This window comes from Planktothrix pseudagardhii, from assembly GCF_904830925.1.
Classification (GTDB): domain Bacteria; phylum Cyanobacteriota; class Cyanobacteriia; order Cyanobacteriales; family Microcoleaceae; genus Planktothrix; species Planktothrix tepida.
Genome location: NZ_LR882967.1, coordinates 6,227,087 through 6,342,429, shown reverse-complemented (window position 1 = coordinate 6,342,429; position 115,343 = coordinate 6,227,087). Strand labels below are relative to the sequence as shown.

At 39.4% G+C, this 115,343-nt stretch carries 96 protein-coding genes, 2 tRNA genes and 3 pseudogenes (2 of these 101 running past the window's edge); 50 read left to right on the top strand and 51 right to left on the bottom strand.

Annotated elements, in window-relative coordinates:
- Both NMK36_RS27505 and rlmN read right to left on the bottom strand, forming a co-directional pair.
- Nucleotides 1-655, bottom strand: the 5' portion of a protein-coding gene (locus NMK36_RS27505; RefSeq protein ID WP_254175094.1) for an FAD-dependent monooxygenase. The gene continues 449 nt to the left of window position 1, outside the view; only the first 655 of its 1,104 coding nucleotides appear in the window; the start codon lies at nt 653-655; the stop codon falls past the left edge of the window.
- A 38-nt stretch (nt 656-693) separates the two neighbouring features.
- Complete coding sequence (rlmN, locus tag NMK36_RS27500) at nt 694-1,725, bottom strand: 23S rRNA (adenine(2503)-C(2))-methyltransferase RlmN (protein WP_254175093.1); 1,032 nt, start codon at nt 1,723-1,725, stop codon at nt 694-696.
- Nucleotides 1,726-1,909: 184 nt separating this feature from the next.
- On the opposite strand from rlmN, the gene NMK36_RS27495 reads away from it, so the two are divergent.
- The 5 genes from NMK36_RS27495 (at nt 1,910) to NMK36_RS27475 (ending at nt 11,470) form a co-directional block, all read left to right on the top strand.
- On the top strand, nt 1,910-5,038 hold the full coding sequence (locus tag NMK36_RS27495; protein WP_072717607.1) for a hypothetical protein: 3,129 nt from the start codon (nt 1,910-1,912) through the stop codon (nt 5,036-5,038).
- Nucleotides 5,028-8,717 (top strand): helicase-related protein, encoded by a 3,690-nt coding sequence (locus NMK36_RS27490; protein ID WP_254175092.1) that lies wholly within the window; start codon nt 5,028-5,030, stop codon nt 8,715-8,717. Before NMK36_RS27495 ends, NMK36_RS27490 begins: the two co-directional genes overlap by 11 nt.
- Before the next feature lie 106 nt (nt 8,718-8,823).
- Nucleotides 8,824-9,984, top strand: a complete 1,161-nt coding sequence (locus NMK36_RS27485) for an AAA family ATPase (RefSeq protein ID WP_072717609.1) — start codon at nt 8,824-8,826, stop codon at nt 9,982-9,984.
- Between the two features lie 2 nt (nt 9,985-9,986).
- The gene (locus NMK36_RS27480) at nt 9,987-10,661 is read left to right on the top strand and encodes a phage tail protein (RefSeq protein WP_254175091.1); all 675 of its coding nucleotides are present in this window, start codon (nt 9,987-9,989) and stop codon (nt 10,659-10,661) included.
- A gap of 38 nt (nt 10,662-10,699) precedes the next feature.
- Nucleotides 10,700-11,470, top strand: a complete 771-nt coding sequence (locus NMK36_RS27475; RefSeq protein ID WP_254175090.1) for a sulfite exporter TauE/SafE family protein — start codon at nt 10,700-10,702, stop codon at nt 11,468-11,470.
- Nucleotides 11,471-11,483: 13 nt separating this feature from the next.
- On the opposite strand, the gene NMK36_RS27470 is transcribed toward NMK36_RS27475, so the two are convergent.
- Complete coding sequence (locus NMK36_RS27470; RefSeq protein WP_072717611.1) at nt 11,484-11,867, bottom strand: hypothetical protein; 384 nt, start codon at nt 11,865-11,867, stop codon at nt 11,484-11,486.
- 138 nt (nt 11,868-12,005) lie between these two features.
- On the opposite strand from NMK36_RS27470, the gene hslO reads away from it, so the two are divergent.
- The 6 genes from hslO (at nt 12,006) to NMK36_RS27440 (ending at nt 18,752) form a co-directional block, all read left to right on the top strand.
- A complete protein-coding gene (hslO, locus tag NMK36_RS27465; RefSeq protein WP_072717612.1) occupies nt 12,006-12,938 on the top strand; it encodes an Hsp33 family molecular chaperone HslO in 933 nt (310 codons plus the stop codon).
- A gap of 190 nt (nt 12,939-13,128) precedes the next feature.
- Nucleotides 13,129-15,432: a hypothetical protein gene (locus NMK36_RS27460; RefSeq protein WP_254175089.1), complete on the top strand. Its 2,304-nt coding sequence runs from the start codon at nt 13,129-13,131 to the stop codon at nt 15,430-15,432.
- Nucleotides 15,433-16,114: 682 nt separating this feature from the next.
- Nucleotides 16,115-16,474: a late competence development ComFB family protein gene (locus NMK36_RS27455; protein ID WP_072717614.1), complete on the top strand. Its 360-nt coding sequence runs from the start codon at nt 16,115-16,117 to the stop codon at nt 16,472-16,474.
- Nucleotides 16,475-16,632: 158 nt separating this feature from the next.
- Complete coding sequence (locus NMK36_RS27450; RefSeq protein ID WP_072717615.1) at nt 16,633-16,941, top strand: hypothetical protein; 309 nt, start codon at nt 16,633-16,635, stop codon at nt 16,939-16,941.
- Nucleotides 16,942-17,101: 160 nt separating this feature from the next.
- Complete coding sequence (locus NMK36_RS27445; protein WP_072717616.1) at nt 17,102-17,488, top strand: hypothetical protein; 387 nt, start codon at nt 17,102-17,104, stop codon at nt 17,486-17,488.
- Between the two features lie 151 nt (nt 17,489-17,639).
- The gene (locus NMK36_RS27440) at nt 17,640-18,752 is read left to right on the top strand and encodes an IS630 family transposase (RefSeq protein ID WP_254172743.1); all 1,113 of its coding nucleotides are present in this window, start codon (nt 17,640-17,642) and stop codon (nt 18,750-18,752) included.
- Nucleotides 18,753-18,764: 12 nt separating this feature from the next.
- On the opposite strand, the gene NMK36_RS27435 is transcribed toward NMK36_RS27440, so the two are convergent.
- On the bottom strand, nt 18,765-20,570 hold the full coding sequence (locus tag NMK36_RS27435) for an ABC transporter ATP-binding protein (protein ID WP_254175088.1): 1,806 nt from the start codon (nt 20,568-20,570) through the stop codon (nt 18,765-18,767).
- Between the two features lie 188 nt (nt 20,571-20,758).
- Nucleotides 20,759-21,895: a DNA-processing protein DprA gene (gene dprA, locus NMK36_RS27430; protein WP_072717618.1), complete on the bottom strand. Its 1,137-nt coding sequence runs from the start codon at nt 21,893-21,895 to the stop codon at nt 20,759-20,761.
- Nucleotides 21,896-22,200: 305 nt separating this feature from the next.
- Between dprA and blaOXA the strand changes: the two genes are divergently transcribed.
- Complete coding sequence (gene blaOXA / locus NMK36_RS27425; RefSeq protein WP_254175087.1) at nt 22,201-23,109, top strand: class D beta-lactamase; 909 nt, start codon at nt 22,201-22,203, stop codon at nt 23,107-23,109.
- 10 nt (nt 23,110-23,119) lie between these two features.
- Here the strand turns inward: blaOXA and NMK36_RS27420 are convergent, their stop codons facing one another.
- From NMK36_RS27420 to NMK36_RS27370, 11 genes and pseudogenes are all read right to left on the bottom strand, one after another.
- On the bottom strand, nt 23,120-23,542 hold the full coding sequence (locus NMK36_RS27420; RefSeq protein WP_254175086.1) for a ubiquinol-cytochrome c reductase iron-sulfur subunit: 423 nt from the start codon (nt 23,540-23,542) through the stop codon (nt 23,120-23,122).
- 47 nt (nt 23,543-23,589) lie between these two features.
- On the bottom strand, nt 23,590-25,842 hold the full coding sequence (locus NMK36_RS27415) for a bifunctional diguanylate cyclase/phosphodiesterase (protein ID WP_254175085.1): 2,253 nt from the start codon (nt 25,840-25,842) through the stop codon (nt 23,590-23,592).
- 156 nt (nt 25,843-25,998) lie between these two features.
- Entirely contained in the window at nt 25,999-28,590 is a 2,592-nt protein-coding gene (locus NMK36_RS27410; RefSeq protein WP_254175084.1) for a response regulator, read from the bottom strand.
- Between the two features lie 15 nt (nt 28,591-28,605).
- Nucleotides 28,606-29,604 (bottom strand): ABC transporter substrate-binding protein, encoded by a 999-nt coding sequence (locus NMK36_RS27405; RefSeq protein ID WP_254175083.1) that lies wholly within the window; start codon nt 29,602-29,604, stop codon nt 28,606-28,608.
- Between the two features lie 16 nt (nt 29,605-29,620).
- Nucleotides 29,621-32,806, bottom strand: a complete 3,186-nt coding sequence (locus tag NMK36_RS27400; RefSeq protein WP_254175082.1) for a GAF domain-containing protein — start codon at nt 32,804-32,806, stop codon at nt 29,621-29,623.
- 147 nt (nt 32,807-32,953) lie between these two features.
- A complete protein-coding gene (locus tag NMK36_RS27395; protein WP_254175081.1) occupies nt 32,954-33,274 on the bottom strand; it encodes a sensor histidine kinase in 321 nt (106 codons plus the stop codon).
- 71 nt (nt 33,275-33,345) lie between these two features.
- Complete coding sequence (locus NMK36_RS27390) at nt 33,346-34,458, bottom strand: IS630 family transposase (RefSeq protein ID WP_254172743.1); 1,113 nt, start codon at nt 34,456-34,458, stop codon at nt 33,346-33,348.
- Between the two features lie 67 nt (nt 34,459-34,525).
- Nucleotides 34,526-35,119 (bottom strand): annotated as a pseudogene (locus NMK36_RS27385) (response regulator); the annotation flags it as partial.
- A gap of 6 nt (nt 35,120-35,125) precedes the next feature.
- A complete protein-coding gene (coaBC, locus tag NMK36_RS27380; RefSeq protein WP_072717623.1) occupies nt 35,126-36,382 on the bottom strand; it encodes a bifunctional phosphopantothenoylcysteine decarboxylase/phosphopantothenate--cysteine ligase CoaBC in 1,257 nt (418 codons plus the stop codon).
- Between the two features lie 38 nt (nt 36,383-36,420).
- Nucleotides 36,421-36,636 (bottom strand): protein IsiD, encoded by a 216-nt coding sequence (gene isiD, locus NMK36_RS27375; protein ID WP_072717624.1) that lies wholly within the window; start codon nt 36,634-36,636, stop codon nt 36,421-36,423.
- Between the two features lie 97 nt (nt 36,637-36,733).
- On the bottom strand, nt 36,734-37,348 hold the full coding sequence (locus tag NMK36_RS27370) for an alpha/beta hydrolase (protein WP_072717625.1): 615 nt from the start codon (nt 37,346-37,348) through the stop codon (nt 36,734-36,736).
- A 621-nt stretch (nt 37,349-37,969) separates the two neighbouring features.
- Here NMK36_RS27370 and NMK36_RS27365 point away from each other — a divergent pair.
- From NMK36_RS27365 to NMK36_RS27355, 3 genes are all read left to right on the top strand, one after another.
- A complete protein-coding gene (locus NMK36_RS27365; RefSeq protein WP_254175079.1) occupies nt 37,970-39,472 on the top strand; it encodes an arylsulfatase in 1,503 nt (500 codons plus the stop codon).
- A 209-nt stretch (nt 39,473-39,681) separates the two neighbouring features.
- Nucleotides 39,682-40,161, top strand: coding sequence for a hypothetical protein (locus NMK36_RS27360; protein ID WP_254175078.1), 480 nt, complete (start codon nt 39,682-39,684; stop codon nt 40,159-40,161).
- Between the two features lie 3 nt (nt 40,162-40,164).
- On the top strand, nt 40,165-40,857 hold the full coding sequence (locus tag NMK36_RS27355; RefSeq protein ID WP_083579878.1) for a GUN4 domain-containing protein: 693 nt from the start codon (nt 40,165-40,167) through the stop codon (nt 40,855-40,857).
- Nucleotides 40,858-41,293: 436 nt separating this feature from the next.
- On the opposite strand, the gene NMK36_RS27350 is transcribed toward NMK36_RS27355, so the two are convergent.
- Both NMK36_RS27350 and NMK36_RS27345 read right to left on the bottom strand, forming a co-directional pair.
- Nucleotides 41,294-42,583, bottom strand: a complete 1,290-nt coding sequence (locus NMK36_RS27350; protein WP_072717628.1) for a Glu/Leu/Phe/Val family dehydrogenase — start codon at nt 42,581-42,583, stop codon at nt 41,294-41,296.
- A gap of 276 nt (nt 42,584-42,859) precedes the next feature.
- A complete protein-coding gene (locus NMK36_RS27345) occupies nt 42,860-43,660 on the bottom strand; it encodes a GGDEF domain-containing protein (protein WP_302184710.1) in 801 nt (266 codons plus the stop codon).
- Between the two features lie 64 nt (nt 43,661-43,724).
- On the opposite strand from NMK36_RS27345, the gene NMK36_RS27340 reads away from it, so the two are divergent.
- Nucleotides 43,725-44,782, top strand: a protein-coding gene (locus NMK36_RS27340; RefSeq protein ID WP_254172945.1) for an IS630 family transposase whose coding sequence is annotated in 2 segments (ribosomal slippage) — nt 43,725-44,117 and nt 44,120-44,782 — 1,056 coding nt in all. Because the reading frame shifts where the segments join, the coding sequence is not laid out codon by codon here.
- A gap of 31 nt (nt 44,783-44,813) precedes the next feature.
- Here NMK36_RS27340 and NMK36_RS27335 read toward each other — a convergent pair.
- On the bottom strand, nt 44,814-45,845 hold the full coding sequence (locus NMK36_RS27335) for a GAF domain-containing protein (RefSeq protein WP_254175076.1): 1,032 nt from the start codon (nt 45,843-45,845) through the stop codon (nt 44,814-44,816).
- Between the two features lie 339 nt (nt 45,846-46,184).
- On the bottom strand, nt 46,185-46,577 hold the full coding sequence (locus NMK36_RS27330; protein ID WP_072717629.1) for a winged helix-turn-helix transcriptional regulator: 393 nt from the start codon (nt 46,575-46,577) through the stop codon (nt 46,185-46,187).
- Nucleotides 46,578-46,951: 374 nt separating this feature from the next.
- Here NMK36_RS27330 and ppsA point away from each other — a divergent pair, with 374 nt between their 5' ends.
- On the top strand, nt 46,952-49,381 hold the full coding sequence (ppsA, locus tag NMK36_RS27325) for a phosphoenolpyruvate synthase (RefSeq protein WP_254175075.1): 2,430 nt from the start codon (nt 46,952-46,954) through the stop codon (nt 49,379-49,381).
- Nucleotides 49,382-49,591: 210 nt separating this feature from the next.
- Complete coding sequence (locus NMK36_RS27320) at nt 49,592-49,894, top strand: (2Fe-2S) ferredoxin domain-containing protein (protein ID WP_072717631.1); 303 nt, start codon at nt 49,592-49,594, stop codon at nt 49,892-49,894.
- Nucleotides 49,895-50,104: 210 nt separating this feature from the next.
- Here NMK36_RS27320 and ltrA read toward each other — a convergent pair whose 3' ends face one another.
- From ltrA to NMK36_RS27295, 5 genes are all read right to left on the bottom strand, one after another.
- On the bottom strand, nt 50,105-51,841 hold the full coding sequence (gene ltrA / locus NMK36_RS27315; protein WP_254175074.1) for a group II intron reverse transcriptase/maturase: 1,737 nt from the start codon (nt 51,839-51,841) through the stop codon (nt 50,105-50,107).
- An 897-nt stretch (nt 51,842-52,738) separates the two neighbouring features.
- Entirely contained in the window at nt 52,739-53,659 is a 921-nt protein-coding gene (locus NMK36_RS27310) for an IS5/IS1182 family transposase (RefSeq protein ID WP_072717485.1), read from the bottom strand.
- A 112-nt stretch (nt 53,660-53,771) separates the two neighbouring features.
- Nucleotides 53,772-54,335 (bottom strand): CDP-diacylglycerol--glycerol-3-phosphate 3-phosphatidyltransferase, encoded by a 564-nt coding sequence (pgsA, locus tag NMK36_RS27305; protein WP_072717633.1) that lies wholly within the window; start codon nt 54,333-54,335, stop codon nt 53,772-53,774.
- Between the two features lie 124 nt (nt 54,336-54,459).
- Nucleotides 54,460-56,277, bottom strand: coding sequence for a hypothetical protein (locus tag NMK36_RS27300; RefSeq protein WP_083579879.1), 1,818 nt, complete (start codon nt 56,275-56,277; stop codon nt 54,460-54,462).
- Between the two features lie 121 nt (nt 56,278-56,398).
- Nucleotides 56,399-59,080 (bottom strand): hypothetical protein, encoded by a 2,682-nt coding sequence (locus NMK36_RS27295; protein ID WP_254175073.1) that lies wholly within the window; start codon nt 59,078-59,080, stop codon nt 56,399-56,401.
- Nucleotides 59,081-59,518: 438 nt separating this feature from the next.
- On the opposite strand from NMK36_RS27295, the gene NMK36_RS27290 reads away from it, so the two are divergent.
- Both NMK36_RS27290 and NMK36_RS27285 read left to right on the top strand, forming a co-directional pair.
- On the top strand, nt 59,519-60,226 hold the full coding sequence (locus NMK36_RS27290) for a Crp/Fnr family transcriptional regulator (protein ID WP_072717635.1): 708 nt from the start codon (nt 59,519-59,521) through the stop codon (nt 60,224-60,226).
- 21 nt (nt 60,227-60,247) lie between these two features.
- Nucleotides 60,248-60,994 carry a DUF2232 domain-containing protein gene (locus NMK36_RS27285; RefSeq protein WP_072717636.1) on the top strand — a complete coding sequence of 249 codons (747 nt, stop codon included), beginning with the start codon at nt 60,248-60,250 and terminating at the stop codon, nt 60,992-60,994.
- Nucleotides 60,995-61,009: 15 nt separating this feature from the next.
- Here the strand turns inward: NMK36_RS27285 and NMK36_RS27280 are convergent, their stop codons facing one another.
- The gene (locus tag NMK36_RS27280; protein ID WP_254175072.1) at nt 61,010-62,107 is read right to left on the bottom strand and encodes a sensor histidine kinase; all 1,098 of its coding nucleotides are present in this window, start codon (nt 62,105-62,107) and stop codon (nt 61,010-61,012) included.
- Between the two features lie 299 nt (nt 62,108-62,406).
- Between NMK36_RS27280 and NMK36_RS27275 the strand changes: the two genes are divergently transcribed.
- The 10 genes and pseudogenes from NMK36_RS27275 to tumE all read left to right on the top strand — a co-directional run bounded on the left by NMK36_RS27275 (nt 62,407) and on the right by tumE (nt 72,498).
- The gene (locus tag NMK36_RS27275; protein ID WP_072717637.1) at nt 62,407-63,618 is read left to right on the top strand and encodes an RNA-guided endonuclease InsQ/TnpB family protein; all 1,212 of its coding nucleotides are present in this window, start codon (nt 62,407-62,409) and stop codon (nt 63,616-63,618) included.
- 32 nt (nt 63,619-63,650) lie between these two features.
- Nucleotides 63,651-64,772, top strand: coding sequence for a nicotinate mononucleotide-dependent phosphoribosyltransferase CobT (gene cobT, locus NMK36_RS27270; protein ID WP_254175071.1), 1,122 nt, complete (start codon nt 63,651-63,653; stop codon nt 64,770-64,772).
- Between the two features lie 48 nt (nt 64,773-64,820).
- Nucleotides 64,821-64,903 (top strand) — tRNA-Leu (locus NMK36_RS27265).
- A gap of 142 nt (nt 64,904-65,045) precedes the next feature.
- Nucleotides 65,046-65,216, top strand: a pseudogene (locus NMK36_RS29180) (glycosyltransferase family 2 protein); the annotation flags it as partial.
- Nucleotides 65,217-65,420: 204 nt separating this feature from the next.
- Nucleotides 65,421-67,307 (top strand): CHASE2 domain-containing protein, encoded by a 1,887-nt coding sequence (locus NMK36_RS27255; RefSeq protein WP_072717412.1) that lies wholly within the window; start codon nt 65,421-65,423, stop codon nt 67,305-67,307.
- A 47-nt stretch (nt 67,308-67,354) separates the two neighbouring features.
- The gene (locus NMK36_RS27250) at nt 67,355-68,125 is read left to right on the top strand and encodes a DUF928 domain-containing protein (protein ID WP_072717413.1); all 771 of its coding nucleotides are present in this window, start codon (nt 67,355-67,357) and stop codon (nt 68,123-68,125) included.
- A 15-nt stretch (nt 68,126-68,140) separates the two neighbouring features.
- Nucleotides 68,141-70,552: a CHAT domain-containing protein gene (locus NMK36_RS27245; RefSeq protein ID WP_254175070.1), complete on the top strand. Its 2,412-nt coding sequence runs from the start codon at nt 68,141-68,143 to the stop codon at nt 70,550-70,552.
- Nucleotides 70,553-70,711: 159 nt separating this feature from the next.
- Entirely contained in the window at nt 70,712-70,942 is a 231-nt protein-coding gene (gene tumA, locus NMK36_RS27240) for an antitoxin TumA (RefSeq protein WP_072717415.1), read from the top strand.
- Nucleotides 70,943-71,057: 115 nt separating this feature from the next.
- Nucleotides 71,058-72,115, top strand: a protein-coding gene (locus tag NMK36_RS27235; protein ID WP_254172945.1) for an IS630 family transposase whose coding sequence is annotated in 2 segments (ribosomal slippage) — nt 71,058-71,450 and nt 71,453-72,115 — 1,056 coding nt in all. Because the reading frame shifts where the segments join, the coding sequence is not laid out codon by codon here.
- A complete protein-coding gene (tumE, locus tag NMK36_RS29060; protein WP_367997225.1) occupies nt 72,088-72,498 on the top strand; it encodes a toxin TumE in 411 nt (136 codons plus the stop codon). The genes NMK36_RS27235 and tumE overlap by 28 nt, the downstream gene beginning before the upstream one ends.
- Before the next feature lie 48 nt (nt 72,499-72,546).
- On the opposite strand, the gene lepB is transcribed toward tumE, so the two are convergent.
- Together lepB and crtR are read right to left on the bottom strand one after the other, a co-directional pair.
- A complete protein-coding gene (gene lepB / locus NMK36_RS27225) occupies nt 72,547-73,134 on the bottom strand; it encodes a signal peptidase I (RefSeq protein ID WP_072717418.1) in 588 nt (195 codons plus the stop codon).
- 113 nt (nt 73,135-73,247) lie between these two features.
- Entirely contained in the window at nt 73,248-74,144 is an 897-nt protein-coding gene (gene crtR / locus NMK36_RS27220) for a beta-carotene hydroxylase (protein WP_072717417.1), read from the bottom strand.
- Between the two features lie 136 nt (nt 74,145-74,280).
- Here crtR and NMK36_RS27215 point away from each other — a divergent pair, with 136 nt between their 5' ends.
- From NMK36_RS27215 to NMK36_RS27205, 3 genes are all read left to right on the top strand, one after another.
- Complete coding sequence (locus tag NMK36_RS27215; RefSeq protein ID WP_254175068.1) at nt 74,281-75,090, top strand: COP23 domain-containing protein; 810 nt, start codon at nt 74,281-74,283, stop codon at nt 75,088-75,090.
- A 179-nt stretch (nt 75,091-75,269) separates the two neighbouring features.
- Nucleotides 75,270-77,051, top strand: coding sequence for a pyruvate kinase (gene pyk / locus NMK36_RS27210; protein ID WP_072717640.1), 1,782 nt, complete (start codon nt 75,270-75,272; stop codon nt 77,049-77,051).
- A gap of 113 nt (nt 77,052-77,164) precedes the next feature.
- Nucleotides 77,165-77,237 (top strand) — tRNA-Thr (locus NMK36_RS27205).
- Between the two features lie 174 nt (nt 77,238-77,411).
- On the opposite strand, the gene NMK36_RS27200 is transcribed toward NMK36_RS27205, so the two are convergent.
- Nucleotides 77,412-77,798 carry a DUF2203 domain-containing protein gene (locus tag NMK36_RS27200; protein ID WP_072717641.1) on the bottom strand — a complete coding sequence of 129 codons (387 nt, stop codon included), beginning with the start codon at nt 77,796-77,798 and terminating at the stop codon, nt 77,412-77,414.
- Nucleotides 77,799-77,886: 88 nt separating this feature from the next.
- On the opposite strand from NMK36_RS27200, the gene NMK36_RS27195 reads away from it, so the two are divergent.
- A complete protein-coding gene (locus tag NMK36_RS27195; protein ID WP_072717642.1) occupies nt 77,887-78,165 on the top strand; it encodes a DUF6439 family protein in 279 nt (92 codons plus the stop codon).
- Between the two features lie 117 nt (nt 78,166-78,282).
- On the opposite strand, the gene NMK36_RS27190 is transcribed toward NMK36_RS27195, so the two are convergent.
- The gene (locus tag NMK36_RS27190) at nt 78,283-78,756 is read right to left on the bottom strand and encodes an ATP-binding protein (protein ID WP_254175067.1); all 474 of its coding nucleotides are present in this window, start codon (nt 78,754-78,756) and stop codon (nt 78,283-78,285) included.
- Between the two features lie 344 nt (nt 78,757-79,100).
- On the opposite strand from NMK36_RS27190, the gene NMK36_RS27185 reads away from it, so the two are divergent.
- The 3 genes from NMK36_RS27185 to psbA all read left to right on the top strand — a co-directional run bounded on the left by NMK36_RS27185 (nt 79,101) and on the right by psbA (nt 82,716).
- A complete protein-coding gene (locus NMK36_RS27185) occupies nt 79,101-80,213 on the top strand; it encodes an IS630 family transposase (protein ID WP_254172743.1) in 1,113 nt (370 codons plus the stop codon).
- A 142-nt stretch (nt 80,214-80,355) separates the two neighbouring features.
- Nucleotides 80,356-81,255 carry an alpha/beta fold hydrolase gene (locus tag NMK36_RS27180; protein WP_072717644.1) on the top strand — a complete coding sequence of 300 codons (900 nt, stop codon included), beginning with the start codon at nt 80,356-80,358 and terminating at the stop codon, nt 81,253-81,255.
- A 378-nt stretch (nt 81,256-81,633) separates the two neighbouring features.
- Nucleotides 81,634-82,716 (top strand): photosystem II q(b) protein, encoded by a 1,083-nt coding sequence (gene psbA / locus NMK36_RS27175; RefSeq protein ID WP_072717645.1) that lies wholly within the window; start codon nt 81,634-81,636, stop codon nt 82,714-82,716.
- Between the two features lie 112 nt (nt 82,717-82,828).
- On the opposite strand, the gene NMK36_RS27170 is transcribed toward psbA, so the two are convergent.
- Nucleotides 82,829-83,776 (bottom strand): WD40 repeat domain-containing protein, encoded by a 948-nt coding sequence (locus tag NMK36_RS27170; protein ID WP_245824172.1) that lies wholly within the window; start codon nt 83,774-83,776, stop codon nt 82,829-82,831.
- 129 nt (nt 83,777-83,905) lie between these two features.
- On the opposite strand from NMK36_RS27170, the gene NMK36_RS27165 reads away from it, so the two are divergent.
- Entirely contained in the window at nt 83,906-84,943 is a 1,038-nt protein-coding gene (locus tag NMK36_RS27165; protein ID WP_254175066.1) for an AI-2E family transporter, read from the top strand.
- Nucleotides 84,944-84,995: 52 nt separating this feature from the next.
- Here the strand turns inward: NMK36_RS27165 and NMK36_RS27160 are convergent, their stop codons facing one another.
- The 4 genes from NMK36_RS27160 to NMK36_RS27145 all read right to left on the bottom strand — a co-directional run bounded on the left by NMK36_RS27160 (nt 84,996) and on the right by NMK36_RS27145 (nt 87,604).
- Entirely contained in the window at nt 84,996-86,162 is a 1,167-nt protein-coding gene (locus tag NMK36_RS27160; RefSeq protein ID WP_254175065.1) for a zinc-dependent alcohol dehydrogenase, read from the bottom strand.
- A gap of 38 nt (nt 86,163-86,200) precedes the next feature.
- Complete coding sequence (locus tag NMK36_RS27155) at nt 86,201-86,899, bottom strand: SRPBCC family protein (protein ID WP_072717649.1); 699 nt, start codon at nt 86,897-86,899, stop codon at nt 86,201-86,203.
- A gap of 202 nt (nt 86,900-87,101) precedes the next feature.
- On the bottom strand, nt 87,102-87,362 hold the full coding sequence (locus NMK36_RS27150) for a type II toxin-antitoxin system RelE family toxin (protein ID WP_072717650.1): 261 nt from the start codon (nt 87,360-87,362) through the stop codon (nt 87,102-87,104).
- Complete coding sequence (locus tag NMK36_RS27145; protein ID WP_072717651.1) at nt 87,359-87,604, bottom strand: hypothetical protein; 246 nt, start codon at nt 87,602-87,604, stop codon at nt 87,359-87,361. The genes NMK36_RS27150 and NMK36_RS27145 overlap by 4 nt, the downstream gene beginning before the upstream one ends.
- A gap of 283 nt (nt 87,605-87,887) precedes the next feature.
- Here NMK36_RS27145 and NMK36_RS27140 point away from each other — a divergent pair, with 283 nt between their 5' ends.
- A complete protein-coding gene (locus NMK36_RS27140) occupies nt 87,888-88,679 on the top strand; it encodes a hypothetical protein (RefSeq protein ID WP_072717652.1) in 792 nt (263 codons plus the stop codon).
- Between the two features lie 191 nt (nt 88,680-88,870).
- Here the strand turns inward: NMK36_RS27140 and NMK36_RS28875 are convergent.
- Nucleotides 88,871-90,051, bottom strand: a pseudogene (locus NMK36_RS28875) (ISAzo13 family transposase).
- A 70-nt stretch (nt 90,052-90,121) separates the two neighbouring features.
- On the opposite strand from NMK36_RS28875, the gene NMK36_RS27125 reads away from it, so the two are divergent.
- Nucleotides 90,122-91,375 (top strand): hypothetical protein, encoded by a 1,254-nt coding sequence (locus NMK36_RS27125; RefSeq protein WP_254175063.1) that lies wholly within the window; start codon nt 90,122-90,124, stop codon nt 91,373-91,375.
- Here NMK36_RS27125 and NMK36_RS27120 read toward each other — a convergent pair.
- Nucleotides 91,353-91,541: a hypothetical protein gene (locus NMK36_RS27120; protein ID WP_254175062.1), complete on the bottom strand. Its 189-nt coding sequence runs from the start codon at nt 91,539-91,541 to the stop codon at nt 91,353-91,355. The genes NMK36_RS27125 and NMK36_RS27120 overlap by 23 nt on opposite strands.
- Before the next feature lie 197 nt (nt 91,542-91,738).
- On the opposite strand from NMK36_RS27120, the gene NMK36_RS27115 reads away from it, so the two are divergent.
- Nucleotides 91,739-92,005: a transposase gene (locus tag NMK36_RS27115; protein ID WP_254175061.1), complete on the top strand. Its 267-nt coding sequence runs from the start codon at nt 91,739-91,741 to the stop codon at nt 92,003-92,005.
- Nucleotides 92,006-92,209: 204 nt separating this feature from the next.
- On the opposite strand, the gene gltB is transcribed toward NMK36_RS27115, so the two are convergent.
- Nucleotides 92,210-96,832 (bottom strand): glutamate synthase large subunit, encoded by a 4,623-nt coding sequence (gene gltB / locus NMK36_RS27110; protein ID WP_254175060.1) that lies wholly within the window; start codon nt 96,830-96,832, stop codon nt 92,210-92,212.
- 447 nt (nt 96,833-97,279) lie between these two features.
- Here gltB and NMK36_RS27105 point away from each other — a divergent pair, with 447 nt between their 5' ends.
- Nucleotides 97,280-97,465 carry a type II toxin-antitoxin system HicB family antitoxin gene (locus NMK36_RS27105; protein WP_254175059.1) on the top strand — a complete coding sequence of 62 codons (186 nt, stop codon included), beginning with the start codon at nt 97,280-97,282 and terminating at the stop codon, nt 97,463-97,465.
- Nucleotides 97,466-97,741: 276 nt separating this feature from the next.
- Here NMK36_RS27105 and NMK36_RS27100 read toward each other — a convergent pair whose 3' ends face one another.
- The 4 genes from NMK36_RS27100 to NMK36_RS27085 all read right to left on the bottom strand — a co-directional run bounded on the left by NMK36_RS27100 (nt 97,742) and on the right by NMK36_RS27085 (nt 100,581).
- Nucleotides 97,742-98,758, bottom strand: a complete 1,017-nt coding sequence (locus NMK36_RS27100; protein WP_254175058.1) for a hypothetical protein — start codon at nt 98,756-98,758, stop codon at nt 97,742-97,744.
- Between the two features lie 41 nt (nt 98,759-98,799).
- Complete coding sequence (locus tag NMK36_RS27095) at nt 98,800-99,120, bottom strand: hypothetical protein (RefSeq protein WP_254175057.1); 321 nt, start codon at nt 99,118-99,120, stop codon at nt 98,800-98,802.
- 268 nt (nt 99,121-99,388) lie between these two features.
- Nucleotides 99,389-99,976, bottom strand: a complete 588-nt coding sequence (locus tag NMK36_RS27090) for a Uma2 family endonuclease (RefSeq protein WP_254175056.1) — start codon at nt 99,974-99,976, stop codon at nt 99,389-99,391.
- Nucleotides 99,977-100,050: 74 nt separating this feature from the next.
- Entirely contained in the window at nt 100,051-100,581 is a 531-nt protein-coding gene (locus NMK36_RS27085; protein ID WP_072717658.1) for a Uma2 family endonuclease, read from the bottom strand.
- A 522-nt stretch (nt 100,582-101,103) separates the two neighbouring features.
- Between NMK36_RS27085 and clpS the strand changes: the two genes are divergently transcribed.
- A complete protein-coding gene (gene clpS, locus NMK36_RS27080) occupies nt 101,104-101,397 on the top strand; it encodes an ATP-dependent Clp protease adapter ClpS (protein WP_139295007.1) in 294 nt (97 codons plus the stop codon).
- Between the two features lie 49 nt (nt 101,398-101,446).
- Here clpS and NMK36_RS27075 read toward each other — a convergent pair whose 3' ends face one another.
- Nucleotides 101,447-102,073 carry a class I SAM-dependent methyltransferase gene (locus NMK36_RS27075; protein ID WP_072717659.1) on the bottom strand — a complete coding sequence of 209 codons (627 nt, stop codon included), beginning with the start codon at nt 102,071-102,073 and terminating at the stop codon, nt 101,447-101,449.
- Between the two features lie 102 nt (nt 102,074-102,175).
- On the opposite strand from NMK36_RS27075, the gene hemH reads away from it, so the two are divergent.
- Nucleotides 102,176-103,339: a ferrochelatase gene (gene hemH / locus NMK36_RS27070; protein WP_072717660.1), complete on the top strand. Its 1,164-nt coding sequence runs from the start codon at nt 102,176-102,178 to the stop codon at nt 103,337-103,339.
- Nucleotides 103,340-103,447: 108 nt separating this feature from the next.
- Here hemH and NMK36_RS27065 read toward each other — a convergent pair whose 3' ends face one another.
- Nucleotides 103,448-104,038, bottom strand: a complete 591-nt coding sequence (locus tag NMK36_RS27065; protein ID WP_072717661.1) for a DUF4126 domain-containing protein — start codon at nt 104,036-104,038, stop codon at nt 103,448-103,450.
- 258 nt (nt 104,039-104,296) lie between these two features.
- Here NMK36_RS27065 and NMK36_RS27060 point away from each other — a divergent pair, with 258 nt between their 5' ends.
- The 3 genes from NMK36_RS27060 (at nt 104,297) to NMK36_RS27050 (ending at nt 107,860) form a co-directional block, all read left to right on the top strand.
- Nucleotides 104,297-106,297, top strand: coding sequence for an FAD-dependent oxidoreductase (locus NMK36_RS27060; protein WP_254175055.1), 2,001 nt, complete (start codon nt 104,297-104,299; stop codon nt 106,295-106,297).
- Between the two features lie 88 nt (nt 106,298-106,385).
- Nucleotides 106,386-107,048, top strand: coding sequence for a vWA domain-containing protein (locus NMK36_RS27055; protein WP_190517995.1), 663 nt, complete (start codon nt 106,386-106,388; stop codon nt 107,046-107,048).
- Between the two features lie 41 nt (nt 107,049-107,089).
- Complete coding sequence (locus tag NMK36_RS27050; RefSeq protein ID WP_072717664.1) at nt 107,090-107,860, top strand: PP2C family serine/threonine-protein phosphatase; 771 nt, start codon at nt 107,090-107,092, stop codon at nt 107,858-107,860.
- A gap of 179 nt (nt 107,861-108,039) precedes the next feature.
- Here NMK36_RS27050 and NMK36_RS27045 read toward each other — a convergent pair whose 3' ends face one another.
- From NMK36_RS27045 to fabI, 4 genes are all read right to left on the bottom strand, one after another.
- Nucleotides 108,040-108,549, bottom strand: a complete 510-nt coding sequence (locus NMK36_RS27045) for a serine O-acetyltransferase (RefSeq protein WP_254175054.1) — start codon at nt 108,547-108,549, stop codon at nt 108,040-108,042.
- Nucleotides 108,550-108,723: 174 nt separating this feature from the next.
- Nucleotides 108,724-109,218, bottom strand: coding sequence for a serine O-acetyltransferase (locus NMK36_RS27040; RefSeq protein ID WP_254175053.1), 495 nt, complete (start codon nt 109,216-109,218; stop codon nt 108,724-108,726).
- A gap of 232 nt (nt 109,219-109,450) precedes the next feature.
- Nucleotides 109,451-110,095, bottom strand: a complete 645-nt coding sequence (gene hisB, locus NMK36_RS27035; RefSeq protein ID WP_072717667.1) for an imidazoleglycerol-phosphate dehydratase HisB — start codon at nt 110,093-110,095, stop codon at nt 109,451-109,453.
- 255 nt (nt 110,096-110,350) lie between these two features.
- Nucleotides 110,351-111,127, bottom strand: coding sequence for an enoyl-ACP reductase FabI (fabI, locus tag NMK36_RS27030; protein WP_072717668.1), 777 nt, complete (start codon nt 111,125-111,127; stop codon nt 110,351-110,353).
- 177 nt (nt 111,128-111,304) lie between these two features.
- Here fabI and ntcA point away from each other — a divergent pair, with 177 nt between their 5' ends.
- The 3 genes from ntcA to NMK36_RS27015 all read left to right on the top strand — a co-directional run bounded on the left by ntcA (nt 111,305) and on the right by NMK36_RS27015 (nt 114,079).
- Entirely contained in the window at nt 111,305-111,970 is a 666-nt protein-coding gene (ntcA, locus tag NMK36_RS27025) for a global nitrogen regulator NtcA (protein ID WP_072717669.1), read from the top strand.
- A 116-nt stretch (nt 111,971-112,086) separates the two neighbouring features.
- Nucleotides 112,087-113,685 carry a DUF3084 domain-containing protein gene (locus NMK36_RS27020; RefSeq protein ID WP_254175052.1) on the top strand — a complete coding sequence of 533 codons (1,599 nt, stop codon included), beginning with the start codon at nt 112,087-112,089 and terminating at the stop codon, nt 113,683-113,685.
- 1 nt (nt 113,686) lies between these two features.
- Nucleotides 113,687-114,079 carry a pre-16S rRNA-processing nuclease YqgF gene (locus NMK36_RS27015; RefSeq protein ID WP_072717671.1) on the top strand — a complete coding sequence of 131 codons (393 nt, stop codon included), beginning with the start codon at nt 113,687-113,689 and terminating at the stop codon, nt 114,077-114,079.
- 36 nt (nt 114,080-114,115) lie between these two features.
- On the opposite strand, the gene arsC is transcribed toward NMK36_RS27015, so the two are convergent.
- The 3 genes in view from arsC to arsB are tightly spaced (at most 49 nt apart) and all read right to left on the bottom strand, a layout consistent with a single transcriptional unit that may run on beyond the window.
- Entirely contained in the window at nt 114,116-114,511 is a 396-nt protein-coding gene (arsC, locus tag NMK36_RS27010) for an arsenate reductase, glutathione/glutaredoxin type (protein ID WP_072717672.1), read from the bottom strand.
- Nucleotides 114,512-114,560: 49 nt separating this feature from the next.
- Entirely contained in the window at nt 114,561-115,229 is a 669-nt protein-coding gene (gene arsH / locus NMK36_RS27005) for an arsenical resistance protein ArsH (protein ID WP_254175051.1), read from the bottom strand.
- Nucleotides 115,230-115,233: 4 nt separating this feature from the next.
- A protein-coding gene (arsB, locus tag NMK36_RS27000; protein ID WP_254175050.1) for an ACR3 family arsenite efflux transporter crosses the window boundary here: on the bottom strand, nt 115,234-115,343 show its final stretch. It continues 1,024 nt past the right edge of the window; 110 of the gene's 1,134 nt are visible here — the last part of the coding sequence; its start codon lies off the right edge, out of view; the stop codon is at nt 115,234-115,236.

Sequence of the window (115,343 nt, the reverse complement as noted above, 5' to 3'; positions counted from 1 at the left end):
GGGAAGATAAACTCACTAACTTTTGAAGACTATCGGGGAAATTGGCTTTTTTTAAATCGGTTATGGCTAAATTAATTAATGAATTTCCTGAACTTTTTTCCAGAGTATCTAAAGGTAAAGCAGCATGGAGAAGATAGCCGATTTCACCCGTTGGTCTATTGAGCAAAATCATTCTAGGTTTGTCTAAACTCTGACAATTTGGAGTAATTTTATCCTGAATTACGGTAACAATTCGACAATCAGAAAAAAAGGTTTCTTCTAGTTCTGTTCTTAAGGATGGGGGAATGTCAGTGATGTGTGTACATCCAATCGCCGAAAACCCAGAATATTCAGGTTTAGCGACAGGTTGGTAGGGTGTATTCTCATATAAAACTTGACGAATCCTAGAGTTAATTCCATCCGCAGCTATCACAATTTTTGCTCGAAATGATTGGAGTTGACAGGATGGGTTTAACGGTTCTAAATCTTCAGAACTAAGATGATTTTGAGGCTGTTCTTTTTCCCAATGAGCATAGGGATTGGCTTCGATTTTTCGATCACAAATACTATTTATTCTAACACAGCCTAATTCTGGCTCATCTACTACATTAACACAACGATGATTGACTTTAACTAGATTTTCTAAAACATCATAAATTTCAGTAAAATTTACCATTTTTTCCCTCTAATTAATGTAATTCAACAAGAATAATTTTAAACCTTAGAAGCGCGTAATTGTCCACAAGCTGCATCCGCCTCTAATCCTCTGGAATAACGCACACTCACCGCTATATTACGCTGTTTAAGGATATCCATAAACTCATGAATGCGTTGGGTATCCGGTCGTTTATAGTCAACTTCTTGAATCGGGTTATAGGGAATTAAATTAACATGACTTTGAAACCCTCTTAATTGACTCGCTAATTCAATAGCGTGTTCGGGTAAATCATTTAATCCCGCTAACAAAATATATTCAAAACTGATTCTTCTTCCGGTTAATTTTACATAGTCTCGACATTCAACAAATAATTGAGATAGAGGATAGGTTTTGGCGCTGGGGATTAATTGTTCTCGAATATTTTGATAGGAAGCGTGTAAACTAACGGCTAATGTGACTTGTAAATCATATTCTGCTAATTCTCGAATTTTTCCTCGTAAACCCACCGTAGAAACCGTCATCATTCGTTGTCCAATTCCCACATCTTGATTGAGGGATTTAATCGCCGCAACGACATTATTAATATTTAATAACGGTTCTCCCATTCCCATAAACACAATATGACTGACTCGCCGTTGAAAATCTTCCTGGACGGTTAACACTTGATCAATAATTTCATAAGCTTCTAAATTGCGAGTAAAACCGCCTTTTCCCGTCGCACAAAAATCGCACGCCATCGGACAACCGACTTGGGAAGACACACAAACCGTTAAGCGTTTTTCGGTGGGAATTCCTACAGTTTCAATAATTTGATCATCGGCTAATTTTAATAAATATTTAATGGTTTTATCGGGAGCAATCGCTTTATAATGAATATTAGATCGACCAATCTCAACATTACTAACAGTCTCGCGCCATTGTTTCGGAAATACGGTAATTTCTCCTAAAGATTTCGCCCCTTTCTGATAAATCCAATCATATAATTGCTTACCTCGATAAGCAGGTTGTCCCTGTTGTTGTACCCAGTCGGTGAGTTGTTCTAAAGATGACCCTAATAGGGGAGTTAATGTCGAGTTTACAGTGATCATAACCGTTAATAATAAAAGGTAGGGGTGAAAATTAATCAACCCAAAAAGAAAGGGTTGGTCAAGAAGTTAACCTCTATTCTATATTATATCTAATTTGTTAATAATTTTTCTGTTAATTTAGACTTTACAGTTACCACAAGAGATTGTAATATAGATAGGGATTCTATGATGGCGTATTTTGAGAATGAGCGATCAACACACTCTTAAAGAAAACTCCGATCCCCTAGCTCAATTAGATTATATTCCGTTATTGGATTTAATTCTCCAAGAACTCAAGAATAATTTTCCCATTTTTCAACTTTCTCCCGATCAAAATCGTCTTCTAATTGATGCGTATCGTCTAGCATATAAATTAGCGACTCAAAACCAAAACCTCAATCCTTTAACTCAAACCCCAGGAATTCGGGCGGCTACAGTTAATTTTAAATCAGATAGTCATTTTTATGCTAAAATCAAAGAAATTCACACTTTATTAAAACAACGGTTAAACCAAGTCTGTAAAAATCAAGCTCCTCAAGAAATTATCCGAAATATTTGTCAAAATATTACTGAATTTGATAGCGATAAAGCTTCCCTTCCTTTTCAATATCCTTTGAAAAGAAACTACTCTTTTAATTCCCAACGGTTAATCATAGAAAATAGTTTTACAGCGAATCGTAGTCCCGGTGGTGATTCAATTATTAAAGCGCATCATTTGAATGTGCGGTTTACAGGTTTAGGAAATTTTGAGCAACATTTATCAGAAAATATTAAACGTTATATTGAAACGATTACTGAGGATAACTCCAGGGACAGACAGGAACTCAATGCGTTACTAAATGAATTATCAACTCGACCCAACTCCAGTTTATTTAAACTCAAAAGTATTATTGATACCGAAGCATTACCTCGTCTGCTGCGAGATCTAAAAATCGATTATTTAGAATACTTAAAGCAAGGATGGAAAAGCACTCATTCAGGTTCAGAGTCTCCTGAATTAAATTTTTTACAAGCTTTGATTAACCGTTTAAAAATTGTCATTGAATATATTAATAATCCTGATTTAGATAATGCTCATTATGAAGTCACTTATTTGGGAGAAACTGTTAATTTAAGAACAGCTTTTTCCCAAGCGGATGCTTTTGATATTTTACCGATTATTCCTAATTACGAAGGAGTCATCGGTGAAAGTTATAATCGCAACAATGATAATTTTAAAGAATTTAATTTAGGCGTGCGTTTAAAACTGAATGGTGCGGTTAATGCTTATCAGGAACAATCTTCCTTAGATTATCATATCACAGAAATTGATCCCACCAGTCCTCGACATCAAGAAACCTTACAAAATACGGGAAAAGCAAAAAGTTTTAAAAGCAGAGTCTTAAGAACTGCTTGTCTTTATTATCTGATTTTTGCTGTTGATGAAACCGGAGAAATACCCGATGAGGATTATAACCCGATTTCTGCATTTGAACAGAACGTTTTAAGAATTTTTCAATCTCATACTTCAACAAAGGAAGATATCAACGATCTTTTGTTAACAATTAAAACTAAAATCGCTAATTCGTCTTGGAACGTCAGCCAAAAATTGAATCGATTAAAAATATTTTTACAGAGTTTACTGAAACAAAAAAGCGTTCTTACCTATTCCCCTAAAACTGTTAAGTTGCGTCTACATCGAGACTTATTACAATCTAAAGCCACGGATATTATTAATGATCAAAACTTTTTTGTAATTAATTTAGAAAATACTGATCCTATTCGTTCAAAAGCATCTGCTAGAGAAGCATTAGCCTATTTAGAAGTTCAAGAGAATCAACTTAGTGAAAACTCCTTAGCTTCCCTAGAAGTAACGTTCAATTTTAATGATATTCGTTATTTTACCTTGGCGGAAAAACAACAATTCGCCCTTAGATATAATATAGATGAAATTCAAGCGTTACCTGTGGTATTTTATCCTATTCGACCTTTTAAAGCTCAAGAAAATCCCCAAGCTGGAGAAAAGTTTAAAGCTCATCATATCTATGAAAACCATTTCAAAAATCAAAAAATTATTGCTGTTTATTACAACATTAAAGAACTGAAAGAAACTATCTTTAACAATATTCAATCTCCCGCAGCCAGAATCTACCGTCAAGTATTTAGTTTATTAACTTACTTGTGTATTAATATTTGTCAAAATACCCTCAAAGATGAAAATTTATTTATTCCCATTTTCCGATTTCACCTAAAATCCCTAGAAGATAATAGCGAAGATGAAAAATACTTAAATAGTCTAACTCGATCTTTAACTCATATTTTACGACGAGATTGTTTAGCTAATGATCAAGGATTAAATGTTGCTGATACTGAAGGTTTTGACTTTCGAGTCAAAAATGCCTTATCTTCCCTTTATTCTCTGCTTCCCAAACGGTTTAAATTTAAAAGTGATTTCAAACCTCAATTGGATAAATTAGCAATTATTATTGTTTCCAGTTGGTTGAGTGATTCAATTTGGAATGAACCCGATCAAACCCATCGGATTTCTAATATTTATGGTGAGATTGTTTTAATTGAAAAAGATCCGAATACCGACGATGTGATTCAAATTAATAACTTTAGAACCTTTTCTGATAATCAAAAGCATGAAGAATTGTATCAAAAACCCAGCGTGATTCGGGATGCGATCACAACATTGTATGAACAACAAGGATATCGACACTTTTTATATATTGCGAAAGCACCCTATAGTAGACGTTTAGGCTTAATTCAATCAGAAACTGATCCCGATTCTTTATTTTTTATGTCGGAAACCGTGATTCAATATCTCAAAAAAGATAAACCAGAAATTAAACTGTATCCTGTGTTTATGGATACCTACCCCGCCTTAAATTTGAAAGACAAAAATGTAGACTCTTTCTATATTCCTGATGTTGAAGAATTGAAGAAATTGTCAAATGATCCCAGTCAAAGAACAAAAGTATTTTTAAATTTATTTACAGGAGTAACAATTGATCCCAAAAAATCGTTTTTTAATAGTGTTGTTTGTTATAGCACTTTGTTAAATATTTATGATGATGCTCATACAAAAGATATTATCTCAGGGTTATTAGACTCAGAATCTCCTCTACAACAAACAATTTTAAACTATATTCTGTTGTTTCATTTTTCCCGCTATGAAAAAAGTTATGAACTCCAAAAGAATAATATTATTTTAAAACTAAACCCTTATGATCAACTCATTGGAGATCAAGGAATTGGAACAATTTCGACGTTTGCTTACTCAGAGAAAAATATTAAATTTAATGCTTTAGCATTTTTAACCCATGTCAGGAGTGCAATTTATGAGTCCTAAATTAGGAATAGAATTAGGTCGAGTCTTTGAAATTGGGTTTAATCTGGGAATTTTAACTTATTTTAAGCAAACTCAATTCAAACAATCCTACAGGGATATTTATCGAACTCCCCTCAGCCAATTATATTTATATCAAATCAGTCAAAAACTTGCAAATGAAAATTGTATTTTGGATCAAGCGGATCGAAATACAATTGCGATTTGGGTGAAACTGTTTTTACAAAAAGGTTGGACATCAGGAGTCAGTTTTATTCGAGAATATCGAGAAGCAACGGGATGGAGATATTCGCAAGAAATCGAGATTCTCTATTTTCAATGTGATTTTTATAATAATAACTGCTTTAATCTGATTGAAAAAAGTGAAGCCGATGCTTATCGAGAAATTTTAGAAACTCAAGGGTTTAAAAATGTTGATATTTCTCGATATAAACAGACCGGGGAATTTTTAAAAGCCGATACCTTATTATTAACACGTTGTTTTGATGAATATCGAATTTTAGTGGTAGATTTGTCCACGTTTACGACTTCCGCTATTTATTCCATTCAAAATATTAAAAATATTGAGACCCTCAAAGATCTCTTAAAACAAGAGTTAAACTATATTCGATCTAAATCTCGGTTTTGTGGATTAGAAATTGATACGGGATCGCCCAAAAATTACAAGGTTTATTCTCAAAAACTAGAACGCTATTTTTCTGCTTTTGCGACGAAGGATAAAGAAGCTGTGAAAGTCATTCAAGCTTGTAGTTATGCTTGGAGTTTTTATCAGTTTCTCTTAGACGAACAGTATTTAAAATCGGATGATCCGGTCAAATTTAACTGTTTTGGATATAGCGATCGCCTGATTAATGGAATTTCTTTAAATACGGATGAAAAACCAGGTAAAGAATCCTTAAATATTTTAAAAATCTGTCATAAAATTTATCAAAATAAAGGAAATTCAGAAATCAAAGAAAACCGCAAAAAGGTGTTAAAGGTGATTCAGAGTAACGCCGCCAGAAGCTTTAAAAATGGAGGTGAATTTGTTGATCAAATCCTTCAAGCAAAACCTAATGTGATTACAGCCATTCATCATCAAGAAGTGTTAAATGTGGCGGAATCAGATTTTTTTAATACCGCCGATCAGATTTCTAATTTGTTACAACGATCGCTTAATTTAACTCAATCTAACTTATCGTTAAGAGATGCTCATGCGGCGTTAATTCAGCGATCGCTTTCTGACCCGACAATCTCTTATCTATTCCTCACAGGAAATCCCGGAATTGGTAAAACTACTGCTGTTGCTAATTATATTTTAAACCATTTAGAAGACGGAACTCTATTATTTTATGTCAGTCCTCGGATTCAAGTAAATCGGGATATTGTGGAAAAATTTTGCGATCCTATCACCCATCAATTAAAGGATAACATTATTTGTTTAAATACCAATGCGATGATTTTAAAGGAACAAAAAGGCGGTTGTGCGGTTGAATATGATTATAATCAATTATCGGAAGATTTCAAACGCGGAAAAGTTGAATTTTTAAATGCTCATTTAGAACGAGACTATCGTTTAAATTATTCTCAGAGAATTGATCAAATTTCTGAACAGCTATTAGAAATAACACCGCGAAATCAAGCAGGCGTTTTAGCGAGTTTATCTGAAGCCATTCATACTTGTTTAATTCATCCCGATCAATTTCCAAATAATATCATTGCGACCGCATCAATTCAAGCGTTAAAAGAAACCCGGTCAGGAAATACCTTAAAACATTTAAAACGAATTTTTAGCAGTGTTTATAATTCTTCTACCCGTCGTGTCATTCCTGAAAAAGTTAAACTGCTATCACAACGGTTAAAAAATATTTTTATTATGATTGATGAAATTACCGGATCATCGGAAGGGGTGGCTTTTTTACATGGAATTATAAATTTTATTAAGGAATATGACTTATTAAATCCTGACTATGGGTTTAATATCAAAGTGATTACTGCGGATGCTTCTTTAACCTTAAAGGATGTGGTTGAAAGTCATTTATCCGATCAAAATGTCCAAGGAGATAAAATTTTTGTCCGACAGGTTTCCCCTACCAAAGAACAGTGTTTATGGATCGATAACTTTAATTTTTTAAATCAATATTCAGCAACTTTAATTAATGCAAATTCCTATCCCGCTTCTCAACTAACAATAGATTATCAGGTTTTGATTCACTCAGTCAGTGACCTAGAAAATAACGAAGATGATTCAACGTTAATTAACCCAATGATCGATATCATTAAAAGTGATATTTTGCAACGATTAAATCAAAATAAAGGTCAAATTATTGTTTATATTCAAAATAAGGAAAAACTTAAAAAACTCATTGATATAATTATAAAAGAAATTGCTCAATTTGAAGTCGAAAAAGATTACTTAGAAATCCATGCGAGTCTTTCTGAGGAGGAAATCGCCAAGATTCAACAATTCAAGGATAGCGTTAAGGTTATTTTTATGACGGCTTCCGCATCTCGCGGTTTATCCTTCCCGAATACACGATTTATTTTAGTGGAAATTCCAGGGTTTCAAATTGAACAAAATTTAATGGAAATTATTCAAGTGATCTATAGAGGTCGTGGGGGAAGTTTAGATCAAGGGGAAAAATTTATTAAGTTTTATCTATCAGATAAAGCCATCTATTTTACCCCTAAAGTTGATCAAGATGATCACCCTTTATCTCCAGCAGACTCTCAGGAATTAGCTAAAATTTCTTTACAAGAATCTTGTTTAAGTGCGTTGAATATTCTGATTATTTTAAAAGCATCAATTATGACTCGAATTGTGGGATCGGGTCAAATTGGATTTCAACATTATGTAATGATTCCCATTGGTGGGAAATCGATTAAACAAGCAGGAGATAGTTTTTTAGGGTCAATGGTAACTCTATATCAGGAAGTTGTAAAAGAGTCTAAAAAACGTCGTCAAGATCAACGTTTAAAGGAGATTTCCCAAGGGTTATTAAGTTTATTATCCGCTCAAAAAATAGAAATTTATCGTCCTCCTGTCACCTCTAAAACTGAACAGGAAGTATCTTATTTATCTTTGGGAACGGAAATTTTATCTAAATTGGAAAAAAGTTTAGATCAATTTTTGAATCTTCCCCCCTTAGAAAAAACTTATGTGCGAGGAAGTTTATTGATTATTCCGTTATCGGAAAAAACGGTTAGGGAAATTAATTATATTGATTTATCTCGGATTTTTGCTTTAGAAAGTAGCAATTTTATTCAACAATTATGGGGTTTAATAAAGGGAAATTCCCCGAAACAAATCAAGACACTTGTTCCTTTTGCTTTGGAATTAGCTTATAATTTAATAGAGGTTAAAGGGCGATCTCAACAAGTTATGCAAACTTCTAAAAGTTGCGATCGCTATTATGCGTTTCCCATTCAAACTTTTTTAACCTTTCCTGAATTAGAGGAATATTTTTTAAGTCATCACAAGTTGTTACCTCCCACCTTTCAGGAAATTCTAAGACACTGGGTTTATTCTCTCGCTTCTGCGGATAATATCTTACCCATTGATGCTAATTATCAAAATATTCCTTATGTTGTGTTTAATACAAACTCAATGGATAAACTCGGTAAAAATTTGTTTAACGAAAATCAACTGTTTCACTCTAAGGAAATGAATATTTTAAACTTAATTCTGTCTCAAAGTGATTAACAATCTTCAAAAGTTATGATATAATGATTAAAAACTAAACTTTCTCTAAAGGATGCTAACAATTAATTCTCTACAAACTCTTTAAATCTGAGATTGGAAGATTGTCATGATCCAAGAAATTACTATCAAAAATTTTAAATCCATTGAACAGTTAAAACTTCAACTGGGAAGGGTAACGCTTTTGATTGGTGAAAATGGTTGTGGAAAAACGAATATTTTGGAAGCGATCGCGTTAAGTTCAGCAGCAGCAAGTGATAAACTCGATCATGAGTTTTTAGCATCCAGAGGAATTAGAATAACGGAACCTCAATTCATGCGATCCGCTTTTAATTCTGATGATCTTAACCCAGAAATTGAAACATCTTTCCAGTTTCAAAACGATAAGATTATTACCTATAATTTACAACATGATGGGAAACCCTACTCTAGTTGGGTTAGTAAGATTTCGGAAATTTCAGAGGAAATCCCTAAACTTGAGATGATCAGCACGTTATTTTATCAATTTCTTGAAAAGGACGGTATTTCTCCACCAAGTCTATCAAAATCAGATTATGTTAAACAACAGGTAAAAGAGCATATCATGAAAAATCCTGATAATTTAACTTTAAAAAAATTTTTGATTTTTTCTCCAGAGAACTCGAGTTTACAAATTTTTAAAGAAGAAGGTCAAATTCAACCTTTGGGAATTCATGGAGAAGGACTATTTAAACTACTAACAGTTTTAAGTTCGGATAAAAATCAAGATAAAATTAAAGAAATAAAACAAAAAATGCAGCTTATAGATTGGTTTAAAGATTTCGAGATCCCTGATGAATTATTGCTGAATCAAAAAAATATTAAAATAACTGATCGATACTTTTTAGGAAAACAAAAATACTTTGATCAAAATAGTTCTAATGAAGGATTTTTATTTTTACTCTTCTATTTTTCTCTATTTATCAGTGATAATACCCCTAAATTTTTTGCAGTTGATAATATAGATGTTTCCCTAAACCCCAGATTGGGACGTAGATTGGTTCAAGAATTAGTACAGTTAGCAAAAAAATCTGATCGACAAGTTATTTTTACCACTCATAATCCTGGTATTTTAGATGGATTAAATTTGGATGATGATGAACAAAGACTTTTTGTAATTTACCGTAATCGATTAGGTTATACTAAAGCAACAAGGATTTCACCTCCAAAACCTCTGGAGGGACAGGAACCTGTGAGATTATCAGAAGCATTTTTACGCGGTTATATTGGGGGACTACCTAAAAATTTTTAGTTATGACTACTTTTGGATTAGTTACTGAAGGAATTACAGATCAGATTGTGATTGAAAATATTTTAAGTGGGTATTTTGACACAAATGATTTAATTGTTAATCCTCTCCAACCTGAAAGAGATAAGGATAATGATAATAAATCAGATCATGGAGGTTGGACACTGGTTATTAAATATTGTCAGTCCGAAGATTTAAAAAAAGCTTTTCAATATTTGGACTATGTGATTATTCAAATTGATACTGATGTTTTAGACGGATATGAGGGTATTTCTTATCGTGATAAAAATGGAGAATTGAGTCCAGAACAATTAATAGAAAAAGTCAAAGAAAAATTCAAGAGTTTAATAGGGGAAGATTTTTATAGGGAATATTATGATAGAATTATTTTTGCTATAGCTGTTCATTCTACTGAATGTTGGTTACTTCCTCTTTACTATACAGAAAAAAAGAAGAAGCAGAAAATCAAAAGTTGTTTAGGTACGTTAAATCAAGCTCTTAAGATTAAAGAAGATTTTACAATTGATAAGAACGCTAAAAATCCTGAATATTATAGAATCGTTTCTAAAGCCTACAGTAAACAGAAAACTTTGCTTAATAATTATAGTGATAATCCAAGTTTAAAGATTTTTATCCAAGAAATTGAATCCCGAAAGATTGTGATAAACTTTGATGAGTGATTACTGAAATTCTGATTATATCAAATAATTTTTATGAGATGGAAAATTTACTCACTCCCTTCGCTTTACTAATTCTAATTTTAGTCTTTTTCTTGACCGGAATTATTAGTGTGGTCACGGGTTGTACGTCTTTAATTACTGTCCCTGTAATGTTACAAATGGGAATAGAACCCGACATTGCGATCGCTACTAATATGTTAGCATTAACCTTTCTAAGTTTAGGGGGAACTATCCCCTTTATCAAAGAGAAAAAACTGAATACTCAGCGTTTACCCAGTTTAATTTTTTTAACAATATTAGGTTCAATTTTAGGAGCTTTTCTAGTTTTTACCATTTCTAAAAATACCCTATCGTTGATCATTTCTTTGTTGATGGTGGCGATCGCAATTTTTGTATTTTTAAATCCCGAAACCGGAATTAAACCTCATCCAGAACCTGCTTCAAAGTTATCAGAAAACTTAGGATATTTAGGGACATTTTTATTAGGAATTTATGGAGGCTTTTTTAGTGGGGGTTATGTCACCCTACTAACGGCGAGTTATGTCATGCTATTTCATCAAACCTTTATTGAAGCAGTGGCGACTACAAAGGTGATTAATCTATTTTCATCCTTAGTCGCTACTTTAATTTTTACCACACATGGGATTGTTAATTATCCCTTGGGAATTGTCCTCAGTTTAACAATGTTTATGGGAGGAATATTAGGGGCAAAAATTGCCCTTAATATGAGTAATCTTTGGATTAAACGACTGTTTATGGTAACCGTTTTAGGGTTGGCCCTTAAAACCTTTTTTTCGGCTCTTTCCTAAACACCGTTAACGGTTAGTTTTTATGGGTTAAAAATTCCCGTAACCGCATTAAATTCATCGTTTGACCTAAATTTAAGGGTAATAGAGAAATTCCTTCTAAACGAGATTGTACCCAACCTTCCCCCCAATACCATTCATGAAACCCATCAATTCCTCGACTCAATAATAGCCTTAAACAATTGGGTTGGGCGACATCAACATAATGTTGAATCGTAACCGGGCCGAGGGAACTGGTAAAGGTTAATCCCGGTTGAAATTGTTCAGGAAGTCCAGAATTAAATTGTTGAGGCCATAACCATTTTTGCAACTGACTCGGACGCATTAAACTGTCTCGAATATCAGTTTCTTTGGCATTGACTTCAATACGGAGACTACTGTGTTGAAACGTACCGAGCATAACAATTTCACCAGTTTAAATAACGGTATGATTCATTTTACCAAAATCATCCTCCACTGACATCCGACATCCAATCCCCACCCTGACCCCAGAAAAAATTAAAATGGGAGCAGGTACAAATTGTTAAAAACTGTAAACATGGCAGATCAACTAATTCGGGCAACAGCCGCAGATGGGGGAATTCGGGCAGTCGGCATCATTACCACCCGTTTGACGGAAGAAGCAAGACAACGGCATAACCTGTCTTATGTCGCAACAGCAGCGTTAGGGCGAACCATGGCTGCTGGATTACTGTTAGCATCGAATATGAAACGGGCAGAATCCAGAGTCAACATCCGCATCAAAGGCGATGGCCCCTTGGGGGGAATCTTGGTAGATGCGGGGTTAAATGGAACAGTACGGGGGTATGTGGATAATCCAGAGGTGGAGCTTCCTCCTAATTCCATTGGAAAATTAGATGTCGGTGGCGCGGTGGGTCATCAGGGCTATGTGCGAGTGGTGCGAGATGTGGGTTACGGCTATCCTTACACTAGCACCGTTGAATTAATTTCGGGTGAAATTGGCGATGATATTACCCATTATTTAGCAACCTCTGAACAAACTCCGTCGGCTTTAGTCTTAGGGGTATTTGTTGATAAAGAAGGAGTGCAAGCTGCGGGAGGATTATTATTACAAATCTTACCGAAAGCGGCTATCGATGAAGAATTGGTGGCTAAATTAGAATCCCGTGTACAAAGCTTATCGGGGTTTACTCCTTTGTTAAGAGCCCATAAAACCTTACCCGATATTTTCCAAGAACTATTAGGAGATATGGGATTAGTTATTTTACCGGAATCTCAACTGGTTCGATTTGATTGTAATTGTTCCTTTGAACGGGCATTAGGGGCCTTAAAAATGTTTGGAACTGAAGAACTCCAAGATATGATTGAAAAAGACAATGGTGCAGAAGCAAAATGTGAATTTTGTGGGGAAATGTACCAAGCAACATCTGACCATCTCGCCCAACTGATTGAAGATTTACAAATGAAACCTGAGCCTCAAGAAGTGCGAAAAAATTCAATTTTATTTTAAGTTATCAGTTATCAGTTATCAGTTATCAGTTACCAGTTTCAGGGGTTAGATGTACTTGGAGCCTACGGTCTGAAATTAACCAGCCACGTCTTTACAAAAGCTAACCCTCTCCCCTTGTCCCCTTGTCCCCCTGCCCATCTCCCCTTGCTGTTTAAGCATCGACAATGGTATAACACCGAAGAACCCCCTTGTGTCCCCCCTGCCATTGAATGGGGTTAGAACCTTAGTCTGCTTCAAGCTGTTTGGGTTAATTGTGATGAGTGAAAATCAAGAACAACAAAGTCAAAGTCAATCCCCTAAAACGACTGATACCGGGAATTCTCCCCAAATTCCCATTCGTTCGTTGGTTCGGAAAAGTCGTGCAGAATGGCTCAAGGAACTTTGCACGAACTTGGAGGTGACGAAGACCCAACCCCCAACTTCCACTGAAGTCCCGAATTCTGCTCCACTACCCAGAACAGCCAACCAGATTGTTCTTTATCAACCCCCACCAACCTCATCTTCCCAGGAACCGGAAAAACGAAAACGTTTTGTTTTCCCCAGAACCATTCCGGTTAACTTAGTTCCTCTAATCTTAGCGTTGTTGATTTTAGTTCCCGGTGGAATTGGGGTTTTAGCTGTAGGTCTATTGTTCCGTTTACCCGCTTTACCCAATTGTCCTAAAATTTTCTGGCCTGTAGCCTCCGCTTCCCTGCGGTTATATTGTGCAGAATCTGCTGCTAATAAACAAACCGTTGCCGATTTATTAGTTGCAATTGATTTAGTCAATAGTTTACCGGAAGATCATCCTCTGCGTCCCGAAATTAATCGCCAAATTGAAAAATGGTCAATGGATATTTTGGATTTGGCTGAGGAGATGTTCCAAGCGGGTCAACTCTCAGAAGCCATTGCAGCCGCAGAAAAAACCCCAGAACATACCCCGGCAGCTGCTCAAGTGTCTAAACGAATTGACCAATGGAATTCGATTTGGGACGAAGCGGAAAAAGTTTATGAGGAAACTGAGGATTTAATGCGCCAAGAAAAGTTGAATTTGGCGTTTAAAGAAGCAACATTATTATTGAATTTGGGGAATAATTATTGGGGGACAACTAAATATCAAGAACTCACAGATCGGATTGCAATTACCCGCGAAGATAGCCAAAAATTAGCGAAAGCTAGAAGTTTAATTGCACAGGGCAGTGTTGACAATTTACTGGCAGCCGCCAAGTTAATTGATCAGCTTTCCCCAGAGAGTTATTTAAAAGATGCTGGACAAAAAGAAATTACCACTATCAGCAATAAAATTATGGCGTTGGCGGAAGAAACCCTAAAAAATGGCAATTGGCAAGAAGCAATTAATATTGCCAATAAAATTCCCAGTAGTGCCAATTTACAAGAAAATGTTAAAGATTTTGTTGTTTTAGCTAAAGCTAATGTTCCCGCTTTATTAGATACCGTTGCTGGTTTAAAAGATGCGATCGCCCAAGCCCAAAAAATCGGTCGAGATCGCCCCCTTTATCAAAAAGCCCAGGAGTATATTAGCAATTGGCAAGGATCAATTGCAGATGTTGCCACCTTAGAACGGGCCAGACAATTAGCTCAACCTGGAGGCGTGAACGATCTCAGAGCGGCCATTGCCCAAGTTCAAACCATTCCCGCTTCTAACCCCCGTGGACAGGAAGCTAAAACTGAAATGGTGAGTTGGACACGTCGCATTGAGGAAATTGAAGATAAACCATTATTAGACATGGCCGAACAATTAGCCAGTTTTGGGGATACGGATTCTCTCAAACAAGCCATCGTCCAAGCTCAAAAAATCGGTCGAGGACGCGCTTTATATGATAATGCCCAAAATCATATTGCGGAATGGAGAGATCGCAGTCAACGATTAGAATATCAACCCATTTTAGACCGAGCAGAACAGTTAGCCGCCGAAGGCAATTATGCAGAGGCCATTGCCCAAGCCCAACAAATCTCCTCTGGTATTGTGTTATACAGCACTGCTAATAACAAAATTCGCCAATGGAAAACCCAACTCCGAGATCTCGAAAATCTTCAAAATTCAGAAACCCTAGCAGCACCGGGAACCCCGGATTCCTATGTAGCCGCTATTAATATGGCGAATAAAGTCTCGAATTCCAGTCGATTACGCTCACAGGTCAATCAACTCATTAATCAATGGAGCCAAAGTTTATTACAACTCGGCTTAGATCAATCCACTTATGATGTCCCTGGAGCCATAGGGATTTTAAAGAAAATTCCCCCTGGAACTAGCACTTATTCCCAAGCTCAAGCTCAAATTCAAGATTGGCAACAATGGTTAAATCCTCCAACTCCTCAACCGGAATATCAACCCCCCGTTGAAGAAGTACAGCCCCCTGTTGAAGAGGTACAACCCCCCATTGAAGAGGTACAACCGCCCCCCGAACCCAATCTACCCCCCCAAGACCCACCCAATGAACCCCCTCCCATTGAGTTAAATAAACCGCTCACAACCCCAGCAACAGGGATTTAAGTTATAGAGCTAGGGAATAGGGAATAGGGTTTCAGTTAGCCGTCAATCTTCAAGATTTAACATTCAATATTCTATTGAATTGAACCGACCTACTGAGAACAGGAAACCCCTTTCAGAAAGAGGAGTGAATAAGCGGATCAAAGGAAAAAAACACCTCCAAGTTAATCGTATTATCCGATCTTCCCGAAAACTTCACAATTATGATTTAGACTGTTTTACTAATATCACAGATCAGGGTCATTGAGCTTTTTCTACAAAGCGAATTAGGAGTTTAAATGTTGCAGGGTGCAATAGATCTCAGAAAAATTTTAGGCTGAAAATCAGGAACAATAATGCGGAATTCCTCGTTAAGAATATGAAGTAGAACATTAAGGAATCAAGGCAACTTTGACCTCCAAGGTACTCAGTATATCTTGTATCCTAAACTACATTATAGAAGGGGATTTTGGGGATGCGGTTCCATTTAGGATCAGTCTCAATACTGCATAAGTAAAACAGGTGTAGACATACATGAAATTGAGGAGTTACTCACTCCAACATTAAAACTGATCAAGACAGAACGTGGAATCTGAATTGAGAACGAGCTTTATTTGCGTTGATGTCTAATGTGTTTCTGGCTTCAAACTGTAAAATTGTCTCTTAATTTTTACCCAATTTATTCCTAAAGGAGGATTTTAATTCCATGAAAACTATTCAACAGGATGAGCCAGTATTCGGTTGCCGAAATGCCATGGAAGAATTAGTCCTTGAAGAAATTGAACGCCAATTTCGCAATTTACCACCAGAACTGGTTCAATCCATTAATCATATAGACGTGTTAACCTATGCACTCAATCGTCTACCACCTCTATACGCTTCTACAGAAGAGGGATATGAATGGCAACAGCAACAAGCTCGAAAATCAATGAAAGGGTTTATTTATCGGATGGTTAAATTAAGTGTCAAAGTTTCTCAGCGAAAAGCTAAAGTGTTTTCTGAACCCTTAAGAATTTATCCCCAATCAGCTTGGCAAAACTTGCAATTGTTGTCAGAAAATAGTTAAGTTAATGGAAAACTAATCGGTTCTATAAGGATTGAGAATTAGATGAGAAGGGTGCTTGATAGGGATTCCTACTGTCATGTTTTGAGTTGGATGATGGGGAAACTCTTCCAAAATTTGGTTGACTTTCAAACCTATATTGAATGCTGAAGTTTACCCCTATGAATGTCTTTTACCCTGAATCTTCTGCGTTAGCGTATCAAGCTTTAGAGGAATTAACACTTGAAGAAATAGAACAACAATTAGAGAGTTTACCGGATGAAATTGTTGTATCAATCAATAAAACAAAGGCAAGTGCTTATGTACTTAATATTTTAGCTCCCTTGCATCGTTGGGTTGGAAAAGAACACCAGGGACATCCCTATTCCACCCCTAACGTCCTGAAAGAAATGATCTCCGAAGCAGTGACACTTTCGTTGTTGCGACTTCTATGTATTCCCTCGGACAATAGATCAGAGCTTTATTTCTGAAAAAACCCAGAAAAAATGATCTTTTGCTCTCTAAATTTATCAAGAATATCATAGATATTCCATTGGATAGATTTAAGAGAAGAATTCCTGAGTTTTTCTATTTTTTGAGTAGATCTACACCAGGATTGCACGGATTTTATTTGGTCTCCAATTTATCACTATGTTATTTTTCACCTTGGCATTTCAATACTATCTAGTAGTGGCGTTTCTCGTTTTCGTTGTGTTTCTACGAATTTTTTTAAAAGATGAATCTACACCCAAGACTCATATTGAGTCTTGGGTCGTGATCGGATTTTCTGTTATTTTTTGGCCGATTGTTCTTCCCCTTGCTCATTTAGAACGTCAAGCCAAGAAAAATCGAAAAAACCTTGATCTTTGCTGGAATTCTAACTTAGATCAGCCTAATCCTACTTTCAGAAACAATAACACAATTCCTTTTCCTTACTGGCGCTTAAAAGTAGATTCACGGAATCAACGCTGCGTCCATCTATCTCATACCCTGCACGAGATTTCCTCCCATCGAATTCAACGAAAAATCCGATTTTAGGATAGTAGAGTGGGCCTAGCCCACCAAAGCTATTTTATTTTAATTTTTTTCCTGTACTTTTAGCATTTGTAAGTTGTATAAACTGGCATAAGCTGTTAAGCATCTAAATAGGGTATAATGAAAAACCAAGTTTAGAAAAATCAATCAAAAGATGCCTGCTAAAAATCATTTAAATGAAAAGCAAGTAGAGAAACTACAGAAAAGATTGAAAGAGGAAGAAAATGGACAAATCCGAGAAAGAATCTTGATTTTATTATTGCTAAATGATGGTAAAAAGCAAAGTGAAATTGCCAAGTTTTTGGGCTGCTCATTAAACAAAGTATGTTATTGGTGTGTACATGGAGACCCTGACAAATTAGAAAGCCTAAAAGATGAAAGAATGAAAGGAAATTATAGAAAAGCCACAGACAAATATATAGAGATATTATTAGAAACAGTAGAAAAAGAACCGGAAGAATTAGGATATGAATTTGGGAGATGGACAGGAGAAAGATTGGCAACTTATTTAGAACAAATCACAGGAATCAAATTAAGTAGTTCACAAGTGAGAAAGATATTAAAGGAAAAAAAGTATGTTTATTTGTGGGCAAAGTATAGCTTAGAAGAGAAAAGAGATCCAGAAAAAAGAAAATTATTTAAAGATAAAATAGAAGAATATTTGAAAATAGCAAAAGAAAGTCCAGAACAATTACAGGTATGGTTTTGGGATGAAAGTGGATTTAATTTAAGAGTGATAAAAAGAAAGAATTGGTGTAAAAAAGGGAAGAGGAAACAGATTAGAGGAGACAGGAGGAAAGGAAGAGTTAATGTGATGGGAGGATTGAGGTACTCGGATAAAAAAAGATTTGTAGAATTTCTGGATAAAGGAAATGCAGATAATTTTTATCAAGTGTTAAAAAGTTTTTATCAAGAGCTAATTTATGAATGGGTATTAGCGGGAAATCAAGCAGAAGAATTTGTAGAAAAAGGAGCTAAGATCCTGATTATTCTTGACAATGCAAGTTTTCACAAAAAAGAAGAGTACCTAGAAAAAATTAAAGCAGAAATGCCGAATGTCTATTTAGAATTTCTTCCAGCATATAGTCCAGATTATAATTTAATTGAATTAGTCTGGCATTCAGCTAAAGAATATATAGCTCATCGACTCTTTAAATCAGTTGATGAGCTAGAGTGTTTATTACATCAGCTTTTAAATGAAGGACAGTTATCTATTAAATGGGGACGTAAACTTAAAAACAAAGGTAATGCTATAATCACAGTTTAAATACACAACAGCTTATAAACCATTATGCTGAATTAATTCATCATGACTACCTGACTCAACTAATTGACCTCGTTTTAACACTAAAATTCGATCTGCATTTCTAATCGTTGAAAGACGGTGAGCAATAATAATCGCAGTTCGCCCCATTAACAAACGTTCTAATGCCTCTTGAATTAACGCTTCGGTTCCCACATCTAAATTAGCCGTAGCTTCATCTAACACTAAAATATGGGGGTTACGAATAGCTGCGCGGGCAAAAGCTAATAGTTGTTTTTGACCACTCGATAAATTTGTTCCTCGTTCTCGTAATTCCGTATTATAGCCTTGGGGTAATTGTTCAATAAATTGAGCAACATTTGTTTTTTCTGCTGCTTGTTGAATTTTTTCCAAGCTGTAGGATTCTCCCAGGGTAATATTACTTTTAACATCTCCAGCAAATAAAAATCCATCTTGTAAAATCACTCCAATATGGCGTCGAAGTTCCGTTTGACGTAACTCTCGAATATCAATGCCATCGACTAAAATTCGTCCTTGACTCGGTTCATATAATCGACACAATAACCGAATAATTGAACTTTTTCCGGCTCCTGTTGGCCCCACTAAGGCAACTTTTTCCCCAGGACGAATCGTTAAATTGAGATTTTTGATTACATAATCATCATTTTTATAGGCAAACCAAACATTTTCAAAGCGAATTTCCCCGGTTTGTACAGAATTTTGCTCGTCAGGATTAAAAGCCGAAAGATTGGCAGTAATTTGATCGAGATCTCGAATTTCAATCGGTTCATTGAGAATATTATTAATCCGTTCAATTGCTGTAAATCCTGATTGAATAGCCGTAAATTTTTCGGCAAATTGTCGCAGAGGATCAAACAATCGTTGAGCGTATAAAATAAAGGCGGATAAGGTTCCAAAACTCAATTGATTATCCACAACTTGCTTACCGCCAAACCATAGCACAACAGCAATGGCAATTAAGGCAATCCATTCTAAAGTTGCCGATACCGCAGAATCATAAAAAATAGTTTGATCAACGGCTTTAATATACTGATGATTTGTAACATTAAATAATTCAGAATTATACCGTTCTCGCCGGAAGAGTTGGACAACGCTAATCCCCACCATATTTTCTTGCAGTTGGGAATTGAGATTAGATAACTCATCTCTGGATTTATAATTAGCTTGGCGATATTGTTTTTGAAAGTAAATGATTAGTGCCGTTACCGGAACCATCATTAAAACTAAAATTAAAGCCAATTTCCATTCCAGCGTAAACATTAAAATTGCAATCACGACAATGGAAAATAAATCACTGATAATCCCAATTGCACCTGTCGAAAATACATCCCCTAAAGCATCAACATCACTGGTTAAACGAGTAATTAATCGTCCTACAGGAGTGCGATCAAAAAATCTAACCGCTAAAGAGGTAACGTGTTCAAATAAATCATTGCGAATATCAGTGGTCATTTGTTGACCCACTTTCTGCACCCAATATCCTTGAATTGCTTGGAGCAAAAATCGGACGATAATTGTTAGTAACAGAACAACCGCCAGAAAATTCAATCCATCGGATAAGGGCATTGCCTTGAGGAATGGATAAGTTGTTGGTTCTTGACGAATTAAAGAAATCGCTTGTCCAATTAAAATCGGTTGAACTGCGCCACAAACCGATAAAGGAATGAGTAAAACTAAACACAGAATTAATAAACGCTGATTCCGTTTTGCATACTCAGCAACTCGCATCAGTAACCGCCAGTCTGTTTCGCGCGAATTCTGTTCTTGAGGCGTATTTTTGGGGGAAAATAGGGTAGTCATTCCAACTTGAATTAGGACATTATTTCACTCCCTAAAAGTTTAACACGCTCAAGAACTTTAGACGGTATGGCCCACAGAAAAGCAATCTGGATCGCTATCCAGGGGTCATCAAACTTACTAGCGTCTCCCGTCTCACCTGATTACTGACCCATTAATGATCTGTAGTCAAGATTTAAGCATTTTCTCTTTTAATCAATTCTCCGATACCTCATCCCCGGTAATTGTTCTACTAATCCTAATAATTCTAATTGTAATAAGGCTGCGGATAGGCTTCCGGCTTCTAAATTTAGATTAACAATAATTTGATCAAAAGCAGTGGGTTCTGAAGAAAAAGCTTGCAAAACTTGAGTTAATTCTGGGTCTAAATCGGGTAAGGGTTTTGCAGGTTCAGGTTGCAGGCTAAACAAAGATAATTGTTGAGGTTCATCTAAAGGTGGCATGGCTCCTAATTGCTCTAATAATTCCTCTAAATTAACAGGAATCATACTGGCTCCCCCATTAATTAATTTTAAACATCCTTGAGAATTTTCATCATCTAAACGTCCGGGTAAAACATACACATCTCGACAAAATTCATTAGCAACATGAGCCGTAATTAAAGCCCCCGATTTTTGAGGAGCTTCCATCACAAAGGTTGCTCGACTTAACCCCGCAATAATTCGATTTCGTTGGGGAAAATGGCGGGGATTAGGTTTGGTTCCAGAGGGATATTCACTGATTAATAATCCTTGATTCATCACCCGTTCACAGAGTTGGCGATTTTCTTTGGGATAGACAATATCAACTCCAGTTCCTAACGCAGCAATTGTTCGTCCTCCCACTTCCAAACAACTGCGATGAGCTTCGGTATCAATTCCCGCCGCCATCCCTGAAACAATAGTAAACCCCCGACGGGCTAAAGTCATACTAATTTGACGAGTCCAGCGTCGCCCGTATTCTGTGGGGGTGCGGGTTCCAACAATAGCAATCATTGGGATAATGCCTTGATTTTCCTGGGGTTCAACGATTCCTCTATAATATAAAACCGGGGGAAATGTCGGGATTTCTAATAATAATCGAGGATAGTCAGAATCAGCCGGAGTCCAAAAATTAGGGTTTTTAGCAATATGTTGTTCTAAGAATTCTTTGGGGTTAAATTGCGATCGCTGTTGAATAATTTTATCAACGGTTTGTTTCCCAAAACCATCAACTTCTATTAACTCCTTCTCCGTTGCTTTCCAAGCCATTTCTAAGGTTTTAAAATGGTGTTGTAGACGTTGAATTAAAATTGAACCAATGCCATTAATTTGTGACCACGCTAACCAATATCCTCGCTCTTCCACAATATTTAAACTCCTAGATTATTTTAAACTATCAATAGAATACATCGCTTTAATCGGTTTTGTAAAAATATCAATCGTTCTCTCACCTATAGCAATCCTATTTGAGTTGTATCCAAAATTTCGGTTCAAAAGGGAACAGCTTAACTGGGATAATACTTCTGGCTGTTTCAGATCAGTTTTAAATTATTACAATCTATTTGGGATTGCTATATAAAAATCATACCGCAGGAAAGATTGTATGCTAAACTAATCTAATATTCTATTTTCTTTTCCCCTCTGTTCCTTGTTATTATAGCGAGTCCAAAATAATGTTATTAAATAGAAACCCTTTAAACCCTAAAAAAATTCTTAAAATAACGGCTGTTGTATTGGGGTTGAGTAGTTTTAGTGGTGTCCTGCTGGCTACAACTCAAGCTCAGTCTATATCAACAATTTCCCCGGTCAAAACCAAGCTTTCTAGTTCTGAAAATATTACTCAAAAAGATAATTTAGAATTAAAGTTTGAGCGTCATTTTAAAGAATTAGGGATTGAGGGTTCAATTATTATTTATGACTCTAATCGCAATCACTCCTATCAATATAACCCAACCCGCAATCAAACACCGTTTTTGCCTGCTTCTACGTTTAAAATTCTTAATTCCTTGATTGCGCTAGAAACTAAAGTCATTGCAGATGAAAAAACAGTGCTAACTTGGGATGGAATACAACGCTCTATTCCGGGGTGGAATCAAGACCTAAATATGAGAGAAGCCTTCAAAGTTTCTGCGGTTTGGTTTTATCAAATCTTAGCGCGACGTGTAGGTTATGAACAAATGAAATACTGGGTAACTCAAGCAGACTACGGTAACAAAACCATCGGAAAAGCCGAAAATATTGATCACTTTTGGTTGGATGGAGAGTTGCGAATTACCCCTCAAGAGCAAATCCAATTCTTGCGACGTCTCTACAGCAATGAATTACCGTTTTCTACGCGATCGCTATCCCTTGTAAAAGATATCATGGTTGCAGAAAAAACTCAAGATTATACCATCCGATCAAAGACAGGTTGGGAGAGCAAAGGAACCCCAAATATTGGGTGGTATGTAGGTTATTTAGAACAGAATCAGAATGTTTATTTTTTTGCGACTAATATTGATATTCACAAGCCAGAAGATGCGGATGCTCGTAAGGTGCTAACCCGTCGTTGTCTTCAAGATCTTTCACTGGCACTACAATAATTTTACTACCTTAACTCGGTTTGACTAAAATTAGATTTCCTTCTACTTTAGCAATATAAGGTTTTAATCCTTGATGAGCAGGGCCTTTCATCAGTTGACCGTTTGCTGTAAATTGAGAACCGTGACAAGGACATAGAAATTCTTCTTTATTTCCTTTCCATTTCACAACACAACCTGCATGGGGACAAGTGGGATTAACGGCAAAAATATCTTGTGAGTTTTTCTGATTATGAATGATTAAAGCGGGAATTTTAGAATTAAAAATAGAGCCTTTTTCATTTAGTTCTTGCAGGGTTCCTACCGGGATAAAACCATCAGGACGAGTGGAGGGATTAGCAGCAGTTGTTGGCTTAGAACAGATAGCTAAAACCAAAGGAAAAAAACTGGCTAAACTTCCTACACTAACCCAAGCTAAAAAAGTTCTACGGTTCATATAGTTTCAACGAACTAGCCTGACGATTATTTATTATAACAAAATTTTTATTTATGTAAATATTTAATTTCAATTTCTTGAGCAGATAAAGGTTGAGCGAATAAATAACCTTGACCAAATTTGCAACCTAATTCTCGTAACCATCGCATTTGTTGTCCTGTCTCAATCCCTTCAGCGACAATAGCTAAACCGAGATGATGACCTAAATCAATAATGGTACTTACAACTTGATAATTACGGTTTTCTTCCTGCATCTGACTGACAAAAGAAGAATCAATTTTTAAATAATCTACAGGAAAACGATGAAGATAATTAAGAGACGAATATCCTGTGCCAAAATCATCAATACTAATTTCAAGATTTCGCAACTTAATTTCTGTTAATAAATCAATAGTTTTATTGATATTTTCAATGAGCATACTTTCTGTAATCTCTAAAGTGAGTTCCTGACCCTCTAAACCCGTTTCCATTAAAATATGATCAATTTCTTCGATTAAATTAATTTTGCGAAAATCCTGAGCAGAAAGGTTAATACTCATTTTCAGGGGTAGGTAATGAGGAAATTTTATCTTCCAGGTTGCTAGTTGTTGACAAGCTGTAAATAATACCCAACTATCAATCATGATAATTAAACCAGTTTCTTCAGCTAAGGGTATAAATTCTATGGGTGAAATAAAACCGCGAGTTGGATGTTGCCAGCGTACTAATGCTTCAAATCCAATTAAACGATGATTAGAAAGATTAATAATTGGCTGATAATAGACTAAAAATTGTTGTTGTTCAATCGCTCTACGAAGGTCATTTTCTAAATGGAGTCGTTTGATGGCAACCGCGTGCATTTCTCGATCAAAAATTTCATATCGGGCTTTCCCTTGATTTTTAGCACGATACATGGCAATATCGGCATCGCGTAGCAGATCTGAATCTCGAATATAGTCTTTTGTACCCAACACAATCCCAATACTTGTGCTAACATAAATTTCTCTCTCTTCGATGATTAAGGGTGAAGTTAATGTTTTAAAAATACGCTCCGTTACTCGAATTGCTTCTTGAATATCTTTGATTTCATCTAACAGAATTACAAACTCATCACCGCCGATTCTAGCTACAAGATCGATTGATCGCACAATTGACTGAAGCTTATGGGCTGTAGCAATCAATAACTGATCCCCTACTAAATGTCCCAAACTATCATTAATTACTTTAAATCGGTCGAGATCAAGAAATAAAACCGCAAAACGATAACCTTCAAAATTGCGGATGCGGTTAATGCCTAATTTGAGTCGTTCCATCAATAGATTACGATTGGGTAAACCTGTTAGGGCATCGTGTAGTGCTTCATATTTGAAACGCTCTTGAACTAAAATTCGTTCTGTGACATCCCTAGAAGTGGTTTGGATTTGAACGACCTTACCCGCTTCATTTAAAATCGGTTTCGTTAACGTTTCTAACCAAATATAATTACCCGATTTCTGACGAATACGATAGGTTATAGAAATATCATTTTTACCTAAAATTACAGCGCGAAATTCTTCAACAATGCGATCGCGGTCATCAGGATGGAATAAAATATAGGGATCTTTTCCGATTAATTCATTATAACCATAGCCTAGTAAAGATTCGCAAGAAGGACTCAGGTAGAGATAACGACGATCTTGATCATGAAGACAGACTAAATCGTTAATATTTTCTGCTAATAAGCGATAGCGTTGCTCACTTTCTCGAAGGGCTTGTTCGGCGCGTAAGGCGACAATTCCAAAACTCAGGCTATCAGTCAATTGTGTTAATAATTCTACTTCTTTGGGGTTAAAAGCATAAGCTTCGGCTGAGTAAATATTTAAAGTACCAAATACTTCACCATTATTATTAAATAGAGGAAGCACTAAAGATGACTGATAGCCTCGTTGTTGTGCGGCTTCGCGCCAGGGGGCAAAATTGGGGTCATTCAGCATATTTTGACAAGCTACCGGATGTCCAGAACGAATCACCCGTCCTGTGGGGCCCCTACCTCTCTCGGTATCCGCCCAGGTAATATTAACATTTTCTAAGTAATCGGCTTCATAGCCCGCCCAAGCCATCGCTTTGACACTTTTAGCCTCATCATGGCAAACGTAAGCCACCCAAGCCATGCGATAGGCTGCTTCTTGGGTAATTAACTGACAAAGGGTTTGTAGGAGAGTGATTTCATCAGTAGCGCGAATGACGGCTTGAGTACAAGCACTTAATACCGCCAACGCTCGGTTAACAACCTGAAAATCTAACTTCTGTTGTTGCACTTCTGCTTCTGTTTCGTTTTTCAATCCGATACCCTCCTATATTTTCCTTAATAGGTTGTAATCATTTAAAATCGATATGAAACAGCTAGAAGTATTACCCCTGTTACCAGTTAACCAGTTTCCTTTGGAGCAGAAATTGGGGATACAAATCAAATAGGATTGCTACAGAGGGGAAATTGATTAGTTTTTCTCTTTGGCTAATATTTCTTGAATTGTACTTGTGAGTTGACTCAGTTTAACAGGTTTAGCCAGATAGTCATTAGCACCTGCTTCTAAGCATTTTTCTTGATCTTTTGTCGTTGCTAAGGCAGTGAGAGCAATAATGGGAAGGGTTGCTAATCGGTGATCGCTATCCTCACGAATCTGTTTAATTGCTTCTAAACCATTCATAATTGGCATCTGAATATCCATTAAAATTAAATCTGGACTCTGAGATTTAACTAGATTAATCGCTTCTTGACCATTTTTTGCTAAGATAACTTGGTATCCTTTTGCCTTCAGATAACGAGAAATCGTAATAATATTAGCTTCATTATCTTCTGCCAACAGAATCACAGGTGATGTTTCTAAGACTTGAGTTATGGGATTTTTTCCCCCATCTAAATTTGATGATTGGGGGCTAGAAGATTTAGGCATTTGGGACGGCAACTGTTGATAAGGTAAACGGAAGCTAAAACAACTACCGACACCAACTGTACTCTTAACTTCTAGTTGACCACCATGCATTTCCACAATTCGTTTCACCAGCACCAGTCCTAAACCTGTACCCGCATATTGACGATTTAAAGCACTATCAATTTGCACAAAGGGTTTAAAAAGTTTATCCTGATTTTCAGAAGTAATCCCAATCCCATTATCGCTGACGGCAAAACAAATAGAGGGACGACGGAAAGCAGTTTCCGTTGAAGATTCAACTTGAACTGTTAAGGAGACTCTACCCCCTTTGGGAGTGAATTTAACGGCATTATTGAGAAGGTTAATTAAGACTTGGCGAATGCGTCTTTCATCTACAAACAAATCGGGGAGAGCAGGGGGAATTTCCGTTTGAATCTGAAGGCGTTTTTGTCTTGCCTGTTGTTGAATGAATACCAAACTTGATTGGCATAACTCGTTAATGGATGTGGGGGCGAATTCTAGTTCAATTTTTCCTGATTCAATTTTAGCGACATCAAGAATATCATTAATTAATGAGAGCAGATGAGTGCCACTGCTGGCAATGGTTTCTATTGCCTGTTGTTGTTTCTGGTTGATGGGGCCAAAAATTTCTTCTGTTAAGGCTTCGGACATCCCTAAAATAGCATTCAGGGGAGTACGCAATTCATGGCTCATATTAGCCAGAAATTCATCTTTGAGGCGGGTAGCCTGGGCAAGTTGTTCATTAGATATTGCCAATTCTTGATTACTTTTCATTAATTTTGTTTCTGTTCTCTGTTTTTCTATTAATTCTTTTTTGGTCTGATTAAGTAGATATGCTTGTTGAATGCCGATCGATAATTGATTAGAAATTTGTTGTGCAAAATCAATTTCTGACTGTTGCCATTTTCGAGCTTCATAACATTGCTGAATACAAAGTAAACCCCATAATTTTTCCTGAGTAACTAAGGGCATTACTAAATTAGATTGAATTTTAAGTTTCTCTAAAAAATGACGATAACATTGATTCATTGTAATCTCATTAATGTCGTCTAAAATTGAAATTCTACCATAATAATAGTAAATTTGACATTGTTCTGAAAAACAATCTTCGGTAATTTTAATATTCATAATTGAATCCATCCCAACTTTAACAGATTCAGATATAAATTTCCCAGAAGTATTGTTAGATTCAGGATCAAATTGAAAAATTCCAACTCGATCAACGTCGATAAATTCACGAATCTCCTTTGTTGCTGTATGAAAAATAGTTGTTAATTCTAAAGATTGACGAATCCGTTGGGTAATTTCCTTGATTAATATTTCTCTTTCTGTTTGACGTTGTAAAATATCAGCATTTTCTTGAATTTTATTTGCCATGCGATCAAAGGCAACAGAGATTTGCATAAGTTCATCTGAACCTGTTAATTTAGTTCTAGTATTTAAGTATCCTTTTGCTAAACTATTACTAGCATAAACTAATTGAGAAACTCGTCGCGTCAGAGTAAAATCAAAGAAAAACCATAAACCAAAACTAAATATCATTAACCCGCCATTAAAAATAAGCGTTCCCTTTAAAGCAGTATTAAAAGCATATTCTTTCATCAGGCTAAGATCATATTCAATCAAAAGAATGCCTGTCCGAGAAGGTTTGATTTCATTGGGTAAAATCGATGAAATTAAAGGATAAATTGCAATTAGCTTTTTTTTATCTTTAGAAAGTAGTATTTTTCCTGCCTGTTTTTCGCGTACAGAGGCGAAATTAGACAGATAAGCAGCAGCTATTGTCTGGGAGGTGGGATTTCCTTTAAGTTCATAATGATTTGATAAATAAATTATATTGTTTTCATCTATTTTTGCCACTAGAGTGATATTTATATCACTGCCAAGCTGACTAATAATCGTAGTTTCTGCATAGTCAATATACTCACGATTTTGAGTATCTATGCGTTCTAAATAATCTAATATTCTGGCTGTTTGTCCAGCATAAATTCTCAGATAGTTTTTGGCATTTGTTCTTTGCGTATTGTAGCTTTCAACAACCTGTCGATTAAACAATGTAATTCCTGAGAAGGTACAGTAAGCTATTAAAATGGCTGGAATTGAAAATTTTAGGGGGAGGGGAAAACGTTTCATCATAATCACTTGTGGAGTTTATAATTTTGCGTTTTTAATAAACTGATCATCTAAAATTTTAGTCAGATCAATGGCTTGGGGTAATAATTTTTTTTCTAGCATAATATTCATCAATTTTTTCAGTCCATTGACAAAGGCGGGATCAGAGGAATTGAATAATTTTTGATTTTGTTCTAAGTTGAATTGATTCATACCTTTAAAGGCATTCAACATTGCATCTGGTGTTACTCCTGTCCGTTTAGCGATTTTAGTTGCTGCTTCTTGAGGATTTTCTTCTAAGTATTTTAAGGCGCGAAATCGTCCATTAACTAAAGATTGAATGGTTTGAGGAGAATTAGCGATCGCTTCGGTATTAACAACAATCACATCTAAAATTTCTCCCGGAATCTGGCTACTATCAAACAATACTTTTGCCCCAGCTTCTAATATTTTAGGAACAGCAGGCCCAAAGGTAACGACCGCATCTACTTGTCTCTGTTTATAAGCTCGTTCATGTTCTAATGGCTCTAAAGAAACGATCTCAATATCTTTAACAGACATCGCATTTTTTTCGAGCGCACGAGCAATAAAAAAAGATCCCAAAGCAGTTGGTTCTAGTCCAACTCGTTTCCCTTTTAATGCTTTGATATTGGTGATCTCTGGTCGTCCTAAAATTACATCCGCACCATGAGAAGCATCCATAATCGTAATGATCTTAATATTGTTTTGGGTGCTGGCTATCAATAAAGCTTGATCGATTGATAATCCCGCGCCTTCAATTTCACCATTGCGATACGCTTTAACTTCTTCTGTTCCTGAAGGGTAATCTATCAGTTTGATGGACTGGTTGTCATAATAACCTAGATCCTCAGCTAAATATAAGGTTTCATATCCCGGCCAGAGATTAGTCGCAATCCGTAATGGACTGGATGGTTCTGGGATACAATTAGTCAGGGCGATCGCTAAAATTCCAGTAATCAGACTAAAAGTTAGATATTTTAGATATTTTAGCCATTGTTGTTTTGTTAGTCTTTTCATTGATTCTCCCATTAAGTTAAATAAATTCATTAATACTACCTTTGACGAGAATTTGTTGAATTATAGTGGTGAGTTGATTCAGTTTAACAGGTTTAGTTAAATAACCATTAGCCCCGGCTTCTAAGCATTTTTCTTGATCGCTTTTCATGGCTAAGGCAGTTAGGACAATAATCGGAATCGTTGCCAGTCGGTGATCGCTGTCTTGACGCAGATATTTAATCGCTTCTAAGCCATCCATTCCGGGCATTGAAATATCCATTAAAATTAGGTCAGGACTCTGTGATTTAGCAATATCAATCGCCTCTTGACCATTTCTTGCTAACAGTATTGTATAGCCTTTTGCCTTCAGATAACGAGAAATCGTAATAATATTAGCTTCATGATCTTCTGCCAACAGAATCACAGGTGATGTTTCTAAGACTTGAGTTGTGGGATTTTGGCCCCCATCTAAATTTGATGATTGGGGACTAGAAGATTTAGGAATTGGGGACGGCAACTGTTTATAAGGTAAACGGAAGCTAAAACAACTACCGACACCAACTGTACTCTTAACTTCTAGTTGACCACCGTGCATTTCCACAATTCGTTTCACCAGCACAAGTCCTAAACCTGTACCCGCATATTGACGATTTAAAGCACTATCAATTTGCACAAAAGGTTTAAAAAGTTTATCCTGATTTTCAGGAGTAATCCCAATCCCATTATCGCGCACAGCAAAACAAATAGAGGGACGACCGAAAGCAGTTTCCGTTGAAGATTCAACTTGAACTGTTAAGGATACTCTACCCCCTTTGGGAGTGAATTTAACGGCATTATTGAGGAGGTTAATTAAGACTTGGCGAATGCGTCTTTCATCTACAAACAAATCGGGGAGATCAGGGGGAATTTCCGTTTGAATCTGAAGGCGTTTTTGTATTGCCTGTTGTTGAATGAATACCAAACTTGATTGGCATAACTCGTTAATGGATGTTGGGGCGGATTCTAGTTCAATTTTTCCTGATTCAATTTTAGCGACATCAAGAATATCATTAATTAATGAGAGCAGATGAGTGCCACTGCTGGCAATGGTTTCTATTGCCTGTTGTTGTTTCTCGTTGAGGGAGCCAAAAATTTCTTCTGTTAAGGCTTCGGACATCCCTAAAATAGCATTCAGGGGAGTACGCAATTCATGGCTCATATTAGCTAGAAATTCATCTTTGAGGCGGGTGGCACGGGCAAGTTGTTCATTAGATATTGCCAATTCTTGATTACTTTCAATCAGTTTTTGCTGGCTTATTTTTCTTTCATTGAGTTCTTGTTGCAACTGATCAAATAAACTGACTTGTTGAATAGCGATCGCTAATTGGTTAGCAATTTGTTGCAGAAGTTGGGCTTCAGACTTTTGCCATACTCGTTTTTCTTGGCAAGCATAAACCACTAAAATCCCCCAGAGTTTGCTAATATTTTTAGCATCAATCCAACGATGCTTGTCGTTGTTAATTACTTCTTGCAAAATAGGCGCGACAATTTTGGACTGGATTTGACCTATGATGTTATATTCTATCAGGCAATCTGTCCAGATATCATTCATTACATCGGGGACAATCCGAGGCAGTCCTTGCCAATAGTAATCAAGGATTTCTTGAGACCATACTTCATTTTGCAATTGGAAATTTTTAAGGGTAACGAATTGATCAGATACCAATTCTTCAACAATTTGACTGCTACCGTCGGCAAAAAGCTGAAACACGATGACACGATCACAATCCAGGATGTTTTTGACCTGCTCAGTCACTTTTTCCAAGATCTGATTAATATCCAGAGATTCTCGAATTTGTTGGTTAATGTTGGCTAATACTTGTTGTCGCCGGAGTTGCTGGGCAATCAGCCTTTCAACTTCCTGTCTCACCAATAGTTCACACTGGAGTTGCTGATATAAACTGGCTTGTTGAATGGCGATCGCTAATTGGTTAGCAATTTGCTGGATATATTCAATCTCAGACTGCTGCCAGTGGCGAATTGTTGCACATTGATGAATGCAAAGCAAGCCCCACAAATCATTACCACAGAGCAAAGGGATAATTAGGTTGGCACGAATCTGAAATTGAGCTAAGACCTCAATGTGACAGAGTGACATCCCACTATTATAAATATCACCCACAGCCTGATATTTTCCATTGGCATAAAGGTGGGAATACTTTTCGCCAAAGCAGTGATCATGGATGGGAATTGCCATGACCGAAGGAAATGCTGCTACAACTGATTCAGCGACCATTTCGCCATCATCAAAGTTAGATTCGGGATAAAACTTAAAAATACTGACTCGATCTGCCTCAATCAGTGAGCGGATTTCCTGACAAGCGGTTTGGAAAATGCTTTGAAGGTCTAGAGATTGACGAATTCGTTGGGTAATTTTTCGTAGCAGTTTTTCTCGTTGTACTTGTTGATTTAGGACTTGTTCAGATGCTTTGCGCTTGCTAATATCCGATAAAATTCCCTGAGTGCCAACGATTTTCCCTTGTTTATTTTTAATCGCTGTAGCATTGACTTTTACCCACAGATAATGACCATCTCGGTGCAGATGTCGGAACTCAAGATGGTTCCTTTTTTGGGGATAATCTTTATCCATTATTTCCCGATCATCAGGATGTACGAGATCCAGAAACGATTTACCAATCCATTCACTAGCTTCCCAGCCAAAAAATGTCTCAAATTGGGGTGAAAGATAGATAAATTTACCATCAAGATCACAAGACCAAATTAAATCGCTTGATCCTTCGACTAACCCTCGAAATAGAGCTTCACTCTTGGCTAATTCAGTCTCAATTTCCGGGTGATCGCTAAGATCATGGCAAACACAAATCCATAGCCCCTCATCGGTGATGGTGAGAGATAATTCTTGATCAAAGGTAGAGCCATCTTGACGATTGGCAATCATTTCTCCTTGCCAAAAGCGATCGGATCTTAATCGGGGAAAGATCTCTTTCTCAAATCTTTCTATCTGTTGTTGAGAATACAAAAGCCTCCAAGATTTACCAATTAGGTCTTCAGTTTTTTCGTAACCAAATAGGTTGAGATGAGATGGGTTTACATAGATATAGTTATCTGCTTTGATAATAGCAATACCATCAATCGCAGCATCAAATACTTGTAGTTGTTGTTCAAGAGTTTTTTCTGCTAATTTTAGGGCAGTAATATTAAAGCGAACTCCTAGATAATTCATTGATTGGGTTATTCTCTCTGGTTAATCTGGTTAAAATTGTGTTAATTATAGCAACCGCCAAGGCAGTTAAGATATAGACTGATACCTAGACGGTTAACTTTTTTCCTCCCTGTTCCCTGTTCCCTGTTCCCTGTTCCCTGTTCCCTATTACCTATTTAATGTAATTTCAAAAATTGATCCTTGAGGTTGATTATTATCAACAGTAATTGTGCCACCATGAGCTTCAACAATCATTTTACAAAAAGCTAATCCTAATCCGATTTGAGAAATCCCCGGTATCAGCGTCCCAATTTCATATTTCTCGAAAATACGTTGTTTTAAATCATCAGTTACACCTTTTCCCTCATCAGCAATCTTAATTTTTACTCCGCCATCGAGGAGATATTCGGCACTTACTATAATCTTACTTTCTTCTGGAGAGAACTTAAGGGCATTAGATAGTAAATTATCTAAAACTCGCTGAAACATCGCTTTATCTATGTTGATAGTAATATCAACATCCGGTAACTGGGTGATGATAGCAATAAGCTGTTGTGTATTTAAACTGTGATTATAGCATTACCTTTGTTTTTAAGTTTACGTCCCCATTTAATAGATAACTGTCCTTCATTTAAAAGCTGATGTAATAAACACTCTAGCTCATCAACTGATTTAAAGAGTCGATGAGCTATATATTCTTTAGCTGAATGCCAGACTAATTCAATTAAATTATAATCTGGACTATATGCTGGAAGAAATTCTAAATAGACATTCGGCATTTCTGCTTTAATTTTTTCTAGGTACTCTTCTTTTTTGTGAAAACTTGCATTGTCAAGAATAATCAGGATCTTAGCTCCTTTTTCTACAAATTCTTCTGCTTGATTTCCCGCTAATACCCATTCATAAATTAGCTCTTGATAAAAACTTTTTAACACTTGATAAAAATTATCTGCATTTCCTTTATCCAGAAATTCTACAAATCTTTTTTTATCCGAGTACCTCAATCCTCCCATCACATTAACTCTTCCTTTCCTCCTGTCTCCTCTAATCTGTTTCCTCTTCCCTTTTTTACACCAATTCTTTCTTTTTATCACTCTTAAATTAAATCCACTTTCATCCCAAAACCATACCTGTAATTGTTCTGGACTTTCTTTTGCTATTTTCAAATATTCTTCTATTTTATCTTTAAATAATTTTCTTTTTTCTGGATCTCTTTTCTCTTCTAAGCTATACTTTGCCCACAAATAAACATACTTTTTTTCCTTTAATATCTTTCTCACTTGTGAACTACTTAATTTGATTCCTGTGATTTGTTCTAAATAAGTTGCCAATCTTTCTCCTGTCCATCTCCCAAATTCATATCCTAATTCTTCCGGTTCTTTTTCTACTGTTTCTAATAATATCTCTATATATTTGTCTGTGGCTTTTCTATAATTTCCTTTCATTCTTTCATCTTTTAGGCTTTCTAATTTGTCAGGGTCTCCATGTACACACCAATAACATACTTTGTTTAATGAGCAGCCCAAAAACTTGGCAATTTCACTTTGCTTTTTACCATCATTTAGCAATAATAAAATCAAGATTCTTTCTCGGATTTGTCCATTTTCTTCCTCTTTCAATCTTTTCTGTAGTTTCTCTACTTGCTTTTCATTTAAATGATTTTTAGCAGGCATCTTTTGATTGATTTTTCTAAACTTGGTTTTTCATTATACCCTATTTAGATGCTTAACAGCTTATTCTCGCCATCAGCAATAAATCATTAATTAAGTCTACTAACTTTTCTACTGATGATCTGATATTAACTATTTTATTTTTTCGTTCTTCTTGTTGTGAAAACTTGGGATGAATCAACATCTCCAATCCTAATAAGATACCGCTTAGGGGATTTCTGAGATCATGAACTAACATATTAACCATATCTTCTCGCAATTTAAGTAATATTTGCAGATTGTCGTATTGTTGCTTAATCCGTAGCATTGAATGAACTCTAGCACGAAGTTCCAGACTATTAATGGGTTTGCTGAGGAAGTCATCAGCACCTGTATTCAGACATCGAGCTAGGTCTTCTTTTGCCGTTAATGCTGTCACCATAATAATCGGAATTGACTGCCATTGAGGATTGGCTTTAATCCGAGAACAAACTTCAATTCCATCCATTTCTGGCATCATTACATCTAATAAAATTAGATCGAGTGGTATTATTTCTAGGGATTCGAGAGCTTCTTGTCCACTGGAAGCATAGTGTAACTCATAATTCTGACTGATTAAAAGCGATTCAATCACATCAAAATTACGAGGCTCATCATCAACAACTAAAATAGCAGGCTGATTCATTTGTGATTACTTTATTATAAAATCAAATAATTGATGGGCTAATTGCAACTTACTACAAGCCGCAATTTCTAATTTACGTCCCTGACGACTTAAAAATATAGCTTGATTGGTTTCTTTTCCAAATCCAGCATCGGGTAAATCAATCGGATTTGCAACAATAGCATCTAAATTTTTTTGGTGTAATTTATCTTGAGCAGGCTTCAAAATTTCCCCGGTTTGTGCTGCAAACCCGACTAATTGTTGGTGGGGTTGTTTCATTTTGCCTAATTCTGCTACAATATCAACAATAGGCTTTAATGGCAGTTCTGTGGGTAAAAGATGCTTCGGTAATTTATCCTCACTGTAAATAGCCGGTTTCACATCTCCGACCGCCGCCGCCATCACCGTTAGATCGGCTTGAGGAAATCGTTGTATCATTTCCTCGTACATTTCCTCGCTACTGATCACGGAAACTAACTCCACTTCTGGCAAAGCCGCCAATAATTCCGTACTCATGGGGCCATGAACTAACGTTACCGACGCACCCCGATGAATGGCAGCTTGCGCTAAGGCTAACCCCATTTTACCCGTTGACGGATTCCCAATAAATCTGACCGGATCAAGATGTTCCCTCGTGCCTCCGGCACTAATTAATACTCGTTTTCCGTCTAAATCCCGTTTGCCTTGGGTATGCAATAACGAATCGAGATGAGCTAAAATCTGTTTAGGTTCAGCCATCCGTCCGGCACCTTCAATCAAAGAATAGCCTGTTTTTGTAGCGGGAAGATCACAGGCGAGAATTCCAACCGTCGGGGTAATTCCCTGAAACCGAGGATCAAGTAATAAAGTTTGCCAATTGCGTTGTACGGACACTTGCTTCCACATTTGTCGATTCATCGCCGGGGCGAGTAACACAGGACAGCTAGACGCTAAAACTGTATTGGTCAGTAAATTATCTGCACATCCGGTGGCTAATTTCGCTAAGGTATTTGCCGTCAGTGGTGCAATCAAAAAAACATCCGCCCATTCCCCTAACTGAATATGTAATGGACGTCCGTGAGTCGATTGCCAAAAGTCTTGATCCGTATAAGCCGATTGACGAGAGAGGGTTGCAAAGGTTAAGGGAGTAATAAATTTTTGGGCTGAGTCGGTCAAAATCACCCGAACATCAGCCCCAGCTTTGGCTAAGGTTGAAACAATTTCACAGACTTTATAAGCTGCAATACCTCCACTGATTCCAATTAGAATCCGTTTTTCCAAGGTGGAAGGCGAAATTATTCTCATCTATTAATCCAATTGAAACCTAGAGATTGATTGAATCGTTACGCTTCATCATAGGCTTCAAGATCGAGCAAGTAAACATAAGGTTCCACTAGCTCTGGACGTTGAAACGCAATTGCTCGTAACAAATGCCAATCATTGAGTCCTTCAAAGGGATTATTATAATCATCTCGTTCCAGACGTGCGGCTAATTGTGCCACATCATCAGCCGTGAGAAGCGAAATTTGTTGAGGTGAGGATCGAGTCAAGGTTTCCATGAGTTACACCTCCCGTGAATTGCATTTGTTTTGAGCCTGATAAGCAGGGTAGTCATCAATTGATTTCCCCATTTCTATACTAAGGGCATTTGGGGAATTATGGCATACAATTCATTACAAAACTTCTTATTAACCCTAAAACCTCTGGCCGAATTTCGTGACCCATATTAAATTCTTGATATTCAACCTGAGCACCTAACTGTTGAAAGACATTCCGCGCTTGCTGGGCGGCTTCTACTGGAACAACCGGATCTTGTTTTCCATGAACGATCAACACCGGAGATAAAGGATGATCTAACGGTTCGGGGGAAAAATGTAAATAACCACTTAAACTAATTAAACCCGCTAAGGGAAAATAACGCCCCATATCCAAAGCCATTGCTCCCCCTTGGGAAAATCCGCCTAATATTGTTTTGGATAGGGGAACCCCGGTACTTGCTTCTAAGGATTCTAGCCATTCCTTGACTTGGTTTTGAGTTTCGGTCAATCCCTTATATTCAGGAGTTTCCAAAGCATACCACGCTCGTCCTAGGGGAGCTTGGGGATGGGGAAAGGGGGCTTGGGGAAAAATAAATTGATATTCAGGCAAACGCAGCATTGGAGCTAGAGAAGTCAGATCTTCGGCATTAGCACCCCAACCGTGCAGGATCACGATTAACCCATGAGGCGGTTTTCTGGTTTCCGGTGGAATGGAGATAAACTTTAAAGCCATAATTGTAAGGGGTTTTTAACATTCATGGTTTATAAAATAACATGAGAGATTGAAAACTCAGTCTAAGATCAAATTAAACAGAAATTGGACAAATCACCTGCAATCATTTCTATTCCTTGAAATTCTTATTTTTGATAAAGTGATATTAGGTTTTTGTCAAGATCTGTCGCTGATTATCTAATATTATCAAAAATATATCGTCAATGAATTCAGAAATTTTAAAAAAACTAAAAAAATCACTTAGTAACTGGCAAAGTAAACTGGCTCCGAATATTCCCCAAATCGTAAGCATTGAACTTAATTGAGTGCTCGCTAATTCCCTTTAAATTTGCCTTGAATTAGTTGGGTTGCTGTCAAGTTCCAGGTTTTAAAACCCTCTATCCATTCATCGAAATCCTCAAATAATTGATGCACACAAAAAGAATTGAGTTTTTCCTTGATAGAGGCTGTATTCGGAGTAATCATAGAATATTTATTGTTGTTATACAGATTTTTTGATTGTGTCAATATATTAAGATTGCAAATTTCGTATAACATGATTTCTCAAATCCTACGATAATCATACAATCCCTGGAAAAATTAGGTATTTATCTCTTTTTTTACTTTTAGGAGGCATTAAAAATGACGGATAAAAAACCGAACATTGTCGTTATTTGGGGGGATGATATTGGTCAATCTAACCTCAGTTGTTATAGTCACGGTTTGATGGGCTATAAAACCCCGAATATCGATCGCATTGCCAAAGAGGGGATGCTATTTACTGACTCCTACGCCGAGCAGAGTTGTACCGCAGGACGCTCGGCATTCATTACAGGTCAATGTGTTTTTCGCACAGGTTTAAGCAAAGTCGGAATGCCGGGAGCCGACCTGGGGATGCGTTCTGAAGATCCGACTATTGCCGAACTCCTGAAACCCTTGGGTTACGCCACCGGACAATTTGGCAAAAACCACCTGGGGGACAAAGACGAAATGCTACCCACCAACCACGGCTTCGATGAGTTTTTCGGGAATCTGTATCACCTCAACGCAGAAGAAGAACCGGAATTACGAGACTATCCTCCCGCCGCAGACTTTCCCAACTTCAAGAAAAATTTTGGCCCACGAGGGGTACTTGACTGTAAAGCCAACCCCGATGGAACCCAAACCATTGTCGATACTGGCGCTCTGACGAAAAAGCGGATGGAAACCATTGATGATGAAGTCCTAGCCAAAGCTAAGGATTTTATTGACCGCCAGGTAAAGGCAGGTATTCCCTTCTTCCTCTGGTTTAATACGACCCATATGCACTTCCGTACCCATGCCAAGCCTGAGAGTTTAGGGCAGTCTGGACGCTGGCAGTCAGAATACCACGACGTTATGATTGACCACGACAAGTGCGTTGGGGAACTGCTCAATTATCTGGATGCCCTTGGGATTACCGATAATACATTTGTGATGTATAGCACCGATAATGGCCCCCACATGAACTCCTGGCCTGATGCGGGAATGACACCGTTTCGGAGTGAAAAAAATACGAACTGGGAAGGAGCCTTCCGTGTCCCTAAGTTGGTACGCTGGCCCGGTGTGATTAAGCCCGGTAGTGTCTCGAATGAAATTGTGAGTCATCTGGACTGGTTGCCAACTTTTTTGGCGATCGCAGGTGATCCAAATATTAAAGAAAAACTGCTCACAGGCCACCAGGCGGGAGATAAAACCTTCAAGGTGCATCTGGATGGCTATAACCTAGTGCCTTATCTCAAAGGCGAGGTGGAAAAAAGCCCACGAGTCGAATACTTTTACTTTAGCGATGATGGCGACCTGATGGCATTGCGCTTTGACCACTGGAAGACGGTTTTCATGGAACAACGGGTAAAAGGCACTTGCCAAATCTGGGCCGAACCCTTTGTCGTGTTGCGAGTTCCGAAACTGTTCAATCTCCGCACCGATCCCTATGAGCGTGCCGATATTACTTCAAATACCTATTGGGATTGGATGTTTGATCACATTCCTTTAGTATTGGCAGCCCAGCCAGTCGTTGCCAAATTTATCGCCACCTTCCAAGAGTTTCCCCCACGTCAAAAAGCAGCCAGTTTTACTGTTGATCAGGTGATGGAGAAAATTACCTCTGGTATTGCGAGTCGTTAATTAACTTGAAGGGAAGGTGATTTATTATTTTTAATAAGTACCTTTCCCTGCTCTAAAAAACTTACCCCAATCTAACTAAACTTGTTAATTCAACGTGAGTTCGATGGTTGTGTTGATAGTGTACCGTTAACCCAACGGATGGCTGAGTTAGAACGGCAAATAAAGGAACTGAGAGATTTAGTTAAGAAATAACTTTATTAATAAAAAAAATGAGCGATCGCCAACGGTTACAAGATTTAGAAAGAAACCTGGAAATTCTCTATGAAAAATTGGGAGAGTTTGAGCAGGAGTTGATTATCACTGCACACGCTCCTACAAAATTTGAACTCAGACAGCGAATTAAGCGTGAGATTTCCCCCAGTATCCGACGCTATGAAACCGAATATTGGGAGCTTTACCCCCAAGAAGCCATTCTAATTTTTGATGAAGAAGCGGCAACCCAATTAGTGAGGGTAGAGCAGGCTGTTGAAGCCATTGAGCGTATCCCGCAGGCTGAGTATCCTGATAAACTCATGGAACTATTAGAAGACATCCGCACTAAGTTAGACGAAGGAGATAAAGCAGCATCTGCCAAGTTAAAAGTCGCACTGCCTTTAATTCCACTCCTTGCATCTTATGAATTAGAGATGGATACAGAAGCGTTTATGTACAAAGTTTGGAAGTCAATTAAGGCTAAGATACGGAGATAAGAAATGTCTGAGGAGAGGTTAAAGCAAGCGCTTAGAAATTGGCAAGATAAGCTGGCTCATTTTGAGTATGAATTGTCCTATACAGCTAGTGCAGAAAAGAAGTTTGAGTTAAGGAAATGTATTGAAGAATGCGATACAGCGATTCAAAGATTAAAAACTACAATCTCTGATTTAGAGCAGGAGCAACAAAAGCAACAGTTAAACTCACCAAATATTCCCCAAATCGTAAAAATTGAACTTAAAAGTGAAAAGGGTGTTGACTACTCTCAACTGCGTGACCTTTTAGCATCAGGAAAGTGGAGAGAAGCAGACGAGGAAACGGCACGAGTAATGTATCTCGCTGCGGGAAGGCAGAAAGAAGGATGGCTGCGAGTAGAAGATATTGATAACTTTCCCTGTGAGGATTTACGCACCATTAACCAACTTTGGCTGCATTACAGTAACGGTAAGTTTGGTTTCAGTGTTCAGAAGGAAATTTACCAAAGTCTGGGAGGTACAAGAGAGTATAATGAGGAGGTCTGGAAAAAGTTTTGCGATCGCGTGGGTTGGCGCGAGAAAGGAGAGTGGTTGAGTTATAAAGACCTAACTTTTGATCCAGTGGAAGCCCGGAGTGGCTACCTCCCGTTTTGCCCGGTAGAGGGGGGGTTTTTGGATTTTGGTAATCTCTTCTCTCGCGCAGAGACTTGTAACCTGTAGGATATAAGAACTCCAGGCTTTTTGTCAAGCTTATTTTTGAGTCTTTTTTTACACAAACATCGGCTTTTTCCTAACTCAATACCTAGCACGGGGCATATCGAGAAAGCAAGGGTTTCCAGTGATGAACTAGCAGCCAGGTTAACCCATTGCTTTGTTCAATCTTCAAGAGTCATTAAAAAATTGCATAGCCACTTTCGGGTCATAGCAATTGGCTAAGACAAACTTTTCAGCAACATCTCGAATTTCATCCTTTGTAGGTTCCCAATCATCCCCCAATTGTTGCTAAAATTTGAGCAATCTTCGCCGAAACAAAAATCATTTTTTTCGATAATAAAAATTGTCTAATAGTCTCCTGTAGAGACGTGCCATGGCGCGTCTCTACAAGGGTTTAGGGTAATAATCTCTAGCACCGATTTAAGGATGGAATATTAGTTGCTTACGGATATAAACCCCGATCCATTAACGCTTGAGCAACACGACCCACGCCTAAAGTATAGGCTGCTAATCGCATAGAAACCCCGCGTAATTTGGCTCGTTCACTCACACGAGAATAAGCTTGTACCATCAGGTTTTCCATTTCATGATTCACCCGTTCTTCATCCCAGAAGACAAAGGATTGACCTTGCACCCATTCCAAATAACTCACAACCACGCCACCAGCGTTCGCTAAAATATCGGGTAAAACGATAATTCCTCGTGCTTCTAACATTTGATCGGCTAATAATGTAATCGGTGCGTTAGCCGCTTCAGCAATCATTTTCGCTTGAATTTGATTAGCATTGTCTTCGGTAATTTGATCTTCCATTGCCGCCGGAACCAACACATCACAAGCTAATGTTAATAATTCAGCATTTGTAATGGGTTCACTATCGGGAAATCCCGCTATACTATGATTGTTGTGGGCAGCGTAGGCTTGCAGGGCTGGAATATCTAAGCCATTTTCCGAATAGATCCCGCCAGATACATTGGAAACTGCTAAGACCGTCGCGCCTGCTTCATAAAACAATTGAGCCGCCGCCGCACCGACTTTCCCGAAGCCTTGAATTACAATTGCTACACCTTCAAGGGTTTTGCCCATTTCGGCTAAGGCTTCCCGCACGGTAATCATCACACCCCGTCCGGTTGCCATATCTCGTCCTTTTGAACCGCCCACAGATAACGGTTTCCCGGTCACAACCCCTAGCACCGCCCGCCCCATATTCATTGAATAAGTATCCATGATCCAGGCCATTTCACGCGAAGAGGTTCCCACGTCGGGGGCTGGAATATCGGTTTCTGGCCCAATATCTTTGATCAGTTCACTGGCATAACGACGAGTGATCCGTTCCAACTCACTTAAACTATATTGATGCGGATCAAAACCAATCCCACCTTTTGCCCCTCCGTAGGGAATGCCCATTAAGGCACATTTCCAGGTCATTAACATGGCTAAGGCGGAGAGTTCTCCCAAGTTCACGGAGGGATGATAGCGTAAACCGCCTTTATAGGGGCCAAGGACATCACAGTGTTGGACTCGATGTCCTGCTAACACCTCGACTTTGCCATTATCGAGTTTGACGGGAATGGAAACAGTCACAACTTTGCGGGGTTGTTGTAACACCACCAGGATATTGTCATCAAGATTTAATTCAACCGCCGCTTGTCCCAAATAGCTACAAGTCCGATCATAGGGGCAAATATAAGCCGGAGTCGGTGCCGGATTCATTCTGACAGGAGAGGATACCATTTGCAGACCTCCATCAGTAATCGCTGAATTTGTCTTCTATCTGTAGCCTAACCTGTGATCCCGAAGAAAAGGTTAAATTTGTAATAATTGTTACAGAATTTTACGTTTATGAGTGATATTGGAGGGAATGGGGAATTACGAATTACGAATTACGAATTACGAATTACGAATTACGAATTACGAACAGGGAATAGCTGATGACGGTTGACTGATAACTGATAACTGATGACTGGTACAGACGCGCCATGGCACGTCTCTACTGATGACTGATAACTGTTAACTGATAACTGATAAGGGTGCCACCCAGGAAACCCATTGATCTCGTCCTTGTTTTTTGGCACTGTAGAGAGCTTGATCGGCTTCGGTGATTAAGTCTTGGGGAAGTTGATGGGAGTTGGGAATTTGACTGGCGATGCCTAAACTGATAGTAACAATAGATTTCCCGTTAGGAGTATTGGCATGGGGAATCATTAAGTTTCTAACTGTAGATTGAATTTTGTCGGCGACACGATAGGCTTGATCGGGATGAGTATTCGGTAAAATAATCGCAAATTCTTCTCCGCCATACCGAGCTAAAAGATCCGTTGAGCGTAGGATTTTTTGAACCGATCGGGCAATATTAATTAAGCATTGATCTCCGATGGGATGCCCATAAAAATCGTTAAAAAGTTTAAAATAATCAACATCAAATAAAATTAACGTTAAATAGTGATTCTTCTCTTGAGCAGCTTTCCAATTCCGATTAAAAATGATATCAAAATAACGACGATTAGCAATCCCAGTTAATCCATCTCTACGAGCCAGTTTTTCTAATTTTAAATTGGCGGTTTTCAGATCTTGCAGGGTTTGGCTTAATTTCTCGGCTTGGGAACGAGTTTGGGCTAATAAATCCGAGTGGCTAAGGGCAATACTAAACTGGGCTGCTAATTGTTCTACAAATTGAAGTTCATTGTTTGTCCATTCACGGTGGCGATCGCATTCATGAATACACAGCAATCCCCAAAGGATTTGACCATTCATTAAGGGGGCAACAATTTGAGCTTTAATTTGAAATTGTTCTAATAAGTAGGTAGGCAGGAAGAAACGAAAGTATGTAAAGATAAATGAAGAGAGAGAAGAAATCTACCGAGGTCATGAAAATATGGGTGCTCGTTTAAGGGTATTTCTAACTCGTGAGCAAGACAAAACCCTGTTCAAGCTCAGAACAGCAGATGTGCCACAGAAAGTTAAAGACCGAGCCGAAGTGATTCGATTAAACTCACAAGGTTGGTACGTGGAAAAAATAGCAGCTTATTTTAATTGGACAGCACAGACAGTTAGAGAAGTGTTGCACAAATGGGAAAAGTTAGGACTAGAAGGGTTATGGGAAAAACCCGGTCGCGGGGGAAAAGCCAAGTGGAAAGAAGAGGACTTAGTATTTTTAGAAGAATGTCTCAGAAGAGAACCCCGGACATACAACTCTGAGCAATTAGCCCAAAAATTAGAACAAGAACGGTCAGTTAAATTGAGTCCCGATAGATTAAGACGGGTGCTCAAAAAAAGGGGGTGAATTGGAAGCGAGCCAGAAACAGCCACAAAGGAAAGCAAGACCCGATAGTCCGCGCGCAGAAACAGGCGGATTTAGAAATGTTGGAATTATCAGCCGCCACCGGAGAAATTGACTTAAAGTATTTAGATGAATCGGGTTTTTGTCTGTGGAGTGAACCGGGGTATACCTATTATTTTAGAGGGGAACAAAAACGTTTAGAACAAACTCGTCGTCGGGGTCGAAGATTAAGCATTATTGGGTTTTTGCAACAGCAAATCAGTTTTGTTTACGGCTTGGTGATTGGAGGTGTCAATCGCCAGTGTTATATCCAAATGATGGAACAAGAAGCAGCAGAGGCTGAAAAAGCCGGACGGATGAGAGTCATTGTCCAAGATAATAGCCCCATACATCAATGCCATGAAGTCAAAAAACTCTGGCCAAAATGGGAAAGTATGGGTTTGTATATTTTCTATTTGCCTAAATATTGTTCGGAAATGAATCCGATTGAATTAGAGTGGCAACATCTCAAAAAAGATGAACTATCAGGACAAACATTTGAGGATGAATTAGACCTGGCCTATGCGGTAATGAATGGTATTCAAGCTAGGGGAGAAAGAGGAAACTACAGCACACAACGGATGAAATTTCACTCGCAGCAACAACCCAGTTAACTTTTCGTTACATACTTGTCGATTTTCTCGCCTACCTACTTAATTGAAGATGGCAATCTTTCAGATTTGCTTCATAAATATTATTTAAAACTTGCATTCGACCTTTTTGATAATCCATCGCATATTTTTCTCCAAAACATCGATCATAAATTGGATGGGCTAATGCAGAATCATAGACCGGTAAAACGCTTTCAGAAACAAATTGACCTAAGCAATAATTGGATTCAGGATTAAAGCGGAAGACTCCTACCCGGTCAGCATTCAGGGCTTTGAGAACTTCTCTAGCAGTGGTTTTAAATAAAATATCTAAATCTAAAGATTCCCGAATGGTTGAAATGACGCTTAATAGAATTTGTTGTTGTTCACTGGTTTTTTCTAAATCTTTGGCTTTTTGTTGCGTCTGAGCTAATAATTCAGCTTGCTGAACTGCAAATCCTAAGTGAGTTGCAACTTGAGCTAAAAATTCCACTTCTGAATCGTGCCATTCACGAGGTTTAGAATGTTGATACGCAGCCAAAACCCCCCAAAGTTTGTGTTGGGTAAAAATCGGAGCCGTTGCATAGGCTCGAATTCCAAACTGGAGTAAAACATCAACATGACATTGAGATAATCCAGCTTCAAGAACATCAGCAACCACTAAAGTTTGATTTTCCCGATATCGCCCCCCCTGGTTCTCCTGAAGATAACTATCAATCCAAACGGTATTTTTGCCTAACTTTTCTTCATCAATCCAACCGGATTCAGCAAATTCAAAGTCACTGACAAATTCTCCGCCCCAATCTTCATGGAAACGATAAACAGCAACTCGTTCTGCTCCTAAGAGTTTACAAGTTTCTTTAGTTGTAGTGCGAAAAACATAATCGATATCTAAAGAAGCTCGAATTTTACTAAGCACTCGATAAAGAGCATTCTGCTGTTGCTTCATCTGCTCATTCTTAATGGTTTCTACTTGGAGTTTAGCTTCTAACTCATCCAGGCTTGGTAATCCCAATAACCGATAACTCCAATTCAGGAAGGGACGCAGGATTGTCGCCAAGCCAAATAATTTTTTTTTATACAACATTAGCAAAGCATTCTGTTCAAGAATTTCGATTCTTTTAAGTCTTCAATATACCGCAGAAGCTTACACCCTATCTGATGATTTTTTGATCACATTTCCATTGTAAAACTCAAGGAATTCTATTGAGAGTATACAGACCGGGGAAAGTTTAGTCCTTATGGGGTCAGTTGTCCTGAAGTCAAAAAACCGAAACCCGCATCCTGTCTAGGATTTCAAGCCTGATCTAATATCAACAATCCTCTAAAAAGGGCGTTCGATGTTAGTTCTCAAATCCATTTCAGCGCGGGTTATGCACAGGAATTGGGACTCTGTGAATCAGGGTTTATTTCCCCTAAACTCTCTTTAGAGCGTAAGTTCCAATGGACAAACACAATGACTGTCTTTTAACCATTGTTCTCCGACTTGCTTTAAAGCTACTAAAACAGGTTGAAGTTCTAATCCCTTCTCCGTCAGAGAATATTCTACACGGGGGGGAATTTCAGCATAAACGGTGCGGTGGATTAACCCATGTTTTTCCAACTCCCGCAACCGAACCGTTAGGGTTTTGGTACTAATACCGGGTAACGCCTCTAACAGTTCATGGGTGCGTTGGTTTCCGCGAAACAACTCTCGTAGGATAGAGATTGACCATTTTGTTCCGATTAATTCCAGAATAAACTCAATCGGACACATCATGTCTAGGCATTGGTTACTATTCCACACTTCTGGGGTTTTGTAACATTCCTTAACTTTCATTCGCGCCTCCTAAAAAAACTTAATGTTTTTTAAAATATCTCTCAGAAGCCGATCTGTCGCCATTCTTTCCATTAGGTAACTAAGACTATTTTACCAAGAGGGATGTCGATTTCCAACAGACGCAATAAGATAAAAGTAGGATTAATTAAACGTCGAGTATTCACTCAGCCACCTAAACTCAATCCAATTTAAACTAAATTGAACTCGACGCTTAAACATTAGGGATCAACCATTTACGATTTTAGAGAAAACACTAAATCTGTCTGAAGGTAGATAGAAATAGCCTTTTCTCTCAACAGACTTATTTTGCAATAAAAGTACATAATCACTATCTAAGGATTAGGTAGTTAGTTTGATTTGGAGTTATTTAAACCATGTTAAAAACCTTACCCTTTAAACCCTTATCTCAATATAAAGAACAAGCCTTAATTCTCTGGTTTGATCAAGTCGGAATTGAGGATGTTGGTTTAGTTGGCGGAAAAAATGCCTCCCTAGGAGAGATGATTCAACAGTTACAACCTAAAGGAATTAACGTTCCTCAAGGGTTTGCTATTACTGCTTATGCTTATTGGTATTTCATTACCTATGCCAATTTAGAACAACAACTCAAACAATTATTTGCGGGTTTAGATGTAGAAGATATTAAAAATCTTCGTCTTCGCGGTCAACAAGCGCGATCGCTGATTTTAAATACTCTATTTCCACCCAAATTAGAAGGCGAAATTGTAGCCGCTTATCAAAAACTTTGCGATCGCTATGGTCAAAATACCGATGTCGCCGTGCGTTCCTCCGCCACGGCTGAAGACTTACCCGATGCCAGTTTTGCAGGTCAACAAGAAACCTACTTAAATATTAAAGGAGCCAAAGCCGTCTTAGATGCAACTCGCTATTGTTTTGCCTCTATTTTTACCGATCGCGCTATTTCCTATCGTACCTTAAAAGGGTTTGATCATTTTAATATTGCCCTCTCCGTTGGTATTCAAAAAATGGTACGTTCCGACTTAGCGACATCGGGGGTAATGTTCTCCATTGATACCGAAACTGGATTTAAAAATGCTGCCTTAATTACAGCAGCTTACGGGTTAGGAGAAAACGTTGTTCAAGGTGCAGTAAACCCCGATGAATATCTGGTGTTTAAACCCACATTACGGGAAGAATTTAAACCGATTTTAGAAAAACGCTTAGGCACAAAAGCGGTTAAAATGGTGTATGAACTGGGACAAAAAACTAAAAATATAGAAGTCCCGATTTCTGAACAGAAAAAATTTGCTCTTTCTGACGAAGAAATTCTAAAATTAGCCCAATGGACAGTGATGATAGAAGATCACTATTCCCAAGTCCGACAATGCTATTCACCGATGGATATTGAATGGGCAAAAGATGGCTTAAATGGAGAGTTATTTATTGTCCAAGCTCGTCCAGAAACAGTACAATCTCAAAAAACCGGACGGGTTTTACAACATTATAAATTACAAGGCAAAGGTCGAGTATTATTTACAGGTCGGGCTGTAGGTGATAAAATTGGGCAAGGAAAAGCTCGTGTCATGACCAGTGTTAAAAATATGGATCAGTTTCAAGCGGGAGATGTATTAGTCACCCATAAAACTGACCCCGACTGGGAACCCATTATGAAGAAAGCCAGTGCTATTATTACCAACTCTGGAGGCAGAACTTGTCATGCGGCGATTATTGCACGGGAGTTAGGAATTCCCGCCATTGTGGGTTGTGTCAATGCAACAGAAGTGTTAAATACGGGAGATAAAATTACGGTTTCCTGTGCCGAAGGAGAAGCCGGAAAAGTTTATCAAGGGTTAGTTCCATTTATTGTTCAAGAAACCGTATTAGACCATCTTCCTAAAACCCAAACTAAAATGATGATGAATGTGGGAAACCCGGAAGAAGCGTTTAAATTGTCTGCTATTCCCAATGATGGTGTCGGGTTAGCGCGGTTAGAATTTATTATTGCGAATCACATCCAAACTCACCCCTTAGCGTTAATTTATTTTGATCAATTACAAGATGAAACGGTTAAACAACAAATCGCCCAATTAACGGAACATTATGATCATAAACCGGATTTCTTTGTTGATAAACTAGCTCATGGAATCAGTATGATTGCAGCGGCATTTTATCCGAATCCTGTGCTCGTGCGGATGAGTGATTTTAAAAGTAATGAATACGCGAATTTGTTGGGGGGTCAACAATTTGAACCGCAGGAAGAAAATCCGATGATCGGTTGGCGGGGTGCATCCCGATATTATGATCCGAAATATCGAGAAGCATTTGCGTTAGAATGTCAAGCTTTAAAACGGGTGAGAACTGAAATGGGATTAGCCAATGTTATCCCGATGATTCCCTTTTGTCGGACACCGGAAGAAGGACAAAAAGTGTTAGCAGAAATGGCAAAACATGGGTTAGTTCGCGGAGAAAATGGTTTACAAGTCTATGTGATGTGTGAATTACCCAGTAATGTTTTAATGGCGGATGAGTTTTGTCAAGTGTTTGATGGCTTCTCGATTGGATCAAATGATTTAACCCAATTAATGTTAGGATTAGATCGAGATTCGGCGTTAGTGGCTCCTATTTTTGACGAACGAGATGAAGCCGTAAAACGCATGATTGAAATGGCGATCGCAACGGTTAAAGCTTACAATCGTAAGATTGGAATTTGTGGTCAAGCTCCGAGTGATTATCCTGAATTTGCACGTTTCTTAGTGGAATTAGGAATAGATTCCATTAGTTTAAATCCAGATTCGGTGTTGAGGACAACTTTGGATATTGCTGAGATGGAAGAATCCCGCTAGGGAATGAAAAAATTGAAAAGTGGTGTAAGTTTAACGACTGCTTTAGTGAATTCAACCTAAAGCAGTCTTTTCTCAATTGTAGAGTGCGTAAGCCCAGCGCACGCACCAAAACAACCCTATTTTTAAGTTAAATTATAGAAAGGATCAATCCTTAATCTTAAATTTGTATTAAATATCAACAGCGTCAACCCTTGTAACTCAGAACCCTTTATGGAAACTCAACCTCTTCGTTGTGTGTTAATTTGTCAACATCAGTCTTGTCAGCGACAGGGTTCGGTTGCAGTTCTGGAGGCTTTTCAAAATCTTAAGATTTCGGGAGTAACTATAGAAGCGAGTGGTTGTCAAGGTCAATGTAATATTGGCCCGACGGTGCGAGTCACTCCCGATGAAATTTGGTATTATCGCGTTAAACCGGAAGAAGTTCCCCTTATTGTTGAACAACACCTCAAACACGGTGAACCTGTCCAAGATAAACTTAACCCCCGCATTCATCCGCGATATCTATATTCTTAACCTGTTGTTGCGATTTATTAATCATAAAAAATGGATACAAATCCCAGTGTAGGCGTGAGGTAACCACGCCCCGAAGATTAATTTGGTTTTAATATTAATCTACTGTTCTAATCGTAAATTTTAATAGAATATCATTAGGGGTCGATGAGAGCTTTACAACCCTCACCTCCCATTCAAAACCGTGCTTGCGACTTTTACCGCACACGGCTCCTAGTTTAGTTGACTGTTATCATCAGAGCATCCGGTTTCTTTTGAGTCGTGTGACCCATCAGTTGCCGTTTTAATATCATGACAATGGCGATGTAATAGTTGCAGGTTCTTATATTCGTTTTTCCCGCCTAAAATTGTGGGAAGAATATGGTCGATTTCTGCAATGTCTTCTGTAGTGAAGTATTGTCCACAGAAGTTACATTTACCTTTTTGCTTTTTGAGCAAAGTTGATACTCGTTTAGGTACATCGAAAGATGTTCCTTTTCTTGTACTCCAGTAGGTCCAGTTTCCGTCATAAGGTGATGCTTCAGGTCTTACAGTTACATGACGGGTAATAGGTGTTTCTGCATGGGTTAATAATTTAAAACCATCTTTGGTTTCAAAACTCCATGCTTTATTACCGTTTCTTTTGTAATATTTCCTAAGTTTTTCGTAACTTGCTTTACCACATCTCCTGACTGTCCATGCTCTTAATCTTTGCCATATAATAAAGTCTAAAGAGGAGAATGTTTCTTTGGAAACAACTTTGGAATGGTAGTTACACCATCCTCTTACGACCGGGTTTAGGTTTTTGATTAATGCGTATTGGGGCGCAGTTTTGTGGGTTTTAATCACTTCCTTTACCTTATTCGCATGAGCTTTAATTGCTTTCTTACTAGGTTTTATTAGGGTTTTGAATCCTAATAATTTGGAATTACTTCCTCCGGTTTTTCCAGAATGGTGTTTACCAGCTGGATGTTGTCGGAAGTTCCAGCCTAGAAAGTCGAATCCTGGTTTAACCACTTCTCCATTTACTTCAGTTTCTCTTAGTGTGTGGCAGATTCGGGTTTTTGAGGGTTTAAGCTCTAATCCTATAGGTTTTAACCATTTTTCTATGGCAATTTGGCACTGTTGTATGATTTCTAATTGTGGACTGATGACCACGAAATCATCGGCATATCTGATGACTGTTGCTTGAGAGCGTCCATTCTTTTTAGGGAATATATGTTCTACAAGTTTAATCATTCCATCCAGTGCGATGTTAGCAAGTAAAGGACTAATGACTCCTCCTTGTGGTGTGCCAGCCTCTGTTGCTTCAAATATGCCGTTGTCCATAACTCCAGCTTTCAACCATTGTCTGATTTGGGCTTTTATTGTTGATGGACAATCAATTTTGGACAGTAGGTAATCATGATTAATCTGGTCAAAACACTTTGAGATGTCAGCATCTAGGATGTAATATTCACCTTTGCTGATGCTTTGGAAGATTCGTGACATCGCGTCATGGGCAGAGCGTCCGGGTCTAAACCCGTAACTTTCACCCTCGAATCTGGCTTCCCATTGAGGTTCTAATGCAGATTTCACCAAGGCTTGCCTGACTCTATCTTGTAGAGTTGGGATTCCTAAAGGACGTTTTTCTCCGTTAGGTTTGGGTATCCATTTTCTTCGGAGTGGTTTCGCCTTTTGGTATTTACTCAGGTTTTGAGCAAGTTCTAGTCGTTGCTTGGGTGTGATGGATTTAATGCCATCAACCCCGGCTGTTTTCTTGCCCTGATTATCTTGAGTAACCCTTCTGATTGCTAAGAGTTTGGCGTAATATGACTTAACTAGAAGTTTTTGGAGCTTTCGAGCTTTCGCATTTTGTCCCGATAATGATGCTTGGTAAATTCTCTTTTGCAGCTTAAATACTACCCGTTGGACTTTCGCCCAATTGATAGAATTCCATGCTTCCGTAGTCTTGGTTATACTCGTTTTCACCGTTTTTACTGCTAATTGAAACCTTACCTAACAACTAAACCGGAATCTATCAGCGTATCCTAAATATTACATCTAGGCTTTAGCTTCTGACTCCATCTCTCACCCTCACAACATCCGCCATAGATTTGTGGCTACCTAACAGTATTCGACCACTGTAGGAGTATATGAGGGGTTTTAACGTTCCTTGAAAATGGGTTTATTGCCTTTAGAATCATCCTGTCTGCCGGGGTACTTTTGGGAGTCTTAGTAAGTGTCATAAGAAAGACCTTACCTTTGTAGATGAAATGAGAAATCTCTACCTTTCCCCTTGTTCTTTTGAACGCAGCGTAATCAAGTCAATTTCGCTACTTACTATTTGCGACAGTTCAAGCCAGATGTTCACTTTCGTTATTCTTGGGCAATTGGCTAGAGAATTACCTTAGATATTGACTTATATCCGATTTCCCGTTATTCCCAACTTCAGTGTTTTGATAATCAGTCTGACACTGTGGGAATTGCCTTACCCCTTTGGCATGGGTTACTCTACCTGTTTAGGGTTCGGTAATCCGTACCGTTGACTCCGGGGTTGACCTTCCTTTAAGGTCACATTTTCAAAGTTAAGACAGGCTTGATTGGATTTATTGTTGGGTTTGATGTCCATTTACCAATTATCTACACCTATCTCCCTGCTTACGTTTCTGGGTTTATTCCTAGACTTTGACAGGAACGTCTCGCACACTCATCTATAGTATAGCGCTACGCATTAGACATCTCCGAAAATCTCCAAATGCCCTCTATCGCTACTTTTGGAATCTCTAGCACTCCTGTGCCGGCTTCTCCAAAAGTAACGGATTCATAGGCTTTTTCAGTCACATTAATAATAACTAATGAATTTTATCTCTGATATACAATTATTTCTCAAAAGAATTCTGGGCAATTCTTAGATGGTAATACAATCGCTCCTATTCGCCATCTTATTAATCCACATACTGTCAAGATTACTGCTTCATAATTTTGCCTCTTTAACCGAAATCTTTCTGAAGCAACTCGATAAATTTTTATCAGTCTTATTAAATGTTCAACTACAATCCTTTGTTGGGCTTTTAACCGATTTTCTTCTCGCTTTTCCGCCGACATCTCTTGATTCCTCGGTTTCTTATACGGTGTATTAATTGCTGTTTCTCCTACATAAGCTTTATCCCCTCTGTATTTTTGATTATTCCCCAATTCCTGGCTTCTTTCTCTCCACAATTTCAGATCACTTGTTGCTCCGGTATAACCCACAGCTACATCCACTATTTCTTTTCCATTTGGCATGACAATGACTTGATTTTTAAAGGTATGTGTCTTTTTCTTTCCTGAGTAATATTTTTTCTGCTCTTCATTGTCTGTTGGTCTTTCCCTGGGCTGTTCATAGCTATCTACTACTAACTCAAATTCCACCAGAATTTTTTCTACCCACTCCCAATCACTCTCGTTTTTTTTTACTTGCTCTAGCAAACTCGCTGGTAGTAATTCTCTCAAGATTTTTATCCAGTTATGGAAAATATCATTCGCTGTTGATTCACTGACTTCAAACTGTAACCCTAACATTTGAAATGTCGGCATTTGATGCAGATAAATTAGAGTCAGTAAGATTTGTTCCTCCACAGATAATTTCTGCCGACGACCCCCACCTGCTTTAATCAACCTGATTTTAGTTTTTTCTTTTTCCTGTCGTTTTTCTTCTTCTAATAACTCCGCAGCTTGAATGAGTTCTATCATCTGTTCATATTCCATCCCTAATAGCCTTTTTGCTTGCTGGGGATTCTTGTCCAGATAGTCTCTTAATTTACTCATCTCTAATCCGGGGTAAAATTTAATTTTATCATCTTTTTACCCCTCCTTTTTTCTATTTTGGAGATGTCTATTACGGTTAGGACATTTTTAAACCCTGAAACCCTTTCAATTCTTACTGTTCCCTGTTCCCTGTTCCCTGTTCCCTTGCGCGTAGCGCTATATCTGTTTGGATGGAAGATTGAGGAATTAAATAAATTAAACCTGAAATTAAAGTTAATCCCACAGAAACCCAGAATAAAATTAAAGTGGGAAGTTGCCAAATATGCGGTAATGGTGCAATGAGAAAAGCGATCGCTAAAATTTGACTGACTGTTTTTAATTTACCCCAAATATTTGCCCCAGAAATTTGAGCTTGATTTACCCGCCATCCAGCAATTGTCAGTTCCCGTGCTAACATTAAAAAGACTCCCCAAGCTGGGATTTTTCCTAATTCAATAAAGGCTAATAAAGGCGCAAAAACCAATAATTTATCCACTAAAGGATCAAGAAATTTTCCTAAATCTGTCACTTGATTCAGTTTTCGAGCTAAATATCCATCCAACCAATCTGTACTCGCAACAATCATAAAAATTCCCAAACAAATCCAACGGTTTGTAACGGTTGGATCATGTAAACCATATAATAAAAAGGGGACTCCCAATAAACGGGAAACAGTAATCCAAGTGGGTAAATTCATAAATCAGTTATCAGTTATCAGTTGTAGGGGCGGGGTAACCCCGGCCGTACTCAGTTATCAGTTATCAGTAAAAAAGTTTAAAGTTGATTGACTCTTAACTTCTAGCTCTTACACTGATCTGTAATTAATGATAACTGATAATTGATTGAGGTTCTTCCCAAGTTTGATGAGAATTTTGGCTTAACTGGCTTAAATATTGCCGAGTAATATCAGCGCGATCTAAACTTACAAAATAATGGTGATCCACATCTTGATAAAATAATGCTCCTTCCAGTAGTCCTTGATAATCGGGGTTAGTTTGAGATTCCAGAGTTAACCAAAAAGCCTCAGAGGTTGAAGGGATTAAACCTGGGGGTAATGTTCCATTTAAAATTGCTACAATCCGATCTTGACAGGAACGAGTATTGATTCCTCGGTTTTCTAAGAGTTGATTGACTTCTGACAAAGATAACGGTTGTTCTTGAAATACTCGTAAAAGTTCAGCTAAAATAAAATAATCACTGTATTGATGTCGGGATACATCCAAAACTTTAAAATAAAGGGGTAAAACCGCTAAACCCCAAGCTAATCGACTACAATGGGAATAATTATTATCAGAATTCTCTGGGTTCCGGGGGCTATCTTGAGTAATCAACGCATTCGGTAATTTTTGGCGTAACCAACGGCTAAAGGTCGGCCAAGTGCTATTTCCCCCCGTACAAATTGCTTGATTAATGCCAACAGGAGAGATCCCTTTTTGACTAAACAGATGATTGAGTTCTCGATTTAACTGTTGTACAAAAGGCATAAAAATCTTTTGTTCTAAATCCTGTTGAGAAACCTCCAAAGAATAGTTATTTAATTTCAAGGTATAATGATCGGTTTGCTGAAGCTTAAATTTTAGAAGTTCGGCAACTTCTAATAATTTTAATCCCGCTTCAGAACTCTGTAAAATCTGTTGTAAACGATAACGTTTGGTCAAATCAGGATGTCCCGGTTGGGGGGAAACGAAATCAGGAATATCAAAAGTTTGGAACGGTGAACCTTTTGGATGCAGTAAAAGTTGAGTGATAATATCCTGATTAAACGCATCTCCACCATAGGTAATCTGATGACAAACGACCTGGGAAGCTGAAAACTCGGTTAAATCTTGAGGTAGGGTTGCCACCGCCATTTCAGTAGTTGTAGCTCCAATATTCAGCATTAAAATTGTGCTGTTTGGATCAGGAGAATTGAGATGAAATTGATATAATAAGGTGGCGATCGCATCTTCAATAATAAAAATTTGTTCAGGACGTTTTACCAGTCCTGCGGCTAATACTGCTTCTCGAAGATTAAACCGATAAGCTTCTGTGGCTGCAACTGGGCAACCTAAAATTATCCCCCCTAAAGCCATTAACGCTTGTTGAAATTCCTCGCCATCAAGTCCCACAGCACCAAGGCGATAAATATTCGGTAACGCGATAGTGGGACAATTTACCCGGTTTCGTTCTATTAATCGCGAAGTTCCCCGACCCTGTAAAACCCGACTAGGATTTAATGTAGACAATAATGCCGTCCACGCTTCCTGAAATCCTCCCAAAAAAATAGACTGTTGTTGTGACCATTGAATCATGGGAAATGCCCTTAATCCAGAGGAATCATCACCTCGATAATAGGGAATTCCCAAATTTAATAAGGGTTTAAAATGTTGCAAGTGGCTAGGTGTCGCTTCCTCCTGGGAATTTACATAATAGACTTGACATGGAAGCCGAAACGTGAAAGGAAGATCCTCAACCTCCGAGAGTTCCGTCTGTTCCGCTTGCCAATAAATGGGATAAACTTTACGGGTGTCCCGATGAAACAAAGCCGCAGATAATCCGGTTGTTCCCAAATCAATCCCTAAATACCATTGAGTCTGTTGTCTCAACAATTCTAAAGCAGAAATATCCGTCTCAATACCTGAATCCTGAACCATCATCATTAATCATTAATCATTAATCAGTTATCATTAATCAGTTATCAGTTATCAGTTATTAGTTAACTTTAATTAGTGAATTAACTTTTAACTCTTAAAGACAAGCCATAGCCCATCTCTACACTGATTACTGATAAAATTCTTGACTCAACGCTTCCAAACTGAGTGAATTTTCTTCTTCTTGTTCATTATCCAACCGGAGGGGAGTTTCCTCGGCTAGATTCAAACTATTGAAGACATCATCTAATGTTAAATCCGAAAAACTTTGTAGAGATACCAAATTTTCAGCCTCTTCCGATGGGACATTTAAAGGTTTAACACTGAGAGCAGGAACTGATTGCGCTGAACGGGGTTCCATCCCAATATCTCTAAATAAATCTTCAAAGGTAATGACTTCTTCAGGTGAGGATGATTTTGGCACTACTTCTAGGGTTGGTTTTTGAATTAGGGTTTGAGATTTAAGTTTAGGATTCAGGGATTTTTCAGAGGAATTTTTGGTCGGAAAACTGATTTCTGATTTTGATTCTACTTGCTCTAAATTAAACAAATCAGCTTCTAAAAATTCCAAAGTATTGCGACCAATTAATAACCGAGAATCAACTTGATCGCTGGTTTCTTCTAAGGAGATTGGAAGCAAATTTTCATCTGGAGAAGCTTGAATATACTCATCCGTTTCCAAGCTGGCGGTCTGCTTTTCAAGATTACGGGAAGGAGATTTCTGCACAGTTGGAATACCTGTCAGCATTTCTTGAGTTCGGGCAGACACCACACCTAAATTAACAGGGGATTCATCCTCAAAGGTGGGTTCTTCAAAAATATCGCTTAAATCTGCTAAGGTTTCCTCAAAGGGATTAGATACCACAGGAATCGAGAACTCAGCAACAATAGCCTCAGACTCCAAATCCTTAGATTCTTGGGAAACATCTAGGTTCGATTCATTGAACAAATCCAAAGAATTCAGACTGAGAACAGATTCATTTTGTATTGATTCTGTTGTTTTTGAATCCTCTAATACTTCTTCTGTGTCTCTATTAAAATCTGATTCATTCACCCCTGGAAGTCCTTCAGCCTCCGTTGGTGTTTCCTCATCTAATAATAGAGTCTCTATATCTTCGGAAAGATCCTCCTCATCTTCATCAAATTCCTCAAGGATTTCCACATCTTCCCCAAATAAATCGATTTCTTCTGGTTCGGTAATATTAACAATCGGATATTCTTTCTCTGCTTCTAGGGAAACAGCATCTTCCCCAAATAAATCGATTTCCTCTGGTTCGGTAATATTAACAATCGGAGATTTTGTCTGTTCTTCTAGGGAAACAGCATCTTCCCCAAATAAATCGATTTCCTCTGGTTCGGTAATATTAACAATCGGAGATTCTTTCTCTGCTTCTAGGGAAACAACATCTTCCCCAAATAAATCGATTTCCTCTGGTTCGGTAATATTAACAACCGGAGATTCTTTCTCTGCTTCTAGGGAAACAACATCTTCCCCAAATAAATCGATTTCCTCTGGTTCGGTAATATTAACAATCGCGGATTCTTTCTCTTCTGCCCCATTAAATAACGCTTCTAAGTCTAAATCAGCATCAGAACTTTCTGACTCTAACACCGACTCATCCCAAGCCAAGGAAAAGCCTGGTTCCTCCGGTCTTAACTCTAACTCCTCTTCAATAGTTCGAGGAGATTGAACCTCAACGGACGATAAAGGTTGAATCGTGTCCGGTTGTTTCTCTTCTTCCTCTTGTGCTTGCGCCATCTCCTGAGACACGGTAAAACCTACCCCAGGTTGTCTGGGAACTTCTGCCCCCGCATAGGGTAAAAATTCCTCAACTGTGAAAGATAACTCCTCATCAGAGGAAACCGGAGGAGTAATCACAGACTGTACAATTTCCGGTTCTCTGTTCTTTGTTTCCTCTAACCCAATGACTGGGGATTCAGATTCCGTTAATTGTAACGAAGACTGTAAATAGGAAGACGTTTCTTGACCCACCTGTTGAGCCAGTTGGTTAACCAACGTTGTAAACATCACTTCCCCTTGTTTCCCCAAACTGTGCATCCGTTCCAAACTTTGGGAAAGGGAATCAGAATAGGTTTGTAGATTCCGTTGTAACGCTTCAAAGATCACGCTCAGACTTGAATCTAGCGTCATCAACAAATGATCCGATTGAGCTTGCAACTGTCGCATCTGTTCTAAGCGTTGGGCAGGCGTCAGACTCGAAACAGAAGTTTGTGACCCGTCCGAAGGGTTGGAGGGAAGGGCTGGAAGGGAATTAGATTCAGTCAATAAAACCGAATCTAAAAAGCGGTTTTCAATATGGTTAAGCGTTTCAGTAACATTATGAATCAAACTATCCTGTAATCGAGTCATGAACTCCTGCAAAAATTCACGACTGAGTTGTTGTTGATAGGATGGGGGCTGGATTTGTGCCAGAGTTTGGGCTTTTCGGGCTTCTAATTGTTGAATTTCTTGGACTAAACTCCGTTGTTCAGCGCGTAAGTAATCGACCTCCTCTTGAAGAGGTTGAGTCAGATGGGTACGCAGATAAATCATTTCCCGGCGGATAGCTTGCCATAACGGTTCTCGCATTCCCGGTGATTCAGATTGCTGGGTCTCCATCGGCGACAGGAGAGCCCCCTCGTCTACCTGTTGCTGAAGAAAGACCAAATATTTTCGCACACGCTCTAGGACTTGACGGGAGCGTGTGACGGTTTCCCCAAAAACAACCCAAGGTAAACGTAAGTTGGGTTGGCTTAGAACCTCGTCAATTTCGGCGATGAGTGCCTGGATCTGCTCTTTCTGAACGTTCAAGGCTGAACCCTCTCAATAATCATAAAATGGGACTGGTTGATGCGTTCTGTACGTTCCTAACTCCACAATCGCTTGATCTTCAGGATTCCCCAGATTAAAGCAGTTGTTATCTACATAATATGTTAGGCTTCAGAAGCACTCAAGTAGCCAAGTTAAGATTTGGGGTGGATTGGAACATCGCGACCGAGGGGCAAGATTGTTAAAAACTAAACCAGTTTAACTTTTTTGTGTCCTAATCGTTCTAAAATAGAAAGTTGCTCAGTCATTTGTTATTCCTGTTGGAATCAACAGAGGCGGAATCTTAGTTAATATGATAGGGGTAATTTTGGAAGGATTGACACTCTTGAGCAGTAATTCTCCTTACAGGCAATCCACTAAAAACCCACTTTCTTGATTAGCTACTGAAGATCGCGAATTTATAAGTAGTATCACAGCCTCATGGAAGATCGGTATTTCTCCCGTGACAATCAATCTGATATCCACAAGATGATCCTCTCAACGCCTTTCTTTCAAGGGTTGCCCCCAGACGCGGCTGAGAAAGCGACATCTCATATTGTGGGTCGAAACCATCCGGCAAACCAAGTTATTTTGTTAGAAAATGACTGGGGGAGTTCCGTTTATTTTATTTTGGATGGTTGGGTCAAAATTCGTACCTATAATTTGGATGGTAAAGAAGTAACGCTAAATATTTTAGGTAAAGGTGAACTCTTCGGAGAAATGGCAGCCTTAGATGAGGTTCCCCGGTCTACGGATGTGATCACATTAGCTCCTACCTTAATTGGGAATATGCCGGCTCAGGATTTCGTGGAGTTAATTACAACAGAGCCTCGCGCCGGAATGCGACTGGCTCAGTTAATGGGAAGGCGTTTGCGTCAGGTGAATCGACGTCTACGATTGCGTGAATCCGATAGTACCTCACGGGTTGCTGATATTTTACTCTTTCTGGCTGAAGGTCAGGGAAAAACCTCTAACGAAGGAACCCAAATTCCCAACCTTCCCCATCGAGAGTTAAGTGGTTTAAGTGGATTGGCACGAGAAACGGTAACTCGCGTTTTGAGTAAACTAGAAAAGAAAGGGTTAATTCATCGGGAACGAGATATTTTAAGCATTCCTGATGTCCATGCCCTAGAACGGATGCTGGTCTAATACAACTCTATTCGCGATTGCATGAGTGATTCCTCCCCATCAAGATCCCCGGCTTGCTCCTCTGAACCTGAGCATCAGAGTGTTGCATCCGTTGATTGTGATCCCTTCTCTGCTTCAACTTCAAGCTCTGTGCGTTCGGTATCCCCTTCCCATAAAAACGCTCTCATCCTAGTTGAAACCGCTTTTTTGGCGAGTGCTGCGAGCTTAATTTGGTTTGTTAATTATTATTTTCCGATGGGGCCAGTGCTGCGGTTATTTTTCTCTTTACCGATGGCACTGTTATATTTACGCTGGGGAAAACGAGCTTCTGTGATGGGGGCTGTAGCTTCATTTTTATTATTATCAGTATTGATGGGGCCGACTCGCAGTATTGTGTTTTTGATTCCCTATGGGTGGTTAGGGGTGGTCTTGGGAGGAATGTGGAAACGGGGTGCAGCTTGGTGGATGTCTATTTCCATCGGGTCTGTGATTGTGGCGATTGGTTTTTTCTTTAAGTATTGGTTACTGTCAATCCTTCTAGGACGAGATTTGTGGGCCTATGGCACTGTCCAAATCGCTTCCCTGGCGGAATGGATTTTTATTAAGTTAGGGATTTTGGCTCAACCGAGTTTAATGTTAGTTCAAGCGATCGCTGTTTTGATGATTTTTATTAATAGTATTGTCTATTTATTTGTGGTTCATCTGGTATCTTTGCTTTTATTAGATCGTCTCAATAGCCCGATTCCTCGCCCTCCGAAATGGGTACAAGTTTTATTAGATTATGAATGACCTGTTGGAAAATATTTAAAGCATAACCTTCGGTAACTTGATAATAAAACTTGTCCCCTGACCTTCTCCGCTTTCAACCTCAAGGGTTCCTTGATGGGCTTCTGTAATACTCTTGGCTAAAAATAATCCTAATCCCCAGCCTGTTTGATCCTCAGCACTAATAGTTCGACGGAATTGTTGAAATAGGATTGATTGAGCGTCTAGGGAAATCGGCTTGCCTTGATTATGGATAGTAAGGTTAATCTGTGTTTCAGTTTGCTGGAGGGTAAGGGTAATCGGCGTACTCGGATCACCATATTTCACCGCATTAATGGCTAAGTTTTCAATCACCCGTCGTATTTCTTTGCGACTGCAATAAGCCCGGATATCAGCATCAGAAACGACAACAAACCGCTCACCATAAGCGAAGCTTAAATCCTCTGCTACGTCCTCAAGTAATCCCTCTAAATTGCATTCTTCAAATTTCATTTTTAAGCTCTGTCCTGCCCGCAACCGACTCGCATCAAGCAGATCTTGAATCATTAAATCTAACCGATTAACTGCACCGAGCATCCTCGCAGCCACATCAATGTGGGAGTCTCCTCGTTCAAGCCGTCGCAGAGTCAGTTGAGTTCCCAGTTTGACCACATTCAGCGGCCCTCTGAGGTCGTGGGTGAGCGTCACCATAAAGAGCTCTTGAATATCTCGCAACGTTTCGGAGAATTGAGTCGCAGCGTCATTAACGGCTTGCTCAATAGAACCGATAATAATGTCTCGATCTTCTACTCCTAAAGGGGCTTCTTCTTCTAAAACTTGAAAGATGACTTGACGGAGGATGTGATACTCCAAAATGAGGTGACTCATAGAATAGTCAGCATACCCTGCCCGTTCATGCCCATGTTGCTTGCCAATCCGAGTGCTTTCTACCTGGTTGTCTGTGATTTGGGTAAATGTCCTGACCATTCTGTCTGAGAGTGCCTCTATTAGTTGGTTTAAGTACAGAGGTAGGGAATCTTGCAAGACAAGAGAATCTTGATGTGTTGATGCACTGACTTCATCACGAACCCGCTTCTCCCACAGTTGCATAATTCTTTCAGCATTTTGTTTAAGACGCTCAGACGCTTGGTTGGACATCGTTTTGGTTGTGGATAAGTGACTGTTGAGAGAACACACTCTCTCTTCCTTTTATACGGTGTATTGTGGTAGTACAGCAATGGTTATCAGGAACGTACTTCACTCCCAATTCCTCTAATGATCATCTCAACTGATACCATACTGCATCGTTAAATAGCTTCTGCCAAAAGTGATTTTTTACCGAAAATTTGGGTTTAAAGCCCCGCCCTTTAGCGTAGCGGAGGGCGGCTTTAAAATATGTATTGCCAATTTAATATTTAGTGTGCTAGGATAGGTTTATCCGTTGGGCTAGAGCGTAAATGTTTGTTTTAGAATTTAAAGTTGAGGCTAAGACAAAACAATATCAAGCCATAGATGAGGCTATTCGCACCGCTCAATTCATCCGCAATAAATGCTTAAGGTATTGGATGGAAAACAGAGGTGTAAATAAGTATGATCTGTCGGCTTATTGTCGGGTTTTAGCCCACGACTTTAAATTGGCTGGTGAATTAAATTCCCAAGCCAGGCAAGCATCAGCTGAAAGGGCGTGGTCTTCTATCTCCCGTTTCTTTGATAACTGCAAAAAGAAGGTAATCGGAAAGAAAGGCTATCCTCAGTTTAAAAAGTTTTCCCGCTCTGTTGAGTATAAAACAACGGGATGGAAACTTATTGATCCAAAAACTATTCATTTTAGCGATAAAAAGGAGATTGGAACACTTAAACTAAAAGGGACTTGGGATTTAGGATACTTTAAACAGTCTGACATTAAACGGGTTAGATTAGTTCGTAGAGCCGACGGTTATTATTGTCAGTTTGTGCTTTCTTGTGACGTTAAAGAAGATGTTAAACCATCAGGTAAATGTATTGGTTTAGATATAGGTTTAACGTCCTTCTATACAGACCATGAGGGTCACCAAGTTGAAAATCCTAAATTCTTGAGAAAATCGGAGAAACGATTAAAACGACTTCAAAGACGATTATCTAAAAAGAAAAAAGGTAGTAAAAATCGTCAAAGGGCACGGGCAAGATTAGCTAAGGCTCATCTTAAAGTAAGTAGGCAACGTAAAGACTTTGCTGTAAAGTTAGCAAGGTGCGTAGCTCACTCTAACGATGTGATAGCTTACGAAGATTTAAGAGTTAAGAACTTAGTCAAGAATCATTGTCTAGCTAAATCGATAAATGATGCGGCATGGTATCAGTTTCGAGAATGGATAGAGTATTTTGGGGTTAAATTCGGCAAGATCACGATTGCTGTCCCACCGAACTATACAAGTCAACACTGTTCAAACTGTGGTGAAACTGTCCAAAAATCTCTATCAACTAGAACCCATCAATGCAAGTGTGGATGTGTTTTAGATCGCGATGAAAACGCCGCTATCAATATCCTTAAGAAAGGGTTAGGTACTGTAGGGCATACAGGAACTTTTGGGCTAGACCCAATAAACGCTTGGGGAGAGAATACCTCTACTTTCTCAGAAGTAATTCTGTCTAAGCAAGTAATCTCCTTGAACCAAGAATCCCCACGCCTTTAGGCTGGGGAGTGTCAACCTCCCACCCTATTTTTATGACCGTTCGCGTTTATACTGAGTTTGACCTAGGAAATCATTGGTTAGACCGCTATCAAGGTTGTTCCCCTGTATTTGCTTGTGTATTGGGATTTACCGCCACCGCTTTAATTCCAGGCATTTCTGCTGCTGGAGCCACCCCAGAGACTCGACAATATACAGCCGTGGCGGATGCGGAGTTTCTCTACAATGGCCCCCAACCCCAAGCTCATTATCCCTTACCTCCCTTAGAGAAGGGAGCCTCTCCGGTCTTAATCTCTCGTGCTGTTCTGGAAGCGTTGGACTGTCCTTTATATGTGTTTAATGGGGGATTATCGGTTTCCCCTTCGGTTCCCACTGTGAATTTAGGGGGCGTTCGGGCCCAGTGTTTAACATCGGGTGCTGCGATGACCTTAGAAACGGTCAAACATCTGTTAGAGCAAGGATTAATCTGGGGAGAACGATTAGCAAAACAAGCTGAAAATAGTTATGTGATTTTATCGGAGTGTGTTGTGGGGGGAACCACAACCGCTTTAGCGATATTGCTAGGGTTGGGCTTTCCGGCTATGGGAAAAGTCAATAGTAGCCATCCCCAATGTAATCATCAGCAAAAATTAGCGATCGCCACAACAGGTTTAGAGCAAGCGGGGTTTTGGCCCTTATCACAGACTGGATTTCAGGGTATTGATCCCTTAAAGTTGGTAGCGGCGGTGGGTGATCCGATGCAAATTGTGGTGGCGGGAATGGCGATTTCTGCCAGTCGCAGCGTTGGGGTATTACTGGCGGGGGGAACCCAAATGTTAGCTGTATATGCTTTAGTGGAGGCGATCGCAATAGCCTTAGATCTGCGGTGGGAGAAATCGCAAATTGTGGTGGGAACAACTCGTTGGGTAGCGGAGGATGAAACGGGAGATACGGTTGGGTTAGCAGAAGCGGTGGGAAGGGTTCCCCTGTTAGCCACCCAACTGAATTTTTGGGGTTCCCGTTATCCTCAACTCCAAGCCTACGAACAAGGGTATGTGAAGGAAGGGGTCGGAGCCGGGGGGGCTGCTATTGCGGCTCATTTGGCTCTCGGTTGGGATAACTCCCAATTGCTACAAGCCGTTGAGGGTATTTGCGATCGCATGATTTCTCTGTCTTAATGTCAAATTCGATAATTTTCTGCTATAATACCAATTGGCACAAAAAACGCGGACATGGCGGAATTGGTAGACGCGCTAGATTTAGGTTCTAGTACCGTAATGGTGTGAAGGTTCAAGTCCTTTTGTCCGCATTTCTTGATTGGTTCGTAGGGTGAGCAAGGACTCACCCTCTGATGAATTTAACCTCTCATTTTTTTCGACCAAACGCGAGTCGTTAAACCCCAAACATAAATGAAACCTTCGGCTGCTTTGTGATCAAAAACATCCTCAGAACTACAGGAAGCGGGATTATTTGATTGTCAATTTAAACAATATGGTTGGGAAGATTTAGAACTAGGGGTTAGGTTAAAAAAATTAGGCTTAAAATTAATAAAATTCCCTGATGCTGTCGGATATCATTGGCATCCAGCTTTTAGTTTAGAGCAATTACCAAAATTAATAGATTGAGAAATTCAACGGGGAAAAATGGGGTTTTATTTTATAAAAAACATCTTTTGCTGCTGATCAGGAGTTGAAATAAAACTCCAGGTTATCCACCACACAATTTGCTAAACTTGGGGTGTAAATACCAATTTATATAAAAGAGTAGTTCTAAAATCAATCAAAGATTACTATTGTATTATATCCCTTGATTTAGACAAAAAAGACATGAGTAAATACCTTAATAAAATTTTGAGTTTGCAAGGCGTGATTTTCAGTGGAATTACTCTCATTACTTTGTTCAGTATTCGTCAGATTGGAGGGTTACAACCATTAGAATTAAAAGCTTATGATCTAATGATGCGATCGCGTTCTGACCCTGGAGTTGATTCACGGTTACTGATTGTTGAAATTACAGAAACCGATATTCAAATGATTAAACAATGGCCGATTCCTGATGGAATTTTAGCCCAAGTTTTAGCAAAATTACAACAACATAAACCCCGCGCCATTGGCATTGATATCTATCGAGATATTGCTGTCCCTCCGGGTCATTCCGAATTGGTTCAAAAACTGCAAAAACCGAATATTATTGGTGTTACTTTTATGGGGAATCAATGGGTTTCTTCAATTTCCCCACCCCCAACCCTTCCTGATGAACAAGTGGGGTTTCTAAATATTCCAATTGATCCCGATGGAGTCGTGCGTCGTCAATTAATATTCGCCAAGGATAAAAAAACTATATTAACGGCTTTTTCTCTGCAATTAGCTTTACTTTATCTCAAAGGTGAGGGAATTTTTCCAAAACTTAATCCTAAAGGTCAATATCAATTAGGAACTGTTGTTTTTGATAAATTGCAATCTAACTCAGGAGGATATCAAAACATTGATGCAAAAGGCTATAAATTCTTGCTCAATTATCGAACGCCTAAAAAAATTGCACAGACTGTGACATTAATGCAGGTTTTAAAGGGCAATTATAAACCTGAATGGGTTCAGGATAAAATTGTTTTAATCGGAACGAATTCCTATAGTGTGAAAGACAGCTTTTTAACTCCCTATCACAACAGAAATATTCAATTTCAGGAAATGCCTGGAGTGGTGGTTCATGGTCAGATGGTCAGTCATATTCTGAGTGCTGTTTTAGATGGAAAACCTCTGTTTAGATTTTGGTCAGAACCTGGGGAATGGTTATGGATAATCATCTGGGGAATTTTAGGAAGTTATTGGGGATTGAAAATTAAGCATCCATTAATTTTAATTGCAGGTAATTTTATGGGATTCATCATTTTATTTGGAGTCAGTTATGAGTTATTTTTACAACTTTTTTGGATACCTGTTGCTGCTCCGGGTTTAGCCTTTATTTTAACTTTTAGCGTCACAGTTATTTATCAAGATTGGGAATTTCAACAGCAGCAAAAAATCGTTATGAAGCTATTAGGGCAACAAACTTCATTAGAAATTGCTAATGCCTTATGGAATGAGCGATCGCATTTAATTAATTTAGGGTTTTTACCGCCCCAAACTTTAACAGCAACTATTCTATTTACAGATTTAAAAAATTTTAGTACCATTGCAGAAAAACACTCCTCAGAAGCCTTAATGAATTGGTTAAATCAATATCTGAGTTTGATGACAGATATTGTCTTAAATCATCAGGGAATTGTGAGTAAATTTACTGGGGATGGATTAATGGCTGTATTTGGAGTTCCTGTCCCTCGAACCCATTTAAAAGATATTGCTAAAGATGCGGAAAATGCTGTTGATTGTGCTTTAGAAATGGGTCAATGTTTATCCGAATTAAACCAAAAATGGCAACAACAAAAATTACCTGTGGTGGGAATGCGAATCGGGATTTATACTGGGACTGTCACCGTCGGCAGTTTAGGGGGAAAAAATCGCTTAGAATATGGGGTAATTGGGGATAGTGTTAATATTGCTTCCCGTTTAGAAAGTTGTGAGAAAGACCGTCATGTTGGAGAATGCCGAATTTTGACGACAAAAGAAACGTTAATTTACTTACCGAAAAAATACAATGTAGAATCTTGGGGAGAGTTAACTTTGAAGGGAAAGGAAAAACCTGTTGAAGTTTATCAAGTGTTAGGGCTAAAATAAAATTGTTTTTCAGATAAAAATCAAAATTTTCTTGGAGAGAAGGTGCAATGGTAAAATTATTATTCTCGATTCCATTAAGTTTAAAAATTTTAATATTAAGTTTAGGGTTCTGGGTGATTCCTGTTCCCATAAACGCTGAACAAACTCCTGTAGTTCCCTATGATACAGAAGGCGGTACAGAAGACACAAAACCGGGCGGAACACGATTAATTCCCGATTACCACAAAAAGCCTGGTTTGAGACGAGATACACAACCCGGCAGAACACGAGATCAATGTTTGACTTCAGAGAATCTTAAACCTCTAACTGCTTTAGTTCCCAAAAGTGACAAACAATTAGAATTAACAATTTCACCCCATCCGAGTTTATTAATTTATTTCCCTCCCAGCCAAGCTCAAACGGCTGATTTTGTTATTTATAATAATAACACAAATCAACTCGTTTATAAAAGTACCTTTGATCTGCAAAAAAACGGAGGAATTTTAAGGATTACCTTGCCTCCCAATAGTCCTGAATTACAAACAGAAATCCCCTATCGTTGGACAGTTCAACTCAATTGTCCGGGTTCTAATCCTCCCTTTATTCAAGGATTGATTCAACGCAATATTCCCACACCTGAACTCACCCAAGAGTTAGCAAAAAATCCAACAAATCAGCATTGGTTAATTTATGCTAAAGCCGGAATTTGGCATGATGCGATCGCCAATTTAGCAGAACAACTTCGCCAAAATCCTAATGATCAACAATTAAAAGAAAATTGGCAAAAACTCCTGAATGAAGTGGAATTAAATTTGATCGTCACTGAACCCTTGATTTAACTAAAAATCAATACTATGAAACTGCAACATTTAGGATTAACAACCTTATTCACCTTATTAACTACCCTAACCCTAACAGAACATCCCAGCCTGTTTTTCTGGGAATCATTACAAATAGGGAATGGGGTATTTGCCCAAACCGTTACAGAACAAAAAGCAGAAGCAGACCGATTATTAGATCAAGGAGTACAACAATTTGAAAGCAGCCAACATCAAGCCGCAATTCAGTCATGGGAAATGGCATTAAAAATTTATCATGAAATTGGCGATCGCAAGGGAGAAGGGAATACTCTCAACAGTTTTGGCATTGCTTACAATCGTTTAGGACAGTATCAAAAAGCGATTGAGGTCTATCAACAGTCTTTAACCATTAGACGTGAAATTGGCGATCACAACGGAGAATGGAGTTCTCTCATGGGTTTGGGGAATACTTACCTTAACTTAGGACAGTATCAAAAAGCCATTGATTTCTCTCGACAATCTTTAACGATTTCACGTGAAATCGGCAACCGCTTTGGAGAAGGGAATGCTCAGGTCAATTTGGGCATTGCTTACTGGTACTTAGGACAGTATCAAAAAGCCATTGAGTTCTATCAACAATCTTTAACGATTTCACGTGAAATAGGTGATCGTGATGGAGAAGGGCGTGATCTCAACAATTTGGGTGCAGCTTACAATAGTTTAGGACAGTATCAAAAAGCCATTGAGTTCTATCAACAATCTTTAACTATTAAACGTGAAATCGGCAACCGCTTTGGAGAAGGGCGTACTCTCCATAATTTGGGTGCAGCTTACGATAGTTTAGGACAGTATCAAAAAGCCATTGAGTTCTATCAAAAGTCTTTAGCTATTACCCGTGAAATTGGCGATCGCAATGGAGAAGGATATTCTCTCAACAGTTTAGGCTGGACTTTGTTTAAATTGGGTAATCTTCCTGAAGCAGAAAAACATCTATTCGCGAGTCTTGAAGTTAAAGAATCTCTGCGACAAAATATTAAAGATGATATTAATAAAGTGTCTTTATCCGAAACTCAACGTAGTACCTACAATACACTTCAACAAGTTTTAATTGCTCAAAATAAAATTAATCAAGCTTTAGAAGTTTCTGAACGGGGGCGGGGGAGAGCTTTAGCGGAGTTATTAGCCAAACGAATTACTCCTGATTCCAGCCAGTTTTCTCCGGTAGTTTCTTTAGCACAACTTCAAAAAATTGCTAAACAAGAAAAGGCAACAATCGTTGAATATTCTTGGGTAGGGGATACATTTTCTATAGAGGGTAAACAACAAACCCAAGAATCAGAGTTATATATTTGGGTGATTAAACCAACGGGAGAAATAGAATTTAGACGCTCTGATCTTAAACCGCTATGGCAACAACAAAACACCTCTTTAGGTCGTCTCATTTTTGCAGCCCGTTGTTTTAATAATGATGCCTGTAAAAGTGACTTTACTCTGGCTTCTGCCAGAGGGGAATTAACTCGATCCCAGACCCGCAGTAGTGGTTTATTTAATGCCGATGCTGCTGCTCTATTACAAGCTACTCAAAATATACCGATTTCCTCTTCTTCTCAACAAAAAGAATTTCAACAACTTTATCAACTTTTAATTCAACCCATTGGAGATTTATTACCCACAAATCCCGATGAACGAGTTATTTTTATTCCTACCGATGATTTATTTTATCTGCCCTTTGCTGCCCTACAAGATGAAACTGGAAAATATTTAATCGAAAAACATACTATTGTTGTCTCCCCTTCTATTGCAGTTTTAGAGTCTACCCATCAAAAACGGCAAAATTTATCAAATTCAGCCTCAGATATTCTAATTATTGGCAATCCCCAAATGCCTAAAATTGCACCGAGTCCAGGGGAAGAACCTATAGCTTTAAAACCCTTACCTTTTGCAGAAAAAGAGGCAATTTATATTGGAGAATTATTGAAAATACAACCCTTAATTGGGGCAAATGCAACGGAATCAACGGTATTAAATCGCATGGCAAATGCTCGAATTGTTCATTTTGCCACTCATGGAATATTTGATAACCAAAATCCCTTAAATAGTGGAATAGCCTTAACTCCTTCCGGTTCAGAAGATGGATTATTAACGGCGGATCAAATCTTTGGGTTAAAATTAAATGCAGAATTAGTAGTATTAAGTGCCTGTGATACAGGGTTAGGAGAAATTACTGGAGATGGAGTGATTGGTTTATCTCGTTCGTTTTTGAGTGCGGGAGTTCCCAGTTTAGTTGTGTCGTTGTGGTCAGTGGATGATCAAGCTACAGGGGAATTAATGACAGAATTCTATCGAAATCTACAAACCACAAAAGACAAAGCCCAAGCGTTAAGACAGGCAATGTTAACCGTTAAAAAGACTAATCCGAATCCCTATTATTGGTCAGCGTTTACGTTAATGGGTGAGGCGTTGTAGGGGTTGGAATTCATTGTATAGCAGAAATAGGAAATAGGGTAAAAACGTTTGATTGTCTAGGTTTCCTATTTTCTGTTATTATTGTATAATTATATTAACTCCGCAATATTGATTGCATTTGTTTCCCTCCTTAGAGATCCCTATAAAAACAAAAAATCTATGCGTAAACAAACCATTCAATATACATCACCGTTAGATGCCTTAGTTGCTGTTGCTAAACGACTCAGCTTATACGAAAACCAGCAAAAAATTGACTCAGAGGAATTCTTTAACCAATATAATCGCGGTTTTTTATCCGATGATATCCTATTTATAGAATGGGCTAATGATTATCGTCATTACCTTGCTTTACATCAGGAACTCGCCCAAAGACTTAATGATGTTACCTAATATTTTATCGGATTACCTAGTTCAGATTGAGCAAGCTAAGTAGGTAGGCAGGAAGAAACGAAAGTATGTAAAGATAAATGAAGAGAGAGAAGAAATCTACCGAGGTCATGAAAATATGGGTGCTCGTTTAAGGGTATTTCTAACTCGTGAGCAAGACAAAACCCTGTTCAAGCTCAGAACAGCAGATGTGCCACAGAAAGTTAAAGACCGAGCCGAAGTGATTCGATTAAACTCACAAGGTTGGTACGTGGAAAAAATAGCAGCTTATTTTAATTGGACAGCACAGACAGTTAGAGAAGTGTTGCACAAATGGGAAAAGTTAGGACTAGAAGGGTTATGGGAAAAACCCGGTCGCGGGGGAAAAGCCAAGTGGAAAGAAGAGGACTTAGTATTTTTAGAAGAATGTCTCAGAAGAGAACCCCGGACATACAACTCTGAGCAATTAGCCCAAAAATTAGAACAAGAACGGTCAGTTAAATTGAGTCCCGATAGATTAAGACGGGTGCTCAAAAAAAGGGGGTGAATTGGAAGCGAGCCAGAAACAGCCACAAAGGAAAGCAAGACCCGATAGTCCGCGCGCAGAAACAGGCGGATTTAGAAATGTTGGAATTATCAGCCGCCACCGGAGAAATTGACTTAAAGTATTTAGATGAATCGGGTTTTTGTCTGTGGAGTGAACCGGGGTATACCTATTATTTTAGAGGGGAACAAAAACGTTTAGAACAAACTCGTCGTCGGGGTCGAAGATTAAGCATTATTGGGTTTTTGCAACAGCAAATCAGTTTTGTTTACGGCTTGGTGATTGGAGGTGTCAATCGCCAGTGTTATATCCAAATGATGGAACAAGAAGCAGCAGAGGCTGAAAAAGCCGGACGGATGAGAGTCATTGTCCAAGATAATAGCCCCATACATCAATGCCATGAAGTCAAAAAACTCTGGCCAAAATGGGAAAGTATGGGTTTGTATATTTTCTATTTGCCTAAATATTGTTCGGAAATGAATCCGATTGAATTAGAGTGGCAACATCTCAAAAAAGATGAACTATCAGGACAAACATTTGAGGATGAATTAGACCTGGCCTATGCGGTAATGAATGGTATTCAAGCTAGGGGAGAAAGAGGAAACTACAGCACACAACGGATGAAATTTCACTCGCAGCAACAACCCAGTTAACTTTTCGTTACATACTTGTCGATTTTCTCGCCTACCTACTTATTCTATACAGTAGCAATATTTATGTTGAGCGTTATGAAGAAGAAATTTTAACTCCAAAACGGGCTAATCTAAGAATTAGATTGCGTTTCAATCAGACTCACCTACTAGAAATTAATGAAGCAATCATCGTTGCAGATAATCAATTAGATTTCCTCGATTACCGTTACCATTTTCAAGATGAAAATAATTGCCTAATTTTTCGCTATGACAGTACGCCTCATTTTCCCAATCTCCCAAACTTTCCCCATCATAAGCACTTGCCAAATGATGTGATTGCTTCTGAAAAGCCTGAAATCACTCAAGTGTTAAAAGAAGCAACTCAGATATTAGCATCAAATTGAATCAATCTAGCTACGTCTATTTAGATTTACTAAAGATTTTAAAACAATCTAAACTCCTCCAAATCGTTCAATAGGCCAAAACCGGAATACAGCCCGCCCAATAATATTTTCTTTGGGAAGAAAACCCCAAACATGGGAATCATTACTATCATTGCGATTATCTCCCATAACAAAATAGGAATTTTCGGGAACTTTCACGGGGGGTAATTGATAATGGGGTTCTTCCGCAATATATCGTTCAAATTGGGGCTGATTATCAATATAAACCCGACCATTTTTAACTTCTACAATTTCACCCGGTTTACCAATAATCCGTTTAATAAACGCTTGATCGGCTGCATAGCCAATCTCTTGTAATTGGGTGGGAGGATTAAACACAATAATATCGCCAAATTGAGGAGAATCTAAATAATAGGAGACTTTTTCAATCACTAAGCGATCGCCAATTTCTAAAGTCGGAAACATGGAGTCTGAAGGAATAAACCGAGGTTCAGCAATAAAGGTTCTAATCAATAGGGATAATCCTAATGCGATCGCTAAAATTAGAATATTCTCTTTAATTTTATCCAAATTACTTTTTTCTTTCTGATTTTGGGGTTTTGAAGTTTGACTTGCGGTTTTTTCTTCAGATTTCATGGTTTCTTCCCAGAATATCATCATCTCTTCAAATAAATTAAGAATTAAGAACCTCTGTTCAATAGCGATTCTTAATTCTCAATCTTAATCCCTTGAACTTCAAGGGTAAAGGTTTAATTTTCCGTTGAGGATTTACGAGGGTGAAAACGGATTCCTAAAAAGACATCATAGAGAAAACTCCAAAAGTCTTTTTTCCCTTCTAGGATTCCTAAAGTTTGGGGGGAACCTTTTTCATCTAGTAGGGGTTTCATAAATTCATAAGTTGGCTTGTAATAATACCAAGGAATAGAGGGCCATAAATGATGAATTAAATGGTAATTTTGCCCCAAGATTAACAGATTTAAAATCGGACTTGGATACACCCTAGCGTTTTTCCAACGATTGCGTTCTTGAAAAGGGCGATGGGGTAAATAGTCAAAGAATAAACCCAAGGCTATCCCGACGACTAAAGCCGGACAAAACCAGAAGTTTAGAATATAGTCAAGAAACCCATAATGAATCGAGATGCTAACAATCGTCACCACAAATAAGCGGCTCAAAAACCACTCCAGAAGTTCATACTTTTTCCAGAGTTTACGTTTGAAGAAAAACACTTCATGGTAAAAGAACCGCGCCGCGATTAACCACAGAGGCCCACCTGTGGAAACAAAATGATCGGGATCATTGTCTGGATCATTAACATGACAGTGATGTTGGATATGCACCCGTGTAAACACGGGAAAAGCGAACCCTAACATTAAAGCACTACCATGTCCTAATACCGCGTTGAGAATGCGGTTTTTGTGGGCAGAATTATGGGATGCGTCATGAATCACTGTCCCGGAAAGGTGCAGCGCCAAAACATTAATCAAAAAACAACACCAGTCTGGCCAACCCCAACGCCAGTATCCCAACGTGGAATAGATCACCAGGGCTACTGCGACGAAAAACATCAGTAGCGTAGTGTTAAAACCACCCTCTGGGGTGAGGTATTCTTTGGGGACTGTCAGTGGCTTGCTTGCCTCCGACATTACGGTTTGCACTCCTTGAAGTTTCACACCTGAGTATTTTATGAGAAAAGTAACAGATTGTAAAGATTTATGAAAGAGCTAAACAGGAACGTAACAGCTTAAAATACCACGATTTTATCCCCAGGAGGAAATATTTATGTCTCGTTCACTATTTCGCCCATCCTTACTCGGACTCGTAAGTTTATCCATTACCCTATCACTAATGGGTTATCCAACTGAAGTTAAGGCTCAACCCACCTCGAATAATTCTCGCTCTCAGTGGCTAAGTTTACCGAGTTTAAGGGATTTACTGCAACTCCGCCGCAACACCGAGAACTCTCAACAACCCATTCAGGTTTCCCCCCCCAATTCGACACAAACTCCTGCACCTCAAACCCTTCCCCCCGCCACAAACCCTCCCATTCCTCAAGTAGAAGTCGAAACCGGGGAAACAGAGATGGCGCGATTTAGATGTGAAGTCATTGGCGGTCAATATACCGTCATGTATTATCCGGTGAGTCAACCCAATCAAGGCTATGCTTGGGCCGTTCCCAGTAATATGGGAGGAGGATGGACACCCGAACGCCGTTGCTCCGAAATTAGTCGCCGTTTAGAGTCCTATCGTCCCGATGGGTTATCTGAACTGAGTACAGCGATTGAAAACGGTTATAATACATTGTGCGCCACAACCGAAGATGTTCCTCAATGTCGGATTGTGTTAACGGTTCCTCCTGGGGAAGATCCCTTATTTGTGCGCGATCGCATTTTCCAAAACTTGGTTATTGCGGATAGTGGTCAAAGCACCCAAGGCATTTATACCCTCGTCGATGAAAAAAGCACGGGAGACATCATTCGAGGGGTTTTAGGCAGTTCTCGAAATCGTCAAGGAATTCCCCTGCGTCAATTCCTCGATCCCACCGATGGGGGCACTGGATCACGTTTGAACCCCCGTTATTTTCCAAAGTAGGCAATAAAACCCAAAACCCATTCGTAATTCGTAATTCGTAATTCGTAATTACCTCCCAAACACCCAATTCTGAATTCTTTATCGTTATGTGTCCCTGACATGGTTAAATTTTCTTTATGCTTTGTAGAGATATTCCAGAGAATGTCTCTACAAATAATTCCCTAGAAGTTTATTGAGTCATGCAACCGCAAAATCTACTGCACCGAACCAAAATAGTCGCTACAATTGGCCCTGCTACACAGAAGCCTGAAGTTCTGCGCGCGTTGATTGAAGCGGGTGCAACGACTCTACGGTTGAATTTTTCCCATAATACCCATGAGGATCATCAACGCAGTATTCGCATGATCCGGCAAACGGCCTTTGAACTCAATCAACCCGTCGGAATTTTACAAGACCTGCAAGGGCCTAAAATTCGATTGGGTAAATTTGAGAAGGGTTCAATTGTTCTCAACCGAGATGATTTGTTTATTCTCACCAGCGAGGATGTCGTCGGAACTCAGGAAATCTCCTCCGTAACTTATCAACCTTTAGCCGATGAAGTTCCAGAAGGGGCAATTATTCTCCTCGATGACGGTAAAGTTGAGATGTTCGTGGAGAAAGTTGAACCAGCAAAGGGACGCTTATATTGTCGTGTGGTCGTTGGTGGAACCCTTTCTAATAGTAAAGGGGTGAATTTTCCAGGGGTTTATCTGTCGATTAAAGCGTTGACAGAAAAAGACCGAAAAGACTTAATGTTTGGTTTAGATCAAGGAGTTGATTGGGTCGCTTTAAGTTTCGTCAGAAATCCCCAGGATGTTTTAGAAATTAAAGAATTAATCGCCAGCGCCGGAAAAGATGTTCCGGTGATTGCCAAAATTGAAAAACATGAAGCCATTGAACAAATGGAAGAAATTCTGGCTTTGTGTAATGGCGTCATGGTAGCACGAGGAGATTTAGGAGTAGAACTTCCGGCTGAAGATGTGCCGATATTACAAAAACGGTTAATTCTCACCGCTAACCGCATGGGAATTCCGGTGATTACTGCTACTCAGATGTTAGATAGCATGGTGAATAATCCTCGACCCACCCGTGCGGAAATTTCCGATGTGGCGAATGCGATTTTGGATGGTACTGATGCGGTGATGCTTTCTAATGAAACAGCTGTTGGCAAATATCCTGTAGAAGCAGTGGCGACCATGGCACGAATTGCGGCGCGAATTGAACAAGATGGCGTGACTCGCAATATTTCTAAAGTCGAAGATACCGGACGTTCTATTCCTAATGCTATTAGTCAGGCGGTGGGGCAAATTTCCCATCAGTTGAATGCCGCAGCTATTATGACCTTAACTAAAACCGGGTCTACAGCGCGTAACGTCTCTAAATTTCGACCCCAAACCCAGATTTTAGCGATTACCCCTCATGTGGAAGTCGCCCGACAGTTAAGTTTAGTCTGGGGGGTGAAACCGCTATTAGTCTTAGATTTACCTTCGGCTGACCAAACCTTCCAAGCGGCAGTGACAGTGGCTAGAGAAAAAAATCTGCTTGCGGATGGGGATTTAGTCGTGACAACGGCCGGAACCTTACAAGGGGTAGCGGGATCTACGGATTTAATTAAGGTGGAAGTGGTCACGGCTGCTTTAGGGAAAGGAACCGCCGTTGGTCAAGGTTGTGTAACCGGACGAGCGCGGGTTGCCCGCAGTGCCGGAGAATTGGGCGATTTTAATGTGGGAGACATTTTAGTCACACCCCAAACCAGTGCTGATTTTGTGGATGCGATGCGAAAGGCGGTGGGTGTGGTTACAGAAGCGGATAGTTTAACCAGCCATGCGGCGATCATTGGTTTACGGTTAGGGGTTCCTGTGATTGTGGGGGTGAAGAATGCTACTCGCATGATTCGAGATGGGGTTATTTTGACCTTAGATATGGAGCGCGGTATCGTGTATTCGGGTGCTACCAGTGGTTCCCTTCCCGATAACCTGTAATTTCGGCTTTGGAGAGAGAGTGGCTGCCATTGTCTTTCCAGTTGTCCTGAAAAAAGTTGACATTTGAGATGAACTTTTGCTAAGATTCAATATTGTGCTGATATCAATTCAGTGCTGCTTTAGCTCAGTTGGTAGAGCGGTTCACTCGTAATGAACAGGTCGTCGGTTCAAGTCCGATAAGCAGCTTTCAAATTTATTAAGGAGCAAAGCGTTAGCTGATCGTGCTTTTACCAACTCCCTGTTCATTAAAAGTGAATCGCTCTACTAACTGAGTTACTCAACTTTCACTCAATCTAACTCTACCCTCCGAATAAAATGAGCCAATCACCCTACTCCCCATTATAGAAATTACAGCGCTCGCTATCCCCCTGAACAAGATTTTAAGATCCAACCGATCACAATTCCTAACCCCCCAAAACGAACGGCTTGCCAAAAAGGTTCCTTGAAACTTCCCCAAGTGACCAAACGACTTTCTAAATTAAATTCTAAAGTTTCTAACTGGGTTTTTAACTGTTTTAATTCGTCTTTCAATTGTTGCGACTTGGTTTGACGAATTTGAGGAATCACTTCATCAATGCGGTTCTTCAATTCAAGTTGACGTTGTTGATCTTGTTGAATTTGGGTTAATCGTGCTTTAAGATCTATCAGAGATTGTTCAACCTCTGCTAAGCCCTGTTCAATGTCTTGATTCCCATCCTCAGTCAAATTATTCGGTGAGGGTGGTTGAGATGATGATTGACTTGGCATAATAATACAAGACCGAATTCACCCCGCCATTAAAATTATCCTTATGACTAACCTCCACTCCAAAACTCCCGACCTTTCAGACCATCAGATGAGTCCCCGCACAGCTAGTCTCAGCGAGTATAGCACATTAGAACTCGCTCAAGCTTTGGCAGAACGATTAGCCATCCCCGAGCGAGACTGGCACCGCCTCAAGTCAAATTGCAATGCTCGCGCTGGGGAACATTTAGCCGCCGCCTTAGTCTTTTTACTCAAAAATCAGCCACAAGAAGTGATCCCTCGGTTAAATCAAGCGGTTGGCTGGCTAGAACGAAGGATTACAGCCCCTCCTTGTCCCACCCATGGAACAACTTCCAAAAAACGGTCGTAAGCCTCACCAACTTCCTCTAAGATTCGGCATAAAAACACAAAGACAATTAAAATCAAGGTGAGATCTAAACTTGCTATGAACAAGGTTTTTGTGACTGATTTTAAGGTCTAAAAACGATTACCAATCCTGTTGTTCATAAGGTGTTACCATTTTCTTGCATAACGTGAGTTCGGTTCCCGTTCGATTCCATTGCACACGATCAAAAATTTGATAAAGAATATACAACCCTCGTCCACATTCGTGTTCGTCATGGGGTAAATCAGAATCTTGGATTTCGGGTTTATAATCAACCTCGTCCTGTAATTGACATTTACAAGGCGGTTTAAAACCACAACCCTGATCTGATATAATCCACCAGCAATGATCTTGAATTAGACTAAAGCGGACGACGACTGTTTTACTGGGGTCTAGCTTGTTGCCATGCTTGGCAGCATTCACAAGTGCTTCTTGTAGTCCCAGGCGAATTTCGGCTTGCAACAGGTCTGGAATGTCAGCCAGAAGCAAGTCCAAGATTGGACAGAGATACAAGGTAGAAGCAAAGCTAATAGTGACCCAGTTTCGTTTAACCGGACGCGATGTTAAAGCAATCACACGGAAAACTCCCTGGCAACGTGGTGGATAAACCTCACACCCTGCATAGTTGTAAATTCTCTCCTGCTATGGAATTTAATCTGAGTGGGTGAGCGTGAGTACCCGTTCATTCATTAGATTACCAAAAGAATAAGAAAAAACACAATTAATTTTGAAAAATAGTGTATATTTTTGTATTATAAATGAATTACAAACAAGCTCAACCCTAGAGAAATCAAAGGATTTTGAAGAAAACAAGCCAAGAGAGGACTTAGATTGCAGTGTTGATGAGAATGACAAAATAAGCTGTTAAGCATCTAAATAGGGTATAATGAAAAACCAAGTTTAGAAAAATCAATCAAAAGATGCCTGCTAAAAATCATTTAAATGAAAAGCAAGTAGAGAAACTACAGAAAAGATTGAAAGAGGAAGAAAATGGACAAATCCGAGAAAGAATCTTGATTTTATTATTGCTAAATGATGGTAAAAAGCAAAGTGAAATTGCCAAGTTTTTGGGCTGCTCATTAAACAAAGTATGTTATTGGTGTGTACATGGAGACCCTGACAAATTAGAAAGCCTAAAAGATGAAAGAATGAAAGGAAATTATAGAAAAGCCACAGACAAATATATAGAGATATTATTAGAAACAGTAGAAAAAGAACCGGAAGAATTAGGATATGAATTTGGGAGATGGACAGGAGAAAGATTGGCAACTTATTTAGAACAAATCACAGGAATCAAATTAAGTAGTTCACAAGTGAGAAAGATATTAAAGGAAAAAAAGTATGTTTATTTGTGGGCAAAGTATAGCTTAGAAGAGAAAAGAGATCCAGAAAAAAGAAAATTATTTAAAGATAAAATAGAAGAATATTTGAAAATAGCAAAAGAAAGTCCAGAACAATTACAGGTATGGTTTTGGGATGAAAGTGGATTTAATTTAAGAGTGATAAAAAGAAAGAATTGGTGTAAAAAAGGGAAGAGGAAACAGATTAGAGGAGACAGGAGGAAAGGAAGAGTTAATGTGATGGGAGGATTGAGGTACTCGGATAAAAAAAGATTTGTAGAATTTCTGGATAAAGGAAATGCAGATAATTTTTATCAAGTGTTAAAAAGTTTTTATCAAGAGCTAATTTATGAATGGGTATTAGCGGGAAATCAAGCAGAAGAATTTGTAGAAAAAGGAGCTAAGATCCTGATTATTCTTGACAATGCAAGTTTTCACAAAAAAGAAGAGTACCTAGAAAAAATTAAAGCAGAAATGCCGAATGTCTATTTAGAATTTCTTCCAGCATATAGTCCAGATTATAATTTAATTGAATTAGTCTGGCATTCAGCTAAAGAATATATAGCTCATCGACTCTTTAAATCAGTTGATGAGCTAGAGTGTTTATTACATCAGCTTTTAAATGAAGGACAGTTATCTATTAAATGGGGACGTAAACTTAAAAACAAAGGTAATGCTATAATCACAGTTTAAATACACAACAGCTTAACTCTTCTGTGTTTATCTAAGGAATAAAAATTAGTAGCTATTGATACAGAAGACTAAAGAGTCAATTCTGCTTCTCTGGTTTTTGTTAATATTATTAATGTAACTTAATATTTCTTGATAAAGCAACATGATCACAACCCCAACACTCCCCTCTGACGTGATCCCCGGACAATATTGGCAATGGCGGGATCAATTGATTTACTATGTGCGTGTGGGTGAACGCCACCCCCAATGTCCCTCCCTGCTTCTGGTTCATGGGTTTGGGGCATCTACGGATCACTGGCGTAAAAATATACAAGGGTTACAATCGGATTTTGAAGTCTGGGCCATTGATTTATTAGGGTTTGGTCGGTCTGGAAAACCCCAGGTCGAATATAGTGGTCAACTGTGGCGAGATCAGCTTCAGGACTTTATTACAGAGGTGATCGGTCAGCCTGTAATTTTAGCCGGAAATTCCCTAGGGGGGTATGCGTCCCTTTGTGTTGCCTCCCAATGTCCATCAACGGCCAAAGGTGTTATTTTACTCAACAGTGCGGGGCCTTTTACGGAAACTGATCCCCGTCCTGAACCCCCTCTATGGAAAAAAGTGGTTTCTCAAACGATGCGATCGCTATTTCGTCAAGATTGGGTGAGTTTTTTAATTTTCCAATGGACAAGACGCCGTTCTATAATTCGCAAAACCCTATTGAAAGTTTATCTTGATCCCAATGCGGTTACCGATCAATTAGTAGAAGAAATTTATCGTCCCTCCTGTGATCCCGGTGCGGCGCAGGTGTTTGCATCGGTGTTCAAAAGTCCTCAAGGGGAAAAAGTGGATGTATTGTTACATCAGTTAAGCTGTCCTCTATTGTTAATTTGGGGAGAAGGTGATCCCTGGATGAACTGTCGAGAACGTAGCCACAAGTTTCATCAATATTATCCCCAATTACAGGAATATTTTCTCCAGGCGGGTCATTGTCCCCATGATGAAGTTCCTGAACAAGTGAATGATTTGATTCGGTCTTGGGTGTTAAGTAGGCAGGTATAATTAAATGTCTGATCAGAGGCATAGCCTCTGATTTTAGGTGGCTCTGCCACCCGAATATTATTTCTAGGTAGAACTTAGAAACCAGAAAATACTAATCCCAGAGAGATCGCACTTCTTCAAAAACCTCTACCCTACTTCATGGGATGAAAAGCAGACTTACACCCATCTAAGTATTAATGTCAATCACAATTTCAACCAGACGAATCGCACAACGCTGCCGATATATACCTATAACCTCACTGTTATTCATTAGCCCAGCTTATAGCATTCATCACTAAATACTAAGTGAAAAGACTTTACAAACCGTTACAAAAGCCCTAAAGTAAAGTACATACATACAAAACGTACCTCGAAAACTTAATCGCAATCATACTTAACATGACAACCACGATTCAACAGCGCGAAAGTGCCTCAATCTGGGATCGGTTCTGTAACTGGGTCACATCCACCAACAACCGGATTTATGTCGGTTGGTTCGGTGTTCTGATGATCCCGACGTTATTAACCGCCACCATCTGCTACATCATCGCCTTCATCGCTGCTCCTCCAGTGGACATCGATGGTATCCGTGAACCCGTCGCTGGTTCACTGTTATACGGAAACAACATCATCTCTGGTGCAGTTGTTCCTTCCTCTAACGCCATCGGCTTACACTTCTATCCCATCTGGGAAGCAGCTTCATTAGATGAATGGCTGTACAACGGTGGCCCTTACCAGTTAGTGATTTTCCACTTCTTCATCGGCATCTTATGCTACATGGGTCGGGAGTGGGAATTATCCTACCGTTTAGGGATGCGTCCTTGGATCTGCGTCGCCTACTCTGCACCTGTTGCAGCAGCAGCCGCCGTATTCCTGATCTATCCCATCGGTCAAGGTTCATTCTCTGACGGGATGCCTTTAGGTATCTCTGGAACCTTCAACTTCATGTTAGTGTTCCAAGCCGAGCATAACATCCTGATGCACCCCTTCCATATGTTAGGAGTTGCCGGGGTGTTCGGTGGAAGCTTATTCTCCGCCATGCACGGTTCTCTGGTTACTTCTTCTCTGGTGCGTGAAACCACCGAAACCGAATCCCAAAACTACGGTTACAAATTCGGTCAAGAAGAAGAAACCTACAACATCGTTGCAGCCCATGGTTACTTTGGACGTTTAATCTTCCAATATGCCAGCTTCAACAACAGCCGTAGCTTACACTTCTTCTTAGGCGCTTGGCCTGTGGTCGGCATTTGGTTCACCGCATTAGGTGTATCCACAATGGCTTTCAACCTGAACGGATTCAACTTCAACCAGTCCATCATCGACTCTACGGGTCGCGTGATCAATACTTGGGCTGATGTGTTAAACCGCGCTAACCTGGGTATGGAAGTGATGCACGAGCGTAACGCTCACAACTTCCCCTTAGACTTAGCTTCGGGTGAATCTGCTCCCGTTGCTCTGGTTGCTCCTTCTATCAATGGTTAATTTTTAACCGAAATCATACAAAAAACGCTCTCCGAAAGGGGGGCGTTTTTTGTTGTTCACGATTACCTTAACAAGTCACACCCTGACACCTGAGAGATTTTGATTAATAGATTTAATCAACTGTCCGCCACAGTTTAATAGTTCCATCGGTACTACCACTAACAATCAAACGTTCAGAAGGGCTGTAAGCAACCGTCTCAACAGAACCTTCATGACCTGTGAGGGTGTGAATGGAGCTTAACAAAGTTCCCACCTGTAAATCTGGGCTAATTTGCCATAGCCTCAACGTTTTATCCTGACTTCCGCTCACTAAAGTTTTGCCTTCTGGAGAAAAAGCGAGGGATTTCACCGCACCGGAATGACCGATCAGAGTTGCTAATTCCTGACCAATTTCCAGCCACCAGAGTTTAATCGTGTGATCTTCACTACCAGTAGCAAGAGTCAAACCATCTGGACTAAAAACCACTGACCAAACGGGAAAGGAATGACCCACCAAAAGAGCATTAGAATGCTGGCCATTTAAACTCCATAATCCCACTGTTCCATCTCCACTTCCACTAGCCAAAAACAAACTATCAGGACTAAAGGCCAATGACCAAATCGGAAAAGAATGAGCTTTGAACGCCGGAAGGATTTGATCACGGGTTAAATCCCAAAACCCAATGATGCCATCAAAACTTCCAGCAGCCAGAAGTTTACCATTAGGACTAAACGCTAAAGAACAGATCGGAACCGATAACCCCAAGTCTAAAACCCGATGTTGACCGGTGATCACATCCCAAAGTTGAATATTTTTGTCACATTCAACGGCCAGTATGGGAGAATTTGGACTGAATACTAACCCATAGCCGGGATATTCTCGTTCTAAGTGATCAGCCAGGATCTTAGGGGTGGAAGAGGTTTCCAGATTGTAAAGTTGCAATGTGGTATCATCACTTCGACTGGCAAGAAATTTGCCATCGCAACTTATGGCAACGACTCTGACGGAATCAGTATGGATGGATCGAGTATCACGACATTCCCAATTCAAAAGTTGAGGCTGTAGCATATTGACTATCATCTGCATTTCTCACTTTTGATCTTAAACCTCAGCCGTTCTATGAAAGCCATCTTGATTTTCAAGTTGTGGATATTAGGCTAAACCTGTGTAAATAGGGATTTTAACAAGCGTCAAATAGGAGTTAATGTCTTGAAACTGACAGATTGGATCGGGTTACTTTGTTTAATCATTGCCCTTATTATTCTGTGGCAGTTTCGACAAATTTTGCTGCTTCTGTTTACTTCTGTTGTCTTCTCGATTGCCATTAATAGTTTAGTGCGTCGGATACAACGGTTTGGCCTGAAACGGGGGGTGGCGGTTCTCTTATCCCTCGCCTTAATTGTGTTCATGGGTGTTGTGTTAATTAGTCTGGTTTTGCCGCCGTTTTTAGACCAGTTTCAAGAATTAATCAAATTGGTTCCTATCGGCTATGATAAGTTGCGAATTTGGGTGAACCAACTAATTGAAAATCCCCCCACTTGGTTGCCTAAACTGGATATTGAACTTCCCAATGTTACCCAACTGGCGCAACAATTTGGGCCTTTAGCTCAAAAATTATTGGGTAATTTCTTTGCGTTTTTTTCTAACTCCATTGCAAATTTTTTACAGTTTTTATTGGTCTTAATCTTTGCTTTGATGCTATTAGCAGATCCCCAGTCTTATCGTCAGGGATTCGTGCGTTTATTTCCTTCTTTTTATCGCCATCGGGCAGATTTCATTTTATCAAAATGTGAAACGACTCTATTACAATGGATGGGGGGTATTGTGATTACCTCTGCTTTTGTTGCGTTTTTGAGTGGTGTCGGTCTGCTGATTTTAGGAATTCCCTTTGTTTTTGCCCATGCTTTGTTAGCCGGAATGTTTAATTTTGTTCCCAATATTGGGCCAACAGCGAGTGTGATTTTTCCGGTTGCTGTTGCTTTATTAGATGCGCCTTGGAAAGCTCTGGTAGTGATTATATTATATGTGATTATTCAAAACTTAGAAAGCTATTGGTTTAGTCCCCTTGTTATGCAAAAACAAGTTGATTTGTTACCTGCAATTACCTTAACGGCTCAAATCTTTTTCGCAACATTTTTCGGGGTTCTCGGCTTAGTTCTGGCGTTACCTTTAACGGTTGTTAGTAAAACTTGGATTGAAGAACTTTTACTCAACGATTTATTTGATAAATGGGGAGCAGAAGAGTAAGCTACAGGGCTGTTAGATCAGGAAACAACCCTGATAGCTAGGGTGGAGTTAATTAAGGTTTCAAAACCACCTTAATACAGTTTTCTTGCTTATCCCGGAAAATTTTATAAGCCTTGGGAGCATCTTCTAAAGGCAGTTTATGAGTGATCACAAAGGAAGGATCAATTTCTCCGTTTTGAATGCGTTCTAATAGGGGATGTAAATATTTATGAACATGGGTTTGACCCGATCGCAATGTTAATCCTTTATTAACAATTGCCCCCATTGGCATCTTATCAATAAATCCCCCATAAACCCCCGGAACAGACACTGTACCCCCCTTCCGACAGGCTACAATTGCTTGTCGCAGCACAAAGGGCCGATCGGTTTCCAAGCGGACGGCCTGTTTCACCGTATCATACAGGGCCATAGCATCGGTTCCGTGGGCTTCCATCCCCACCGCATCAATACAGGCATCTGGCCCCCGTCCTCCCGTCATCTCTTTCAGCGCTTCCCCCGGATCAACTTCTTCATAATTTATAATCTCTGCACCTGCATCTTTCGCCATCTGCAAGCGTTCAGGAAAACGGTCAATGGCGATGACCCGTTCTGCACCCAACATAAAGGCGCTGCGGATGGTAAATTGACCCACCGGGCCACATCCCCAAATAGCGATGATATCCCCCGGTTGAATATTGCAGTTTTCCGCCGCCATGTAACCCGTTGGGAAAATATCAGTTAAAAATAGCACTTGCTCATCAGTTAAACCATCGGGAACTTTCATTGGCCCGACATCCGCAAAGGGAACCCGAACATATTCTGCTTGTCCTCCGGCGTATCCCCCCATCAAATGAGAATAGCCAAATAACCCAGAGGGAGAATGACCATAAAATTTTTCAGCCATCCATTTATTGGGGTTGGAATTATCGCACAGTGACCATAAATCTCGATTACAAAAGAAACAATGACCACAAGAAATCGTAAAGGGAACGACGATGCGATCGCCAATTTTTAAATTTTTGACTTCGGAGCCGAGTTCCACCACTTCCCCCATAAATTCATGGCCGAGAATATCCCCCGATTTCATCGTTGGAATATAGCCATCATAAAGATGTAAATCGGAACCACAAATGGCAGTCGATGTAATTTTCAGAATGGCATCGCGGGGATTTAAAATTTTCGGGTCAGGAACATTGTCAACCCGAACATCATTTGAACTATGCCAACAAACTGCTTTCATCTTAAATTCTCCATGATTTAATTGTTAATGTCAAGTGTTTATTGATCAGTATTTCTTGCAATTTCTCCAGCTTCCATTAACTGTTTAAATCGGTTAAGATCATCCCCAATTTGTTGTTCTGGTTCTTCTCCAAACAGTTTAGCTAAAGTAGTTGTAACCCCACCACCGGGAGGATTATATTCAATCACAACTTTAACTTCTGTTCCTCGGTGTGCGGGTGCAGGTTGAAACCGAACAAACCCTGAATTTCCAATCTCTGCATTTTCTACAGAAGACCAAGCAATTAAATGATTGGGTTCATCTTTAATAATTTCTGCATCCCATTCAACGGTTGTTCCTAACGGCGCTGTTGCCACCCAATGGGAACGATGCTCATCATAAACAATGATAGATTTGATATGTTTCATAAATCTTGGCAAATTGTAAAAATTACGCCAAAATTCATAAAGTTCGTCCACAGAACGATTAATCGTAACCGTTTTTTCTACTCGAATATTTTGGCTTTTATTTAAGCCTAACGCTTCTTGAGCTTGATGAAGGGTGCTTTTATTTTGAGTAGCCTGATACATTAAACCACCCCCTGCAATCGCCATGAGAACGCCTTTTAAGGAGTGTTGTTGAAGCCCCATTAATACTAACGCACCTCCCCCAATTAAAGATCCCCATCGTTCTAAATCACTGGGATTTTCTTCTGAGGGAGGATGATCATATTTTGGAGTTGAAGTTATTTCTTCCATAAAATTTTCCTAGCCCACCTTTTGATTCAGCATAGGAAGAATTCACTTTAATTTACGTCAATCAAAAGGCATAAACAATATTAAATTAAATTAATGATTAATTTATATCTTTTGGTAGAGAGTATATTTCCATTAATTGTATAACCGTTCCAAAGTTAGTGAGGGACGAACAGAAAATGATGACTAACAATGATAACAAACTCTACTCTCGATAAATATTCCTCCGATGTTTACAGTGAAGAACTAACACAGTTAGTATTTTATCATTAACCTCATAACGAACTCGATAGTCACCAACTCTAACCCGGTATTCATTATCAAAGCCTTTGAGCTTTTTAACTCCTATTGGACGAGGTTCTATTGTAAGAGACAAAATTTTTGCAGTAATTCGTTGACGGATATCTTCGGGTAAATTATCTAACTGTTTCTGAACAAGTTTAGGAATGATAACCGTATAACTCATGTTGTTTTTTCAGGGTGAGTTGCAATGTAATCTTGAATGGTTTGATAGTCTCGTCTTTGATAAGCTTGACGCGCCTCTTCAATTTCAGCAATAATTTTGGGGTCTTCTTCTAGTTCTTCTTCTGCTTCAAAAATTTGATCTTCTAAAATTTCTAAAAGCTGACGTTTTTGGGATAAATCTAAGGATTTAATTGCTGTAATTAATGAATCAAAGGAAATATCAACTTGAATCGTTGTTGTCATAATTTTTATCCTACCTATTTCTTGGGTACAAATTAAAACATAAATCCCAGTATAACCGATTCGGTTTTGAGTTTGGTCAAGAGCGATCGCTATTTTTTCTTTAGATGAAGTTAAGCAAATATTGAATTTATCTTAGCTGAAATCAAAAACCGAGAAACCGGGTTTCTGCCATAACTTTTGTGACTCAACCGAGAGATAGGTTAAGAAACCCGGTTTCTGAACCCCCACCGAGTATCGAGAAACCGGGTTTCTGCCATAACTTTTGTGACTCAACAATTCCTCGTTGAGTGGCGATTCCCAACTTGATCATTTAATCCAATCTTTGGGAATAGAGTTACATCCCCATAGTCACTCTCAATCTGCTGATTCTCAAAACTTTTTACAACACCCTGATTCTATCAGTCAGGGATTACACACTGATCCTAATCAGAGTTTACACCATTCGGGTATTGAAAATCAACATCATTTTTCTGATCATTCTAATCCTTTTAATTCAGGATTTCATCACACAGGAATTGAACAACATCCTTTAACTCATTCTGGAGAGAATCATCATTTAACAGATCCCTCAATTCATCCGCTTTCCGATCCGTTCCATCATTCCCATAATACAATAACAGATCCCTTTCATCAAACTAATCAAAATTTGGAGTTAACCGCTTTATCTCATCCAACAGAACATTATTCTCAAGAACATTTATCATTTGCCTATCACCCAGAAAATGCCTCGGCTTATTCCTTAGAACATCAGCCCCAAACGTTAAATTATACCGATTCTGGAGCGATTACACCTAGTGATAATAAATCCATTGATTTTAGTGGAAATACGGTTTGGTGGCATTGTTCAGGATGGGGAAAAGCGGGAACGGTTGATGGACATAAATTTTATCGTAGCGGTGAATATATTGGACGTTTGGGGGCGGATTTGAATGTATATGATGCTGATGGAAATAAAATTGGTTATGTCACCCCTTCAGGAAGTGCTTATACTCCTTCAGGAAAGCTATTTGCTACCGGAGATACAGCGCGTTGGGCGGCAGCTACATTAGTTTTTAATACCTGTACCAAAAGTTAACATAATAGAAACTGAGTTTCTGCGATCGCTTTTCTGATTTCTAGTTTCAAGGTTCTACCTTGAAATCAGATCACGGAGGCTCTGCCTCCTATTCTAACAGGAGGCGGAGCCTCAAAACAGCATTCCAATGCAGAGCATTGGAACGAGGACAAACTAAAAGTTAACTAAGGAATGAAAAATCAATAAATGGATTAATGAGTGAGTTGAGGTACGGCTCGATAGTTCCATTTGGGTAAATATTCATCAAAAACAATTTTCAGAGTTTTTTTGAAATGATCAGTTACCTTCCGACCCGTTTGATAGACCTGATCAACGACATTAACAACGACAGATAGCCCTGTATTAGTACGAGTTTTTTCCATGAGAGTTTTGACCAAACCAAGACTGGTAAAAATCACTCCTTGACAAGCTCGAGTTAGATGAGGAAAAAGTCGATGTTCAATGGGATTATATTTAGATGTATAGGGAGGGTAATGAGCAATTCTGATCTCAATTCCAATTTCATCCACTAACTTTTGTAAATCTTGTTTAAAAATATAATGATTAGCATTATTACTGCCACCCCCATCACACTTAGCTAAAATCGAATTGGCATGAGGATAGAGAGCTTTTCCATAATGATTCCACCAATGTTTAAGAGCATTATAAGCAAATTCACTGGTATCTTTACTGTTACCTAATGTTACATATCCTCGGTTTTTTTGAGTATCGTAAATGCCATGGGGAATGACTTTTCCATGACCTAAGCTCCAAAATCATGATCCCAAGTAGTAACAGGCTCAGTTGTATACAGAGTACCTGGACGATATAAATTCCCTAAAACTTCTTTCTTTTTAGTGTCAAAACTAATAATAGGATTACCGGCTTCTCTATACAGGGTATCGAGTCTAGCAATATTTTCAAATTGAGCATTTCGGTCTTTATTAATTCCTGTAGTTTGCTTTTTTTGTGCTTTTCGCTTGACATACCCATGCTTTTTTAAGAGTTTCTTTACGGTGGGAGGACTGATATTAAATCCGGCTTCCTTAAGTCCCAAAGCAATTTCTTTGTGGGTTAAATTAGTCCATTTAATTGACTCGTTCATAGGATCTCCGGCTGTGCGGGACTTTAACACTTCTAAAAAGGCTTCATCTATTCCAATTTGGGTGGAAAAAATACTTTTTCTTCCTCCTCCTTTTTTTCTAATTCTTACATCATTAATAGTCTGTTCATCCAGTTCTTTTAACTCTTTTATTCCTCGGACGATTGTGTTTCGAGTACAACCCAACAGTTTGATGATATAACTAATTCCTCCCCATCCCAGTTTTTGAGCCTCTATCGCTGCATATCTTCTTTTATCCTTTTCTGATAAAGAGTTATAAAACTTTTTCATTTCTTCCTCAATTGAACTAGAATAAAACATAGGTTTTAAGTTAAGTTGTGTAGTTTAATCGAAAAATCCGTTGCCCGGTTCTCTCAATTTTTGTAAAATCTGCCATCAGTGCCTATACTTCATTATACCTGAAGCCCATCAAGTTATTACTTTTTCATTCCTAACGATTCCTTGGAAAGAAGTGTTATATCCCATCGCCCGTCAATATGCTGAAAAATGGCGAGAATACCGGATGATTTTGTTAGATAAAGGCAGAAGTTTAGAAGAAATTCAGCGACGGGGTGGGGATGATGAACTGAATTTATTAATTTTAGAAGAGGAGGAGGAAGATCGGGAGTTTGGGTTCACGGGAGATCGGGATTATAAATATAACGTTAAGGAAGAAAAGTATATTCAAGAACTGGCGCAGTTTTTAGGAATTTGCCATTGTATTTTAGTGGGTTTGCTGGCGGATCGCTATCATTTCTCCCATGCTGATGTGCGTCCGAAATTGCCAGAACTGTTGCCGAGTTTATTGGAAAAGGTGCCGAGTGAAAGTTTGAAGCAAATGTTGGTGGGTGAGATTGTTTCTAGTTATCAAAGTCTTTATCAGTTAGCGGGATGCGATCGCCCGCATCTGATTCCCGATTTATATTTAGATTTAGCGCTGAGTTTGAGTCATTTACCCGATCAATCTTGGGCAAGAAAACAGATTGAGTATTCGATACAAGTTTGGCTGATGTTGAGAAATCAGGTTTCTTTTATTGAAGAACAAAAACTGAGTTTTTTAGACTTATTAGAAGCTGTTACATCAGCTTTGACTGTGTGGGATAAAGAATATGTGGAAAAGCTGAATGGGTGTTTGGCTGCTATTGGGGAAAGTCAACACCAAAAAATGATTTGGGAGGAGATGCAGCGCAAAGAAGCGGAATATAAACGTCAACAAGAAGCTGAACGTCAGCGACAATTGGAAGCCGAAGGTCAGCAACAACTGGAAATTGAGCGCAAACGCCAACAAGAAGCCGAACATCAGCGACAATTGCAAGCTGAACGTCAGCGACAACGAGAAATTGAACGCAAACGCAAGCTAGAAAATGCTTCGGTTGTTTGCACCCTGACTGGGCATTCTAACTCGGTTAATTCAGTCGCCATCAGCCCAGATGGGCAAATTCTTGTGAGTGGTGGTGATGACACGATTACTATTTGGGATTTGAGTACGGGGCAGGAACTTGGCACTCTGACTGGGCATTCTTATGAGGTTCAGTCCCTCGCCATCAGCCCGGATGGGCAGACTCTTGTGAGTGGCAGTGGTGATGGGACGATTAATATTTGGCGAGTGGTGTGACCCAGACTCCGAGAAACCGGGTTTCTGCAATAACTTTTGTTTCCCAACAGAGATTTGTGGAGAAACCGGGTTTCTGCAATAACTTTTGTGACTCAACCGAGAGATAGGTTAAGAAACCCGGTTTCTGAGTCCCCACAAGAGAACCGAGAAACCGGGTTTGTGCCATAATCTTTGTTGCTCAACCGAGAGATAGGTTAAGAAACCCGGTTTCTGATCCCCCACAAGAGTATCGAGAAACCGGGTTTCTGCCATAATCTTTGTTTCCCAACCGAAAGATAACTTAAGAAACCCGGTTTCTGAGCCCCCACAGACTATAATTTTTGTTGAGAAACCCTGTTTCTAAATTTTCACCCATCCTTTAATATGCCACGTCGTCAAGTTATCTTTCAAGCGGGTAATTACTATCATGTTTATAACCGAGGCAATAACCGTCAGCTTATCTTTTTTGAACGGGATAATTATATTTATTTTTTGCGACAATTAAGAAATCATCTAATCACTAATGGGGTTGATATTATTGCTTATTGTCTGATGCCTAATCATTATCATTTATTAGTTTACCTGCAAACCGATAATTTCTCAGAGTTAATGCAGTCGTTTTCTCTGTCTTATACAAAAGCGATAAATTAATCCAGCATTTAACCTTTGCCGAATAAAATCCGAGAAACGAGAAACCGGGTTTCTGCCATAATCTTTGTTTCCCAATCGAAAGATAACTTAAGAAACCCGGTTTCTGACCCCCCACAGAGCACCGAGAAACCGGGTTTCTGCAATGACCTTTGTTACCCAACCGAAAGATAACTTAAGAAACCCGGTTTCTGAGCCCCCAGAGTTTTAACTTCCGCCAACCCGCGCCACATCACGGGAATTCGCTTCAAACGCCGCCGTTAACGCTTCATCCCCTGTTAAACCGGATTGTTCAGCTTCTTTTAATGCTTCTAAAACCCGTTTATAATCTCGTGGAATCACCTTAACAAACGTCGGAATCATTTCCGTCCAATTCGCCAAAATTTTCAGCGCTTTTTGACTCTTGGTATACTCGGCGTGTTTAGCAATTAATTGGTAAACCTGATTAATTTCTTCTGGGTCTTCCAACTTTTCTAAATCCGCCATTGACGGATTACAACGAGTGGCAAAATCCCCCGTTTCATCCAAGATATAAGCAATTCCGCCACTCATTCCCGCCGCAAAGTTACGTCCAGTAGTACCGAGAACAACGACCTTACCTCCGGTCATATATTCACAACCGTGATCACCCACGCCTTCCACAACCGCACTCACGCCAGAGTTACGCACGCCGAAACGTTCACCCGCTAACCCTCGGATATAGACTTCTCCCCCCGTCGCCCCATATAAGGCTACATTCCCGATAATAATATTTTCTTCGGGGATAAATGTGGATTGAGAAGGGGGATAAATAATAATTTTACCTCCGCTTAACCCCTTGCCGACATAATCGTTAGCATCCCCTTCTAATTCTAACGTTACCCCCTTGGGAACAAACGCCCCGAAGCTTTGACCTGCACTGCCTTGGAAATGGAGATGCACCGTATCTTCCGGTAAACCCTGCCAATGGTTTTTGGTAATTTCATTGCCTAAAATCGTTCCTACCGCCCGGTTAATATTTTTAATCGGTAAGGTAGCACTGACTTTCTCCCCTTTCTCAATGGCAGGTTTACACAAATCCAGTAACACCGTAATATCCAACGATTTATCTAACCCGTGATCTTGAGGAATTTGACAATAACGGCCGATATCTTCCCCAACTTCCGGTTGATACAGGATTTTTGAGAGGTCAATGCCTTTGGCTTTCCAATGGTCAACGGCTTTTTTGGGTTCTAATACATCCGTGCGTCCCACCATTTCAGTTAAGCTGCGGAAACCTAACTCCGCCATCAGTTCCCGCACTTCCTGGGCGATGAACTTCATAAAGTTAACGGTGTGTTCCGGTTCTCCGGTGAAGCTTTCCCGCAGTTTGGGGTTTTGGGTGGCAATTCCGGCTGGACAGGTATTCAAGTGGCACACCCGCATCATAATACAACCCAAGGTGACTAACGGTGCGGTTGAGAAGCCAAACTCTTCAGCCCCTAACAACGCAGCAATTACCACATCCCGTCCGGTCTTCATCTGACCATCGGTTTCGACGGCAATGCGCGATCGCAAATTATTCAACACCAGGGTTTGATGGGTTTCCGCTAACCCCAACTCCCAAGGCAGTCCGGCGTGTTTAATTGAGGTTTGGGGAGATGCACCCGTCCCGCCATCAAACCCGGAAATCAGAACCACGTCTGCATGGGCTTTAGCAACCCCAGCGGCAATGGTTCCCACTCCGACTTCTGAGACTAATTTCACACTAATCCGAGCTTTACGGTTGGAGTTTTTCAGGTCGTGGATTAATTCGGCTAAGTCCTCAATCGAATAGATATCGTGGTGAGGCGGAGGCGAAATTAAACCCACCCCCGGCGTTGAGTGACGAACTTTAGCAATAGACGGATAAACCTTACGTCCGGGGAGTTGTCCCCCTTCTCCGGGTTTAGCCCCCTGTGCCATTTTGATTTGGATTTCCTTAGCTTGGGACAGGTACAAACTCGTGACCCCAAACCGACCGGAGGCGACTTGCTTAATGGCGCTATTTTTCGAGTCCCCTTGTTCGTTTGTCCAGGTATAGCGTTCTGGGTCTTCGCCGCCTTCTCCTGTGTTAGACTTACCACCAATGCGGTTCATCGCGATCGCTAAGGTTTCATGAGCTTCTTTAGAAATTGAACCATAACTCATCGCCCCAGTTTTAAAGCGTTTCATAATGGCTTCAATGGGTTCAACTTCTTCGATAGGAATGGGTTGACGATCTTTGAATTGTAATAAACCCCGCAAAGTGAAATATTTCTGGTTTTGTTCATTCACCAACTGAGCATATTTTTTGAACAATTCATAATCCCCCACCTTCACCGCTTTTTGTAGAGAATGAATCGCTTCTGGACTGAGTAAATGGGCTTCTCCGTCTTTACGCCATTGATATTCTCCCCCCACATCCAGGGTCGGATTTTGATCACCCGGACGGTCAGGAAAGGCATTGGTATGACGTAAAATAGCTTCTTTTGCGATTACTTCTAAATCAGCGCCTTGAATGCGAGAAGCCGTCCAACTAAAGTATCGATCAATCACCGATTGATTTAACCCAATGGCTTCAAAAATTTGAGCACCGCGATAACTTTGTAAAGTGGAAATTCCAATTTTTGAAGCAACTTTAATCACGCCTTTTGTTGCAGCTTTAACGTAATTTTTACAGGCGGTTTTATAGTCTACCCCGACTAATAATCCTTGAGAGATCATATCGTTGATACTTTCAAACGCCATATAGGGATTAATGGCACAGCACCCATACCCGATTAAAACGGCAAAATGATGGACTTCTCGTGGTTCACCGGATTCTAAAATAATACCGACGCGGGTACGAGTTCCGTGACGAATTAGATGGTGATGTAAACCGGATACGGCTAATAAGGCGGGGATGGGGGCGTTATTAGGGTCAACACCGCGATCGCTCAAAATCAAGAGGTTCACCCCGTCCTCAATTGCTTTGTCAGCCTGCTCAAAAATCCCCTTCATGGCTGCTTCTAAACCATTTACCCCATCTTTGGGGTTAAACAGAATGGGCAGGGTAATCCCGTGAAATCCATCTTCGTTAACCGCTTTCAGTTTCGCTAATTCGGCATTACTGAGAATGGGGGTTTTGAGTTTGATCAGATGACAGCTTTCGGGTTCGGGTTTTAATAAGTTACGTTCCGCCCCGATGGTGGTTTCCGCCGAAGTGATAATTTCTTCCCGAATGGAGTCAATAGGGGGGTTTGTGACCTGAGCAAACAGTTGTTGGAAATATTCATACAGCAGTTTTGGACGGTCGGATAACACTGCTAAGGGGGTATCGGTTCCCATCGAACCCACCGCCTCTACTCCATCCCGCGCCATTGGCGTTAACAACAGCCGCAAGTCTTCAAAGGTATAGCCAAAAGCGGTTTGTAGCTGCACCAAAGTCTCCTGTAGAGACGCGCCATGGCGCGTCTCTACGGGGTCTGCGAGGCTCGTCTCTACGGGGTCTTGTAAATTCTCCAGGGTGACTAAATGCTGGTTCAACCATTCCCGATAAGGTTGTTCTGTGGCAATTTTAGACTTAATTTCCTCATCGGCAATGATCCGCCCTTGTTCCATATCCACCAGGAACATCCGCCCCGGTTGCAAACGACCTTTATAGGCGACTCGTTCCGGTTCGATGGGGAGAACTCCGGCTTCCGATGCCATAATTACCAGATCATCCTTTGTTACATAATAGCGGGAAGGTCGTAACCCGTTGCGGTCGAGGACAGCCCCCATCATTGTCCCATCGGTAAACGCAATAGAAGCGGGGCCATCCCAAGGTTCCATTAAGCAGGAATGGTATTCATAAAAGGCTTTTTTCTCCTCACTCATGGACTCGTGGGCTGTCCAAGGTTCGGGGATCATCATCATCACCGCATGGGGAAGCGATCGCCCTGCTAAGACTAACAATTCTAAAGCATTATCAAAAATTGTCGAGTCACTTCCGTTAACGTTAATGACGGGTTGAATTTTCTTGAGATCATCGCCAAACAGTTCGGACTCAAACATCGACTGGCGGGCGGTCATCCAGTTAATATTGCCTCGGAGGGTATTAATTTCGCCGTTATGGGCAATATAACGATAGGGGTGAGAACGTTCCCAACTGGGGAAGGTATTGGTACTGAAGCGAGAGTGAACCAACGCCAACGCACTCTCCATATCAGGATCATGCAGTTCCGGGTAATATTGTCCCACCTGCACAGGCATCAACATCCCTTTATACACCATTGTCCGACAGGACAGACTGGAAATATACCAATAAGGATCAGCACCAGGAACGCGAATTTCGGTATGAGATAATTTACGAATCACATAGAGTTTGCGTTCAAACACCAGATCATCGCTAATATTAGGGTTACGACCAATAAACACCTGCTGCATAAAGGGTTCACTGGACTGGGCGGTATTTCCTAAACTGGAATGATCTGTAGGGACATCCCGCCAACCGAGAACAGTTTGACCTTCTTCGGTAACAATTTTTTCTAAAATCTCCCGACCTTTTTGGTGCTGTTGGGGGTCAGGGGAACTATAAATCATCCCCACCCCATATTGTCCGGGTTCGGGTAAACTAATATTCTCCGCCGCCGCCACTTTTTTAAGGAATTTATGGGGAACTTGCATTAAAATTCCAGCGCCATCCCCGGTATTGACTTCACAGCCACAGGCGCCACGATGGTCGAGGTTGAGTAATATGGTTAAGGCATTTTCAACAATATCATGGGATTTTTGCCCCTTCTGATGGACGATGAACCCGACCCCACAGGCGTCGTGCTCAAATTGAGGATCGTAGAGACCTTGTTTTTCAGGGAATGCTTGAGTATTCATTGCAGTTAATTTAACGTTATCTATGACGAGAGGGATAGGAGCAAACGGTTTGCCGAGGGGACTCCTGCACGGGTTCAGGAAGGAAAGATCTAAGTTATAAGTTATGTTGTATTCTCCAATCTCACAGAGTTCTAATGGTATATCTTAAGGAAAACTTTAAGGAAGTGGAACGGGGATGATTGGAAAAATCATTAAGCGCGATCGCTTCTATCTCGTTTATTGTCGGGGTTGGAGTGAATTATTAATAATCCCTAACAAAACTAAAAATAATTGCGATCGCTTAAACTATCGTTACTTTTGTTTCTGAGTCATTGCTCAAGCCGTGAGTCTTTTCTTCCTTTGAGGTAAATCCAATTCCGAAACCTGGGATCTACAGGAGGGAACTGTAAGTTATTATGAAATGATATTGAGGTAACAGTCGGTAGATTACTAACCCGTTAAAAATCTATGGATAACAATAATAAACAAGTTTACAATTATACCGTTATTCTGCAAAAAGAACCCGATGGTGGTTATCATGCTTTTTGCCCTATTCTAAAAGGTTGTCATTCTCAAGGAGATTCCTTTGAAGAAGCCATTGATAATATTACAGAAGCGATTGAATTATATATTGAAAGTTTAAATGCTATTTGATTTTCCCTATAGATTTGTTTGACCTCTTCCCCATATAATTGTCATTCTGAGCACAGCGAAGAATCTCATTGTGTTCTTCTTAAATTATTAGAGATCCTTCCCAAGCGCTTCGCTCCATTCAGAATGACAATTTTAAAGGTCTTTTGACAATCGGCTTTAGTATTACTGCGCCTTCTGAGTACCGTCCTTGGCATTTGTAGAATAGAGCTAAATTGTTGAGGGCGGTAGCATAATTGGGATGTTCTTCTCCCGCTAATACTTTTCACTAAACCCTGCTCAACTAAGCTTATCCTTAGATGTTGATTCAGGTACTTGACCAGCATTACGGACGTTGATAAATTTACCAAGTAGTTCAAACCAAAAGGGGGCACCCATCGCTATAGTCGCAGCACTCAAAAGCCAACCAAAGATAACTAATACCCGATCCCTTATGTTATTGAGATCGAGCGGATGTAATTGCTTTGTAAATTTTTCTATTGTAGAAGTATCCCAGCCAAGAGGCATAGTTATCTGATCCAAAGATGTGTTAATTTTATCAAAACATTTGTTCTGTTCCTTTTGTGTTTTAGCTTGTTTCAAACACTCTTCTATCGGCTCCTTATAGTCAGTCATAACCTGAGTGGCAACTTGATTGATGCTAGAGCGCAAAGCAGCATCTTTGTTTAATCTTTCAAGGATGTGGAATGTATCAGCATTGATCAGTGTTACAACTATGAAACCCATGAAAAAAGCAAACCCCTTAACATTCCGATTATAGACACCCGATGCTCGTTCCATCGACTGATCGAACCAAATTTTTATCTCCTTTTCTAAAAACTTAATTCCATTCTCACTAGCAGTAGCTTTCCTTTGAGCTATTAAGGCGATCGAATAAATACGCCGTCGTATTTCTGGATCGAGTTTTTTATTTTGATTGATTGATTCTACGATCCCATTCATTGTTCCTGAAATATCAAGGTCGTAATCTGTTTTAAGAACTTCCAGCAAGGCGGCTGCAAACATTTTTGAAGAAATATAGGAAGGGCCGAAAGAAGATCGTCGAATTTTTCTTTGATTCAGAGATTGAATCAGAGGATGATTCCACAGGTCATCAGCAATTTTTTGGGCTTGTTGAGCGGACGGATCGCTTGCTTCATTGTCACCCAGTAAAATTTTGATTGCTTCTTTCAATTGTTTAGCCCTCCATTCTAGAATTGTAGCAATTAATTCTTGAATACCTGAAGCTAAAAGACTGAGAATTAAGTAAATGAAAAACAAGCCAATAGCGACATCCAACATCGCGGGGAAGTTCATAGTTTAATACCTATTCAAAGAAGAAGAAAATTAATTAGTAATTAGTGATTGCTGAAAGGGGGACGAGCAGCGGCGGTAATACCACACCGACCTTCTTGAAACTGCTGGAATAGAAGAAATTGCTGGACAATTGTTCGATAAGCTGAGAACACTACGAGTTTTTTACCGCGATCATTAATAGCAGGCTGAAGAGCTTCTTTTGCTGCTGGCTGAAGGTAAAACCAGACACCTTCTCCTACAGCTTCTACATTTAAATCTTCAAAACTGACTAAGGCATTGGAACCCATGATTTTGATAATTTGCCGATCAAGTCCTCTGACTACAGAGGTTCCGCAACCAGTAATATTTCTCACTATCGCCATAAATCAATCCTAACTTTGTTTTCAATTCGTACTCAAAGTTTATCATAAAGCGGACTCAAGTTATTCGTTTTTGTGCAAATTACTTGCTAAGATTTGTAACGACGCTAGAAAGGCGGTTAACGAGAAAAGTACGTAAGTCCGTAAATAAAAATGTAACTTTGAATACAAAAGCTTATGCAAACCCTAAACTTACCTTCACCAGTAAGCCTTTCTACCAAAAATGGTTAGGAAATAAACTATTGCAGAAACCCAGTTTCTATAGCCGAGTTTACCAAATTAAGGTTAAATCTAATAAGAATCCGGGTAAAATATCTTCTCCTGATAAGGTTGTGGGGTTTTCTAATATTTCGACTTCTTGTTGAGGACGATAAATTTCAACTCGTTTATGTTTCGGATCAATTAACCATCCTAATGTTGCACCGTTCTCTCGATATTCATTCATTTTATCTTGTAGAGATTTGAGAGAATCGCTAGATGAACGTAATTCTACCACAAAATCAGGACACAAAGGCACAAATCTTTCTCGTTGTTGTGGTGTTAAACTGAACCAGCGATCGCTTCTAATCCATGATACATCAGGAGAACGATCTGCACCATTGGGAAGTTTAAACCCTCCAGAAGAATCAAAAGCGATACCGAGTTTAGTTTGTTTGTTCCAGATGCCTAGTTCCACCGCAATATTAAAGTTACGATGGCTGGTTTCTCCCCCCGTTGGTGACATAATCTTTAGCACTCCTGAGCGGTTTCGTTCAAATTTTAAGTCTTGATTTTTCTGGCATAATTCATAAAATTGATCTTCTGTTAAATCTAATGTTAATTCTAAAGGAATGGGTAAATTAATTGTTCTAATATCCATAAAATTATACCCGGATTTTCCTATTCTATTTTAACTTATCAAATCTCTAATTACGAATAGATTTAGGGAAAATACTATCGCTGAGTCATCCCCATCACAGCGTTAACTGTAAGTTCAGGAAGCTCACCCAAAGTTGGCAAAATATCTAAACCTGAACAAACTAAGGGTAATTCATCACCCCACCACACCCAAACTTGTTGACGAGAAATATCAATTAACCAAGCTAATTGTGTTTCGTTACTCAAACAATGCAGAATCTTCTTTTGTAAGTCTAAAGTATTTTGATCTGGTGAGCGAATTTCAATTAACCAATCTGGAGATCCGTTAAATGGCCCATCTTCATCAGCAAGGCGATCGCAATTAATAATAGCAATATCGGGTACAGGTGAGTAGGGAGGAACTAGACAACGTAATTCTTGCACCGCCTCAAACTGATTGGTATGCTGATTAATATAATTAACGAGATTGCGTTGTAACCGTGAATGAAACAGCGTTGGCATTGGTTTTTGACTCGGTTGGTCATTAATTAATTCCCATGCGGGAGAAGCCTCAATATTGGGTTGAGAAAGAAACTCTGCGAGTGAGATTTTTGTGACTGACTTCATAATGCCGCTTCCCAAAATTTCACTTTCTGGCTTAGACAAAACTTTTCTATCCTCTACGATCATACCGCCCAAAGTAGATTAAGGATTTTTAACCGTTGACCACTAAAACGTAGTAAGCCCTGAAGGGCTTTCTGAGAGTCCTAAAGGACTCACTACGAACTAATGACAGCGTTAACCGTAAGTTCAGGGAGATTACCCAAAGTCGGTAAACAGAAACGGGGTTTCTATAGTTATCTTTTGGTTAGGAAATAAACTATTTAAGAAACCAGGTTTATATAGCCCTGAAGGGCTTACTACGGGTTGACAAAATTAAGGTTAAATCTAATAAGAATCCGGGTAAAACATCTTCTCCTGATAAAATTGACAACGGCAATCCCCCAGTTAAGGTATAATAACTTTCATCACGACCCAAAACTGACAGGGTTGGGGTGAATGAGGATAAAAAATTATTCTTTAATGTGTATTGAGATTGAAATGAGGGTGATTGATATGAGTAAAAAGATTTTAGCTTCAATTCAAGGGATGACCAGTTCCCCTACTGTTGCACCAACTCGCGCCAGCCAAACCGTTAATCAACCCTATCCGAATTATAAGGTTATTGTGTTAAATGATGATTTTAATACGTTTCAGCACGTTGCTAATTGTTTGATGAAATATATTCCGGGGATGACCAGTGATCTCGCTTGGGAATTAACGAATCAAGTTCATTATGACGGTCAAGCAACGGTATGGGTCGGCCCCCAAGAACAAGCTGAACTCTATCATCAACAATTAAGTCGAGAAGGGTTAACAATGGCACCTTTAGAAAAAGCTTAATTCGGGAACCTAGACCGATATTTTCTATTCCAAAAACAGATAGAAAGGCTCAAGGTTTAACACCCTGAATTACTTGTAAACTTCCTCCCGCATAAAGTTGAGGGGGATTGACAGTAAAGCCAATTTGTGATAGTAATTGAGGTACATCTGTTTTTAACAGTTGCCAAGCCGTTTCCGTTTCAAATAACCAGAGAAATAACGCTACCCCCGGCCAGAACAGGGGATTTGTCGGAGGATGGAAGTCAACGAGGGTAAAAGTCCCCCCCGGTTTGAGAACGCGATAAACTTCATTGAGAATTTGTTGCAATTGTTCAGGGTTCATCTCATGTAACGCAGCGCTGGTGTGAACGACATCAAAGCTGTTATCTGCAAAGGGCATATTTTCTGCAAACGCTTCTACATATTGCGCTTGAGGAACATTATTTTGGGCACGTTTGAGGGAGAGGGGAGACGCATCCAACCCCGTCACATTCTGAGAATACTTGACTAACACCGATGTTGCTTGTCCACTTCCACAACATAAGTCCAAAACCTGGGTTTGGGGGTTGAGCGTCAACCCCGTTAGTGCTAACTCCCGAAACCGACTCTCCCCTCCAACACTCAAGGCAGCGAGTCGGGAAATTGTATCATACAGCCATTGATAACGGTAACTTAAGCTTCTGAGGATGGTTGCCATATTGAGAAAAATTTTTATAAGTGAAAAGATCGACTTAACCCACAAGGACAATATATTATTAAAATAGTTAATAAATCTTAGGATAGGAAACCTGTGACCGCTATGGGACGAGTCGGAGTCTTACTGCTAAATCTGGGCGGGCCAGAGCAACTGCAAGATGTTCGCCCCTTTTTGTATAATCTATTTTCAGACCCAGAAATTATCCGTTTGCCCTTTGCTTGGATGCAGAAACCTCTGGCTTGGATGATTTCCACCATACGCTATAAGAAATCCCAAGAAAATTATAAAGCCATTGGGGGCGGTTCTCCCCTGCGACGGATTACCGAAGAACAAGCTCTGGCGTTACAAGGGTCTTTACAAGAGAAAGGTCAGGATATTCGGGTGTATGTGGGGATGCGCTATTGGAACCCCTTTACCGAAGAAGCGGTAGCTAAAATTAAACGTGATCAAATCGAACAATTAGTTATTTTACCTTTATATCCGCAATTTTCAATTAGTACCAGTGGTTCCAGTTTTCGAGTTTTAGAAAAACTTTGGCAACAAGATCCCAGTTTACAAAAAATTGATTATACAGTGATTCCGTCCTGGTATAACCGCCCCGGTTATTTACAAGCAATGGTGGAATTAATTGCTCAAGAAATTGCCCATTGCGAAAATCCTGAACAAGTTCCGATTTTCTTTAGTGCTCATGGTGTTCCCGTGAGTTATGTTGAAGAAGCTGGAGACCCCTACCGAGATGAAATTGAAGGGTGTACGGCGGCAATTATGCAGACGTTAAATCGTCCTAACCCCCATGTTTTAGCTTATCAAAGTCGTGTTGGCCCGGTGGAATGGTTGAAACCTTATACCGAAGAAGCTATTCCTGAATTAGCAGAACAAGGGGTTAAAGAATTAGTGGTAGTTCCCATTAGTTTTGTCTCTGAGCATATCGAAACATTAGAAGAAATTGATATGGAATATCGAGAACTGGCGGAAGAATCTGGAATTGAAAAATTCCATCGAGTTCCTGCCTTAAATACCCATCCTGTATTTATTAATGATTTAGCAGAAATGGTAATAGAAGCGTTAGATGCTCCTAATATTAAGTTCTCTGATGTGGCACATCCTGGAAAACAAACGAAGATGTATCCTCAAGAACGTTGGGAATGGGGGCTGACAACAACGGCTGAAGTTTGGAATGGTCGGTTAGCCATGTTAGGAATGATGGCAATTTTATTAGAAATCATTACCGGACAAGGCCCGTTACATTTCGTAGGGTTGCTGTAGGAGTGCGGAGTGCGGAGTGTGGAGTGCGGAGTGCGGAGTGCGGGTCAAACATCAGCCATAAGCAGTTAATGATTTCTCCTCCGTCCCCCCGTTCCCCTTCTCCCCTTCTCAGTCCGGTTCCCGTTTATAACGTCGGGGGTTACGTTCTCCGAGTTGACCTTGTTTTTTATACCAGCGATACCATTCTTTAGAAATCCGAATGGCAAGCCACAATAATAATAAGGCAATTAACCCTCCCTGTTGAGGCGCATCAAAGGCAAAAATCACCAGGAAAACACAAAGAATATCTTGCCCTAAAATCACCCAGACGGGTAAACCTCGTAAACGATAAAATAATCCAGTTTGAACTAATTGTAAAACCAGAGCCAGTAGACCGCTAACAATTGCAATAATCCACAATAAGCGAGGTTCAACATGAGTGGCTTCTGCGATCGCTAAACCCATAATAGCACCAACAAAGGGGCTAAATAGTAATTGTATTATTTGTAAAATACGCTGTCCCAGGAGTTTTTTAGATGCAAAAATTTCAAATAATGACCAACTGACGAGCACCCCGATAACAACCTGTGGTGAAAATCGAGACAGAAAGGGTACACGCGACCATAAATCATTTTGCAGTAAGCCAATGACCAGCAAGGGTAAAGCGATTCTTAATCCTGCCGCCGCCGATGCCGATAGCACCGCAAGGAGTTCAATCATAATTAGGGTGAGGAACAGAGCATTTAACGCGGAAAATACACGGGGATTTTAGCCCAGTTCAGAGTGCTATTTTCTATTGTATCGATCTGACTTGCAATTCTGTTAAAAATAAAAATTTTATCTTCTCAAGGTTAGACGCACCCGGTCTCTATCAAAGTTTATAATTTTTGAAATAAGCTCTAACAACCCAGTTCATTTAATGCTGAAAACCTTAAGGTTTATTGAATATCTATAAAAAATAGATTACATATAACTCCCATGCCTCACAAATTTATCATTACTTTAATCATTAGTTTAATTTCGTTTTATCCCCGTTTATCTTTCGCATTAACAACCCCTCCTCGCCTTGATCAAAAAGTAGAATGTGATTTGTTAATTGTTGGGGGAGGACTGGCGGGAAGTGCTGCTGCTTATGAAGGATTACTCAATGGAAAAACCGTTTGTTTAACGGAAATTACCGACTGGGTAGGGGGTCAAATTTCCGCCCAAGGAACCTCTGCATTAGATGAACGACCGACCCAACGATCTCTTTTATTATATCCTAGAGGGTATTTAGAATTACGAGCAGGAATTGAAAATAAATATGGAATATTGAACCCCGGCGCTTGTTGGGTCAGTGAAGCCTGTTTTATGCCGGAAGCGGGGAATGAAATATTACTTAAAATGCTGAAAAAAGCTGAAAAAAAAGGAAAAGGAAGATTACATTGGTTTCCTTCCACAGTGATTAAAGATCTGACTATTATTAATAACCAAATTACCGAAGCGATCGCTATTCAACATCATCCTGCACCCGGAACACCGCCCTTAAATACAGAACCCTTATCTGAGATTATTGAGGATGCTTATAATTATAAAAATTCTCAACGCTTTAATAAAACTATTATTCGATTTATCCCTAAAATAAAAGCTGATCAAGGAGCAGATTGGTATATTATTGAAGCGACAGAAACCGGGGAAATTATTGGTTTAACGAATATTCCTCATCAACTCGGAATTGATCCCCGTTCACCTCAAGAACCCACTGCATCAAGTTTAACCGCAGATCCCTATTGTACCCAAGGGTTTACCTATACCTTTGCAATGGAAGCAACCGCCGACCCCCAAATTCATGAAAAACCGTCATTCTATGAGCAATATGCTCCTTATTATAGTTATGAATTGCCCCGATTAGCCAATTTTAATTTAGTCTATACTTATCGGCGAATTCATAGTATGAAACCGAATAAAAAACGCTCTACGAATCCCCGTGAATGGCCGATTTATCCAGGGGATATTTCAATGCAAAATTGGACATGGGGCAATGATTATCGACCGGGAACATCGGTGGATAATTTAATCTTAACACAATCCCAATTAGAAGCAACAGGTCAACTCGAACCCGGAGGATGGAAGGGGGGGTTAAGAACAGAAACCTTACGCAAAGGTGAAGAAAATGCTTTAGGGTTTTTCTATTGGTTAGTTGAAGGAACCACAGACTCGCAACTCGGTGAAGGCGTTAAAGAAAAACATCCCAATTATCGATATTTATTCGGCTTAAATTCTCCGATGGGAACCGTTCATGGCTTATCCAAATATCCCTATATGCGAGAAGGGAGACGAATTATCGGTCGTCCTTCCTACGGTTATAAAAATGGATTTATGGTATCAGAAATTGATATTTCTCGAAATAATTTTCGTCAAGATTGGTATAGTGATAATTTAACCCCGGAAGAATATCGTTTACTGTGGTTAAACTTAGGGGGGTTAGATAGTTTACCTGTACTTTCAGGACAAGAAACCATTGCTGATATTCAACCCCGTTCTAGGGCTACAATTTATGCGGATACCGTTGGAATTGGTCATTATGCAATAGATTTTCATCCCTGTTTAACCCAAAGTCCCCCGGAAACTCCAGGGAATACAGAACGAGAGGGAGAACGTCGAGGACAAGGACAAGCTTATCCGTTCCAAATTCCGTTAAGAGCGATGATTCCTCAAAAAATTGATAATCTATTAGTAGCGGGAAAAAGTATTGCGACCAGCCATATTGCGGCGGCGGCTTATCGGGTTCATTCCTTTGAATGGTCAGTAGGTGCGGCGGCGGGAACTACCGCAGTTTTTAGCTTAGAAAAACAAGTTTTTCCCTATCAATTAGTGGATAATTTACCTTATCGGGAACCGTTATTAGAGGAGTTACAACGGTTATTAGAAAGCAATAATAATCCGATTTTATTCCCCGGAATGTCAATTTTTAATCAATCTTGGGAAGATTGGAAATAAATCTTGGCTAGATTTCTAGCTATTGAAACTATCAATAAAGGAACAAGAGATAGTATCCTAGTAATTGGAACTTGAGAAGATCACAATCATGAGACTAGAAGAAGCCGTTGAATTTGCAGAAAATCCAGAACCTCGCTGTCCTTGTGTGCTGTTGTTGGATACCTCCGCATCGATGCAAGGGGTTCCCATTGACGCCTTAAACGATGGACTGATGACCTTTAGAAATGATTTAATTCGGGATGAACTCGCTAAAAAACGAGTAGAAGTAGCAATTATTTCCTTTGATAATCAAGTTAAGATTGTACAGGATTTCGTGACCGCCGATCAATTTGAACCTCCGGTCTTAACCGCCCAAGGTCAAACCTTTATGGGCACTGCTATTAGTCAAGCCTTAGATTTAATTGCAGCTAGAAAATCAGAATATCGCAATAATGGGATTACCTATTATCGTCCTTGGGTGTTTATGATTACGGATGGTGAACCTCAAGGAGAAACTGACCGGGTGACAGAACAAGCGACTAGACGCATTCAAGAGGAAGAATTGAAAAAACAGGTGGCATTTTTTGCCGTTGGCGTAGAAGGGGCAAATTTAGATCGGTTGGCTCAAATTGTTCAGAGAACTCCGTTAAAATTGAAGGGGTTAGACTTTCGAGAAATGTTTATTTGGTTATCAACAAGTATGCAAACGGTTTCTCATTCTAAAGTTGATGAACAAGTCGCTTTACCCCCGCCGGGATGGGGAACAGTTTAATAATAGAAAATGTGAGTGTTTAAATACGTTAATCAGTGATAATGAATCAGGTTTGTAATTGGCAAATTATATCGGCATCAGTGACAGGAACCAGTCATGAAAAACAGGATCTCCCTTGTCAAGATGCTCACGGTTTTAAACAGTTATCCCCAGATTTGATAATTCTGGCGGTTGCAGATGGGGCGGGTTCGGCAAAATTAGCAGATTTGGGGGCAAATATTGCTGTAAAAACAGCATTAGAAACCCTAGAAAAACAGATTAATTCTGAGGATAATAATACTAAGGATATCCCTTGGCAAGATTATTTAAAAAATGCCTTAACTGTTGCTAAAACTGCGCTAGAAGCTGAATCTATTAGCCAAGAAATCGAAGTTAGAGAGTTAGCTACTACTTTAATTATAGGTATAGCAACACCGAAATTAGTCGCCGTTGCTCAAGTAGGAGATGGAGCGATTGTTGTGGAAGATAAAGCCGGAAATATTCAGGAATTAACGATTCCCACCAGTGGAGAGTATTTGAATGAAACAGTATTTTTAATTGCTCCCAATGCTATTGAAACAGCACAAATTAACCTCTGGGGAGGACAACCTAAATATTTAGCAACTTTTTCCGATGGGTTACAAATGTTAGCGTTAAAAATGCCTGAAGGAAAACCTCATCATCCTTTCTTTTCTCCTTTGTTTAAATTTGTCGAAAGTATCACAGATGAAATCGATGCCAAAGAACAATTAATTAAATTTTTGCGATCGCCTCGCGTAACCGAACGAACCGATGATGATTTAACCTTAATTTTAGCTAGTTTTAACTCTTAATTGCATTAATCTAATTCATTCGGGTTAATTCCCAAAAGTTAAAAATTAAGCTACTGATGACCCTAAAGCTTAAATTAATTAAGCTGTTAAGCACCTAAATGGGTGATTGGAAAATCGTAAAACCCTTGTGGTGCAGGCGTCCTCTCTCGCTCGGTTATTCAGTTTAAATGCGTAACAGCTTAAGTTATATTTTCTAGTGATTGAGGTTTTTCAATCACTTTAGCAGGTATTCCCACAGCAGTAGCACCAGGGGGAATATCACAAACAACGACTGCATTGGCTCCTATTTTAGCATGATCTCCAATAGTAACAGACCGTATAATTTTCGCACCGGCTCCAATATCAACATGACCTCCAATTTTTACGTTTCTCACAATAGTTACTTGTTGCAAAATCAAACAATTAGGCCCAATTGTTGCACTAGGATCAATCACAATTCCATTGGGGTGAATCATAAGTAACCCCCCCTGAATTTGGCAGTTTAAAGGAATATCCGCTCCAGTTACACAACTCCAAAATCGGTGATTAAGCACATTCCACGCACAGAATAAGTCACCCAATAACCCCCCATAGGATTTCCACTTTTGATATTGACGTATTGATTTCAGGAGTTGACGACTAGGAGACCACCATTGTTGTAATTTTTCCCGTTCCCAATCGGGTTCTGTACTAGAAATTTGATTAACCATATAAAATCGATTGCAAGCCAATTGCCAATATCATACTACAATAACTCCCCACTTGCCGAGGAAATTAATTGAGATGGTCACAAAGTTTCAAACTACAATTGCACGGCTAAAAATATACATGATGTAATCCTTAATGATTTTTAATCTTTTAATGAATTTAACAAACTTTGTTCTTCAGTATTGAGATTTTTCAATCACTTTAGCAGGTATTCCCACAGCAGTAGCACCAGGGGGAATATCACAAACAACGACTGCATTGGCTCCTATTTTAGCATGATCTCCAATAGTAACAGACCGTATAATTTTCGCACCGGCTCCAATATCAACATGACCTCCAATTTTTACGTTTCTCACAATAGTTACTTGTTGCAAAATCAAACAATTAGGCCCAATTGTTGCACTAGGATCAATCACAATTCCATTGGGGTGAATCATAAGTAACCCCCCCTGAATTTGGCAGTTTAAAGGAATATCCGCTCCAGTTACACAACTCCAAAATCGGTGATTAAGCACATTCCACGCACAGAATAAGTCACCCAATAACCCCCCATAGGATTTCCACTTTTGATATTGACGTATTGATTTTAGTAGTTGACGACTAGGAGACCACCATTGTTTTAATTGTTCCCGTTCCCAATCTGGTTTTGTACTAGAAATTTTATGAGCCATATAAAATCGATTGAAAGCCAATTGCCAATATAATACTAAAAATAGCTCCCTACTCGCTAGGGAAATTAATTGATTAGAAGCCCAAGCTTAGAACCAGGGAGCAATAAAAATCTTTAATGCCTTTGTCGTTACTCTTAACCCTTAATCTAATTCATCGGGGTTAATTCCCTTGTTCCATAATCAGGATAGTCTAACGGTAACATAATTCCTGAACCGCCAACCACTAAAAAACTTACAAAACCCCTTTAGAACTAGGAATGGTATTCACACGACGGGGATCAATTTCAACCGCCATTCTTAACGCTCTAGCAAAGGCTTTAAAACCCGCTTCAATAATATGATGGGAATTAATTCCGTCTAATTGACGTAAATGTAAGGTCATTTGACTATTATTAACAATAGCTACAAAAAATTCTCGGACTAATTGAGTATCATACGTTCCGACTCGTTGGGTAGGAATTTCTAACCCATAAGTCAGATGAGGACGACCTGAAAAATCTAAAGCAACTTGAACTAAGGCTTCATCTAAAGGGGCGATAAAATGACCAAACCGAACAATCCCTTTACGATCGCCTAATGCTTTAGCAAATGCTAAACCGAGAGTAATTCCGACATCTTCATTCGTATGATGATCATCAATTTCAATATCTCCAGTCGCTTGAATGTCTAAATCAATTAACCCATGAGACGAAATTTGATGTAACATATGATCTAAAAACGGAACCCCTGTAGACACATTACAGACTCCAGTTCCATCTAAATTAACCGTAACATTAACATCTGTTTCCCCCGTTTTTCGGTGTACTGTTGCGATTCTAGGGAGAACATCTAAATTAGAATTAGAAGTATTAATAGAAGGACGATCACTAATTTGCATAATCAGTTATCAGTTATCAGTTATCAGTTATCAGTTATCAGTTATCAGTTATCAGTTATTAGTTATTAGTTATCAGTTATTAGTTATCAGTTATCAGTTATCAAGAGTTAGTAGTCAATAGCTACTTGTTAATCGGTAGTCCATCAGTAGACAGTTGATGAAGTTTTAACGCTTAACTCTTAAACTGACTACTATAACAGATGCGCCATTGCGGGTCTCTACACTGATAACTGATGACTGATCACTGATAACTGATTACATTCCCATGATGCAATAACCCGAATCGACATACAGAATTTGGCCTGTAATGCCACTGGATAAATCACTACAGAGGAAAGCCGCAGCGTTACCGACTTCGGTTTGGGTAACAGTCCGTTTTAGGGGAGCAATTTCTTCAACATGGTGAATCATCTCTAAAATGCCACCCACGGCTGAAGACGCTAAAGTCCGAATTGGGCCTGCGGAAATGCCATTTACCCGAATGCCCGATGGCCCTAACTCCGCCGCCAAATAACGGACATTCATTTCCAAGGCTGCTTTAGCAATACCCATGACGTTGTAATTGGGAATCACCCGCACACCGCCCAGATATGTTAGGGTGACAATACTACCGCCCTGTGTCATTAAAGGTTTAGCAGCAGCACTCAGTTGTACTAATGAGTAAGCACTAATATCTAACGCGCGGGTAAATCCAGCACGGGATACATTGCTAAAGTCCCCTGAGAGTTCCTCTTTTCCTGCAAAGGCCAGACAATGAATGAGGATATCGATCCGCCCCCACTGGTCGCGGATAGTCGTAAAAAGCTCCTCAATTTGAGCATCGTTCTGGACATCACAGGGCAAAAACAAACTAGGGTTGAGGGGTTCAACCAACTCTTTGACCTTCTTTTCAAAACGACCTTTATCGTCAGGAAGGTAGGTCACTCCGAGATTAGCTCCAGCTTCATGAAGCTGTTGGGCAATGCCCCACGCAATTGAGCGATTGTTGGCAATGCCAGTAACAAGTGCGTTTTTTCCGTTCAAATTCAGCATAATAGACTATTCTATATGCAATTGGTATCCTTCTCAAAGGGATTGATTTGCCTATCCCCCCTAGGGGTGAAGCACACCAGAGGACAATCATTGGTCTGTTTAATTGACCGATGATGCAATTAGCGTAAACTGAAATACGGAATAAATTAGGGCATTGTTAGTGCAAGGGATCGGGTCGTGACGTATGATAGACCGTTAGCAGAAGTGTTCCGCAGCATCGGCGGAGGGGCATTCCCCCCTGTCGTGGAAAGCTTTGAACGGGGTAAGACGATCTTCTTTCCCGGCGATCCGGCGGAGCGCGTCTATGTTCTGATCAAAGGTGCGGTAAAACTGTCCAGAGTCTATGAAGCTGGAGAAGAGATTACTGTTGCTTTGCTTCGAGAAAATAGTGTATTTGGTGTTTTATCTTTAATTACAGGTCATCGGTCAGATCGGTTTTACCATGCCGTCGCCTTTACCTCTGTCGAACTGCTCTCGGTTCCCATTGAACAAGTTGAGAAAGCACTCAAAAGTGATCCCGAACTTTCAATGGTGATGTTGCGAGGGTTATCATCTCGGATTTTACAGACAGAGATGATGATTGAAACCTTAGCCCATCGAGATATGGGATCAAGATTAGTCAGCTTTCTTCTGATTCTTTGTCGAGATTTTGGTGTCCCTGGTAAAGATGGGATTCGGATTGACCTAAAGTTATCCCATCAAGCGATCGCAGAAGCCATTGGTTCAACGCGAGTAACTGTTACCCGTTTATTAGGAGATTTGCGACAAAAAAACATGATCTCGATTCATAAGAAAAAGATCACCGTTCATAATCCCGTTACCTTGAGTCAGCAGTTCACCTAGTTAATGGGGCGTCTATTTCCACACCCAACGAAAGAAAATTCAGTTGAATTGTTAAAGGAAAAACTTACCCTTAAAAGAGGTCGAATCCGTTTAAACTACCGTGTTAAATTTTTGGTATGACCGCAGGAATTATCCTGGTTATATCTATCTTAGTTTTGGGAGGCGTGATTGCCACTGTCAGTGATCGCCTTGGAACGAAAGTTGGAAAGGCCAGGCTGAGTTTATTCAATCTACGCCCCCGCAACACTGCTATGGTCGTGACCATTGTAACGGGCAGTGTCCTTTCCGCATTGACATTAGGGATTTTATTTGCTTCGAGTAAACCTTTGCGTCGGGGTGTTTTTCAAATTGATAAAATCCAAACTCGACTCAATGACGCTCGTAAAGATTTAACTCGTGCTGAAGATGAAAGAAAACGAGTAGAAACGGATTTAGCCAAAGCCAGAGTTGAACTCAAAACCGCAATGGATCAGTTAAATGCGATTAATCAATCGCTACAAACAGCGCAATCACAAGCATTGCAAACAGCAGAAGAATTACAAAAAACTCAAAGTCGGTTGGGAGAACTTCAAAAACAATTGCAAGGAATTCAATCGGAAAAAACGGCAATGGAAGACGAATTGGCGCGAACCGAAAATCGCCTTCAGCAGGTCTTTCAACAAAAACAAAGTTTACAAGCAGAAATTTCCAAACTGAGAACGGAACGTCAAAATCTGATTCAACAACGAGAACAAGTTAAAGCTCAGATTCAAACTCGTGATCGAGAAATTGCTAAACGCGCTCAAGAAATGAAACAGCAAGATCAAGAAATTGAGCAACAGGAAAAACGGATTACAGAACAGGATAAAATTATTGCTAAACGGGAATCTCGACTTCAAGAACTAGAGATAGAACAGGAAAAATTAGAAAAGCAAAAACAAGTTTTAGCTCATCAAGTTGAACTGGTTGAACGAGATTTTCAACTCTTACGAGAAGGTAGTGTTGTCTTAGAAAGAGGAGAAGTTTTAGCCAGTGGATTAGTACATATTGATGATCCTAAAACGGCTCTACAAGCGATTAATACCCTTTTACAAAAAGCCAATGGTAAGGCCATTGAGGCGGTGCAATTAGGGAATACCAACGCCAATCAAGCCCAAGTCATTCAAATTACCAAAGCCGAAGTTGAAGAGTTAATGGATCAAATTGATGATGGTCGGGATTATGTGGTACAAATCATTTCCGCCGCAAATTTTTTAGTGGGTGAAACAAAAGTAGCTGTTTTTACAAAAGCTGAACCTAATCGCTTATTATTTACAACAGGAGAAATTATTGCGGGTACAACCTTTAATCCCTCAACTTTATCTAATGAACAATTACGAAAACAACTGCAACAACTGTTAGATGCTTCTAGTTTTCGGGCGCGTTTTGTTGGGGTTGTTGATGGAACAGTGCAAATTGGGAATGATAGAATGGATACATTAATTCGTTTTTTTCAACAATTGCAAGAGCATAATCAACCCTTAGAAATTCAAGCGGTTGCCGCCGAAAATGCCTATACAATTGGGCCATTACGACTGGATTTATTAGCCCGTCGTAATGGAGAAGTAATCTTTAGTACCCGACAACAGGAACCCCTTAATAATACGAATGAATTGCTAAATCCATCAATTCCAGAACAGAAGAATTTAGAAAATTCTCCCTCTCAACAAAATTCTATTCAACAGGACAAAAAATAAGATGATTTTAGGTTTTGATCCCGGTCGAGAAAAATGTGGAATTGCTGTGATGGGTCAAGATTCCCAGTTATATTATCATGAGGTAATTTTAGCATCGGATGTTCTTACAACAATTCAATCTCTTTGTCAACAATTTACGATTGATACGGTAGTTATGGGAGATCAAACGACTTCAAAACTATGGAAACAAAAACTAACTGAAATTTTGCCGAAATCTCTATCTATTATTCAAGTTAATGAACGATATTCTACCTTAGAAGCGCGCGATCGCTATTGGCAACTTTATCCCCCCAAAGGGTTAACTCGTTTAATTCCTAAAGGAATGCGAACCCCTCCCCGTCCGATTGATGATATTGTTGCGATTGTGTTAATCGAACGATATTTAAACCAGTAAAGGGTGAGTCAAACCTAGAAAACCCACCCCTACTGTTCAACTTAAAGCATCAATTAACGCTTGAACTCGGACTTTAATTTCATCTCTAACTCGATGAAAGGTTTCTAACGGTTGTCCGTCGGGATCATCTAATTGCCAATCTTCAAAAACTTCTTGAATTACCCAATCTTCCGGTAAATTTACACCACAACCACACAGAGAAATCACCGCATCATAATCTTCCGCTTGGAAATTACTTAAAGGATCAGAGGTTTGATTGCTAATATCAATTCCAATTTCATCCATCACTTGAATTGCTGTTGGATGAACCCGACTGGCTTCTAAACCGGAACTGGTAACAACTATCTTTCCTTCCCCTAATGTTCTGGCAAATCCTTCCGCCATTTGAGAACGACAAGAATTTCTTTTACAAACAAACATTACTTTTTTCATGTTCAATCTCCTAATTGATAAATGTTAAAAACTCGAAAAGCTGAATCATTTACATTCGATGAAGATGGACTCCATTAACCGTTTTGCTAATATCACTTAGGGTTTCTTGAATCCCTTTTTCTTTGCGTTCACTGTAACGGTCTGTGAGATAATCCACCTGATCTCGTAGTAATACCGTAAATTTGTAAAGCTCCTCCATAACATCAACAACCCGATCTCGATAAGGGGAATCTTTCATCGTCCCGTCTTCGTTAAATTCTTGGTAAGCTTTAGCCACTGAAGATTGATTGGGAATGGTGAACATTCGCATCCAACGACCTAAAATTCTCAGGGTATTAACAGCATTAAAAGACTGGGAACCCCCACTCACTTGCATCACCGCTAATGTTCTCCCCTGAGTGGGTCTAACAGCCCCAATATTGAGCGGAATCCAATCAATTTGATTTTTCATAATCCCACTGATTTGACCATGCAATTCTGGACTTGACCAGACCTGTCCCTCAGACCACAAACTCAGTTCACATAACTCCTGAACTTTAGGGTGAGTATCCGGTACACTTCCATAAATCGGTAATTCTCGCGGGTTAAAAAACCTGACTTCTGCACCCAATTCTTGAATAATTCGGGCAGCTTCTTCTGCTAATAAACGACTATAGGAACGCTCTCGCAAAGAACCGTATAAGAACAGAATTCGGGGTGGATGATCAAATTGACTCATTGATTTAGACCTTTAAGCAACGAGGATCAAATAAGCTGGCTTTTTCCGGTTCTCTGGGAAACCAAAAGGCTGTTTTTTTACAAATTTCGACCAACATTAACATCATAGGAACCT

Bases quoted from the DNA above. Each gene is read 5' to 3' on its own strand.
- rlmN (WP_254175093.1), bottom strand. From the start codon at position 1,725: ATGATCACTGTAAACTCGACATTAACTCCCCTATTAGGGTCATCTTTA.
- NMK36_RS27495 (WP_072717607.1), top strand. From the start codon at position 1,910: ATGAGCGATCAACACACTCTTAAAGAAAACTCCGATCCCCTAGCTCAA.
- NMK36_RS27490 (WP_254175092.1), top strand. From the start codon at position 5,028: ATGAGTCCTAAATTAGGAATAGAATTAGGTCGAGTCTTTGAAATTGGG.
- NMK36_RS27485 (WP_072717609.1), top strand. From the start codon at position 8,824: ATGATCCAAGAAATTACTATCAAAAATTTTAAATCCATTGAACAGTTA.
- NMK36_RS27480 (WP_254175091.1), top strand. From the start codon at position 9,987: ATGACTACTTTTGGATTAGTTACTGAAGGAATTACAGATCAGATTGTG.
- NMK36_RS27475 (WP_254175090.1), top strand. From the start codon at position 10,700: ATGGAAAATTTACTCACTCCCTTCGCTTTACTAATTCTAATTTTAGTC.
- NMK36_RS27470 (WP_072717611.1), bottom strand. From the start codon at position 11,867: ATGCTCGGTACGTTTCAACACAGTAGTCTCCGTATTGAAGTCAATGCC.
- hslO (WP_072717612.1), top strand. From the start codon at position 12,006: ATGGCAGATCAACTAATTCGGGCAACAGCCGCAGATGGGGGAATTCGG.
- NMK36_RS27455 (WP_072717614.1), top strand. From the start codon at position 16,115: ATGAAAACTATTCAACAGGATGAGCCAGTATTCGGTTGCCGAAATGCC.
- NMK36_RS27450 (WP_072717615.1), top strand. From the start codon at position 16,633: ATGAATGTCTTTTACCCTGAATCTTCTGCGTTAGCGTATCAAGCTTTA.
- NMK36_RS27445 (WP_072717616.1), top strand. From the start codon at position 17,102: ATGTTATTTTTCACCTTGGCATTTCAATACTATCTAGTAGTGGCGTTT.
- NMK36_RS27440 (WP_254172743.1), top strand. From the start codon at position 17,640: ATGCCTGCTAAAAATCATTTAAATGAAAAGCAAGTAGAGAAACTACAG.
- NMK36_RS27435 (WP_254175088.1), bottom strand. From the start codon at position 20,570: ATGACTACCCTATTTTCCCCCAAAAATACGCCTCAAGAACAGAATTCG.
- blaOXA (WP_254175087.1), top strand. From the start codon at position 22,201: ATGTTATTAAATAGAAACCCTTTAAACCCTAAAAAAATTCTTAAAATA.
- NMK36_RS27420 (WP_254175086.1), bottom strand. From the start codon at position 23,542: ATGAACCGTAGAACTTTTTTAGCTTGGGTTAGTGTAGGAAGTTTAGCC.
- NMK36_RS27410 (WP_254175084.1), bottom strand. From the start codon at position 28,590: ATGATGAAACGTTTTCCCCTCCCCCTAAAATTTTCAATTCCAGCCATT.
- NMK36_RS27405 (WP_254175083.1), bottom strand. From the start codon at position 29,604: ATGAAAAGACTAACAAAACAACAATGGCTAAAATATCTAAAATATCTA.
- NMK36_RS27400 (WP_254175082.1), bottom strand. From the start codon at position 32,806: ATGAATTATCTAGGAGTTCGCTTTAATATTACTGCCCTAAAATTAGCA.
- NMK36_RS27395 (WP_254175081.1), bottom strand. From the start codon at position 33,274: ATGTTTCAGCGAGTTTTAGATAATTTACTATCTAATGCCCTTAAGTTC.
- NMK36_RS27390 (WP_254172743.1), bottom strand. From the start codon at position 34,458: ATGCCTGCTAAAAATCATTTAAATGAAAAGCAAGTAGAGAAACTACAG.
- coaBC (WP_072717623.1), bottom strand. From the start codon at position 36,382: ATGAGAATAATTTCGCCTTCCACCTTGGAAAAACGGATTCTAATTGGA.
- isiD (WP_072717624.1), bottom strand. From the start codon at position 36,636: ATGGAAACCTTGACTCGATCCTCACCTCAACAAATTTCGCTTCTCACG.
- NMK36_RS27370 (WP_072717625.1), bottom strand. From the start codon at position 37,348: ATGGCTTTAAAGTTTATCTCCATTCCACCGGAAACCAGAAAACCGCCT.
- NMK36_RS27365 (WP_254175079.1), top strand. From the start codon at position 37,970: ATGACGGATAAAAAACCGAACATTGTCGTTATTTGGGGGGATGATATT.
- NMK36_RS27360 (WP_254175078.1), top strand. From the start codon at position 39,682: ATGAGCGATCGCCAACGGTTACAAGATTTAGAAAGAAACCTGGAAATT.
- NMK36_RS27355 (WP_083579878.1), top strand. From the start codon at position 40,165: ATGTCTGAGGAGAGGTTAAAGCAAGCGCTTAGAAATTGGCAAGATAAG.
- NMK36_RS27350 (WP_072717628.1), bottom strand. From the start codon at position 42,583: ATGGTATCCTCTCCTGTCAGAATGAATCCGGCACCGACTCCGGCTTAT.
- NMK36_RS27335 (WP_254175076.1), bottom strand. From the start codon at position 45,845: ATGTTGTATAAAAAAAAATTATTTGGCTTGGCGACAATCCTGCGTCCC.
- NMK36_RS27330 (WP_072717629.1), bottom strand. From the start codon at position 46,577: ATGAAAGTTAAGGAATGTTACAAAACCCCAGAAGTGTGGAATAGTAAC.
- ppsA (WP_254175075.1), top strand. From the start codon at position 46,952: ATGTTAAAAACCTTACCCTTTAAACCCTTATCTCAATATAAAGAACAA.
- NMK36_RS27320 (WP_072717631.1), top strand. From the start codon at position 49,592: ATGGAAACTCAACCTCTTCGTTGTGTGTTAATTTGTCAACATCAGTCT.
- NMK36_RS27310 (WP_072717485.1), bottom strand. From the start codon at position 53,659: ATGAGTAAATTAAGAGACTATCTGGACAAGAATCCCCAGCAAGCAAAA.
- pgsA (WP_072717633.1), bottom strand. From the start codon at position 54,335: ATGAATTTACCCACTTGGATTACTGTTTCCCGTTTATTGGGAGTCCCC.
- NMK36_RS27300 (WP_083579879.1), bottom strand. From the start codon at position 56,277: ATGATGATGGTTCAGGATTCAGGTATTGAGACGGATATTTCTGCTTTA.
- NMK36_RS27290 (WP_072717635.1), top strand. From the start codon at position 59,519: ATGGAAGATCGGTATTTCTCCCGTGACAATCAATCTGATATCCACAAG.
- NMK36_RS27285 (WP_072717636.1), top strand. From the start codon at position 60,248: ATGAGTGATTCCTCCCCATCAAGATCCCCGGCTTGCTCCTCTGAACCT.
- NMK36_RS27280 (WP_254175072.1), bottom strand. From the start codon at position 62,107: ATGTCCAACCAAGCGTCTGAGCGTCTTAAACAAAATGCTGAAAGAATT.
- NMK36_RS27275 (WP_072717637.1), top strand. From the start codon at position 62,407: ATGTTTGTTTTAGAATTTAAAGTTGAGGCTAAGACAAAACAATATCAA.
- cobT (WP_254175071.1), top strand. From the start codon at position 63,651: ATGACCGTTCGCGTTTATACTGAGTTTGACCTAGGAAATCATTGGTTA.
- NMK36_RS27255 (WP_072717412.1), top strand. From the start codon at position 65,421: ATGAGTAAATACCTTAATAAAATTTTGAGTTTGCAAGGCGTGATTTTC.
- NMK36_RS27250 (WP_072717413.1), top strand. From the start codon at position 67,355: ATGGTAAAATTATTATTCTCGATTCCATTAAGTTTAAAAATTTTAATA.
- NMK36_RS27245 (WP_254175070.1), top strand. From the start codon at position 68,141: ATGAAACTGCAACATTTAGGATTAACAACCTTATTCACCTTATTAACT.
- tumA (WP_072717415.1), top strand. From the start codon at position 70,712: ATGCGTAAACAAACCATTCAATATACATCACCGTTAGATGCCTTAGTT.
- lepB (WP_072717418.1), bottom strand. From the start codon at position 73,134: ATGAAATCTGAAGAAAAAACCGCAAGTCAAACTTCAAAACCCCAAAAT.
- crtR (WP_072717417.1), bottom strand. From the start codon at position 74,144: ATGTCGGAGGCAAGCAAGCCACTGACAGTCCCCAAAGAATACCTCACC.
- NMK36_RS27215 (WP_254175068.1), top strand. From the start codon at position 74,281: ATGTCTCGTTCACTATTTCGCCCATCCTTACTCGGACTCGTAAGTTTA.
- pyk (WP_072717640.1), top strand. From the start codon at position 75,270: ATGCAACCGCAAAATCTACTGCACCGAACCAAAATAGTCGCTACAATT.
- NMK36_RS27200 (WP_072717641.1), bottom strand. From the start codon at position 77,798: ATGCCAAGTCAATCATCATCTCAACCACCCTCACCGAATAATTTGACT.
- NMK36_RS27195 (WP_072717642.1), top strand. From the start codon at position 77,887: ATGAGTCCCCGCACAGCTAGTCTCAGCGAGTATAGCACATTAGAACTC.
- NMK36_RS27185 (WP_254172743.1), top strand. From the start codon at position 79,101: ATGCCTGCTAAAAATCATTTAAATGAAAAGCAAGTAGAGAAACTACAG.
- NMK36_RS27180 (WP_072717644.1), top strand. From the start codon at position 80,356: ATGATCACAACCCCAACACTCCCCTCTGACGTGATCCCCGGACAATAT.
- psbA (WP_072717645.1), top strand. From the start codon at position 81,634: ATGACAACCACGATTCAACAGCGCGAAAGTGCCTCAATCTGGGATCGG.
- NMK36_RS27170 (WP_245824172.1), bottom strand. From the start codon at position 83,776: ATGATAGTCAATATGCTACAGCCTCAACTTTTGAATTGGGAATGTCGT.
- NMK36_RS27160 (WP_254175065.1), bottom strand. From the start codon at position 86,162: ATGAAAGCAGTTTGTTGGCATAGTTCAAATGATGTTCGGGTTGACAAT.
- NMK36_RS27155 (WP_072717649.1), bottom strand. From the start codon at position 86,899: ATGGAAGAAATAACTTCAACTCCAAAATATGATCATCCTCCCTCAGAA.
- NMK36_RS27150 (WP_072717650.1), bottom strand. From the start codon at position 87,362: ATGAGTTATACGGTTATCATTCCTAAACTTGTTCAGAAACAGTTAGAT.
- NMK36_RS27145 (WP_072717651.1), bottom strand. From the start codon at position 87,604: ATGACAACAACGATTCAAGTTGATATTTCCTTTGATTCATTAATTACA.
- NMK36_RS27120 (WP_254175062.1), bottom strand. From the start codon at position 91,541: ATGGCACAAACCCGGTTTCTCGGTTCTCTTGTGGGGACTCAGAAACCG.
- NMK36_RS27115 (WP_254175061.1), top strand. From the start codon at position 91,739: ATGCCACGTCGTCAAGTTATCTTTCAAGCGGGTAATTACTATCATGTT.
- gltB (WP_254175060.1), bottom strand. From the start codon at position 96,832: ATGAATACTCAAGCATTCCCTGAAAAACAAGGTCTCTACGATCCTCAA.
- NMK36_RS27105 (WP_254175059.1), top strand. From the start codon at position 97,280: ATGGATAACAATAATAAACAAGTTTACAATTATACCGTTATTCTGCAA.
- NMK36_RS27100 (WP_254175058.1), bottom strand. From the start codon at position 98,758: ATGAACTTCCCCGCGATGTTGGATGTCGCTATTGGCTTGTTTTTCATT.
- NMK36_RS27095 (WP_254175057.1), bottom strand. From the start codon at position 99,120: ATGGCGATAGTGAGAAATATTACTGGTTGCGGAACCTCTGTAGTCAGA.
- NMK36_RS27090 (WP_254175056.1), bottom strand. From the start codon at position 99,976: ATGGATATTAGAACAATTAATTTACCCATTCCTTTAGAATTAACATTA.
- NMK36_RS27085 (WP_072717658.1), bottom strand. From the start codon at position 100,581: ATGAAGTCAGTCACAAAAATCTCACTCGCAGAGTTTCTTTCTCAACCC.
- clpS (WP_139295007.1), top strand. From the start codon at position 101,104: ATGACCAGTTCCCCTACTGTTGCACCAACTCGCGCCAGCCAAACCGTT.
- NMK36_RS27075 (WP_072717659.1), bottom strand. From the start codon at position 102,073: ATGGCAACCATCCTCAGAAGCTTAAGTTACCGTTATCAATGGCTGTAT.
- hemH (WP_072717660.1), top strand. From the start codon at position 102,176: ATGGGACGAGTCGGAGTCTTACTGCTAAATCTGGGCGGGCCAGAGCAA.
- NMK36_RS27065 (WP_072717661.1), bottom strand. From the start codon at position 104,038: ATGATTGAACTCCTTGCGGTGCTATCGGCATCGGCGGCGGCAGGATTA.
- NMK36_RS27060 (WP_254175055.1), top strand. From the start codon at position 104,297: ATGCCTCACAAATTTATCATTACTTTAATCATTAGTTTAATTTCGTTT.
- NMK36_RS27055 (WP_190517995.1), top strand. From the start codon at position 106,386: ATGAGACTAGAAGAAGCCGTTGAATTTGCAGAAAATCCAGAACCTCGC.
- NMK36_RS27050 (WP_072717664.1), top strand. From the start codon at position 107,090: ATGAATCAGGTTTGTAATTGGCAAATTATATCGGCATCAGTGACAGGA.
- NMK36_RS27045 (WP_254175054.1), bottom strand. From the start codon at position 108,549: ATGGTTAATCAAATTTCTAGTACAGAACCCGATTGGGAACGGGAAAAA.
- NMK36_RS27040 (WP_254175053.1), bottom strand. From the start codon at position 109,218: ATGGCTCATAAAATTTCTAGTACAAAACCAGATTGGGAACGGGAACAA.
- hisB (WP_072717667.1), bottom strand. From the start codon at position 110,095: ATGCAAATTAGTGATCGTCCTTCTATTAATACTTCTAATTCTAATTTA.
- fabI (WP_072717668.1), bottom strand. From the start codon at position 111,127: ATGCTGAATTTGAACGGAAAAAACGCACTTGTTACTGGCATTGCCAAC.
- NMK36_RS27020 (WP_254175052.1), top strand. From the start codon at position 112,087: ATGACCGCAGGAATTATCCTGGTTATATCTATCTTAGTTTTGGGAGGC.
- NMK36_RS27015 (WP_072717671.1), top strand. From the start codon at position 113,687: ATGATTTTAGGTTTTGATCCCGGTCGAGAAAAATGTGGAATTGCTGTG.
- arsC (WP_072717672.1), bottom strand. From the start codon at position 114,511: ATGAAAAAAGTAATGTTTGTTTGTAAAAGAAATTCTTGTCGTTCTCAA.
- arsH (WP_254175051.1), bottom strand. From the start codon at position 115,229: ATGAGTCAATTTGATCATCCACCCCGAATTCTGTTCTTATACGGTTCT.